Here is a 107,043-nt window from a genome sequence, read left to right on the forward strand (position 1 = left end):
ATTTTATAAATGCAATATCCGGGAACAATTCCGCTGCATATTTCCCTATGTTAGGAACTAAAAATATACATAAAGCAAGAACAGGGATTCCAATCAGAATAATAGCTGTCTTTAAAAAGAGTGTTGATCCTTGTTTCATATAAAGCACCTCATTTATTAATTATCTATTTAATTTAACATGAAATTTATCGTTTAACAATAAATTTTTATTTATTATAATCTTGTTTTTATTGTTAAGCAAATTTAAATTTTAGATGAAAATAAAAAGTACTACTCTTTATAAAAAAGGGTGCCGAACAAATAGACTTCCTGTAATAAAAAAGTAGGGTGAATATGGTGATATATCATTGTTCCTTTGACGAAATATAGTGAAGATAATCGTTCCTTCTTTCTGTAAATGATGTTATGTTAAAAGTAGCGATTAAGTCTTTCTTATCCCGCCTTTAGAATTTATTCAACTGCTACAAGTAATTGAATAGTAAAACGCCCGATTATCCTTTAGATTACGGGAAATCAGCTTTTTAAATACAAGATCGCTTAGTGCACGTTATCAAGACATAAATTCAAAAAACGCTTAAAATATCAAGCTCCTAACATATTGTATATGACTAATATGTTAGGAGCTTTTATTTTTGATAATGATTATTACAGTTACGATAGTTGATTAACCATACTTTCTAAAAATTTGTCTACTTTTTCTTTTGATGTATCCGGCGTATGATAACCGATCGTAAATGTAAGCCTTCCATTATATGAGCTTACTCTCATTGTAAAGGATGGTGCATACACAATAGGTGATGACATATAACCGTCCTCAGCTACTAAATAAGTCCATTTGCTATCACCCTAAAAAATTTATACCCTGAACATAATACCTACTACTAACAATTTTGATTCATTTCTGTTATAATATGAATTAGCAACATAAAGGAAAGGAATTAGAAAAAATGACCTTACAAAATACTAAAAATTTAAAAAAACAAGTTGCTCCTTTTGAAAAATCAACGGCAAAAAAAGTGTTTGGCAAATTATCAATACGGTAGTGCCATTTATTATCTTATGGTACCTTGCTTATAAAAGTTTGTCCGTTTCTTATTGGTTAGCATTAGTTCCAGCTGTGTTAGCCGCGGGATTTATGACACGGGTTTTCATTATTTTTCATGATTGTACCCATCATTCTTTCTTTAAAAGCCGTCGTGTAAATAGAATAGTAGGGACATGTATGGGTGTTTTAACTTTATTCCCGTTTGATCAATGGGGGCATGAGCATTCCGTTCATCACGCTACAAGTGGTAATTTGGATAAGCGAGGTACAGGAGATATTTGGACACTTACAGTGAATGAATATTTGGCAGCGCCATTTAGACTCCGTTTAGCATATCGTTTATATCGCAATCCATTGGTTATGTTTGGGTTAGGTCCGATTTATGTTTTCCTACTTAAAAATAGATTTAACAGAAAAGGTGCTAGAAAGAAGGAACGCATGAATACCTATTTGACGAATGTTTTAATCGTTGCTTTAGTAGGGTTACTTTGCTGGACACTCGGATGGCAATCGTTTCTTTTAGTACATGGTTCCATATTCTTAATAGCAGGTTCAATAGGTATTTGGCTGTTTTACGTACAGCACACATTCGAGGATTCTTATTTTGAAGAAGATAAAGAGTGGGAATATGTGAAAGCGGCAGTGGAAGGAAGTTCGTTTTATAAACTTCCCAAAATCCTGCAATTTCTAACTGGTAATATTGGGTATCATCATGTTCACCATTTAAGTCCAAGAGTACCTAACTATAAACTAGAAGAGGCACACAATAATACGCTTCCTTTAAAAAATGTACCAACGATTACTCTTGCTACAAGCTTGCGGTCAATCCGTTTCCGTCTATGGGATGAGCAAAATAACAATTTTGTTAGCTTTAAAGACGTCAAAAAATTAGTGAAAAACAATGTTTCTATTCCAGTAAAATCAGAACTATAACTTCATCAAATATGACTGACTCCCCTTAATCATTTTCGATTTAAGGGGAGTTTTTGTTTAACTAGTAGATGTACGATATGGAGAAAACTTAAATGATTTAAATTGTAATTGCGGAGGATTAGGAAACAGGCATTAATAAAGGAGACAGTAAATATGTTATGTTAACAATGTGAAGCGTTTGATACCACAACTTTTTTAATGAATATCATGCTTCGTCTCTGAGAATATTTCAATAGACAGGAAATGATGTAAACGTAATACCAAAGTATCTTAATCTGAAAAACAAATAACAATAAGAGTTATGAAGTTATTTTGAGATAATAAAATGCAAAACGGACAAACTCAATTATTCATGAATTTGTCCGTTTATCTTATAGTGGAAACAGGGGAGTATGTAAACCACATGTGCATAAAGTGTAAAGCTGTTTAAAGATTTGTGTATTCAGCTAATCTGGTCTTTTTTGCAGTTGTTACTTTTTAGTTTGACCGGATAGTTCAACAGACTTTTGCGTACAACGCTGCATAGCTGAAATGATGGCTGTTCGTAAGCCTTTTTCCTCTAATGTTGCTACAGCTTCTATAGTTGTTCCACCAGGGGAACAAACCATATCTTTCAATGCACCTGGATGCATTCCTGTTTCTAGTACCATTTTTGCAGAGCCTAACACAGCTTGAGCTGCGAATTTATATGCTTGATTTCTTGGCATACCATCTAATACAGCTGCATCTGCCATTGCTTCTATAATCATATATACATATGCTGGCGAAGAACCACTTACAGATGTTACAACATCCATTAATTTTTCACTTACGATCTCCGTTTGACCAAAACTATTGAAAAGGATTAATACATCTTCTAAATCTTTTTCTGTCACCATTTCATTAGGACATAGCGCAGACATTCCTTCTCCAACAAGAGCAGGTGTATTAGGCATTACTCGTACAACCTTCAACTTTTTATCAAAAGCATCTTCAGTACTTTTAATGCTTTTCCCTGCAGCGATCGTTACGACGATAACATCGTTTTTTATCACTTCTTTTATTTCGTTAATTATTGATGCGTATAGGTCTGGTTTAATTGATAAAATTAAAATATCAGCATTTTTAGCTACTTCATTGTTGTCAGTTGTTGTAGTTAGCCCATATTTTTCACTAGCATGTTTTAAATTAGTAGTGTTTAAATCTGAACAAATGATTTTATTTGAAGACACTATATTTTTGTTTATCATCCCGCCAATCATAGCCATTCCCATATTTCCGCATCCGATGAATCCAATTTGTTTGTCCATAATAACTCAATCTGGCTCCTTTTATCATAAATTATATCGGTTTCAAATTATTATTCCAAAATAACAATAACATCCAAGTGCAATATAAAGAAACATTCTAAGAGAATACGTTCTTTTTTGCAATACAAAAAATAAAGAAATCAATTTTATTCTGTACTAAACAAGTGCATTCTCAATTATTTAATATTTTATGTTATTTACTATTTGGTAACGTTTAAAAGCATGTTGGAGAATAGGTATAGTTATATCAACTTTTTCTAGATATGGTGATATTCATAAGTGTGTACATAATTTCATACTTAAAGCTTGTCGCTCTATTCATTTTGAAAATACCTCTTGACACAAAAACGAAATATATAGCATAATATAAAAAATCAAATGGAAAATCGTTGAAGGGAAATAGTACATATGTCTTCTTACGAAAGAGAGTGGAATTCACCGGCTGAAAGATTCCTCGTATAGAATGTATCGAACCTATCCCCGAGTCTTAAATGAAAGTTTAGGCGTACGCCTGCGTTATAGGCGCCAAGTGGATATCTATGTATATCAATTAAGGTGGTACCGCGGAACAATGACCGTTTCGTCCTTTTTATTTTATTAAGGGCGAAGCGGTCATTTTTATTTTGCTCTTTAATAGGCTAGGTGCAGCACTGATAAGAATAGAAGCCGCTGTAAGCTGTATGAATAGAAGTGAAATTTATCCCGCATTAACGGGCAGTAAAACTCCCACCTCAAAATTCAGGTGGAGCAAAGAAGGTAGGTGGGAGATCAACTGCCCATAAATGCCCGATTGGTTCAACTAATAATCAGTGGGGGGATGAACAAAACCCCCACTGATTAAAGTTTCACTTTATAAAAACTTTGATTTTAGACTTGGGGGATAAAAAAGTGAAAAAACAACGAATTGTTGTAAAGATTGGGAGTAGTTCCTTGGCAGATAGTCACGGAGGCATCTCTAAAGAACAACTTTCAGATCACGTTGCTGCATTGGCACGATTGAAAGAGGAAGGGCATGAAGTTTTGTTGATTACATCTGGGGCAGTCGCTGCAGGTTTTTCTGCTCTAGGGTATTCTAGTAGACCTGTGACAATTAAAGGGAAACAGGCTGCTGCGGCTGTCGGGCAAAGTTTATTAATGCAGGCATACACGGAGGAATTCCGTAAATATGGTATCGTTACTGCACAACTTTTACTAACGAGAAGTGATTTTTCTAGAAAAGAACAATACAGTAACGCTTACGCTACTTTAGGAGAGCTACTAAACCGTTCTGCTCTTCCTATAATCAATGAAAATGATTCCATTTCTTTAGAAGAGCTAACGTTCGGTGATAATGATATGCTGTCAGCTTTAGTAAGCGGACTTGTTTCGGCAGATATGCTCATGATTTTTACAGATGTGAACGGTTTATATGACCAAAATCCTCAGAAAAATGCGGATGCGAAAAAATATCATTTCCTTCCTGAGGTAACGGAAGAAATTGCTTCTCTTGCAGGAGATGCTGGCTCAAAACTTGGGACTGGCGGTATGAAATCAAAAATCGATGCTGCAAAGACGGCACTATCTCTTGGAGTGAGTGTATTTATCGGAACGGGATGTGGACAGGAGAAGTTTTTAGATGTTATGAAGGGCAAAGGTGATGGAACATATATCGGGAATGCTCCTCAAAAAGTGATTAAGATGAACAAGCAATGGATCGCCTTGCATTCGCTTGTTAGCGGACAAATTGAAGTAGATGCGGGGGCAGCCACTGCCATCATTCAACATGGAAAGAGTTTACTTCCTGCTGGTGTTACAAATGTGTCAGGATTTTTCCAAGTGGGTGAAGTCGTGGAAGTAATCACGCAACAAGGGCGCGTAATAGGAAAAGGACAATGCACATATAGCGCAGAGGAACTAAGGAATTTAAAAGGTATGCAAAGCCAAGATATTCAAGCAAGAGGCGAAAGGCATAGTTATGAAGTCATCCATAGAGATCACTGGGTTTCATTTTAAGAAAAGAGAGCACTCAAATTTTAATGGGCAGGAAAGATTTAGATACTGGTGTTAAATGGTTATCAAATAAAAACTGATTAACCTTAAAAAGGAGGAAATAAAAATGAATGAAGTGTTGGCAAAGGGGAAAAAGGCGAAAGAAATTGCTAGAGAACTTGTACTTAAATCTACAAATCAAAAAAACGAAGCACTTGCTGCGATTGCTGATCAGATGATAGTAGAAACAGCTTATATTTTAGAGGAAAACAAACGGGATATTGAAGAAGGGAAGACAAAAGGATTTTCTGAGTCACTCCTTGATCGTCTTATGCTGAATGAACAGCGTATCATTGATATGACTGAAGGTATTAAGCAACTAATTGATTTACGTGATCCTGTTGGAGAGCGTGTTAGTGCATGGGAACGACCAAATGGATTATCTATTCAGGAAATGCGTGTACCACTTGGTGTTGTCGGAATGATTTACGAGGCAAGACCGAATGTAACGGTAGATGCTGCTACAATTTGTTTGAAAACAGGAAACGCAGTCATATTACGTGGTAGTTCTTCTGCTATCAATTCTAACAAAGCCATCGTTAGCGTTATTCACCGAGCGCTCAAACAAACAAGCTTGCCTCCAGAAAGTGTACAGCTCATAGAAGATACAACGCGAGATAGTGCAAAGCAGTTGTTTACATTGAATGAGTACTTAGATGTTCTTATCCCAAGAGGCGGCAAGCAGTTAATAGATACTGTAGTGAGAGAAGCATCTGTTCCAGTACTTGAAACAGGTGCGGGAAATTGTCATATTTTCATTGATGAAACAGCGGATAAACAAATGGCATTTGATATTATTATAAACGCAAAAACGCAGCGTCCATCTGTATGTAATGCAATAGAAACGATTGTACTTCATGAGAAGTGGGCGCAGCAATTTGGTAGCGAGCTGTTTTCTTCTTTGAAGGAAAGAGGCGTGGAGCTACGTGGAGATAGTAAATCATTGGCAATTGATTCTTCTATTGCATTAGCTTCAGAAGAAGATTGGGAAACAGAGTTTTTATCTCTCACACTGGCAGTTAAAGTGGTTTCCACTACAGAAGAAGCGATTCATCATATAAATACGTATGGATCCATGCATTCCGAAGCGATTATTACAGAGAACGAGGAAAACGTCAGTAAGTTTTTCACATCTGTTGATGCCGCAGCACTCTACCATAATGCATCGACTCGTTTTACAGATGGATCTGAATTCGGATTCGGTGCAGAAATTGGCATTAGTACACAAAAGCTACACGTAAGGGGACCAATGGGGCTACCTGCATTAACTTCTACAAAATATGTGATTCGTGGAAATGGTCAGATTCGAAGATAAAAGACACGCAATTAGTTTTATATATGAGTAAGGACAGTAAGGGACGATGTTCCTAATGTCCTTTTTTTATGCATAATTTTAGATTGGTAATAAAAGGTAGTTTAAGGAACTTACCTAAAAAATGAATGCTTAGCTTAGTAAAAGGTCGTGGATGAAGAAAACAAAAAACTAAAAAAGACAATGCCATTTTACTTGGTAAATTGTCAAAATTGTAGACGTAGTAAAGGAGGATCGGCGCATTTTGAAAAAACAAGCTAAGACAAAAATACAATAAGCTGCCCATATGGACAGCTTATTTACATAATTTTCGATATAGGAAGTTATTGTATTTAATTTATTCAATACTTATTATTGCTCTACAAGTAAATAACGTTAATTCATTGACCTTGCGATTTCTAGCATTTTTTCCTTTGGTAATCTTGTACTTTGCATTTTTACATATGTTCCAGCTTGTGTCCAACAGAGTAAACCACCTGTAATGAGTTCTCCATTCTTGTCCAGTGTTCCACTATTTCCCCATGCTGAAAAATAACCTTTATTTCCGTTAATCACAATTTGTTCAGCATGGGTGAAGTCTTTATCAGATAATGGAATTCTCCTACTCAAGTGAATAGCAACCATTAGCTTTGTATCTTTGTTATCCATATAATGTAGGCTTATCCAAGGAGATGTTTTTGTATCTAATGTCCAATCATCTGGAATCTTTTTTGGAGATAAAATAGTGAAATTAACTTTTTTCTGTATTTCTGGAATAGTAGTGCTGTTGTGATTATACTTAATTTCTTTAGCAATGATTGTCATTGGGTAACTAATTAAAAGTATTAAGGTAATGAATAAACGAAATGGAGCTATCAATTTATTACCTCGATTCTAATTTGATTTTCTGACAGGTAGTATTTCCAAACTATTATTTTTTATTAAATAACCTGTCTCTTTTGTTTAACGAGGAATCATGTATATTTCATACATATTCAGTTAACGCATCATTATCGGTAGAGAGGAAAAAGAAGGAACCCTATAAGGTAGTATTCAATTTTTTGGATGAATATAGAGCGACCTAAATAAAAGGAGCCTCTATCAAAAGTTACTTAGTAATTTTTGATAGAGGCTTTTAATTATAATACTTAATTGTAGTTATATATCTTTAACATATAGTGAGTGTCTTTTATTTTAAAGATTATTTACCATACAAAAAGCCCCACAAGCATAGCGCTTAATAAGGAAACAGCCATTCCGCTAACAAGAAGCTTCCAAACATTTTTACCGATTATTGATGATTTTTCCCCGCCAAATAAAGAATTGTATGTTCCATAAATCATACCTACTGTACTAAAGTTTGCAAAAGAAGCTAGAAATGTTGTGGCAACTGCAATTGTATGTGGTTGTAAAGACTTTAGGTTTGATTTTAAATCCATCATTGCAACAAATTCATTCGTTGTTATTTTTATCCCCATTAATTCAGCTACATACATAGCATCTTTGCCTGATAAACCGAGTAAAAAAGCGAAGGGACTAAAGATAATCGAGAAGATTTTTTGAATTGTTAAACCTGTTACAAAAAAGCTTAAAATACCATTTAAACATGCTGTTAAAGCTACATATCCAATTACCATCGCTAAAATAACAATAACCATATTCATCCCAACTAACATACTGTTTGAAATAGTAGAAAAGAAATCTTTTTTTTCATTTTTTGAAGGTGAATAAATAACATCCTCTTCTTTAGTAACTTCTACAGGATTTAAAACATTAGCCAAGATTAATGCATTAATACAGTTTAAAGGAATAGCGCTGAAAATATATGTTGCTGGAACCATTGATAGATAAGCACCAAGAATAGATCCGCTGACGCTACTCATACTCATAATTCCAAAAGTCAACAAACGATTTTCTTTTAACACAGATAATTGATCACGAACAACTGCAAGTGCTTCCGTATTTCCTAAAAACATCATTTGAATGGAAAAGAAGCTTTCTAACTTTGGTAAACGAGAAATCTTTGAAATGATTGCACCAACTTTATCAATAATCCAAGTTAAGATTCCAAAATAGGAAAGAATATCAAAGAAAGTGATAACAAAAATGATAGGAAGTAAGGCGCTAAAGAAGAAATCAACTGTTTGATTTTCCATAGCTGAAGGAAATACAAATCGAATTCCTTCATTCGCACATGATAGTAGCCAACTGAAAAATGACGCAATTTTATTAATGATAATACTGCCCAATTTCGTGCCTAACATAAACCACGTAATAAAAAGCTCCAATATTATTAGAATAACGATGGGTCTCCATTTTATTTTTCTTTTATTAGGCGAACATAGGAAAACGATTAATATTACAACGAAAATCCCTAACATATTTAATATGAAATGCATGTCAACAACTCCTTGAGGCTTATTATTTGTATATAAAAAAGCCCCTATTCTTCCAAATTTGGATTATGATCAGAAGTTATGAAGAATGTAAATTATGTTTGGGATTAATCTATTTCAATTTATGTACTAAAAATTAATGTTTTTTCGCTTTATAAAGGATATGTATTAATAATGTAAAGCAACAAAAAAAATCTATTGGTAGAACGAAGGACAATTAATTGCTGCATCCATTTTTAAATTGTTTAGGTGAAATACCAGTATGTTTTTTAAAGACCTTTGTAAAATAACTTTGGTCATGGAAATTTAATAGTGTGGAGATTTCTGATATAGAATGTTTTGTATAGGTCATTAAGCTTTTTGACTCATCTATCTTAGCGCGCTGAATATATTCGCCTAATGAAATTCCAACCTCTTTTTTAAAAAGGGAAGATAGATAACTAGGATTTAATGCGACTATTTCTGCTAGATGGGATAGTGTAATATCTTCGTAAAGATGAGTAAATATATAATTTTGACATATGTTTATAGGCTTTAAATGTTTTTGCATTTTCCCGTTTTTAACTCGTTCTGAGAACTCAAGTAAAGCATTCTCTAAAAATGGGGAAATGGCTTCACTTTTTTTTATTTCTTCGAGTTTTTGAATTAATAAATCACTGAGGGTATATGCAATTTCAGGAAATAGTCCGCCATCTATAGCCGACCTTGTCGCAAGTGTAATTGCTGCGATGGCAGAATTTTTCTGGCTTCGTAGGTGGCTTGTTTTTGACAACACCCCAAGATCTCCTGATTCAGGTAATTTTTTTAGATTTTTAATTAAATCATCCTTTTTTCCTTCTTTAATACACTCAAATATTTTCCTTTCAACTAGTGGATCGATATGAGTTAGTGTACTTTGACGTTGCTCCGATATATGTATAGCGGGCTGTTCAATTTCAAAATCATCCTTTTTTAACAGTATATTTTTTTGCAAAATATCAGCAATGTCTAATTTTTGTTGATACAGCATGTAATAAAGAACCATGCTTATATTTAAAAATTGCAAATTGCTTAAAACAGGGAGAGATTGATAATAGCGAATCATTTCCTCTTTGTTTATTTTTAGTTGAAGATCATTAACGATTCCTTTAATTGAGGTTTCTGATAACCTGGAATAAAGGACTGGTCCAACGAGGATATTCCCGCTAAGTTGATCGTTTAAACGTAAGTTAATTGAGAAAAAATTTTCAAGAAAGGCAGTCTCTTCAAGTACCGGAAAAGTATATGGTGGATTTCCCCTAAATAGTTGATTAAATAACGCCTCTTTTGAATAATACAAAGGGTTATGCTGAATATTGGACGAGATTTCAAATGCCAAATCCCCTTTGTTATCAATGAAAAAGATAGGTGTTTTATGTATGTCAAAGACCAACTTACAAATATAATATAAATCTTCAAGTTTGGAGCAATTCATTATTTTAACCTCTATTCTTTAAACATTAGCCTATATATGTACAAGTTAAAATCCTCTCCTAAGCAAAGGTTTTAAAATAAGGGCGAAAGAGAGTACGGTATAACCATAAATATAATCAGCTAAAATTTTTACCATTATTCTAAAAAACATACCATAATATCTAAAAAATAATAACTATAATAACATTAAGAAAGCGTTTACTTAATTATTTTTTAGGAGGGCTATTATGAAAAGGGATATTAAGAAAATCATTTCACAAATGACATTAGAAGAAAAGGCAAGTCTATGTTCTGGATTAGACTTTTGGAATACAAAAGGGATTGAGCGATTAGGAATTCCTTCAATTATGGTAACTGATGGACCACACGGCCTTAGAAAACAGGCAGAGGGAGCAGATCACTTAGGGATTTATAACAGTATTCCAGCGACTTGTTTCCCATCAGCAGTAGGATTAGCAAGTACATGGAATAAAGAATTAATAAAACAAGTAGGAGTTGCATTAGGAGAAGAATGTCAGGCTGAAAATGTAGGAGTTCTCCTTGGACCAGGTGCAAATATTAAACGTTCGCCGCTATGCGGAAGAAACTTTGAATATTTTTCAGAGGACCCGTATTTATCATCACAAATGGCTGTAAACCATGTTAAAGGCGTACAAAGTCAAGGGGTTGGAACGTCATTAAAACATTTCGCTGCTAATAATCAGGAGCATCGCAGAATGTCAGTAGATGCAATTGTTGATGAAAGAACATTGCGTGAAATCTATCTTGCTAGCTTTGAAGATGTTATTAAGGCAGCACAGCCTTGGACAGTAATGAGCGCTTACAACAAAGTGAATGGTGAATACGCTTCGGAAAATAACTATTTATTAAATGATATTTTAAAAGATGAATGGGGATTTGAAGGTTTTGTCGTTTCTGATTGGGGTGCAATAAATGAGCGTGTTGCAAGTCTAGCGAACGGTTTGGAGTTAGAAATGCCTTCAAGCTTTGGATTTGGTGAGAAGAAAATTGTCGATGCAGTTAACTGTGGTGAGCTAGCTGTAGAAAAGCTTGATCAAGCAGCAGAGCGTCTTCTTTACATTATTTTTAAGGCTTATGATAACCAATTAGAAAACGCTGTGTATAGTAAGGACGCACATCATCAGCTTGCAAGAGAAGTTGCAAGTGAAAGTATGGTTATGTTGCAAAATGAAGATTCCATTCTTCCGCTGAAAAAGGAGGGAACGGTAGCAGTAATTGGAGGATTTGCAAAGCAACCACGTTTTCAAGGTGGCGGAAGCTCTCATATTAATCCAACAAATCTTGAAAGTATTCTCGAAGAAATTGAAACGGTATCAGGTGAAAAAACGAACATATTATTTGCCCAAGGCTATGACATTGCAAGTGATGATGTAAATGAAAGCATGGTTAATGAAGCAAAAAAAATAGCAGAGCGAGCAGATACAGCGGTCCTTTTCGTTGGACTTCCAGATCGTTATGAATCTGAAGGCTTTGATCGAAAGCATTTACAGATGCCAGAAAATCATGTGCAATTAATTGAGGCTATCGCTGAAGTTCAAAGTAATATCGTTGTAGTTTTAAGTAACGGTGCTCCAATTGAAATGCCATGGATAGGTAAAGTAAAAGGAATACTTGAAGGCTATTTAGGTGGCCAAGCATTAGGCGGGGCGATTGCCGATATATTATTTGGTGATGCGAATCCAAGCGGGAAATTAGCGGAAACATTCCCGAAAGTGTTAAGCGATAATCCTTCTTACTTAAACTTCCCTGGTGAAGGGGACAAAGTGGAATACAAAGAAGGTGTGTTCGTCGGATACCGTTACTACGATGCGAAAAATATTGAACCGTTGTTCCCATTTGGTTTTGGATTAAGCTATACAAATTTTGAGTATAGTAATCTTTCAATAAATAAGAAAGAGATAACGGATACGGACACTGTTTCTATCAGTGTGAACGTGAAAAATACTGGTAGTAGAGCAGGGAAAGAAATTGTTCAGCTTTATATAAAAGATGTTGAAAGCAGCATGACTCGTCCTGAAAAAGAGCTAAAAGGATTTGAAAAAGTAGAATTGCAACCGGGAGAAGAAAAAACGGTTAGCTTTACTTTAAATAAAAGATCATTTGCTTATTATAATGTTGAATTAAAGGACTGGCATGTTGAAACAGGTGAATTTGAGATTTTAGTAGGAAAGTCTTCAAAAGAGATCGTTTTACATGATAGCATGTATGTTCAATCAACGACTATAACTCAAAAACCAGTGCATCGTAATACGTTACTTGGGGACATATTTACGGACCCAATCTTAGCACCAATCGCAAAAGGGCTTATGGAAAAAGCATTAAAAGACAGTCCGTTTGGTAGTATGACTGAAGGGGATAGTGATGCATCTGAAATGATGGACGCTATGCTGAACTATATGCCATTACGAGCATTAGTGAACTTTAGCGCAGGTGCTTTTACAGAAGAAATGTTAAGTGAAATAATTGGGATATTGAACGATGCGCAGATGAATTGATAAGCGGCGAATGCGAGGAAGTTAGGCGGGAGATAATGGCCCGGAAATGCCTAATTAAAGTTTTACTTTATCCATTGAACATTCTTTGTTGAATATTAATTAAGCTTAATAATTCATTGCAGGATGTTTCTCCAGCACGCAAAAAGGCAAATGAGAGTTAGAATCTCATTTGCTTTTTTTGTACTTATTTTGCTAAATGAAGAATCATATGCTTATCTATCATCTTTAATCGTTGCTTATAAATATGAACGATGAGATGGCCATGAACCTTGGAGTTTACGAAGTTGTATAATTTGACCTGTATGATATGCATCGTGCAATAGGATATTCATATATTGTTGCCAAACTGGTAGAGACGGACTTGGTTGATCCAGTTCTGCTTCTTGAAGGGATGTTAATGAAGATTGTAAGGCATCATGTACTTGGAGCGTTCGCTTCACTGTTTGTTGCCAAGCACCATCATCATTAGGTCCACCTTGGACAAAAGTGTCATCATTATTTTGTGGAGCAACAAATGTGTCATCCTGATGTAAGCGGGAAAGTAAGCGCTCTTTAAAGATTAGTAAATGGTTTGCATTTTCCCAAATCGTATTACTGGCCGTTCCTTCTGGGTGCCAACATGCTTGTGCAGCAGTAAGATTCTTTAACGCTTCTGATATCGGTGGGTACCATTCTTCTTCGTAAAAAACTTGCTTGACTCCATTTTGTAATATTTCTTTTTTACTCATTCGTATAGCCTCCTTAACTATGAGATAGACCAACAACAAGTGTTAGAGAAATTAGAAACGTACCTACTTATCATCTGATTGATGTTTGGAAGTTTTTAAAAGAACAATACGGCGCCGTTGTAGTAATTGCAGAAATAAACTTATGCTTTCCAAATCATTTTTATAAACGTAATAAATTCTCCTTTCTCTTCAATAAACCTGCCTCATAGTTGAACAAGAAAATTAACTGCAGCTTAAATTTAAAAACTTGTAGCAATATAAAGTTTCAGAGAGTTTTAAAATTCTAAAAAATTAGAAGGTATAATTCGGTAAATATAGAATTTAATACATAGCAAATAAGGAGGGGATAAAATGGAAGTCTTTCACGTGACGAGTAGAAAAAGGGAAACATACAACGTTCAAATGAAGTATTCGATACTTTTCGAATGCGCACTTGGCATTGCGGCAATTACTCATAAGAGGTTAATCGACACGCTTGAAAAATCTCAAAGCGAATGGGAAGAAATAAGACAATCTTTATCACATGAAATGATAGAACATTTACAATTTGTTGAGAAGCATAATACGTGGAAAGCGTTGCTACAGTTACTGTATGATGGAGATTTTACGGATTTATCTCAGTTTGTTCACAATATCAATTCGTTATCGGAAGTAGATTTTAAATATGTGTGCTTACCGTTTTTAGGAGAAATGCATCAAGGAAAAAGACGTTTAGCAGCAAATGGAGACGTAACTGCAATACATGAATTAAAGGAACTGGCACATGATCACCAGTTTTTCTCTACTTATATTGGCTTTATATGTGATGCAGATGTACAAGAACTAAAGGGTCATTTAATCGCGGTTATGACAGGATGGTATGAGGGTGTTATTAAGAAAGAAGAGGAGCAACTGCTCTCTATATTAAAGCGAGATTATGAAGCGAAAAATGAAATGAATAAAAAGATGAAACCGGAAGAGTTTGTCGAGTGGACTACAGGTGGCGTTACATATATGCCAGAGCCAAGTGTGCATCACGTACTTCTTATCCCGCAAATTACATACAGACCGTGGAACATAGAAGCTGATATTGAAGATACGAAAGTGTTTCATTATCCGGTCGCAAATGAAAGTATACATCCGGAAGATCCGTATGAACCGAGTTATTTTTTAGTTCATAAACATAAGGCGCTCGGGGATGAAGCGAGATTGCGAATTGTAAAAATGTTGTTTGAAAAAGAACGTACATTGCAAGAAATAACGGAAAGATTACAACTAGGAAAATCGACAGTACATCATCATTTGAAATTGTTACGTTCAGCAAAGTTAGTAGATATTCATGACGGAAAATATGTATTGAGAAAGAAAGCAGTACAGTCGTTAGCGAAAGAATTAGATGCATTTTTGAATAGATAATATACAACGGGAATGTACATAAAGGGAGGAATTTAATAGAAAAGTTGGTGAGCTATAGTGAATAGTGTATTGAAAAATCGTTCATTCTTTTTTATGTGGATTGGCAGTGCAATTTCAGAATTAGGCGGGGCTTTCGGGACGTTATGTAATTCAATTCTCGTTTATGAATTAACAGGATCAAAAACAGCATTAAGTAGCATGTGGTTACTATATTTTATCCCGTCACTCATACTGCAACTTATAAGCGGGCCATATATTGATAAATGGAGCAGAAAGTGGATTATGATTTTTTCGCAATGGATGCGGGCCTCTGTTTTCTTACTGCCTTTAGTAATGCTAGTTACTAACAGTGTAGAAGTATGGCACATTTACGTTGTTCAAATTATAGTAGGGCTCATTACGCCGCTGTATACACCCGCCAGTCAAGCGATTACACCGAGCATTGTAAGTAAAGAGCAGCTTCAAGATGCAAATGCATATATAGATGGAATGAATCGTCTTATGATGTTTCTAGCGCCAGTATTAGGTGGTATCGTCATTCATTTTATTGGAATGAAGCTTACATTATTTTTTGTGTGCGTTTGTCTATTTATAAGTGGAGGATTATTACTTTTCATTACAGAAAAGAGGATAAAGCAAGAACTTCGAAAAACGTGGCTAGAAGAGTTTCTTCACGGGTTTACATACTTTTTCACAAAACCAGTTATCGTTTGGCTTGGTATCTTTCTAACATTCGTTCAATTTGGAGTAGGAGTAACGATGGTTACGAATCTTCCTTATATTAAAGATGAACTATCGGCAGGGTATGCTGAATACGGTTATTTTATGGCAGGATTCCCACTTGGCTATGTAGTTGGTTCCATATTAGTTGGGAAAGTGAAGTATAGGAGCCGTAGATTACTTATGCTTGGAGGATTATTCGTAGGGGGCCTTACTTACATTTCACTAGGTTTAAATAATAGTATTATTATTGCGATTGTAATCGAGGTAATTGCTGGAATATGTATTGCATTTTTCAATGTTCATAACACGACGATATGCCAACAAACTGTCCCAAGTAATATGATAGGAAAAGTATTTTCAGTGCGATTATTTTTCATACGATCGGCAATGCCATTAGGTGTGTTATTAGGGGGAATACTGAGTGAAATGTGGGGAGTGAGAGTACTATACTTTATCATTGGCTCGATTATATGTGTCACTTCTTTAATAGGAATATTGCTTCCGTATTTCAAATTTTTAGATGAGGTGATTGAGGAGAAGTCAGCATAATTCTAAAGATTTGAAACTTTATAATTGAAAACAATTATCATAATCAATTATAATAGAAGAATACTAGTATTCGTATTACAAAGAGGGAGTGGAATATATGTTTATCGAAACGAAGACATTTACAGTAAAAGAAGGTACATCTAATATAGTTGTAGAGCGTTTCACAGGAGAAGGCATTATTGAAAAATTTGAAGGATTCATCGACTTAAGTGTTCTCGTTAAAAAAGTAAGACGCGGAGACGAAGAAGTTGTAGTTATGATTCGCTGGGAATCGGAAGAAGCATGGAAGAACTGGGAAACGAGTGAAGAGCACTTAGCTGGACATAGAGCGGGCCGCGGTAAGCCAAAACCAGATCATATCATTAAGGTTGAGCACGGAGTTTATTATGTAAAATCATCGAAATCGGCTTATCAACAGTCGTAAAAATACATTTGTTTAATTATATTCTTTCGAATAAATAACCATCTATCTGCTTACTGATAGATGGTTATTTATATTGAATAAAGAGAATGATTCGCCTGTGATGTAAGAAGAATTAACGGACAGGTTAAAACTAGAAATGTTATAATATAAACTCGATCAGTGAGTAAGATTAGGAGGAACAATAATGGTTCAATCGATAGTTCATATCGCATTAGTAGTAAAAGACTATGATGAGGCAATAGAATTTTATACAAAGAAACTAAATTTCACATTAGTTGAAGATATTTATCAGCCAGAAGAAAACAAACGGTGGGTAGTGGTATCTCCTCCAGGTTCAGTCGGCACAACAATATTACTAGCGAGGGCATCTAAACCTGAGCAAGAGCCCTTTATTGGTAACCAATCAGGCGGTAGAGTATTTCTTTTCTTAAATACTGACGATTTTTGGAGAGATTATAATGAAATGATTTCAAGAGGAATAGAATTTGTGAGAGAGCCGAAAGAGCAATCATACGGAATTGTTGCAGTATTTAAGGACTTATACGGGAATTTATGGGATCTACTGCAACTAAAGGATGATCACCCAATTGCACAAAGAATTAATAGTAAGCAATTTGACTAGGGATTTTACAAGTATGTGAAAATAAAATAGAGCTCGGCATGTAACAATTAGCAGTGTGTATAATGGAAATGTATGAGAAAAAATATAATTCAATATCGTTCAAAAGGTGTTTGCTTATTTTAGAAACTGAGAAATATCGATCTATTCTTATAAGAATAGATCGATAACTTGGGGGATAGAAATGATAGAAAATCTTTCATTTATTACATATGAAAGCCATAAAGAGTTAGTACATAAAATTCTAAATGAATATATCGCTAGGAATGAAGTGAGTGGGTTAATGCTCATCGGATCTATCGCAAGAGGTGACGCATACCCCGAATCCGATATAGACGTATATGTTCTTTTAGAGAATGGACAAAAGAAGGATTTTCATTCAGAAATGAGAGAAGGTATTTTAATTGAATATAAGTATGCAGATTTTAATAGAATTCAATTAAACCTTAAAAATAATCCAATGGAATTATACTCTTTTTTAGAAGGAGAAATTTTATTTGATAGTAACGGTGAGTTGAGAAGGTTAAAGGAAATAGCTCAACATAATTATGAAAATTATGCTGTTTCTAGTGATAAAGTAAAAGGCATTTCTCATTGGTTACATAGTTCGCTTATTAAAATTCAGGCTGCTTTGAAAGCAAAAGATGAGTTAAAAGCTTCATACATAGTTCACACATCAATGTGGACATTGCTAGAGGGAATATGGGCTATTAATAACAGACCAACACCTCCAGCTGGATCTGCTTTAAGGTATATTCAAGCATTACTTAGTAGACCGACTAATTTTGATGATTTGCTTAATAAAGTGTTCTTAGGAGATACGAAGGAACGTATTCATTCGGCAATTATCGTGATTGAGTGGGTTTTAGTGAATCTAGAGAACAAAAAATAACGGACATATTAACCGTATAATATGTCCGTTATTTTAATCTAATCTAACTTAATTTCAAATTCAAGCCGTTCATGCTTGTCCGAAAAAGGCATACTACGTTCTGTAAATAAAAAGCTAATACCAGACGGGTTATCAGGAAGAGCAGGGGAAATGACGAATTGGTAACTTGTATGTCCATCTGTTCCAGTCCATCCTTCTGCCCAGCAATCGTATGTATCATTTATCGATAATTCTACAAGGCTATGTGTATTATTCTCATTAAGTGTATTGTTTTTTGGATCCCATTCCTTATATAAATTAATTACACTAGCGTTAGAATATTGACGAATAAAGGTTACAGTATACACAGTTTCTTTATGTTCATAAGTTTTTAAAACGGGTATATGTTTTTTAAACTTAGTCGGTTCGACGCGAGGTTTAAACTCATCTTCGTCCATCATAGATGAGAATAATGAATTTAAATAATCGGGATATAACCCGTTCTGCTTTGCCCAATTAGAAATGGCTTCATCTGGTGGGAAACCCGGATTCCCATTCGAAAGTTCTTTCCGTTCTTTTAATAAAGAGCAAATTTTTTCATCAATAGAAGATAAACGTTCATCATAATGATCAGTAGGGCGTTCAAAAGGCATTCGTTGCATAATCATTCCTCTTTTCCTTTATTTTGTTTTCATATTTTATTATAACTGAAACAATTCTCATTTTTTACAATATAATCAATTAATTTAAATATTTAGAAAAATAGGATATTTATGTGTTAAAATAAATATAGAAAACCATTTATTAACTATCGGCAGGTTAATAGAAAAAGGGTGTAAATAGTTAATAATGTCACAATTAAAATGCAACTAGATAGTTAGGAGGAATGATTATAATGGATACTACACAACAAAACAGTAATGCATGGGATAAGAAGGTTGAAGAAGGTTCTAGATACACTGAGCCTGTAAGTAGTGAGGTTATTGAAAAAAGTAAATCAGGTGAATGGGAAATCACAGTCACCACAGAAAAATCAGTTCCTAGAGACTGGTTTCCAAAGTCATTAGAGGGATTAAAGATACTTTGTTTAGCATCAGGTGGAGGGCAACAAGCACCAGTACTGGCTGCTGCTGGAGCAGATGTAACAGTTACTGATATATCTAAGAAGCAATTGGAACAAGATGAAATGGTAGCGGAACGGGATGGATTAACTTTAAAAACAGTACAAGGAGATATGTCAGACCTTAGTGATTTTGAAGATGAATATTTTGATATTGTCGTAAATCCTGTTTCTAATTTGTTTGTAAAAGATGTTCATCTTGTATGGAATGAGATTTCAAGGGTTTTAAAGAATAAAGGTATTCTTATTTCTGGATTTACAAATCCTTTACTATGGATTTTTGATGACAACCAAGAACAAAAAGGTATTTTGGATGTTAAACATTCAATACCTTCATCAACATTGGATTATTTACCAGAGGATGAAGTTCAAGATTATATTAATTTAAATCAAACAATAGAATACGCACATACTCTAGAAGATCAAATCCAAGGTCAAGTTGAAGCTGGTTTTGTTATAACGGGTTTTTACGAGGATGATTTTGGTGGAACAAGGATATTAGATAAGCATATTAAAACTTTTATTGCTACAAAAGCTATAAAGTTAAAGGTTGATTAAAATTTTTGGCTCGTTAGTCGAAGAAAAAAACTTGAAAACAGTAAAAGTTCAATGTATGTCAAAAAGGATGGCACTTGCCATCCTTTTCCTTGTGTAGTTTGAGTGTCAAAACAAGTTTTACTCTTCTTAACTGAACCCGTTATAATAAATAGTCCATCTTTTTACATTAATTTTTCACATCATTATATAGTTCCAGCGCCTCTTTCACATTCAATCTATTTTTTACAATGCCATGAATTGCTTGAATCATCGCAGATGGATGTTCGGATTGCCATATGTTTCGGCCCATGTCTACTCCGATTGCGCCTTCTTGCAGCGCATTGTACGTAATGTTTAATGCGTCTTCGATTGAATCTAGTTTCGGTCCTCCCGCGATTACGACTGGGACAGGGCATGTGCTCGTAATTTTTTCGAATCCTTCGCAGTAGTACGTTTTAATAATATCAGCTCCCATTTCAACACATACGCGGGAGGCGAGTGCTAGAAAGCGAGCTTCACGTTTTTGTAGTTCTTTCGCAACGGCGGTAATACCGAGTACTGGCAGGCCGTAATCGTGAGCTTCAGAGACTACGTTTGCGAGATTTGAAACAGTTTGTGTTTCATAGTCTGATCCAACAAAGACAGAAACGCCGACGCCAATCGCGTTTTGTTTTACTGCTTCTTTCACAGGTGTAACAATTGTTTCATTCGCTAAATCTTTGCCTACTACAGTTGCCCCGCCTGATACACGCATAACCATTGGTGTGCTGCAGTTTTCAGGTATACAGGAGCTGAGTACACCTCGAGTTAAAAAGAGGGAGTCTGTATAAGGAAGCAAGTTTTTAACTGTTTCTAACGGTTGTTCAAGTCCGTGAATTGGCCCTAAAAAGTAGCCGTGATCTATCGCTAACATAACCGCTCTGCCGTCAGGTAAAATTGTGTTTAATCGATTTTTAAATCCCCAAGTCATTAGGAATCACTCCTTCGTTAAGGTTGGATTTTCAGTTTGTACAGTATCTTTATTTGGTAAATGTGGTGACTTTATAAAAACAGCTTTAAAAGGCTTATCAGAATGGTTAATAAGATAATGGGATTCATGAGGTCGAACTTGCAAGACATCCCCTTGTTTGATCGGAACTCTCTCGTTATTCACATAGAAATCTATTTCGCCTTCTAACGCATAGAAGACTTCTTCGCACGTTGTATGATAGTGATTTTGAAACTCTTGCCCAGGCTGAATCACGACTAGGCCAAGATCGATATTTGGACCTTGTATTAAATATTTAGGCCCGTTATCACCGAAGCGATAGGAGAAATCATTTTCATTCGCTTTTAACATATATTTCACTCCTTTATGTAATGTGTTACAGAGCACCGGGTGCAATCCACATATGTGAGGTGAGCCCTTTATCGGCTAAAGCGAGCTGACTGTTATACACAGTTTTCCATGTTTCATAGAATTCCTTATATAGTTCATGATTTTCAGTGACTGGCTCAAATATTTTTTCCCACTGTACAAACTGTTCGGCAGTCTCTGCCATAGATGAATATATGCCAGCACCAACCCCAGCAGCAATTGCAGTTCCTAAAGCTGCCGCTTCTTTTACAACTGGTACTTTCACTGGGATTCCAAGAACGTCTGAAAGAATTTGCGGCCAAAGTTTTCCTTTAGCAGCACCGCCAGCAAAAATCACTTCAGAAGGAAATTTACCTGTGAGAGCTTCTATTAATTTCAAGTTGCCGAATGTAACGAAGGCGGCATTTTCTTCTATTGCCCGGAACATTTCTTTTTTACCGCATTTATCAGCATCTAAGCTCAAATTTAAAAAGGATGGTGCAGCATGTCGCCAAGAAATATAATTCATTACATTTGAAAAAGTGGGGATTATGCCATGTGAGCCTACAGGAACTTCTTTCGCTTGTTCTTCTAGTAATTCATAAGCATCTACACCGAGTTTTTCAGCGAGCCGTTTTTCTTCATGGCAAAAGGCATCTCGAAACCACCTCATAACAAGGCCAGGGAAGAAAGCGATTGTTTCGTATTGCCATAGGTTAGGAACGACATGGCAATTTACGCGAAGTGCCGCATTTGGATCAGTTTCTGGTTTTGTTATATTTACTTCTTGTTGCCAAAAACTGCCCCCGCATATAAATGTTTGTTCAGGTTTTACAACTCCAGTTCCAAGCGATGCCATTTGTGCATCTCCGCCGCCAGCAACGACCGGTGTTCCTTCATGTAATCCTGTTAACTCAGCACTTCGTTTTGTGATATTCCCGATAACTGTACCAGCTTCATTTACTTTTGGAGAAAAGGCTAGAGTAAGACCACATTGCTCAGCAACCCAGTTATCCCAAGCTCTATTTTGTAAATCGAATATACCGGACGTACATCCGTTTGAAGGATCAATTTGTAGTACGCCGCACAATTTATATAAAATCCAATCGTTTAACATCGTGAAAGAATGAATGTTTCTGTACACGTCTGGTTCATGCTTTTTTATCCAAAGTAAGCGAGGTAAAGCACCTAACGAAAAAGTTTGACCGGATTTTTTATATAAATCCTCTTCAATTTCGGAACGAATTTGTTTTAGTTCACTAACTTCCGCTGACGCGCGACCATCAACATTTGCACAAGCCCATATTTCCTGCCCGTTTTTATCGTATAAAACAAAGCCTTCACGCATACTCGTTGCACTAATACCTTTAATAGAAGAGGAGGACGTATTACTTTTTTGAAGAACCTCTTTCGTACATTGTTGAACGAGCTGCCAGTTTTCCGTTACATCAAAATTCATAGAACCAGGGTAACGACTATCTGATTTATGAATCCATTCTTTTTGACTAACAGCAAGTTGATTACCGTTTAAATCAAAAAGAACTGCTCGAATGCTCCCTGTACCAGCGTCGTAAGCTAATAGAGTAGACATTAAGAGTCACCTTCCTTTCTTAATAAGGAGAGGGCAGTTTCTTCATCGGTAATTAATGTATGAATGAACTTTCCTTTTAAGGCGCCGTAAATTGCAGCTATCTTTTCCGTACCGCCAGCTACACCAACGACATGTTTCATATTTTGAAGAACAGAGAGTGGTGTGCCGATAAGACGGTTATGATGGGGAAGTTCTAATTGTTTTCCGTCAGTATTATAAAATTGCCCTAAAATATCTCCAGCCCCGTGTTGACTACGTATATAAGTCATTTCACGTAGTGTTAATTTTTCTTCTTTCACAATTGTGGCGTCTTGAGATAAGCTGCCAATGCCAACTACTGCTGTATGAGCGAGTGAAGCGACGTGAAGCATATCTTTCACGCTCGGTTCAGATAGAATAATTTGTGTCATTTCGTTTGTAGATGTTAGAAAAGGGGTAGGAATAATATGAAGATCGCCTTGCATGTAGTTTAAATAGCTTTGATTTCTTGGAATATAGTGATTTACGCCTCCTGTAAGAGTAACGATTGAAAGACTCATAGAGCTATCAAAATGAATGTTTTCTAGCATTTTACTTATCGTCTCTCCCCAGCCAATCCCAAGTAAATCACCTTGTTGCAATTGAGTTTCTAAATATTGTGCGGCAGCTTTTCCGAGTGAAAATGCATAATCCTCAGTTGGCGTTGGAATAACGAAAGCATCTTTTAGATGGAATTTTTTCATAAGATCACGTTCGATGCTTAAACAGTGCAAACCAGTACCTTTTACGTGAAATGTGACGACACCTTCCGTCCGTGCTTTATCTAACAACCGAACGACTTTATTTCTTGAAATGTGAAGAAGTGAAGCAATTTCTTGCTGGGTTAATTGATCTTTATAATAGTACCAAGCAACTTTTGTTAACAAATTGTCTTCAAAGTTCAGCTGTGACATGCTCTTCATCCCTTTCAACAATTGACCACTGCTTAAACATATGTGCTCGTTATTTTGTTTATTCCAGTTGAAGCGATAAAGTGAAACTTTAATCAGTGGGGGGGTTATTCATCCCCACTGATTATTAGCTCTCACCAATCGGGCGTTTACGGGCAGTTGATCTCCCACCTAACTTCTTTGCTCCAGCCGAATTTTGAGGTGGGAGTCTTATTGCCCGTTAATGCGGGATAAATAGTCTGGTGAAAATAATACGCAAAAATCTTTATCAGTAGGAGAGATTATTTTAAAAAGGTATCCAGATATTAACGCAGTAATATGTCCAGATGCAACAGCACTACCAGCAATGGCACAAGCAGCTGAGAATTTGAAAATGGATAAGAAAGTAGTCGTAACGGGATTTTCGACACCGAACGTTATGCGTGATTATGTAAAACGAGGAACAGTACAACAATTTGGATTATGGGATGTAAAACAACAAGGTGCCCTCGCAACGTATGTTGCAAATGAAATTGTTGTAAAAGGGAAGAAGTTAAAAGTCGGGGATAGCTTTGAAGTAAAAGGAATCGGAAAAGTGAAAGTAGAGCCGAACTCTATTCAAGGGTATGACTATGAGGCAGAAGGAAATGGTATTATCGTATTACCTGAACGAGTTGTATTTACGAAGGATAATATTGATAAGTATAATTTCTAGTAGAAAATAAAAACGTCCGAATATATCGGACGTTTTTATTTTGTCGTTTTTTTAATCTATTCATTAATTGTGAACAGCTTCTTTTTCATTTAACCCAAGTGTGCGTCCTGTTGAAGCGTGAAGCTCTTGGAACAGTCTTGGATTTTCCGTTAGTGATACGCCGTAAGAAGGGACCATTTCTTTTATCTTTGGCTCCCATTCTAGTATACGTTCTGGGAAGCATTTTTCTAATACTTCAAGCATAACGTGAACAGCAGTAGAAGCACCTGGAGAAGCACCAAGTAACGCAGCGATTGATCCGTCATTTGCACTAACAACTTCTGTACCAAATTGAAGTGTTCCTTTCCCACCTGCATCAGTATCTTTAATTACTTGCACACGTTGTCCAGCCACGACAGTATCCCAATCTTCACTTTTAGCGTTCGGAATAAACTCACGTAATTCTTCCATACGCTTTTCGTGTGATAACATAACTTGTTGGATTAAGTATTTTGTTAATCCCATTTCTTTTACACCGGCTGCTAACATCGTTAAGACGTTATTCGGTTTTACAGAACCAATTAAATCAAGGTTTGAGCCAGTTTTTAAGAATTTAGGTGAGAAGCCTGCAAATGGTCCAAACAGTAAAGCTTTTTTATTGTCTATATATCTCGTATCAAGGTGAGGTACAGACATTGGTGGAGCACCAACTTTAGCTTTTCCGTATACTTTTGCATGATGCTGCTCTACAACTTTTGGGTTTTTACATACCATAAATAGTCCACTTACTGGGAATCCTCCAATATGTTTTGACTCAGGAATACCAGTCTTTTGAAGTAGAGGTAGACTACCGCCACCGCCGCCGATAAAGACGAATTTCGCAGTATGATGTTCAATTTTGCCACTATTCATATCATGTACTTTTACTTCCCACAAACCATTCTTCGTGCGTTTAATATTTTCAACACTATGTTTGTAGTTTAGCTCAACATTTTTAGTTTTTAAGTAATCAAATAACATGCGCGTTAACGCACCGAAGTTAACATCTGTTCCAGAGTCAATCTTCGTTGCAGCCATAGGTTCATTAGAATTACGACCTTCCATAATGAGTGGAAGCCATTTTTTTAATGTGTCAGGTGCATCAGAAAATTCCATTCCTTGGAATAGAGCGTTTTTTGAAAGCGCTTCAAAACGTTTTTTTAGAAACTCTACATTTTTTTCCCCTTGCACCAAACTCATATGAGGTAGTGGCATAATAAAATCTTGTGGATTACGAATTAAGTTTCTTTTTACAAGATAAGCCCAAAATTGTCTTGAAAGTTGAAATTGCTCATTTACTTTTACAGCTTTACCAATATCTATAGACCCGTCAGATTTTTCGGATGTATAGTTAAGCTCACATAGCGCAGAATGTCCTGTACCAGCATTATTCCATTCGTTAGAACTTTCTTCTCCGGCATTAGCGAGTTTTTCAAATACTTTAATTTCCCATTCAGGTGCCAATTCTTTAAGTAATGATCCTAACGTTGCGCTCATAATTCCTGCGCCAATTAAGATAACGTCTGTTTTTTGCTGCATGTTGCTCATGATAATCTCTCCATCCCCTATATTGGCAAAAAAGAGTAGGTGTTTTTTATATCTAAGCCGTAAAAAGAAAACACCGCCTAGGCCCCACCTAGGTACTTACCTTTTTTGTCTCAATTATATAACCATCTCATAGTCTATTATAATAATTAATAGACTAAAATATCTAGTGTTATCTGATAATTTTAAACTATTTAACGTTTTATTTCATAGAATTCTTCTGTCATAAGGATAAAAAGCATAGTAGTAAAGCGGGATTTGGAGAAGAATTCCAGTTTGATGTTATGTCAAAAAAACTTCTATTTTTATGTTTTATCTTTGGAAACTAGTAAAATTCTATTTTCGTGACATCTAATTTGAAAAAATAGAGTAAATAACAAATAAATGATAAGATTATTCTGAAAATAATTAAGGAGGGATACCAATGCTTACAAAAGAACAAGTCGCAAACTTATTTCGAAACTTTTCTGTGAATGAATGTAAAGGATCTAGTGACTTATACGAATATTTATCAATAAAAATTTCTGAAGATGAGGAAGTTCTTACGTTAGCTTCCTACGCACAACCTGGTCAACCAGTCCCAAACTTATTATTAGGTGCAGTCCATTATTTATTGTTAAAAGGAAAAGAGCACAGTTTAAAAAACTATTATCAAAGTTTAGTTGAAAATGCTGATATAAATTTTGAAAATGCCTTTTACCAATTTAAAGATTTTTGCCATGTATATCGAGAAGAAATTATCTCTTTATTACAAACGAAACTTGTTCAAACGAATGAAGTAAGACGATGTGCCTATTTATATCCAAGTTTCTGTTACATATTTAATAAAGTGAACAAACCATTGGCGTTAATAGAAATTGGTACAAGTGCGGGATTACAACTATTTTGGGATCAATATCGTTATTCATATGGAACGGAAGAAATGTATGGAAATAGACAATCAAATGTTCATTTACAATCAGAAATAAAAGGGGAGAAGAAGCCCTCCTTTTTAAAACAAAGTCCACCTGTTATGGAAAGAATCGGACTAGATTTACATGTGAATAATTTAAATGATGAAGAAGATTATTTATGGTTACGCGCGCTTATTTGGCCAGAACATAAAGAAAGACTTGAACTATTCGATCAAGCAGCAACGCTTGTAAAAGAAAAATCAGTACAATTAATTGAAGGGGACGGTGTAGCACTTCTTCCAGCCATTGCGAATCAAATAAGGGAAGATGCTGTAATCTGCATTTTCCATACACACGTCGCAAATCAAATACCTGAAAATGTAAAACATACGCTAGAAAAACAAATTAAAGAAATTGGTGCAAAACGTGATGTATTCCACCTATATAACAACATGTGGGACCGGGACCTTCATATTGATTATTATATTAACGGAAACGAATATTGTGAAACGGTTGGGGAAACGGAAGGGCATGGAAGATGGTTTATTTGGAAGCTGGGGGATAAGCCGCTTTGTTAATGTAATCCTATAGGATGGGGACATTTTGTTTTAAAATTAAATTTTTTTGATTAATATGATAATAATTTATGATAACTTGTATATAAGGATAAAATAAAAAGGATGATAAGCATGCAAAAGAGACCAGAGGCAAATGAATATAACCCGTATTATTCAACGTACATAAACTTAATACCAGATGGAGATATCATACATATTCTAGAGCAACAAATGAAGGAAACGAATCTTTTGTTGAAGGATATTTCTGATAGTGAGGGACATTTTAGATATGCTCCTAATAAATGGAGTATCAAAGAAGTAATCGGTCATATTGCGGATACTGAACGTATTATGGCGTATCGATTGCTTTCCATAGCAAGAGGCGAGACAGCAGAACTTCCTGGATATAACGATGATATGTATGTTCTTAGAGCAGCTTTTGATAAGCAATCTATGCAAGATCTTCTTGAGAATTTAATAGTTGTTCGCCAATCTACTATGCATTTGCTTAAAAGTTTAGATAAAGAAGCTTGGTTACAAAGGGGAATTGCGAACAATTCTGAAGTCACGGTTCTTGCATTAGCAAACATAATTGCTGGTCATGAGCTTCATCATCGTCAACTTGTAAAAGAACGTTATTTGGGTTCTAAGGCATATCCAGCATGTTAAAATATGAAAATAAAAAGAGAATGATTCATAGGGAATTTCTGAATTATTCTCTTTTTATTTTTCTGCGTATCAGTGGAATTATAAATGTTTTTTTACAAGGTCTATTCCTTCTCGTTGATGCTAATAGGGGCACTATACATGCCCATCAAGCTAAGGGTAGGTATTGGGGTTTGTGTAGCAATGGAACCAAATCACGCAATAAGCATTAGCGAACATTAGAAATAGTAAAAATGCCACTTTTTCCTGTTAAAACGAGGTGATTTTAAATTTCAAATTCTTCTTTTACAACAGTCGCTAGTCCATCAATTGATTTACGTAAATCTGTTGCCCCTTGTGCAAGATATACTTTTTATATTGTGATTTCTGACAGCTTATTTATTAGTAAATTCATCGGGAGTCCAAGTAGCGATTTCATTTCCAGGTGCAGCAACTACAAGCCAATCCTCAAATTGGATCCCAGCTTGCCAGCATTCATAGTGATCATGAAAACCATTTACAAACATGATTTGTCCGTTCTCAAATGTTATAAATAAATGCGGAGATTCATTAGCAAGTTGTATGTTTGTAACTTTTTGTCTTCTTACTTCAAAAATTCTCTTATATTCTTCCTCCTCAGTATAATAGTCAAATTCCTCCTCATTAGAAGGGTACTTTTCTGGTGGATTATTAAATAAACACCATTTCGATTCGATGTTGACATATAATTGCCCATCATAGTCAACTGCAGCTTCAAAATTTGTAAAATGAATCTTTATAGTTGCTGGAGAAATACCAAATTGCAATCCATTAACTTGTGCTCCTATGAAGAGATGTTTTAATACATTTTCAGCATAAAGTTTGTCTTCTTTGTTCATTATACGAATCATCCTTTCTGTAAAATATATAATATATCTTTATTGTAATAAAAAAATTTTTATGTAAAATGAACCTTTTGTGAGAAACGGGCGAATATAGTGTGAAAGATCATGAGAGGGTAACGTAATTTTGGATGAAGTAGAATTAAAAGAATGGCTGTATAAAATGGAGTCTGGGGACCAAGAAGCCTTTCGAGTTATTTATAAATTAACAAGTAAAGATATTTATAGACAGTAGTATTTTTATTAGGGAATCAAAAGCAAGATGTCAAAATTGATGAATGTACAGCTTGTTAAATAGTTCAATATTTTTGATTTTTCTCTGACTGCATAAGTATGATGTTTGTAGGAGGGGATCATATGAGTATACACAAAAAAATCATAGCGATTTCAGGAAGTATTAGGGAAGGATCATCCAACACAAACATATTAAAAACTTTAGCAGCATTTATTCCAGAAGGTATAGATTACACTATTTATAATGGGATAGAGGAACTACCTCATTTTAATCCGGATGTAGATCGAGTTGGAGCACCGGTTGTTGTTGAAGAATTTCGAAAGACATTAAGTGAAGCACATGCACTTATTATTTGTACACCAGAGTATGCAAAAAGTATTCCAGGAGTTTTGAAGAATACTTTAGAATGGCTTGTTTCATCAGCGGAACTTTATAAAAAGCCAGTGGCTATTATAACAGCTTCACCATCAATTGCGGGAGGGGATAAAGCCCATGAATCTTTATTACTTACACTAGGTATGCTAGATACAATTGTCGTTCAAAATGGCTCGTTATTAATCCCATCTGTGCGGACTAAATTTAGTGATGATGCAAAAGTAACAGATGAGGATACAAAGAAAGCTCTTATCTCTTTAGTTCAAAGTGTAGTAGACGAGATAAAGAAATAGTGATTTAGTTCGTATTAAGGTGAAAATGGGACTTTTATAATAAAAAAAATAAAGGCAATGCTACGGTTAGTTCAAATGTAGCATTGCTTTTTTATATAGTTAAATATATGTACTCAAAATCTCCCCAGGCAATCCATCAATCTCGCAAACTTTTTCAGATGTAAAACCAACGTTTAGTAAAATCTTCCGAGAGGGGGTATTGCTCGGATCGATAATTGCCTTTAGTACATTTACATCTGTCTGCTTCGCTATTTCAATTAATTCTCTTGCAATATAACTACCATATCTTTTTCCCCAGTGCTCTGGCAAAATCATATACCCAATTTCAGCTTCTTTTACATTATCCTCATTTACCGTAACATGTCCAAGGCCGATATATTCATTTGTAATAGAGTCATACACTTTATAGGAGCCGAATAGTTGATGCTTTTCATTGCGTTTTAACAATTTTTTAAAGTCATTTTGCGCCTCGTCTAAAGGAATAGCGCGCTCAGTAATTTGCGCCATCACTTCTTTATTTGATACGAGTTGGAAATATAAATTGAAGTCTGTCGCTTCAAATTTATTAAAATATAGATTTTGCATAGTATTCCTCCAAACTAATTTTCATTTGTTCTTCAGAAAAGAAAAAGATAAGTTAAATCGTAATTTCAATTTGATTGCCTTCCGGATCGCTTATTACACTTTCGTAATAGCCATCTCCAGTGAAACGTGGTCCATTTAATAAAGGATAACCAGCTTCTTTTAACGTTTTTGTTAGTTCATTTACACGTTCTTCACTACCAACAGAGAAAGCCATATGTGCATAGCCAGTTATATTTAGGTTAGGCTCGTTTTCTATGCCTTTCTTACGCATAATTTCAAGGCGCGCTCCAGATTCGAACGTAATAAAATAAGATTCAAAGTGTTTCGCTTCATTATGATATAAAGAGTTTGCTTTACCGTTAAAGTACTTTGTATAGAAAGTACGCATTAATTCTAAATCATTTACCCAAATTGCTATATGTTCGATTTTCATTCGTTTCACCAATCCATTCTTTATGTAAATTAAAAAATATGTACTCTGTAATAATTAGCGAAATTCAACAACACTAATTAGATGTTCACTTTATTAAATTTGCATGCATATTGCAAGAAATAAGAATGGACGTTAGGAAAAAGCGGATTGTAATGAAAAGAATTTATTAATGGTATTAGATAATTTTTAAGTCATAACATGCATACAATGTCTAATTAAGTGAATTACGTACGTCAAAATTTCAAATAAGGAGGGACATTTGTGGGGCAATTTGAACAAATGGTGATTGTCGGTATTTCCATGTCTTTTATACTGTCTATTATGATATTTGGGTCTACGTATTATAATCCTCGCCTTTGGTTAAATGATTATCCGAAAGATATTCAAAAAGTAGTTTTGCCAAAATCGATAAATGAAAAAAAGCAAACGTTTTATTTCGGAATTATTTACAATATTATTCTCTTCGGAACGCCTTTAGTTTCTACATATATACTACATCACCATGGGGAATTATTGTATATTGAAGCCTATTTACATACTTTTGGGATTGTAATGATTTTCAATTTAGTAGATTTATTAATAATCGATTGGCTTATATTTTGCTGGATTACTCCGAGGTTTGTTGTTATTCCTAGTACTGAGGGAATGAAAGGATATAAAGACTATAAGTTTCACTTAAGAGGTGCAATAGCTGGAACGTCATTTTTAGCAATTGTAAGTTTATTTTTGGCAGGAATTGCGACAACTATCTAGTGTGAAGTAGAAGGTCATGAAGAGTTTATAGAAGATAAGTAGATTTATAATGTATAGAATTAGAAATGAAAATTTGATAATATTGGAGTAGGAAGTTTTAAAAACAGTATATTAAGTGGTATTAATATACTGTTACAAATGTTTTGATACTCTGTGGAATTTCCTAATTTTATGGAAGGATTTCATAGAATTCAAAAAAATGTAATGGAGGCTATTATGAAAAAAATAATTGGCGCAGCAACAGCAACAGTTCTTGGATTGGGGGCTTTTACCACATCTGCTATCGCAGAAACTATCGTAACAGCGGATGTACTCAACGTACGTGAAAAGCCAACTACGGAATCAAAAGTTGTCGAAAAAGTAAAAGAAGGACAAAAGTTAAAGGTCATACATACTGAAGAAGGATGGTCAAAAATTGATTTAAATGGTAAAGAATTGTTTGTAAGTTCGGAGTATACAAAAGATATTTATCATGTAACAGCAAACCTATTAAATGTACGTACTGAAGCAAACACAGAATCAGAAATTCTTGGCAGACTGAAACAAGATGATGTAATTGAATCAACACATCAAGTAAAAGATGGATGGCTGCAATTTGAGTATAAAGGAAAAACAGCTTATGCAAATGTTTCTTTCCTATCAAGTACAGCACCAATTGAAAAGAAAGCTGAAGAGAAAACGAAGCGAGTAGCGAAAGTACAAAAAGCAGTTAAAGCAAAGGAAGAAGTAAAAACGCAGAAAGAAGCAAAAGTACAAGAAATAGCAAAAGAAACAACAAAAGAGCAGAAAGAAACGAAAGCAGAAGAAATAGTAAAGCCTAAAGAAGAAGCGAAAGTAACAGAGAGAGTAAAAGTTAAGGAAGAAACGAAAGCAGAAGAAATAGTAAAGCCTAAAGAAGAAGCGAAAGTAACAGAGAGAGTAAAAGTTAAGGAAGAAACGAAAGCAGAAGAAATAGTAAAGCCTAAAGAAGAAGCAAAAGTAACAGAGAGAGTAAAAGTTAAGGAAGAAACGAAAGCAGAAGAAATAGTAAAGCCTAAAGAAGAAGCAAAAGTAAAAGAAATAGAAAAAGAAGAAGCGAAAGCGCAAGAAATAGCAAAGGCTAAGGAAGAAGCAAAAGCACAAGAAATAGCAAAAGCTAAGGAAGAAGCAAAAGCACAAGAAATAGCAAAGGCTAAGGAAGAAGCAAAAGCACAAGAAATAGCAAAAGCTAAGGAAGAAGCAAAAGCGCAAGAAATAGCAAAAGCTAAGGAAGAAGCAAAAGCACGAGAAATGGAAAAAGAAAAGGAAGAAGCAAAAGCTAAGGAAGAAGCAAAAGCACGAGAAATAGAAAAAGCAAAAGCGCAGGAAATAGCAAAGGCTAAGAAAGAAGCGCAAGCACGAGAAATAGAAAAAGCGAAAGAAGAAGCGAAAGCAAAAGAAGCAACAAAGACACAAGAAGTATCTAAAAATAACAAACAGTCTGCTAAACGTGAATTAACGGTAGTAGCGACAGCGTATACTGCTGATCCAAGTGAAAATGGTACATATGGTGGACGCGTTTTAACTGCGATGGGTCATGATTTAACGGCAAATCCTAATATGAGAATTATCGCAGTAGATCCGAAGGTAATACCATTAGGATCTAAAGTATGGGTAGAAGGTTATGGAGAAGCTATTGCTGGTGATACTGGTAGTGCTATTAAAGGAAATCGTATTGATGTTTTAATGGGTTCAAAAAGTAAAGCTATGAACTGGGGAAGACAAACTGTTAAAGTGAAAATTTTATAATAATGGTTATCCAAATAGAAGTCAGCTCTCTTTATTGAGACTGGCTTTTATTTTTCACCTTAATGTTATTAATTAGAAAAATTTGAAGGATATGTAAATGATAAAACCTTAATTTTGCTGCTGAGTACCGTGAGCAGTAAAAGTAACCCTATTGAATTATATAATCCTTATTTGTATTTCTGACAACCATATTGTTCTTCTATCACTATTAAAATACAATTAGATAAATAGGAGAAAAATATTCATAAAATAGTAATTGTTTTATTTAGTCTTATACTAGGGTTTATAACGTTCCAAATCCCTATAGTGTCAGAATGGATACAGAACTCAGTCTTCTTGTAAATTGTTATTATTTTATTATCGTATTCATACCAAAAAGATAACGTTGATAAGAATGAGAAAAATGATGATTAGCAACAATAAAAAATGTTTTATGTACTGAAAGTTATTAAAAGATTTGTATCGAGGATTACCTTTATAAGTGAGAAGAGGATAGAATATGACAATGGAATTATATGGCGAACATTGGGATGGAATAAAAGGATATAGAGTAATGGAAGGGAAAGATTCATATAATCATTATTTCGGTGGTCAAGATTGTGAATTACCATTGTGTAAGTTATGCGGTGAGAAAATGCATCAAATTTTTTGTTTTGATTTGAAAGATGGGAAACTTGCTGAACTTAAAAATGCTGAATTGATTGTATTACCATTCATCTCTTGCTTGAATTGTTCGATGGTGTGGGAGCCACAATATTTTCAGTTAAGTAATGGTGGTAAAACGGTACAAATAATAAAACAAGACAATACGGAAGATTGGATAATGGAAGATGAGGATAAGCTACCGGTCAATCTACCAAAAACTAATGTAAAGCTAACGAATATGAAAAATGAAGATATACCTACTGATGAAGATAGTTACTGGGAAGCTTTTGACTTATTCGGTTCGGAATATGTATGTAGATTGTTAGGAGCGCCTCTATACGATGATGTTCCAGAAGATTTAGGATGTCCAACTTGTTCGAAAGAGATGAAATATGTTGCTACAATTACACAAGATCTTGAAGAACGGGAACTTATTTCAGTAGTTGATTTTCTGTTCGGTGAGATGAATATATATTATTACTTATGTAAAGATTGTTCCGTTATGAAAACTGAAATACAAGGAACATAATAAAATAAGACTGACAAAAAGAGTCAGTCTTATTTTTGTATCGTAACATCAGTAATAATCGCATGGAATATATCTCTTTGCGTGAAATCATCTGTAAAAACAGTCTCTCTATTAACCTCAATTGTATCGTGTGGGTTATACCATTTACTTAATAAATCTTCTCCAAATTCAAGTCTTTTTTCTCTCGTATTATGCCGTCTAATTGTTTCTTCAAGTGATAAATCAAAATAATATGTATAAGCGTTTCCTTTAAAATAATGTATTAATTCTTTTAACATATCACCGTATCTACGACTGTTTAGTATACCTTCTAAAATAACAAATTCACATTTTCCTTTTCCATACTTCGTAATTTCAAATAGTAAATCATGAGATAAGTTACCCATTGTGTCGTGCACTTTTAACATATCTCTACGTACGACATCCTGAGAGACTAGTAGTGTCCCTTGGCCAAAATGCTCTTGCAGTTCTTTTGCGATTGTTGTTTTGCCACTTGCGGAGTTTCCTCGAAGAATAATTAATGTTGACTTCAAATTCTCATCTCCAAATTGTTTTAGTTTTTTGCTTTGTTACATTGAAAATTGTTTTAGTAAGCGCTTCTCGCCAGTTTATAGAAGTTATTGCTTTCAAAGTGATATGGGACATTGTAAATAACCTCCAGTTTATTTGTGGTTTGATTATAGGAACACTTTATTTTAAAGATACAATATTTTCTTGAAAAATAAACAGAATTATTGTAAAGTAATGATAATTAAAATTTATATTGTTTAAAAGCTATGAAAGGAAATAGTAACAAGTATCTTTTCTTTTAGAGAGTCGGTGGGTGGTGTAAACCGATAGAAAGCGCTTGTGAATCCCTCCTTGAGCGAAATGTGGAACCCTTCAATGTGAAGTTAGTAATCGTTTCCGGTTAAAAACCGTTAATTTTTTAAGTGGAAAGCTTTTATATTCTATGCTTTCAACTAGGGTGGCAACGCGGGTTAACTCTCGTCCCTTTTATAGGGACGGGAGTTTTTTGTGTTTTTTTAGTAAAATTCCCTATCTTAAGAGCTTAATGTGAACGAAGAAGATGACATTAGTCACTTATTAAAGGAGAGATAAGACATGTTAGATGTAAAAGTATTACGTGCTAATTTTGAAGAAGTAAAGAAAAAATTGATTAATCGCGGTGGAGAGTTTCTTGAATTGGATACATTTGAAGAATTAGATCAGAATCGTCGTGAACTGTTAGTAGAAGTAGAAGAATTAAAAAGTAAACGTAATGGAGTATCTGAGCGTATTGCGAAGTTAAAGCGTGAAAAACAAGATGCAAATGAACTTATTAGTGAAATGCGTGAAGTAGGAGAAAGTATTAAAACGTTAGATGATGAGTTACGTAATGTAGAAGAGAAATTGAATTCTATATTATTGGCATTACCAAATATACCTAATGAAACAGTGCCTATTGGAGCATCAGAAGACGATAATGTTGAATTACGTAAGTGGGGAGAAATAAACGAATTTTCATTTGAAGCAAAACCACATTGGGAAGTTGCTGAAAAATTAGGGTTACTAGATTTTGAACGAGCAGCAAAAGTAACAGGAAGCCGCTTCGTATATTACAATGGCTTGGGAGCACGTTTAGAGCGAGCAGTAGCTAACTTTATGCTAGATTTACATGTTGAAGAACATGGATATACGGAAGTAATTCCACCGTTTATCGTAAATAGCGATAGTTTAATAGGAACCGGACAATTCCCAAAATTTAAAGAAGATGTATTTACATTAAAAGACACAGATTACTCTTTAATTCCAACGGCGGAAGTACCATTAGCGAACTATTATCGTGACGAAATATTAAATGGTGCAGAATTACCTATTAATTTTACTGCTCATACGCCATGTTTCCGTTCTGAAGCTGGTAGTGCAGGACGTGACACGAGAGGGCTTATTCGCCAGCACCAATTTAGCAAAGTTGAAATGGTTAAGTATACCAAGCCAGAAGAATCATACGATGAGTTAGAAAAATTAACTGCGAATGCCGAAAAAGTACTACAATTATTACGATTACCTTATCGAGTTATCGTATTATGTACAGCTGATATAGCATTTCCAGCTGCGAAAACATATGACATTGAAGTTTGGTTACCAAGTTATGGGGGATATCGTGAAATATCTTCTTGCTCAAACTGTGAAGATTTCCAAGCGCGTCGTGCAAGCATACGTTTCCGTCGTACACCAGGTGCAAAACCAGAATTTGTGCACACATTAAATGGTTCTGGGTTAGCTATAGGGCGTACAGTAGCAGCTATTTTAGAGAACTACCAACAAGAAGACGGCTCAGTTATAATCCCAGAAGTATTGCGTCCATACATGGGAGGAGTAGGGGTTATTAAATAAGAATGATGTTGATTTGAAATAAAGTTTAACAGTTTATAAAATGCTAATAAAGAGGTGCTACATGTTATTTCAAAAAGAAAATTTATTAGTTAGATACGTAATAAAAAACGATGCACCTATCATTTCAAAATGGCTAACAGACCCAGAAGTCCTGCAGTATTACGAAGGACGAGATAATCCGCAATCTGTAGAAAAGGTGCTTGATCATTTTATACATCATCCAAACGGTCATGAAAAAAGATGCTTAGTAGAATTTGATGAAATGCCGATTGGTTACATTCAAATGTATCCCGTTGATTTTGAATGGAAAGCGTTATATGGATATGAAGAATCACAAAATGTATGGGGAATGGACCAATTTATCGGTGAACCAATCTATTGGGGAAAGGGAATTGGAACAAAACTCGTTCAAGCAGCAATTACATACATTATGAAAGAAGTGGGTGCAGAAGCAATTGCAATGGACCCTAAAGTAAATAACGAACGTGCGATAAGCTGTTATGAAAAATGCGGATTTAAAAAGGTGAAGATATTAAAGAAACATGAACTGCATGAGGGGAAATTAGAAGATTGTTGGATGGTAGAATATAAACAATTATAATAAATATGCAGGGGCTTATAAAAATAAAGGGAGCTGTGTGAAATGAAAAAGGCATTACTAGTTATTGATGTGCAAGCGGGTATGTATACAGCAGGAATCCCAGTACATAATGGGGAAAAGTTTTTAGAAACGTTGCAAGAGCTCATTGGGGAATGTCGTTCAAATGGTATTCCGGTTATTTATGTCCAACATAATGGACCTAAGGATCATCCATTAGAAAAAGGGACAGATGGTTGGAAAGTACATGCGGCGATTGCACCGCGAGAAGGGGAGCTTGTCGTTGAAAAGACGACTCCAGACTCATTCCATAAGACAAACTTAAACGAAGTGTTACAAGGAAAAGGGATTGAGCATGTTATTATTTCAGGAATGCAAACAGAGTACTGTGTTGATACGACAACGCGAAGAGCGTTTAGTGAAGGGTATAAAGTAACATTAGTAAGTGATGCACATAGCACATTTGACACAGATGTATTACGCGCTGAAGATATTGTAAAACATCATAATGTTGTATTTGGATCATTTGCAGATGTTATTACGTTAAAAGATTTAAAAGTAAAAGCGTAATTACAGAAGTTGCTGTCTCTTAATGGGGCAGCTTTTTTATTTGAAGATAGGCTATCAAACGTTGTCGATAAATCGATATTTCTTGTCGAACCGTTGATATAATTAGAGTTACGATGGATATATTTCCAAAATCGTTGATATAATTTCATTCACCGTATTGATAGTACAAAAAACAAAAAGGAGCGCCACATCGTCAAAAATTCGACTGATGAGACAGCTACTTTTTTGCATCAGTAATTATGGCTTTATTTCTTCTTATCTTTATCCAACACATTCTGTTCTTCAGCAAACTCCGTGCCATATGCAAACCGGCGATTAATTCGAATGTTATCATTGCTGTGCCTTGTGTGGGAATTAGAAAAGCGATGGACGATTACTTCTGATAATGTAAAGACGATGGCAGAAAGGATACTGCCCCATGCAATTTGCATGTAGTTGTCTAATAAAATATTACCGAAAATCCAAACACTTAAATACGTAAGTAAGAAATCCGTCATAATGGCAGCGGAATTGCCAATTCGATTTAAAATAATTTTATCAACAAACATATAAGAAACGATTGTGACGAAGAGACTAAAAGAAATGATTTGGACGAGCGTTGCTGGGAAAAATAGAGCTAGTCCGATACTAAAAGCGATGATGCATGATATAAATTTGATAAGTATTACAGTAATATCACTCAATATTTACACCTCCCATTTATACATAGTTTTACAATAAATTCAGGAGTTCATACATTGGAACGGTTTAATTTATATAAAACTTTATCATGCTGAAATTTTATCTAAATATTAAAAAAATAATTAAAAAATGTTATAGTGAAATGAGAGCGTATGACATTTTTAGGTAAGGGGGAATCCGGGATGTGGATAACTTCAGAAGTAGAAATTCCAGATGAGTTAATCGATCACCTTGAACAAGGTAAGTTAGTATTATTCGTTGGAGCAGGAGTTTCTATGAAGGGGAAATCAAACTTACCGAATTTCGATGATTTAGTTGATGAAATTTCGAAAGCTTTATATGTCGAAAGGCGTGAGATGACAGAACCCCACGATTATTATCTCGGTAAAATTGCGAAAACGAAAGATGTGCATCAAGTTGCAAGAGACCTTGTTAATATAGAAAAATCAAAACCAAATCCATTACACTATGCGATTCCAAGGCTGTTTCCGTTAGATACGGATGTTCGAATTGTAACGACAAACTTTGATCAACATTTTACGTCTGTAATTACAGAAATGAATAGAGAGCTGAATATTTATTATGCACCTGCTTTACCGACAGGGAGAGCGTTTAAAGGGTTGGCTTACATACATGGGAATGTAGAACAAGAGAAAGAAGCTTTAATTTTAACGGATGGTGATTTTGGAAGGGCTTACTTAACAGAAGGATGGGCGAGACGATTTTTAGTTGATTTATTCTCAAATTACACTGTTTTATTCGTTGGGTATAGTCATAATGATCCTGTAATGAAATATTTAGCAACAGGCTTACCACCGAGTACAAGGCGTTATGCTTTCGTCGCACAAGGTGATAATACATATCATTGGGAGCATTTAGGGATAAGACCGATTGTGTATCCGAATAAAGCAAATAATCATCAGGCGCTTGTGAAAGCGGTGAAGCGGTGGGCGGAATTAATGGGGGATAATTATATTACGAAAAGAATGCGTATTCGTGATATTGTAACCGTTCCTCCATCAGTAGAGCAGGAGCAATTATCCTATATAAAACAGTCAATAAAAAAAATTGAAACCGTTCGGTACTTCGTTGAATTTGCTCGTGATTATGAATGGGTGGAATGGCTTGAAGCAGAAGGGAAACTAAGAAATTTATTTCTGCTTACAGCAAATTATGATGAAGTAGATGAATTGCTTGCGGAATGGTTAGTGGAGCAATTTCTATTTAGTCATCAAAAAGAACTATTTCAATTGATTTTTAAAAATCATTCTAAAATATCCCCGTTATGGTGGCGAACAATTTGTACTTACTTAAACGAAACGAAAGAAACGATGGACCCTTTGTTGTTTGCAAGATGGACATTGCTTTTATTAGAAACAGCAGAGAAAGATAGTAGCTCTATTGAAATAATCACATATTTATTGCAAAAATGTTCTTTCCCTGAGCATAAAGAAATTGGCTTGTTGCTATTAACGTTTATTTTAGATGGGAAACTTAAATTGAAGCGTGTAAGAAGATGGGGAAATGATACGCAAGAGTCGATTGAACTCGAGGAATCGAGTCGTATACCGATGCCTATTTTTTCTCATGTGGAGCGAATTTGGAAAGAGAAAATGAGACCACATATCGCTTACTACGCAAATCCGATTATGGTTACGGGGTTAGAAAAGATACAACTATTGTCATTAAGACAAAATGCACTGAAAAGAAGAGATAGAGAAATTTCAGAGCAGGAGTTACAGCAAAATGATTTTACATTTTTAATTCAAATTGTAAAAGAGTGTCTTACATATTTATGTGAAAACAATGAGAAAAAAGCAAATCATTATATTACAGAAATGATAGAAACTGATAGTGTACTTCAAAAGCGAATTGCAATTGAAGCAATGATTAATAATGTATTCGTTACAGCGGATGACAAACTGAAGTGGTTGTTACATGTAGATGTTCTGTTAGATTTCACATGTAAACATGAAGTGTTTCAACTTTTAAAGAATTATTACGCAGATGCTTTAGAGGAAACGAAAGAAGAAGTAATTCAACATGTATTAGAGTATCTTGCAGAAGAGAGGGCGTTTGATGCTTGTCTTGTATTAGACTTACTATTCACGTGTGATTCGAATAGTAAGTGTACGGCGGAAGGATACGAGCTAATGAAACAGAAACACCCCCATTTTTCTTCAGATCTATACAGTGTTCCAAAGAAAGAGGCAAATGAACAACGTATTACATGCAATGTAACAGCTGATGGATTACTGCAGCTGAAAGACGATGAAATAATGGAGCAAGTTCGGCAATTTTCAAGAGACGGTGTTTTTGAACAACGCCATTTTTCAGAGATGTTATCAAAAGCGTGTAAATTGAATGTAGAGTGGAGTATTTCGTTTGCTTATCAACTAGTAGGCGTGCACGAAATTAGTAATGAAGTATGGTTTGTGTGTATTAGAGAATGGCGAAATAATAGGAATTTGGCGAATGAACAAATTCAAAAAATCATTCCGTTATTGCAGAAATTTATTAGAAATACTGCTTTTCATTGGTTAATTAGTAGTTTTCTATATGAAATTAGTAATCGATTAGAAGAGTTAGATGAAAATAGTATAAGGATTGTAAAACGCTTTGCTTTTTCTGTACTTCCACAAGTTATGAGAGGGGAATCGGATTTTAAGATTGGAAAACAAGAGTTTTACAATGAATCTATACAGCATCCTGTTGGGAAGATGACCGCTGTATTACTAAAACTGCTAGCATATGATCATTTATACGATCGCAACGTGTATGAATATTTATTTTTATTTGAGGAGCAGGTAAGGGTTACTTCGGAAAGAACGAATTTTATGTTTGCGCGTTTAACAGCAGATATTACGTTTTTATACCATATTGAGAAGCAATGGTGTCGGAAAAATGTATTACCTTACTTAGATTTAAAGAAAGAAAGTGAGCTTACGAAATATGCGTGGGCGGGATTATGTTATACGCAAATTAATCTACCTTTGTTTACAGAAATAAGACGATATATTAAGTATGCAGTAGAACATTTAGATGCACTACATCCATATACGAGAGAAGCATTTTTAAAATGGCTTAGCTTTGTATTTATTAAATGCGTATTATATTGGGAGCAAAAAACAGATTGGTTATATCCACTTTTGATGCAAGAAAACGAAGAGAATAAAATTAAATTTATGCAGTATTTATGCTACTACGTAAAAACGTTAAGTGGTAAGGAACAACAAAAATTTTGGACAGCGTGGCTTAGTGTGTTTTTAAGAGAACGTCCGAAAATGGGCGTAATAACAACGAGAGAATATATGATGCTTTTACGTATTGTTTTATGCATGGATGAGGTTTTAGAAAAAGGATTAAATATTATTTCGAGTAAATTTCAAGGTGTGGAAGGACAATCTAATCAAGAAGAAATGAAACAGTTGTTTATAGAGATACTTGAAAAGAAAGAGCGTATGAAAGCGTATAAAGAATTGTATGCAAATGTGTTTTTTACTTTACTGCAGACGTGTCAAGAAGCCGATTTACTTGAAAGTGTGATCATACAAATAAAAGAACTATTAACCAGGTATGAAGTAGAAAGACATGTATTAAATTTAATAGAAAATGAAATAATTCGCATCGGAATCGTAACGGAGAATTTACAAGAGGAATCATAGGGCGGAAGTGGAATTTTTAAAAAATATATAAAAAGTTATTGACAGTGTTTTGAAAAGCGTTCTATAATACGAATCATACTTATTCAATTTCAAAAACATTTGAATAAACAAAGTGCAATGAAGAGATCACAGTAGTGGTTAGTCTTACTGTAACAGAGAGCTGGTGGTTGGTGTGAACCAGTACAGGGATAATCATGAATTACAGTCTTGGAGCATCTTTTTCGTAGTAAAGATACTATTGTCTTTATGAAGGAAAAGCGGTCAATTGATCGTTAACAGTGAAGAGAGGTAGACGGAAAGTTAGTCTACAACTAGGGTGGTACCGCGATAAATATCGTCCCTACTGATTTATTCAGTAGGGACTTTTTGTATTTTAGTGGTCCAACTTGAAAATAAAATAGTCACGCGTTGAAAGGAAAAGAAGTAGTTGTTGTTTCCCTGTAACAGAGAGCTGGTGGTTGGTGCGAACCAGTACAAAAACAAGAGCGAATTACAGTCCTGGAGCATCTTTTTCGTAGTAAAGATAGTTATTGTCTTTATGAAGGGAAAGACGGTCAGATGATCGTTAACAATGAAGAGAGGTAGGCGAAATAAGTCTACAACTAGGGTGGTACCGCGATAAATATCGTCCCTACTGATTGAATCAGTAGGGCTTTTTTGTACAAAAAAGTGGCTTATTAACTAGTAGTTAGTGTCTTTATGGTAATTATTAGTTTAAAATAAGAAGAGGTATCGATTCCACTTTAAATTTGTATAATTAACCAGTTCAGAAAATAGAGAATTTTTTATTCTCTTACTATACTTTTAAAACATTAGAGGAGGATTTCCAAATGGCAAATCACGAATTAGATCAATTACGTAAACAGGTAGATGAAATTAACTTACAATTATTACACCTATTAAACAAACGCGGTGAAATCGTTCAAAAGATTGGGGAGCAAAAACAAGTACAAGGTACGAAACGCTTTGATCCAGTACGTGAGCGTGAAGTACTTGATATGCTTGCAGAGCATAACGAAGGACCATTCGAAACGTCAACGATTCAACATATTTTCAAAACGATTTTCAAAGCAAGCTTAGAATTACAAGAAGATGATAACCGTAAAGCATTACTAGTTTCACGTAAAAAGAAAAAAGAAAATACAATTGTTAATGTTAAAGGTGAATTGATTGGAAACGGAACACAAACGTTCATCATGGGACCTTGTGCGGTAGAAAGTTTAGAGCAAGTTCGCCAAGTAGGGCAAGCTATGAAAGACCAAGGCTTAAAATTAATGCGCGGTGGTGCTTTCAAACCGAGAACATCTCCATACGATTTCCAAGGTTTAGGAGTAGAAGGTTTACAAATTTTACGCCAAGTAGCAGATGAGTTCGACTTAGCGATTATTAGTGAAATTTTAAATCCGAACGATGTTGAAATGGCGCTAGAATACGTTGATGTAATTCAAGTTGGAGCACGTAACATGCAAAACTTCGATTTACTACGAGCTGTAGGTAAAGTTAATAAGCCAGTATTATTAAAACGTGGTTTAGCAGCAACGATTGATGAGTTCATTAATGCAGCGGAATACATCATTGCACAAGGAAACGACCAAATTATTTTATGTGAGCGTGGTATTCGCACATACGAAAGAGCGACACGTAACACATTAGATATTTCAGCAGTACCGATTTTAAAGAAAGAAACACATTTACCAGTTATCGTTGACGTAACACATTCAACAGGACGTAGAGATCTATTATTACCAACAGCGAAAGCAGCACTTGCTATTGGAGCAGATGCAGTAATGGCTGAAGTTCATCCAGACCCAGCAGTTGCGTTATCAGATTCTGCGCAACAAATGGATATTCCAGAATTCCATAGATTCATGGATGAGTTAAAAGGTTTCAAAAATAAATTATCTTAATTCCATATCATAAATGCGCTGAAGAGGAAACAGTAGTGCTTATCTCATTGTTAAAGAGAGCTGATGGCCGGTGTGAATCAGTACAAAGGTAAGCATGAATTACAGCCTTGGAGCATCTTTCCCGCCAACTTTTGGAGAGAAAGACGGTCAAACGATCGTTAAAGAAGAAGAGAGGTAGACGAAAGAAGTCTACAACTAGGGTGGTACCGCGATAAACATCGTCCCTACTGAGCGCTCAGTAGGGACTTTTTTGTACAAAAAAATAGTAAAGGGGCAAGAGAAATGAGATACATTACAGCTGGAGAATCACATGGGCCGCAGTTAACAGTTATTTTAGAAGGTGTACCAGCAGGTTTAACATTAACAGCGGAACATATTAATAAAGAATTATTAAGAAGACAAAAAGGGCACGGACGCGGAAGACGCATGCAAATTGAAACTGATACAGTTGAAATTGTAAGTGGTGTTCGTCATGGGATGACACTTGGCTCGCCGATCACGTTAATTGTAAAAAATGATGATTTCAAACATTGGACGAAAGTAATGGGTGCAGAGCCAATTTCGGAAAAAGAAAGTAAAGATATGAAACGCACAATTACAAAACCACGTCCAGGACATGCGGATTTAAACGGGGCAATTAAATACGGCCATCGTGATATAAGAAACGTATTAGAGCGCTCTTCTGCAAGAGAAACGACAGTTCGTGTTGCTGCTGGTGCAGTTGCGAAACAAATTTTGAAAGAATTAGGCGTGGAAATTGCAGGGCATGTTCTTGAAATTGGTGGGGTACAAGCGAAGCGTATTTCAAACTTACCAATTGAAGAAATTCAAACGATAACTGAAAATTCACCAGTTCGATGTTTAGATAAAGAAGTAGAACAAGAGATGATGAATGTGATTGATGATGCGAAAAGTAGCGGAGATTCTATAGGCGGTATTGTCGAAGTCATTGCAGAAGGAATGCCAATTGGAGTTGGTAGCTACGTTCATTACGACCGCAAATTAGATGCAAAACTTGCCGGTGCTATTATGAGCGTGAATGCGTTTAAAGGTGCTGAAATCGGAATTGGTTTTGAAGCGGCAAGACAGCCGGGAAGTAAAGTGCACGATGAAATTTTATGGGATGAAGAAAAAGGATACACGAGAAATACGAATAATGCCGGCGGTTTAGAAGGCGGTATGACAACAGGTATGCCAATTGTCGTAAGAGGCGTAATGAAGCCAATTCCTACATTATATAAACCGTTAGCAAGCGTAGATATTGATACGAAAGAAGCGTTCCAAGCGAGTATTGAGAGATCTGATAGCTGTGCAGTACCAGCAGCAGGTGTTGTAGCTGAAGCTGTCGTTGCATGGGAACTTGCCGGTGCACTAGTCGAGCAATTCGGAAAAGATCGCATGGAATTACTAAAACAAAATATTTCGCAACATAACAAATACGCAAAAGAATTTTAATGAAAAGGTGGATTTAACATGCGAGTAAAAGATCAACTATCATCATTACAACCGTATAAACCAGGTAAATCACCAGAGCAAATGAAAGAAGTATACGGGAATCATTCATTTGTTAAGTTAGCATCAAATGAAAATCCATTTGGCTGTTCACCTCTTGTTTTAGGAGAATTACAAAAATCGTCGCAGGAACATGCTTTATATCCTGACGGAGGTGCTGAAGTACTCCGTCAAACAATTGCAGAGAAATTACAAGTGCAAATGGAACAAGTGCTTTGTGGTAGTGGACTTGATGAAGTCATTCAAATTATAAGTCGTGCAGTGCTCTGTAAAGGAGATAATATCGTAACTGCCGGCGCGACATTCCCTCAGTACCGTCATCATGCAATTATTGAAGGCTGTGAAGTGAAAGAAATTGCTTTAAAGAACGGTGTATATGATCTAGATGAAATTTCTTCAGCAGTTGATGAACATACAAAAATCGTATGGATTTGTAATCCGAACAATCCGACAGGCACATATGTGAATGAGCGAAAATTGACTCAATTCATTGAAAGCATTAGTGAAAATACGTTAATTGTCATTGATGAAGCGTACTATGAATACGTAACAGCAAAAGATTTCCCTGAGACATTACCGCTTCTAGAAAAACATAACAACATTCTTGTACTTAGAACGTTTTCTAAAGCGTACGGATTAGCTTCTTTCCGCGTTGGTTATGCGATTGGACAGGAAGAGTTAATCGAGAAATTAAATGTCGTACGTTTGCCATTTAACGTATCTTCATTAGCGCAAAAAGCAGCGACGATTGCTTTTAACGATGAAGCATTTATTGAAGAAATTGTACGTGTTAATACAGAGGGATTACAACAATACGAGAGTTTTTGTACGGAAAGTGAAATTCCATTTTATCCGTCGCAAACAAACTTCATCTTCTTACCAGTAGATAATGGGGGAGAGATTTATGAAGCTTGTGCACACGCAGGATTTATTATTCGTCCGTTCCCAAATGGTGTCCGTATTACAATCGGAACTAGGGAACAAAATGAAGGAGTGATTTCAGTGTTAAAACAACACTTTGAAAATAAAAAAGGTAAGTCTCGAGATGAGGCAAATGTGTAAAAAGGTAGTATTAATCGGTACTGGATTAATAGGAGGCTCTCTTGCATTAGCGATTAAAAAAGAGCACGATGTAACGATTATCGGTTATGACATATTTAAAGAGCAAGTAGAGCGCGCAAAAGAATTACATGTAGTTGATGAAGTAGCAGTAGATTTACAGCGTGCATGTGAGGAGGCAAATTTAATTGTATTTGCCTCTCCAGTTGAAGAAACGAAAAAGTTGTTACACAAACTTGCATCATTTCATTTACGAGAAGATGTCATTGTTACCGATGTAGGAAGTACGAAAGGGACAATCATGAATGAAGCGGAAGCTTTATTACCAAAGAAAGTTTCATTTATCGGCGGTCATCCGATGGCAGGTTCTCACAAAACAGGAGTTGAAAGTGCAAAGGCACACCTTTTTGAAAACGCATTTTACATTTTAACGCCAATGAATCACGTGCAGGCGGATCAAGTAGACGAGCTAAAAGAATGGTTAAAAGGAACAGGCTCTCATTTTCTTGTATTAAATACAAAAGAACATGACTATATAACAGGAATAGTTAGTCATTTTCCGCACCTAATTGCAGCAGGATTAGTAAAACAAGTTGAGAAACATGCTGGTGATAATCCGCTTATTCATCAACTAGCGGCAGGCGGATTTAAAGATATAACACGTATTGCATCAAGTAGTCCGAAAATGTGGAGTGATATCGTAAAGCAAAATCGCGGGCATTTATTGGAACTATTAGAAGAATGGATTTCAGAAATGGAAGAGCTATATAAGACGGTTTCTAAAGGAGATGCAGGAGAAATACAAAGTTATTTTGCAGATGCGAAAGAATATCGTGACTCTTTACCAGTTCGAAAAAGAGGAGCGATTCCTGCCTATCACGACTTATACGTCGACGTTTTAGATAAAGTAGGGGCATTAGCCCATATCACAAGCATTCTAGCAGAAGAAGAAATTAGTATTACGAACTTGCAAATATTAGAAGCGCGAGAAGGATTGCTCGGAGTTTTACGAATTAGTTTCCAAAGAGAAGAGGATCGAACGCAGGCAAAAATTGCGCTCGGAAAAGAAGAATACCAAACGTATGAAACAATTTAATGAGGAGGGTGACAACGTGAAAGAAAAAACAGTACAAACTGTAAATAACGGATTGAATGGCACAATTACAATCCCTGGAGATAAATCAATTTCCCATCGCGCTGTCATGTTTGGCGCAATCGCGGAAGGTAAAACAACAATTAAAGGATTTCTTCCTGGTGCGGATTGTTTAAGTACTATTTCTTGTTTTAAAGAAATGGGAGTAGAGATTACACAAAATAGAGACGAAGTTACGGTAATTGGAACAGGATTAGAAGGTTTACAAGAGCCAAAAGCTGTATTAGATGTTGGTAATTCTGGTACAACGATTCGATTAATGTCAGGAATACTTGCAAACACACCATTCTTTTCTTGCGTGCAAGGTGATGCTTCAATTGCGAAGAGACCGATGCAACGTGTAACAAATCCACTAAAGCAAATGGGTGCAAAAATTGATGGCCGAAAAGAAGGAACGTTTACGCCGCTCACAATACGAGGCGGGAATTTAAAGGCGATTGAATATACTTCACCGGTAGCAAGTGCGCAAGTGAAATCAGCTATTTTACTTGCAGGCCTTCGCGCAGAAGGTGTAACAACTGTTACAGAACCTCATATTTCCCGCGATCATACAGAAAGAATGCTTGAGGCGTTTGGCGTTACAGTAACTCGCGTGGGGAAAACAGTGAAACTAGCAGGAGGACAGAAGTTAACCGCAACAGATGTTCAAGTGCCAGGTGATGTATCATCAGCGGCATTTTTCTTAGTAGCAGGTGCAATTATTCCAAATAGTAAACTAATATTACAAAATGTGGGAATGAATCCAACACGTACAGGTATTATAGATGTTTTAGAGAAAATGGGTGCTACATTTACTGTAGAGTCAATTAACGAAGGGGCATCTGAACCAGCTGCAAACATTACAATCGAAACATCGTCGCTGAAAGGAATCGAAATCGGTGGAGATATCATTCCACGACTGATTGATGAAATCCCAATTATCGCTTTAGCGGCAACACAAGCAGATGGAATTACAGTCATTAAAGATGCACACGAGCTAAAAGTGAAAGAAACGAATCGTATCGATACAGTCGTTGCTGAACTAACGAAACTAGGAGCTCGTATTGAAGCGACCGACGACGGAATGATTATTTACGGTAAATGTAAGCTAAAAGGAACTACAGTACATAGTCACGGTGATCACCGCATTGGAATGATGCTTGCGATTGCCGGCTGTATAGCTGAAGGAGAAACAACGATTGAAGATGCAGAAGCAGTAGGTGTATCGTATCCTACATTTTTTGAAGAACTGCAAACGTTAGCTAAATAAAGTGATGAGAAGCAGATATGCAATGTATCTGCTTTTTTATGTTGGCTTTTTTCGTAAATAATGTTGCTTTATTGCGTAAGAATTTTATCCTTATTGATTTTATGAGATTTTTACGCATAATTGTAACTAAGGGAGATGGTTCCAAGTTGAGTAAACAGAATATCAGCACAACAGTTTCAGGGGATTTAATTGTTACCCATCTAATTGGCAAGATTAATACAGCTGATGTTTATGAATGGTTTAATGGCTTCGAGCAGGTTTGTCAGCAATTCATTTCCGAGGGTCGGAAATACAAATTGTTGGTGGATAGAAAAGGATACACGCCAGATCATTTTTCTGTTCAAAAAGCATGGAAAGATAAGTTCTTCAATGAAACCATTTTGAATCACAGTAAGGCAATTGCGTTTCTCCTTGAAGAAGGGGAGATAATGAATTATTTACAACAATCCAATACAAAAGAATCCGTAAAATTTTTCGATGATTATGAACAAGCATTAATTTGGTTGAATGAATATCCAATATAAAACCTTTATTGAACCAGTTTCTCTCAATCAACTGGTTTTTTTATGCCCGTAATGTTGCCGTTGTCATAAGTTTCATCACTTTCAATGGTACCTCTTAGCTTCGCAAACCCAAGAGAACGCAAGGCTTTTAATATTCTTATGCCGCCAATAGAAAGCAGTTGAAAAGAGCCTTTATGTTAGATTGTTCCTAAATCGATATCTTTTGTTGAAACATCCTCGTAATTTCACTTACCGAACTATAATAGTTTGAATTATGATATAATTCAAACGAGGAATGGAGGAGAAATATATGAACGTTATACAATTAAAAGAAGATAAGTTTAGAGAAGCATTACGTTTATCAGAATATGCTTTTCAATATAAAGCAAATGAAGAATGGATAGAGCAGAAAATTGCAAGAATGAAGGAAAGCCATCAAATATACGGTATTATGGAAGGAGAAGAGTTAGCTGCAAAGTTGCACTTAATTCCTTTTCATATTTACATAGGAAAAGAAAAGTTTAAAATGGGCGGCGTTGCGGGGGTAGCGACGTATCCGGAATATAGAAGAAGTGGATATGTAAAAGAGTTACTTCAGCATTCACTGCAAACTATGAAAAGAGATGGATATAGTGTATCGATGTTACATCCATTTGCCGTTTCATTTTATCGTAAATACGGCTGGGAACTTTGTGCGAATCGAATCGTATGTCAGATGACAAAGAGCGATTTAATAATTAAAAAACAAGTGAATGGTACAGTGAAACGTTTTAGTAAAGATAATCATCCAGAAGAAGTAGAGAATCTATATGAAACATTTGCAGAACGATTTTCTGGTATGTTAGTTCGCGGACGTAAATGGTGGCTACAAGCGGTGTATCATGATTTAACATTGGCAGTTTACTACGATGAAAATAAAACGGCGGCTGGTTACATTTTATACAAAATAGAGAATTCTAAAATGAAAGTAGAAGAATTTGTCCCATTACATAATGAAGCAAGAATTGGTCTTTGGAACTTCATCTGCCAACATGATTCTATGATTAAAGATCTAGAAATGATACTAAGTGAGACAGAACCACTTCTTTACACATTACAAGAACCACGAGTAAAAGCAGAAGTAACTCCATATTTCATGGGAAGAATTGTAGATGTAGAACAGTTTTTCAAACAATATGAATGGAACTGGAACAACGAAGAGCAAGAAGTAATTTTACATATTACAGATTCATTTGCACCGTGGAATAACGTAACGGTTCAACTTAAAAATAATGAAATAACAATCGTTAAAGAAGAAACAGCAAAAGAAAATGGAATTCAAATCGATATTAATGCGTTATCTACTATTATGTTTGGTTACAAGCGACCGCTAGAATTAAATGAAATAGACTTAATAAGCGGTAGCCAAGAGGAGATACGTGCATTTGAGAATGTAGTGCCGGTGCGTAAGCCGTTTATTTATGATTTCTTTTAATTTTGTAAAGCTTTGTGCGGCATACTAATGTTTAAATGGCAATGTACTATAATTAGTCATAGTACATTGCTGCTTTTAATGAAGCATTATGAATGTTAACCACTTGACTTTTAATCCATGTAATTTATAATTATAAACGGAATGAATTTTCATTCCTGAAAATTGAGGTGAGAAAAATGGCTAAAAATAAGCAAGAGGATATTTTTGATGCTGCTATAAAACTTTTCGCAGAGCGTGGTTACGATGGTACGACAATTCCGATGATCGCTGAAAAAGCAAATGTCGGCGCTGGTACTATTTATCGCTATTTTGAAAATAAAGAGGCACTCGTTAACTCATTATTTTCAAAAAGCATGCTACAGCTATCTGAAACAATAAAAACTGATTTTCCTGTTGAAGCAAATATTCGAGAACAGTTTAGTCATACGTATAACCGTTTATTTGAATTTGCGAGAAACAATGTGGATGCTTTTCTTTTTACAAATTCGCACTGTGATAGTTATTTTCTTGATGAACAGAGTAAGAAAATATTTGACGATTTTATAGGCTTCTTTATGAATATTATTGAAGATGGAATCGAAAAAGGTTTTCTTCGTCCATTGCCTATAATTGCTTTAATTATTATTGTATATCAACCGCTTGAAAAATTAATAAAAGTAATGGCGACAGGGCAGTTAGAATACTCAAAAGAATTAGTAAAAGAATTGGAAGAAAGCTCTTGGAATGCTATTAGAATCATTTGATTCTATAGCTTTATAAGGACAGGAATGAACATTCATTCCTAAATAAATATAAAAAACGATTACAGGAGATGATATATCTGTACAATTAACGGAATGAATATTCATTCCGCAGGGAGTGATTTAATAGAATTGAAAAATAATTTAATAGGATAATAGGAATGAACGTTCATTCCGAAATGATATTTTCAAAAACAGGGAATGAATATTCATTCTCTATGCACCATGAAACTCTAATAACAGGAGATGATTCAAATGAGCAAGCTAAAAAGTTGGAGAAGTTTATCTCTTCTATTATGGATAGTTATTACTATTGCAATGATCGTAACGATGCCTAATATGGATCAGTTAGTGAAGGAAAAAGGGCAAATCACGATTCCTAATACAGAACAAAGCAGTATTGCTGACAAGATGATAAAGGAGATGGATAAAGAAGGGGCTGAAAAGTATGAAATTATAGCTGTCTTTAATAGTGGAAGTAAGAAGGCTTTAACAAATGAGCAAAAAGAGGAAATAACGAAAACGATCAATGCCCTGCAAAATGAAAAAGAGCAATTAGGAATTAAGGAAGTCGTTTCACATTTAGATAATAAAGAACTGGAGAAACAATTAGTTTCTAAAGATAATACGACTATTTTAACGCAAATATCGGTAGATAAAAAACATGGTAAAATACCAAAAAATGTAAATATCCTTCATGAAAAAGTACAAACGAAAGGAGTTACAACGTACTTAACAGGAAGTGATTTAATAGCGGGTGATTTTCTTACATCCTCTCAAGAGGGCGTGAAAAAGACAGAAGTTATTTCGATCATTTTCATTCTTGTAGTATTAATCATTGTATTCCGTTCACCAGTTGTTCCGATTATTTCTCTTCTTACAGTTGGTGTTTCGTATTTAATTTCAATGGGGATTATTGCCCATCTTGTTGATCAATTTAATTTTCCGTTTTCAAACTTTACGCAAGTGTTTGTAGTTGTCGTCCTGTTTGGAGTAGGAACAGACTATAACATTTTATTATATACGAGATTTAAAGAAGAATTAAGTAAACAAGAAAATGCATTTTTGGCTACGAAAGAAACGTTTAAATCGGCAGGTAAAACTGTTTTATATAGCGGGATAGCAGTACTAATTGGCTTTGCATCTCTTGCTTTAGCGAGTTTTAAATTATATCAATCTACTTCAGCGGTAGCAATTGGTGTCGCAGTACTACTACTCGTATTAACTACTTTAAATCCATTTTTCATGGTGCTTTTAGGAAAAGGAATGTTTTATCCAGTTAAAACATTTAAAGGTCATGAGGATAGTCGCTTATGGGGATTCTTTGCAAAAAATTCAGTAGCAAGACCATTTATCGCTTTAATTATCGTATTCGTGATATCGATTCCATTCGTATTAAAATATTCTAACACGCTTAATTACAATGATTTATTTGAAGTGGATAATAAATATGAATCAAAAATGGGGATTAACGTAATAGAAGAGCATTTTCCGCCTGGTTTTCTTCACCAAGTACGTTAGTCATTCAATCGGATAAAAAGTTAGATGAGGCGACTTCTTTACAAACTTTAGATGAACTTACTGATAAAATCTCGAAAGTTAAAGGAGTCTCAGAAGTATATTCACCGACGCGTCCAACTGGAGATAAGATTAAAGAATTATATATAAATAAACAAGCCGGAGAATTGAATACAGGCTTAGGCGATGCAAATGGTGGCATAAAAGAAATTAATGAAGGATTAACTGATGCGAAAGATAAAATGGGTAGTAATGACTCAAATAGTCTTGCAAATGTTCAAAAGTTAATTGATGGAACAAATGAAGCGAAAAATGGCGTATCAGCATTAGGAACAGCTTTAAATCAATTATCGAATGGAATAAACAATGGAGCACAAGGAGCGAAGCAAATAGAGGATGGGCTAGCATCATTAAACGGAAATATCAATGCCCTGTCAAATGCAACTTCGCAGCTTCATGCTGGTTATGCTCAGTTAGAAAAAGGTTTAAGTTCGTACGATCAATATTTCGGAAGTATTTCTCAAGCGATTGATGGTGCGAAAAAAGGATATGAACAAATTGAAACGTTAATGAACAATTTCATTCAAACAAAACCAGAATTAGCAAATGATCCTAATGTGCAGCAAACATTAGGAATTGCAAAAGAAGCTCAGAAGCAATTGAGTGTTCTTTCAAATGAATTAAATCAATTAGCGACGCAGCACAAAGCAGTGATGAGTTCATTTAAAGAAGCAAATCAATCATTATTAAAAGTAGATAATGGTTTAAAGGAAATGAACAATGGAGTAACGCAACTACAAAAAGGAGCTGCTGAACTGAAAAATGGATTGAACGAAGGAGCTACAGGTTCAAAACAAATTTCGAACAAATCGGCTGACTTACAATCTGGATTAACGAAAATAAACGATGGGCAAGGACAGTTATTAACTGGACTGAAAGATTTACAAGAAAAGATGGGGCAATTGCAATCAGGTTTATCTAAAAGTACAGAGGGATTAGGAAAAGTAAGTAACGGTCTAGGTGACGCTCAAAAATATTTAGGAGAGTTAAATGAGTCGAAAAGCTCTGAGAAATTTTATATTCCGAAAGAAGTTTTAGAAGGAGAAGATTTCCAAAAAGCATTGAATACGTACATGTCACATAATAGAAAGATTGCTAAAATGACAATTATTTTAGACGTAAACCCGTATTCAAAAGAAGCGATGCCTATCATTCAAGAAATTAATAAAACGATAGATGGTACGTTAAAGGGAACAGAACTAAATGATGCGAAAAAAGCAATTGGCGGGACAACAGCTAGAAACGTTGATTTAAAAGAAGTAACCGGGCAAGATTTCCTACGTACTGCTACGATTATGTTATTAGGGATTTCGCTTGTATTAATCGTGATTACACGCTCATTCTTAAACTCAATCTTTATTATTGGGTCGTTAATTTTAGCGTACTTTGCATCACTTGGTATAAGTGAACAAATTAGTGCACATGTATTAAACGTAGAGTCATTAAGCTGGAATGTTCCATTCTTTAGCTTCATTATGATTGTCGCTTTAGGAGTGGATTATAGCATCTTCGTTATGATGCGATACAATGAGCTAGAAGGGGATTCAGTAACGAAAATTGTAAATGCATCTCGTCACATAGGAGGAGTCGTATTATCAGCGGCACTTATTTTAGGAGGGACATTTGCAGCGTTAATTCCTTCAGGAGTATTGACACTTATACAAGTAGCATCCGTTGTTGGCGTTGCTCTTTTACTATTAGCTTTAATTGTAATGCCGATATTGTTACCTGCTTTAATAGGATTGACGAGTAAATTGAAGAGTTATAAAGAGAAAATAATAAATACGAAATAAGAAAAACCTGTAGGGAATGTTTTCTCTACAGGTTTTTTGTATATAAAATATGAAATGAAAAAATGATTCAATGTATTACAGAATGAGAAGCGAATAGGGATATTAGAAAGAGGTCGATGATATACAAAAAATAGCTAGGGGAATGGATAAAAACTATTCGATTTCGTTGTAGAAAGCTAATCAACCGTTGCTATTCATCCAGCTTCTACTATATAATAGCTATAGTCTACAATAATTGAGTCGTAATATGCGATTTTTTAAGACAATCGGTGAGAAAACGCTGAAATAAGCGGTATTAGTAGGAGGACACAAATGATTACAGTAAGTAACGTTAGTTTGCGTTTCGCAGATCGCAAATTATTTGAAGATGTTAACATAAAATTCACGCCAGGTAATTGCTACGGTTTAATTGGAGCAAACGGTGCTGGTAAATCAACATTTCTAAAGATTTTATCTGGAGAAATTGACCAATCAACAGGTGACATACATATTACGCCAGGTGAGCGTCTAGCAGTATTAAAACAGAATCACTTCGAATATGAAGAATTCCCTGCACTAGAAACAGTAATGATGGGTCACACACGTCTTTATAAAGTAATGCAAGAGAAAAATGCAATTTACATGAAAGAAGACTTTAGTGATGAAGATGGCATGCGTGCTGCAGAACTTGAAGGTGAGTTCGCTGAGCTAAACGGTTGGGAAGCTGAGTCAGAAGCTGCAATCCTTCTAAAAGGATTAGGTATTGGTGAAGATATTCATGATAAAAAGATGTCTGAATTAACAGGGGCAGAGAAAGTAAAAGTATTACTTGCTCAAGCTTTATTCGGTCAACCTGACATTCTATTACTAGATGAGCCTACCAACCATTTGGACTTAAAAGCGATTCAATGGTTAGAAAACTTCTTAATGAACTTTGAAAATACAGTTATCGTTGTATCCCATGACCGTCACTTCTTAAATAAAGTATGTACGCACATGGCTGACCTTGATTTCGGTAAAATTCAATTATACGTTGGTAACTATGACTTCTGGTATGAATCAAGCCAATTAGCATTAAAACTAACGCAAGATTCTAACAAGAAAAAAGAAGAAAAAGTAAAAGAGTTACAAAACTTTATTGCACGCTTTAGCTCAAATGCATCTAAAGCGAAACAGGCAACTTCTCGTAAAAAATTGTTAGATAAAATTACATTAGATGATATTAGACCATCATCACGTCGTTATCCGTTCGTTGGTTTCACACCAGAACGTGAAGTAGGAAATGACCTATTAACAGTTGAAGGTATTTCGAAAACGATTGATGGCGAAAAAATATTAGATAATGTGAACTTCACTTTAAATAAAGGTGATAAAGTTGCATTTATTGGACGTAACGATATTGCGATGACAACATTATTTAAAATTCTTATGGGTGAAATGGAGCCAGATAGCGGTTCATTCAAATGGGGTGTAACAACATCTCAAGCTCATTTCCCAAGAGATAACTCTGAGTACTTCGAGAACAGTGATTACACTTTAATTGATTGGTTACGTCAGTTCTCTCCACAAGATGAGTCAGAAAGTTTCTTACGTGGTTTCTTAGGCCGTATGCTATTCTCTGGTGAAGAAGTAAAGAAAAATGTTTCTGTTTTATCTGGAGGAGAAAAAGTTCGTTGTATGTTATCTAAAATGATGTTAAGCGGTGCAAACGTATTAACACTTGATGATCCGACGAACCATTTAGACCTTGAGTCTATTACAGCATTAAACAACGGTTTAATCACATTTAAAGGAACATTACTATTCACTTCTCATGACCATCAGTTCGTACAAACAATTGCAAACCGTATTATCGAAGTAACGCCAAACGGTGTAGTTGATAAGGTAGCAACGTATGATGAGTTCTTAGAAAGTCAAGAACTTCAAAAACAAGTTGATGCAATGTACAAAGGTCAATAATAAATGATTAAAACCCTCGCTTTCTTTTATGAGAGCGGGGGTTTTTTAAGTAAACAAATATTCGTTTTAATATAAAGTGGGGGGAGGATTAAAATGAATAATTATTCAAAAATAACATTAGCGATGGTAAGAAATTTTTGAAGCGTGGATAAACCCTGAAATGATGAAGAAATGGTTTTTTACATTGGAAGGGACGGATAAAGTAACGGGAAATACTCCTGAAGTAGGAGGGAGTTGGGAAATTATTGATCATCGCGGCGGAAAAGATTATCGAGCAATTGGGGAATATATCGAAATGAATCGTCCTAAAAAAATTAGTATTTACATTAAAAACGCCGCAGTTTAGTGAATTATTAGATAAAATCACAGTTGAAATAAAAGAGAAACAACAAAGATTTAAAATGATATTTTCACAAAATATTATCGTTGCTCATGAAGAAGATTGGACAAAATATGATATTGAAAAAGCTTTAAAGGGGTGTCATGCTGGCTCTGAGCATGGTTGGAATGTAATATTCATGGGACTGAAAGAATTGGTTAAAAGAAGAGGGAATAGCTACAAAGGATGATAAACGGTAGTCGAAAAAGTGTAGTTTACATGAATGTACCAAAATTGGAGATAGGTTAGTTTGCAAATGAGGAAATAAAGGATTATAGTTTGTGGAGTCATAATTAGTGGATGGGCCCCTGGGAGAAAACAGGAAATGTTACAAATGTATTTTGTTAAATAGAAACCAAGGTCAAAATGTTTAAAAAGAAATAGTTGAATAAATAAAAGCTACAAATTATAATTACTAATATTCTTCATATAGTTAAACAAATAAAATCTATTTGAAGAAGAAAAATTGAATAGAGAGACAGACTTATATAAAATAAGCCTTGGATGATCAAAAGAGGTGGAGAGATGCAACAATTTTTATTGAAGAGTAAACGAGTATTAAGTAATCATTTTGGATTTTTCGTATTTGCTGTTATTTTACTTTGGTTAAAAACATATGCCGCATATGTGACAGAATTTAATTTAGGGATATCGAACACAATCCAAAAGTTCTTACTGTTTTTCAACCCGTTAAGCTCAGCAGTTCTATTTTTAGGGCTCGCACTATTCGCAAAAGGGAAACGAGCTTACATTTGGTTAATTATTATTAATTTGCTAATGTCTATACTTTTATACGCAAACGTAGTATATTATCGCTTTTTCAGCGACTTTATTACGTTCCCGACATTAACACAATCGAATAACTTTGGAGATTTAGGTGGTAGTATTTTTGCATTGCTACACTTATATGATCCACTATATTTCTTAGATACAATCATTTTAATTGTTTTAGTCGCAACGAAATTTGTAAATCCTAAACCAATCCGTGTTGCGAAGCATAAATTATCTCTAGTATTTGTAGCAGGTATTTTATTATTTAGCGTTAACTTAGGTCTGGCAGAATCTGACCGTCCTGAATTGTTAACAAGAACATTTGACCGCAATTATATCGTGAAATATTTAGGGGCGTACAACTTTACGATTTATGATGGTATTCAAAGTGCGAAAGCATCAACAGAACGAGCATTAGCGGATGGAGATAATATGACAGAAGTTAGAAACTATCTTTCATCAACTTATGCAAGTCCAAACCCTGAGTATTTCGGTAAAGGAAAAGGAATGAACGTAATTTATATTCATTTAGAGTCATTCCAAAACTTTTTACTAAACTACAAGCTAAATGGTCAAGAGGTTACACCATTCTTAAACTCATTTACAAAAGATGCGAATACGTTATACTTTGATAACTTCTTCCATCAAACAGGACAGGGGAAAACATCTGATGCGGAGTTCATGTTAGAGAACTCAATGTTTGGATTACCACAAGGATCTGTTTTTACAAATAAAGCTCATAACACGTATCAATCAGCACCGGCTATTTTAGGACAACAAGGATACACATCAGCAGTGTTCCACGGTAACTACAAAACATTCTGGAACCGTGATGAAGTTTATAAATCATTTGGTTTTAATAAATTCTTTGATGCGTCATACTACGATATGAATGAAAAAGATGTAGTAAACTATGGCTTAAAAGATAAACCGTTCTTTAATGAATCAATTCCGTTATTACAAACGTTGAAACAACCGTTCTATACGAAGTTCATTACGTTATCGAACCATTTCCCTTATCCGATTGATAAAGCGGAAGCAACGATTGAACCAGCTAAAACAGGTGATTCATCAGTAGATACGTACTTCCAAACAGCACGCTATTTAGATGAATCTGTAAAAGGATTCATTGATTACTTGAAACAATCTGGTCTATACGATAACTCAATTATCGTTATGTACGGTGATCATTACGGTATTTCAGATAATCATAGTGCAGCAATGTCTCAAATAATGGGTAAAGAAATGAACGCATTTGAAAATGCTCAATTACAACGTGTACCATTAATCATTCGCGTACCAGGAATGGAAGGCGGCGTACAACATCAATACGGCGGAGAAATTGACGTTCTTCCAACGTTATTACACTTACTAGGTACAGATACGAAAAATTATGTCCAATTCGGATCAGATTTATTATCACCAGAGCATAAACAAGTCGTTCCGTTCCGTAACGGTAACTACGTAAGCCCAACAGTTACTGCACTTAACGGCAAATACTATGATACAGCGACTGGGAAACCTGTAGAATTTACAGATGAAATAAAACAAAATGAGCAAATGGTTCAAAAATCACTAAAATACTCCGACCAAGTTGTTAACGGTGACTTATTGCGATTCTACACACCAGAAGGATTTACACCGGTAGAACCTTCTAAATATAACTATAACAATCGTGATAAAGATAAAACGAAGGTGAAGACGACTGAAGACGGGGAAACGAAATAAATAATAAAAAATCCTACTCGTATAGAAAACGAGTAGGATTTTTTGTTTTAAGATTTACTTTCGGATTTTTGGAGTGCTACTTTTTTAGGCATAAAACATGCAATAATCAAAGCTACAAAGGATAAGACTAACATAAATACGTAGGCATCACTTGAGCTGAAGATAGAAGCTAATTTCGTTACTTGCATAGTTGATATGCTTCCGTTCTCACTAGATAACTGTGAAGTATGTGAAGTGGATTGAATTGTATACACAGTGATAATGACTGCTGTTCCTATAGCACCTGCTAATTGACGTACGGTATTATTCACTGCGGAACCATGTGAACCCAGTTCTCTTGGTAAAGCGTTTAAACCTGCTGTATTTAAAGGCATCGAAATGAAACTTAGTCCAATGCGTAGAATAATGGTACGAACCATTAAATACATATAAGTGGTGGATTCGGTCAAATCAATTACACCCCACATCGATATAATGATACATATTAAACCTATAATAAAGAGTGGTTTTGCCCCATATTTATCAAACATTTTACCCGTGATAGGTGATAAGAATGCATTAATTACAGCTCCAGGTAATAGAAGTAAACCTGATTCAAAAGCAGTAAAACCTCGTCCGTTTTGCAAGTAAATCGGTAAAAGAATTAAATCAGCATACATAATCATCGTAATGAGTACGTTAATGACTGATGTAAGAGTGAAAATTTTATACTTAAATACGGATAAATTTAATAGTGGATCGCTAGACTTTATTTGACGTAAACAGAATAGGGTTGTAACAATTATTCCGATGATAATTGTAGTAATAACAACTGGATGATCCCATCCTTTACTTCCTGCACTACTAAATCCAAATATAATACAACCAAAGCCAATCGTTGATAAAATGACACTTACGATATCTAATTTTGCTTTTGTTGTCTCAGCAACATTCATTAAATATTTTAGCGCGAGAATAATAACGATTAATACAAATGGAGCGAATCCAATAAATAACCATCTCCATGATACATATTCAATAATAAAGCCAGATAATGTTGGAGCGATGGCTGGCGCAAAAATTATGGCGAAACCGATGGTTCCCATAATACTTCCACGTTTTTCACTAGGGTATAAATATAAAATAACTGTCATCATTAGTGGCATAATAATTCCTGCTCCAACTGCTTGAATCATTCTTCCTGTTAACAAAATGCCAAAATTCATGGCGCATGCACAAAGAACAGTCCCGATAAACAAAGAGAGCATCGAGCAAATAAACAGTTGCCTTGTTGTAAATCGTTTCATTAAAAATGCAGTAATTGGCACTAGAACGCCATTTATGAGCATAAAGCCTGTTGATAGCCATTGTACGGTTGCAGCTGTAACATCAAATACTTCCATTAAATTACTCATCGCTACATTTAATAGCGTCTGATTTAATGTTGATAAAAAACAACCGGAAATGAGCACAATTAATATAATTTTTTTATTTCTTTCTGATATTTCCTTTTGCATTGGTAAACTCCTTCATTGTTGTCTTGATTTATCGACATTGTGTCGATAAAATTAATGGTAACAAAATAAATTTTCTTTGACCATGAACAGTTTTGTTGAAAATGTTCACTACTCGACATAGAAGGTATGCACTGTCGAGTAAGTAAAGAGAAAATCTATAAAGGAGTTTCAAAATGTCTACACCTAAAAAAGAAGATCCTCGTACAGTTCGTTCAAGAGAAATGTTTAAAAATGCTGTTTTTTCTCTCCTGTGTGAGAATCCTAGTATTTCAAGTTTAACGGTTCAGAAAGTCGCAACAAAAGCAGGATTAAACCGAACAACCTTTTACTTACATTATCAAGATATTCAAGATTTACTAGACCAAATCACGAATGAGATTTCAAATGAACTTTCAAATAAAATAGCTGATTTAATACATGCAAAAGATTTATCAGAAAAACAAAAGCTAACACAATTACTTGATTATTTATATATCCATCGAAATTATTTATTTATATTATTTAAAATGAATCAATTTGAGGAGCAACTATTTTTATTTTTAAAAGAGTTAATAGAAACGAGAAGAGAGAATACGAAAAAGGATTTGCCTGATGATTATGTTGCGGTTGATATTAAAACAGCTTCATTGGTAGGTATTATCATGTGGTGGATAAGGAATGGACTTCACTTTAGTTCAGATTATATCGCAAATCAAATTTATTTTATGTATAAAGGGTAATAAATGCAAACAATTTATCCGTATTAAAAAAAGATTAAAATAACCTAGTATAATTTAAAGTATCGGGATTAATAAAAATTTATAAAACAAAAGATCCAGAGATAGAAGGGGGATATGCATGAATTTTCAAAATGAAAAAATATCATTACATTTAGAGGTTGTAAATTACCAATATGCAGATGCAAAAGACGAGTGTGATAGAAATTGGTTAAGAGTAACAGCGAAACTATCAGAAGAAAATAAAGTTTTTGAAACGATGGATCCTTTTTTACAAACATACGATTTACAGTACATGATAAAATGGTTTGAATCTTTACCAAACCCTACATATAACGAACTAGATTTCATAGAACCAAATTTAGCGTTTGAATTTATGGGGGGAAAAGCAGGCGAGTTTAACATTGTTATTCGCTTATCGCTGGAACTTAACCCCACATGGTGTAAGGAAGAAGAATACGAATTTTCTATCGGTATAACTCAAGAGGATAGGGAGAATATTATTCGTTCTATTGAAGAGCAACAAAGGAAATTCCCAAAACGATAAAAAAAGACTTGATAACCTACAAGAGGGAATCAAGTCTTTTTATTACATACGATTATCATGCCAGAAGTTTAATGGGAAGTGTTCGTTCTCATTATAGGCTTCTAATTCATATCCTCTTTCTTTCAGCCCTTTAATAATTCCAGGTACTGCTTTAACTGATTGTGGATGAATATCGTGCATTAGAATAACTTCTGTTGGGTTTGTAGCACCATGTAGAACGTTTTCTACGATTTTAGCAGATGCAGCGTCTACTGGCATTTTGTTGTATTTCCAGTCTAATGAATCAATTGTCCAGTCCCAAACTTTTAAACCATTTTCTACAACTTTGTTGCGAAGGGCTTCATTTAATCCTGGCATTGAGCCGTAAGCTGGACGAGTTAATACTGGTGATTTTCCTAGAACGCCAGCGATTAAGCCTTGGTCTTCTTTCATTTCATCAACGTAATGACCTTCTGTGTAAAGCTTCTTGTAGTTATGAGTCATACTGTGCATCCCAACGTAGTGGCCTTCAGTATTTTCACGTTTTACAAGATCAGGGAAAGCTTTCACGTTTGAACCAATTAGGAAAAATGTTGCTTTTGCATTTTCACTTTTTAACATATCTAAAAGCTCAGCTGTGTATTTTCCAGGACCATCGTCAAATGTTAAGTAAGCGACTTTTCTAACTTGCCCGTTATAGTGCTTTGGAGCTTCTTTCGGAGCAAGGGACGTTTGAATTTCACTTACAAGTTGAACAGATTTCGCTTCATCCTCTGTACTTGCTAGAGCGATATGTGTTGATCCGTAAGCAGCTTCGTATGTAAATAATACCCCGACGCAAATCAACAGAGCCCTTTTCACTAAAGTTGTCATCCGAATTCCATTGTGCATAATTTTCCTACTCTCTATAAAAGTTCTACTCTACTATATTAGCAATTTTAGAGGGGAAATGCAAAAAAACTTTTTTACAAGCGCAAAAAAGTTTGTTAAAAAGTATGTAAGATTTCACTGTTTTGCAGGTTTGAAAAAATGAAACAAGAATTGAATGTATGAAACTGCATGTAAAATGGTTCATTCACGTTTTTTATTTTAGAAAGGGAGGATAAGTATGAAAAAATTAGCTTGTTTACATGCTCATCATTCAAATATTGAATACATTGACCGAGCGTTGCAATTTTTTGAAATAGAAATACTCCATTTTGTAGATCCAATCTTATCACACAGACTAAAAATAGAACGAGAACAAGCACGAAATAATTTAAAAGATATTATAAAGTATATAGCTGAAAGTGATGTTGATACACTTTTAATAACTTGTACAGATTATATCACGTTATTAGATGAGAATTTCAAAATAGACATACCTATATTGAAAATTGATGAGCCATTCTTTGAAATGATTTGTCAGGTTGAAGAGCCACAGACAATACTATTTACAAATAACCGTACTGTTTCAGGAACGATGGAACGTTTAAGACTATACGCTCAGCAGAATAATAAATCCATACAAGTAAAAGTAGAAGTGATAGAAGGGATATTTGAGTTAATTATGCAAGGGCGTAAAGAAGAGCATGATGTTAAATTAGAAAAATATTTATATGAAATTATGAAAGATAGAAGCGAAATGCTTTCAGTTGCACAATTATCTATGGTAGACGCTACTACAAGGGTAGAAAATATAATAGGAAGGAACATAATAAATCCGTTGAATGCGCTTGTGGAGTATTGTATACAGAGTGTGAATGAACAACCGTGTGAAAAATAAGGAAGAGGATGTTTGTTGTTTTAAAGAAAATCAATAAAAATTTCACATACCGTATTTAAAAAATAAATATAGGAAAACCAAAAAATAATGTAGAATATATCGTACATACATATATGAAGTGAACATAAAACATAAAAGAGGTGGGCATATGTTACTTGAAGAAGTAATGCAGCAACTAGAAGAGTATGGGACAGAACAAACTCGTAAGACGTATAAAAACCACGGAGCGAAAGAGCCGTTATTTGGAGTTAGTTTTGCAAATTTAAAATTGTTAAAAAAGAAGATAAAAAAAGATCATGATTTAGCAATTTCATTATGGGAAACAAAAAATATGGATGCAATGACTTTAGCAACGATGATTTTAGATCCGAAGAAACTAACGTCAGAACAACTAAATAGATGGGTTCAGGATGTTGATTACTATTGTTTAATGGACGTTCTTATGACAGCTATATGTACGTCACCAATCGCGATAGAAAGAATGGAAGAATGGACGAAGTCTGATGATGAATGGATTGGAAGAGCAGGTTGGTCTTTATTAGCAAATATAGCGATTAAAAATAAAACGTTACATGATGAATTCTTCACTCCGTATCTAGAAGAAATTAAAGCAAATATACATAATGAAAAAAATAGAAAAAAAGAAGCGATGAATAGTGCTTTAATCGCGATAGGGATTCGAAATGAAGCTTTAGAGCAACAAGCAATTGAAATTGCACGTGAAATTGGAAAAGTAGAAGTTGATCATGGTGCAACGTCATGCAAAACACCAGACGCAGAACCGTATATAAAAAAAGCGAGAGAAAGAGCTGAAAAAAAGAAAGTGAAATAAGAAAAGGGGAACGGTTATGAAACCAATGGAAGCGGCACAAAGCATAATTACATCACAATTTTCGAATTGTGATGTTGCTTTACTAGGGGGAAGTGTTGCTAGAGGAGAGGCTACAAAAACATCTGACCTTGATATTGTAATATTTGACCAAAGTTTGTCATCTTGTTATAGAGAATCTTTCTATAGTAATGGCTGGCCTGTTGAAGTATTCGTACATAATTTTGAAACGTATAAAACCTTTTTTAAAAGTGATTGTGAGCGCGGGAGACCTTCATTACCTCAATTAGTTTCAGAAGGGATTGTGCTAAAAGGAAAAGATGAAATTGTAGAGATACTTAAAAGAGAAGCGAATGATTTATTAAATAAAGGACCAAAAAAATGGACAGAAGAAACGATGAAGCAGAAGCGTTATTTTATTACGGATACTTTGGATGACTTCATTGGTGCAACAAAGAGAGAAGAAGAATTGTTCATCGCCAATTTATTAGCTGATTTAGTACATGAATATGTTTTAAGAGTAAATGGTCAATGGCTTGGAAATTCAAAATGGTTTATTAGGGTGTTAAGAAGGTATGACGAGCAATATGCAGAACATTTTGTAGCGGCTTTTGATCATTTTTATAAAACAGAGGAGAAAAATGAATTAATTAGTTTTATAGAAAATACGCTAGATCAATACGGAGGAAGAGTTTTTGAAGGATTTTCTATAGGGAAATGAAAAGGGGATAGCAAAGTGAATGTACCATTCGTTCAATTAAGAGAATTGACACAAGACGATGTAGAAGATCGATATCAATGGTCATTAGATACAGAAGTAACAAAGCATTTAGTTGTACCAGATCAATATCCACCGTTCACTCGTGAAGATACGAGAAGATGGATTGAAGCATGCATAAGTCGAAAGAATGGTTATGAACAACGAGCTATCGTTACAAAGGAAGGTATACACATTGGATGGATAGACCTAAAAAACTTTGATCAAACAAATAAAAATGCTGAACTAGGGATTGCCATTGGAAATAAAGAATATTGGGGTAAAGGATATGGAATGGCAGCACTATACAGTATGTTACAAAGTGGCTTTTCTGTATTCGAATTAGAAAAAATTTGGCTACGAGTAGACGAAGATAATTTACAAGCTAGAAAGAGTTATGAAAAAGCAGGATTTGTTTGTGAAGGAATAATGAGAAATGATCGGTTACGTAAAGGGAAGTTCATTCATCGTTATCGCTATAGTATGTTAAGAGAAGAACACCAATCTTTAAATAGTAGCTTATAAAAATATTATGTTAACTTGAAGGGGCAGGATGAATATGATTCGATTACTTACGAAAGAAGATGCGGAAAAATATTGGGACTTACGTTTACAAGCTTTACAAGTAAATCCAGAGGCATTTGTAACAACTTATGAAGAGGCGATTCGCCAGGAAAATCCTATTAAGCGAGTGGAAAGTAATTTAACAGCTACTACTAGTTGTACATTTGGTGCATTTAATGAAGAAAATCATTTAGTTGGAGTTGTCACTTTACTAACAGAAGAGAGAGAGGCGTATAAACATAAAGGTCATATCGTTGCGATGTATGTAGATGCACAAAACAGGCGGAACGGATTGGCACGTGAGTTAATAACAAATGCCATTCAAAGAGCGCGAGATATAAAACTAGAGCAATTGACATTAGGTGTTGTATCTACAAACGAACCAGCAAAAAAATTGTATGAATCAATGGGCTTTAAAACGTATGGAATTGAAAAAAGAGCTATAAAGGTGAATGGTGTGTATAGTGATGATGAAAATATGGTGTTGTTTCTTTAAAGGAAGGATATTATCATGAAAGATCTCCATTTAGAAAAAGATATGAACCCCAACGTGGCAATTTTGTATGCAACGGTTACTGATACATTTAAACGATTGCAAAGGTTAGTCGAAGGTATTGAAAAGAACGAACTATCCTATAAAGGGTCTGAAAATAATGAAAATAACATTGGACAGCTACTTCAGCATTTAGCAGTAGTCGATTTACACTGGGTGTACCGTTTAAAAGGAGAGGGAGTTCCGCCTGCACTTGAAAATAAATATGGACCAATGTTAAATGAAATCGGAAAATTGCCTAGTTTAAGAAAGTACAAATTACAAGAATTAATGCAAGATTATGAAGCTGTGCAACATATGTTTTATGAGGAATGTATGAAACTAACAGAAAATGATTTAACACAAGAAGTTTTTTATGAAAAGGGAGAAAATGCGACTATAAGGTGGGGAATATGGCATATAGCCGATCATAATCGGTACCATCAAGCTCATATTAGTCGATTACGAAAGTTATATAGAAGTAGACCGCATGTATGATTAAATTTTCGAATATTAATTATATTCATTTTGTTATATAGTAGAAAAAGAAACTATATAAGGGGTTTTATAATGAAAGCTATTGCAGTAGGGATATTGGCATCGTTTTTCTTTACCTTTACCTTTGTGTTAAACCGGTCGATGGACTTAGGGGGCGGGAGTTGGATTTGGAGTGCATCACTACGGTATTACTTTATGGTTCCAATGCTACTACTTATTGTCATGTATAGAGGGAATTTAAAACAACTCTTGCAATATATGAAAAACAATCCGAAAGAGTGGTTGTTATGGAGTATTGTAGGGTTTGGTCTCTTTTATGCACCGCTTAGTTTCGCGGGTGCGTTTGGACCGGGGTGGCTTGTCGCTTCGACTTGGCAAATTACAATAGTTGCAGGGATTTTGTTAACACCATTTTTTGCGGTAGATCCATTACATAAAAAACTTCCAATGAAAGAATTAGTAATGTCAGGCATTATTTTATTCGGTGTTGTTCTTATGCAAGTAGAACACGCTTCTTCTTTAGGGATTCGTGAAACCATTTTATGTGTGGTTCCTGTACTCATTGCTGCGTTTGCATATCCACTTGGAAATAGAAAAATGATGCAAGTATGTAAGGGCGAATTAGATGTCTTCCAACGAGTTCTCGGTATGACATTAGCAAGTTTACCATTTTGGTTTTTACTATCTGGTTATGAAGTATCAACAGGCGGATTACCGTCAAGTAGTCAAGTTTTCCAATGTTTTATTGTAGCAGTTAGTTCAGGGTTAATCGCAACGGTATTATTCTTCTTTGCGACAGATCTTGTAAAAGATGATCCGCAAAAATTAGCAACAGTCGAGGCGACACAGTCTGGTGAAGTTTTATTTGCATTAGTAGGAGAGCTGATCTGGTTATCGGCTCCAATTCCGTCTTCTTTATCGTGGGTTGGAATGAGTCTTGTAATTGTCGGAATGATACTTCATAGTTATGTAGCTGTAGTTGTGAAAAAAGAAGAGAAAATAACGGCGTAATGAGATTAGCTCTTTTTCAATAAAGAGCTAATCTTTTTTCATGAGAAAGGATGGAGATAGGATGTTACAACGTGTTGAGTATTTAGAAATAGATCCCATTAAAAAAGTATTAAAGCATGCGACCGGTCCGAGTGAAGCGAGCTTATTTAAAGCAGTTTCAATGTATAAAAATGATCAGGCAGTGCTATATAAATATGGGAATAAGGGTTGCATAGGTATAGTGCTAATTCATACAAATAGAGCGAGAATGTGTCACATAGCTGTTGATGAAAAATATCGTAATCAAGGAATTGCACTTCAAATGATTAAAGAAATAATTAGGGAATATGAGTTAACATATATTGAGGCTGAGACAGATACAGAGGCAGTCAGATTTTACAAGAAATGTAACTTTAAGATTGAAAGTTTGGGTGAAAAATACCCGGGGATAGAAAGGTTTAATTGTTATTTAGAGAATGAATAAAATAAATAGCTCATCATTTGTGATGGGCTATTTCATATTAGTATAAATTAAGATTGCTAGATTGAAAGTTTTTGATTGTGTTCACCTTTCTATATTAATTTTAAATAAATACACCATAATTTAACTGTTTCCGATATGATAAAAACGACAGAGGTATAGTAATTGAAATGATTAAGTTAAAAATTAAGAAAAATATGATAATATATGTATGTATTAGTTTAAAGCAAAATGGGGGAACAATCGTGAAAATGAATGACATAGTGGCGAATACACAATTTCCAAATACAATCGAAACAATTACAAATGATTTAAAAGCATTAGGGATAGAAAAGGGAATGACAGTTATTGTACATTCTTCATTAAGTTCAATCGGTTGGATATCAGGCGGTGCAGTTGCCGTAGTAGAAGCGTTAATGAAAGTTGTTACAGAAGAAGGAACGATAATTATGCCGACGCAATCTTCGGATTTATCCGATCCAAAACATTGGTCAAGACCACCTGTACCAGAAGAATGGTGGCAAATTATTCGGGATAACGTCCCAGCATTTGATCCACGTATAACACCAACAAGGGCAATGGGAGAAGTAGTTGAATGTTTTCGTACATATCCGAATGTATTGCGCAGTAATCATCCACTCAGTAGTTTTGCAGCATGGGGGCAACACGCAGAAGAAATTACAGCGAATCATTCACTTTCCATAAGTTTTGGTGAAGAATCGCCATTACGAAAAATATACGATTTAGATGGATACATATTATTACTTGGTGTTGGTTATGACTCTAATACGTCTATACATTTATCTGAGGTACGTACAGGTGCACGCGAGTTAATAAAGGTAGGAGCACCTATTATAGAAGAAGGTGTAAGAGTATGGAAAGAATTCGTTGAAATGGATTACGATTCTGATACGTTTGTAGAAATCGGAGTTGAATATGAGCTTAAAGGAACAGTTACGCGTGGGAAGATAGGGAATGCGACGTGTCGTTTTATGAGGCAGCGTGATGCAGTTGACTTTGGAACAGAGTGGTTTCGTGCGAAAAATCAGTAAGGGATGGTTATTATGCAGGGGAAAAAAGTATTAATTACGAGCGGCGGCTGCCTAGAAAAATGGGATCAAGTACGTGGACATACAAATTTAGCAAAAGGTACGATTGGAAGAATTATTGCGGAAGAGCTAATGACAAAGGGCGCACATGTAATATATTTGCATGGCTATTTCGCTGAGAAGCCAATGGATGTAAATAACCAATTAGAATTGCACCCATTTGAGGGGATTATTGATTTACAAGATAAGATGAAAAGTATTATTACACATGAAAAAGTAGATGCAGTTATTATGGCTGCTGCTGGCTCAGATTGGGTTGTCGAAAAGATTTGTGATCAAGATGGAAATGTTCTTAATATGAACGGAAAGATTTCAAGTGACATCGCTCCAATTATTCATTTTCAAAAAGCGCCAAAAGTATTAAAACAAGTAAAGAGTTGGGATCCAGAAACGATACTCGTTGGCTTTAAACTTGAAAGTGACGTAAATGAAGCAGAACTTATTGAAAGAGCAAGTAAAAGAATGGAAGATGCAAAAGCAAGTGTAATGGTAGCAAACTCACCGCATTCTTTATATTCTCACGGTGCTGTGCATCACGTTATTGGACAAGACGGTAATGTGAAGTTATGTAATGGGAAAGATGAAACTGCAAAAGAAATTGTCAATATGTTAGAGCATTTATGTAATCGTATCACTACTATGTAGATTTAAGCTTTTAGAAAGAGATGCAGTCGCATAGTATATAATGGAGTTAATATTAAATTGAATCAAATCAATGAAATAGGCCATTAGCTGCTCGTAAATGTGTAATACATGATATATGCATAATGAACATTTTGTGAGGAGTGGATTGTATGGAACATTTATTAAAGCAAGCTATTAAACTTAGAAATGAAAAGAAATATGCGCAGTCTAGAGAGATACTTATAGGATTAACAAACTTTACGAGGGATGCAGAAGTACTATATCAATGCGCTTGGATACATGATGTAATGGGTCTTGAAACGGAGGCGGTTCCGTATTATGAACAGGCAATTGCGAACGGACTTGATGGTGAATCCCTTTGCGGTGCGTATATCGGTCTTGGCAGTACGTATCGTTGTATAGGGGAATATGATAAAGCGATTACTGTATTAGAAGCAGGGATAAAGAAGTTCCCGGAAAATGACGTGATGAAAGTGTTTTTATCATTAGCAAAATATAACGTAAACGAACATGAAGAAGCGATGAAATTACTGTTAGAGACAGTTGTGAAAGTAGATGAGATAAAAGAATTTGAACGTGCTATTTCATTTTATAAAGACCATTTAAATGAGGTTTTTGAATAGAGGAGAGAAGGAATGAATCCATCAATTTCACGAAGGAAAAAAGGCATTTGGATTGGACTCGTATCTTTAATTATGTTATCAAACTATCTATTGTATGCCCTTCCAATAGTGCCAGCTGCCCCGAAAGAAGTAGTCCTCGGTTCATTATTAGATTTTATGTTTGTAATTCCAGTCATCACATATTTCTTTATTATACGGAAAAGATATTCGTTAACGTATATGTTTCCTGTAGTTATAGCTGGATATGTATTCGCAAGATTTATAATTCCTAGTGATTATTTACAAGCTTTTTCATTTGTTTCGTATGTAATAGTTGCTGGAGAAATTGTGTTCGTATGTTTTGAACTGTTTCTTATATATAAAATTATAAGAGTACTTCCTAAAATAATAAAACGATATAAAGAATATAGAAGTGAGTATTCTTCATTTTCTTATGCGATTGATGCAGCGTTTGATGCTAATATGAAGAGAAGTAAGGCAGTAAATATCATTCTTACAGAGTGTAAGTTACTCTATTATGCTTTTTTATCATGGCGTGTAAAAGTATTAGAAAGTGAATTCACATACTCATATCATAAAAAGACCGGTGCAATAGGTGTTTATATCATGATTATTCATGCAACATTAATTGAAAGTATCGGTTTTCATTATTTACTTCATCAATGGAATCCAGTAATAGCTTGGGTTTTACTCATCTTAAACATATATGCGATATTTTATTTTTTAGCTGAAATACAAGCGATGCGTAAAAATCCAATTATCGTTGTGGAAGAAAAAGTGATCATTCAAATTGGATTAGGAAAGAAAATCGTTTTACCATTTACACAAATTGATAACATTGTGTTTTATAAAGGCGAATCTTTAACGAAAGAAGAAGAGAAAGAGGTTCTTGACGCAACTGTTATGGAATTTATAAAGGAACCTCCAACTTTTGAAATAACGTTAAAAGAGCCAATTAAAGCGCAGTTGTTATATGGATTTTCTAAAACAGTAAGTCGTATTCACTTAAATGTAGACGATGAACGGAAATTTTATGATGTAGTTAAGGGAAAGTTAAAACATGAGTAAAGCTCCTAAATATCATCGTGCGTTTGGTGTATATGGAGTTTGTATTGAAAAAAATAAAAGACCATATATGAATTGTGGTTAATAAAATAGTAGTAGTTCATTAACTCCTTCCATTATAGAAGGAGTTTTTATGATGCGGAATACGGTATACTTTCTTAATCAGGAGCGTAAAGGATATAATTAAAAACGGACTATATGATAAAAGGGGTAACTAAAAAATGAATTGTTTACGTACATCAAGGATTGAAATTATAGAAAGAAAAATACGTTATGATTCTACAACTGTAGATCACGTTTGTTTATTAGTAGAAGCACAACCGAAGAGAATCGTACTATTTCATGAGGTACAGTACCCTTTTACTATGACAGCAAACGAAATAAAATTAACTATTCCTAAAGGTAGTTATACAACCGCATATTATTGGGAAGATCGTCCGTATAACCTATACATATGGAGAGATGATGCTGGGCATTATTTAGGGTCATATTTTAATATCATAAAAAACACACATGTAGGAAATGAGTTAGTAACATTTGAAGATTTAATCATTGATATTATGGTTCTTCCTAATGGTGAGTATTTCATATTAGATGAAGTCGAATTACCTGAGTCATTAGATCAATTTGAAAATGGTTATGTGAAAGAAGCTCTTAACGTATTAACGGATACAATTCATGTCTTCTTACCTCAAATGATTTTAGAAACGGAGACTATATTTAAACAGAAAGAGATTTTTTCTACATGAAAAATAAAAAAACTCGCAGCTTACTAGCTTGCGGGTTTTCATCGTAAACTATTAGAAAATATGATAAAATTAAGAGGTAACTTATGGTACGGTTGGTTGTTCAATTATCACTTCTCCAAAGTAGGAGGGGGGTGATAATAAGTGAGTGAAATTGCGTTGTTATTGCAAGGTGGACTGTTTCTCATTGCATTGTTAACGTTTATTGTCGTCTTAATTGACAAGCTCAAAAAATAACAACCCACCTATGCCTATAGAAAGTGGGTTGTTGTGTTTGTACGAAACAAATAGGATAAATGAACAATCCAATCTGCTAAGTTACGTGGACTAGTGTGTAGCCGCACACTAGTCTTTTTTATTTATATACAGGTTTTAATTGTTTTATGTGATTGTATTGTTCTTTTCACACTCATTATAACACAGTGTCTTTTCATGAAGAAAGGAGACCGTATGTTCCTATATGGATTAAATAGAACGTGTGGTTTCTTTAAATAGCCCATCCATATACTGTTTTAAACTTTCCACAAAAAATCCTTTTTGGTCTACATTATTTACGCCGACAATTGGTGATGGAAGATTGTATCTTTTTTCTGATAAATGAACAACAACATCAAAAATATCAAATAGGCGAATGAAGCAGAATAGACCGTCTTTATCACTAAGTAAAATAAAGTAATGGTTTTCGCTCGTTGTATTTAATGTATTCCATAAAGAGCTTTTGCTTAAGTCACGAACGATACTCTTTTCCTTTAATTCCATGAAATCGGCATTTAATAGAATGGTAGAAATATCAATCGCATCTGGATCGTCAAAGTAGCCATCAATTGTTTGTACAGCAAAAGTATAAGCCATTTTTAATACACTCATTTTATATTTACGGTTATCTAAAAGCAATTCACGTTGAATAGAACTAGCTACTTTTGTTACGCGCTCTTCTTTCCAAATTTCATTATGTAATGAAATATCGTGCTTTTTACATAGTTTCATAATTAATGCATTGGAATAAAGTATCTCATCACTTACTTCGACTACATCTGTCTCAGCGGCTGCTAGCTCCTCACCATGTTCATTCGTATAGAGAGGGGAGTCGATTTGTTTTTTCATTTGCTCAATCTTATATTGACTTAATTTATGTCTAATTAAAGGACGGTCAATATTTGTTGTCATATGTTCATGACAGGAATCACAAATTGAGTTTATGAAATAATATCCACATAATATCTCTGGAATGACATATTGTTCACTAAGTTCTTTCGTATCTTTTCTGCAAATGATGCATTGTGTCATATTTATCACCTTTACCTGCAAATTTGTCTGTAATCTCATTGTAGTGTATTTAATGGGATTTTGGAATATTGTAAAGGAAAATATTATGTGAAATCTAAGTTTAATTTGGTACAATGAAGAGAAGTGCTAGTTTAAAGGAGGACGTTTTTTGAAATCGAAAGTGCACTTTTGGACATTAGAAGTGCTGATGGTTGTAGGAATTATATTTATTTGCACAAAAATATCGTTTCTATTTCAACCGATTGGTATCTTCATATCAACATTATTTTTCCCAATTTTAATCGCGTTATTTTTATACTTCATATTTAACCCATTGTTAGTCTTTTTGGAGAATAAAAAAGTACCTAGAGGTTTAGCGATCTTACTACTGTACCTTTTTATCATTACATTAACTGGAGTTGCTATTGGAGTAGTTGTTCCAACCATCTCACAACAGTTAATGGATTTAGTGAAAAATATGCCGACTTACATAAAAGAGGGAAAAGTATACATACAAGATCTATCCCATCATAGATTATTTGAATGGCTATCTACACAAAACTACGTTTCCATTGAGACAATTGAGAAAAATGCAATTGAATACTTAAAGGAAATACCAAACACACTTACGTCGAGTGCAACGGCTTTATTTGGTATTATCACGAACGTGGCGTTAGTTATCTTTACAGTACCGTTCATTTTATTTTATATGTTTAAAGATGGACATGCATTTCCAGGAAAAGCTGTTAGTGTATTACCAGAGTCTTACCGTGAAGAAGGACTTCGTATCATAAAGGAAACGAACGAAACATTATCTGCATATATTCAAGGTCAAGCGCTCGTTTGTATGTTTATTGGTGCCTTTACATTTACTGGTTATTTAATCATCGGTTTACCGTATGCTTTCGTTTTAGGAATTATCGCAGCATTTACAAATATAATTCCGAACTTAGGTCCATTTATCGGAGCAGCACCAGCTGTCATTATAGGTCTGTTCGTATCTCCGATGCAAGCTCTGTACGTAATTATTATAGTAACAATCGTACAACAGTTTGAAAGTAACATCATTTCACCGCGTATTATGAGTTCAAAATTAAATATCCATCCGTTGACAATTATCATCCTTATTTTAGGGGTAGGTAATTTCGCGGGAATTATCGGGATGATTTTAGCAGTACCAGCTTATGCGGTAACAAAAACAGTTGTTTCGAACTTAGTGAGATTGTTTAAGACGAAACGAAGTAAACGGAAATAGAATATGTTGAGAAAGATACACCGCTTAATAAAAAGGGGTGTATCTTTTATTTTTTAGTGTATGAAATACTTATTATTGTATATTTTTTACACATCAAATCAGGCGGTGAATTTTTGTTAAATAAACTTTATCCCGCTATTTGTGGGCAGTAAAACTCCCACCTCAAAATTCAGGTGAAGAAAAAAGAAGTTAGGTGGGAGATCAACTGCGCGTAAACGCCCGATTGGTGAGAGCTAATAATCAGTGGGGGATGAACAAAACCCCCACTGATTAAAGTTTCACTTTATAAACTATGTGGAATCCCTCTGAACTATCCAAATCATTTCTTTACACCGCGTTATTAACATCATAATCGACTCCTTTCATTTCTTATATAAGTTCAAACAATTATAGGCGAGTGTAGTACTTGCTTCTACGATCACGAATTTCATCTATAATCTTTTTATACTGTTCCTCTTGTTTTACTTCATTTGCAGATATAGTTTCTTTTTGAATCGTAATGGTTAAAAAGAAAAGGTGAAACCTCATACATGAATTCCTCCTTTCGAATAGGAATTACAGGTGACTACAATAATGACTTTGTCGCTCTTTTACGTTGTACATAGCCTGCTCAATTTGTCGATCATGAAGCATATCAGACTCAGACAGTTTATTTTTTTGAATGGTAATCGTTAAAAATAATACTCTGAATTTCATTGGATTTTTACCCCTTTATAATTTATTTAGTAAAGACGATTGTAATAAGAGGACTGGCGCTCTTTCACATCATCCATAATATTTTTAATTTGTTGTTCACGAGAAATTTCATCTCTTGAAAGTTTACGCTTTTGAATGGTAATCGTTAAAAAGAAAGCTTTGAATTTCATTAGGATATTACCCCTTTATAATTTATTTAGTAAAGACGATTGTAATAAGAGGACTGGCGCTCTTTCACATCATCCATAATGTTTTTAATTTGTTGCTCACGAGAAATTTCATCTTTTGAAAATTTGCGTTTTTGAATGGTAATCGTTAAAAAGAAAGCCTTAAATTTCATTAGGATATTACCCCTTTATAATTTATTTAGTAAAGGCGATTGTAATAAGAGGACTGACGCTCTTTTACTTCGTCCATAATAATTTTAATTTGTTGTTCACGTAAGATTTCAGCTTTTGAAGATTTACGTTTTTGAATGGTGATAGTTAAAAAGAAAGCTTTGAATTTCATTAGGAAATTGCCCCTTTAAAAAATATTTTTAATACATTTGTGTATAATACGAACTTTTAATGTCCGTTATTTTATCCATAGTTTGTTTTAATTGTTGTTTACGAAAGATTTCAGCTTCAGATAAAGTTTTTTCTGAAGTGCTGTCGTAAAAAAGAAAATATGAAAAGTCATAGACGAATTCCTCCTTTCGAAAAGGAATTACAGGTGATCGCAATAAAGCACTTGGCGCTCCTTAACATCATTCATAGCTTTTGTAATTTGCTCATTATGAAGAATTTCAGCTTTGGAAAGTGTATTTCTTTGAATCGTAATACTTAAAAACAATACGCTAATTGTCATCGAATGTTGCTCCTTTCTTTAAAAAATAATGTATGAGACTAAAAAATCGCACAAAAAAGCCACAGGAAGATGTCGTTCTCCTATGGCTGGGCGTGAAAAAGCCACAGGAAAGTATACGACCTCCTGTGGCGAATTTATGAATTAAAAGAAATAAAGTACGATTTTTAATTCTCCATTAGGGTGGTCGAATTCATATTTAATTGTCCGAAAAACACAGATGCAGTTAACGCTAAAGTTAAAGCATGTAATTGTAATTTCATCATTTCCTTCGACCTCCTTTTAGAATATTTTTCTTACGTTAGTAATTATATACAATTAATGGATAATTGTAAACATAAAAATTGAAAATTTTTAATTTTGATTAAAATGCGTATATTTAAAAGGGTTTTTTAAAGGATACATTGTATAGATTGGATAATAAATAGAACTTGGTGGTGTCTAATGAACTATATGAATAGAATAGCAGGTATTATGCTAACAATTTTATTAGTTGTTACTGCTTGTTCTAATGGGGAGCAAATAAAAGAAATATCACATATTGAACCTGGGGCTTTTAAAAAATATACGGGGACATACGTTGGAAATAATTCCGATGTGTTTGCAATTGTTACAAACTTACCTGGTGGTGAAACAGTTCAAAGTATAAATTTGAAAAATGAGAAGATCGCGGTGAAATACGGTGAGAAAAAGAACGGTAACTTAACAGAAGATATCATTGAGACTTATTGGTTTGACGAAAAGGATACGATGAAAAAGAACTTTCTCTTTAATGCTATTTATCTTGCAGTTTTAGTACCGAATGCGAAAGGGTATGAGTTTCAGATTGAAAATCAAAGTTTTGCATTAAAAAGAGAAGAACTTTTACCCATACTGTATAAAGAATTTAATGATTTGCCAAAGGATGATCTTATATGGAATAAGGGAATCGTAATGAATTTCTTTTACGGTAATCAAGAAAAAATAGAAAAGCTAGTTAATAATAAAGATTTTCGAAAGCAATTTTTTAATGAACATCCTGTGCGGGAATCTAAGTGATATGGAGGAAGATGTGGTTATTTTACGATTGAAAATACGGACATTTTTTAAAGGGAGTCATTCAGTATCGAATGATTCTTTTTTTGATGAAAATTATGGAAAAAAATATAACGTTGTGCTATGGTTAATTACATAAGTAATGAACCTATGAACCTAAGGTGGTGAAATCGTGAAACCTACTCTAGAACAAAATAAGTTAATATACATACAAATTGCAGAAACAATTGAATCTGATATTTTAAAAGACATATTACTTGAAGAAGAACAAGTTCCGTCGACAAATCAATTTGCGAAGATGTTACAAATTAATCCGGCTACAGCTGCAAAAGGAGTAAATCTACTAGTAGATGAGGGGATTTTATATAAAAAGAGAGGGATCGGGATGTTTGTTACAAAGGGAGCAAAAGAAGTCGTACTAAAAAAAAGACAGCATGTTTTTATGACTGAGTATTTACCTAAAGTGTGGGAAGAAGCAAAAGTACTAGAAATATCAAAAGACGAATTGATGGACATGATACACAAAATTACGAAGGAGGGGAAAGAGGGATGATTGCACTTGAAACGAAAAACTTGTCTAAAAAATATAAAAAGAAATTAGCTGTTAACGAAGTAACTATTTCATTGGAAGAGCATAAAATATATGGTTTGCTTGGAAGAAACGGAGCGGGGAAAACGACATTATTAAACATACTTGCTGGTCAAATTATTTCAAGTAGTGGAAGCGTAGCTGTATTTGGTGAAAATGTTTTTGAAAATAGTAAAGCGATGCAAAATATTTGTTTCGTTAGAGTGAAAGAAGAAGCTCATCTAAGTTATAAAGTAAAAGAAATCTTTAAGATGTGTAGCATGTTTTATAAAAATTGGGATGGAAAGTATGCTACAGAACTTGCAGATAAATTTCAGCTTAATATGACAGAGAAATACCATAAGCTATCACATGGCATGCAAACCGTCGTAGGAATTATTCAAGGATTAGCAAGTAGGGCACCAATTACAATTTTTGATGAACCAACTACTGGTTTAGACGCAGCACATCGCGAGTTATTTTATAGTTTACTATTAGAAGATTACGGTGAGTATCCTCGAACAATTATATTATCAACACATTTAGTAGAAGAAGTAACCCATGTTATTGAAGATGTAATTATCATAAAAGAAGGAAGACTAGTTGTTCAATCATCGGTGGAAGATTTATTACAGCAGGGGCATATAATTTCAGGAAAAAAAGATAAAGTAGATGCGTTTTCGATTAATAAAAAAGTTATAAATCGAGAAGTTTATGGAAATAAGGGCATTGCTGTTATATGGGAAGAATTTACTAATGAAGATTATTACTCTCTTGAAAAAGAAGGATTAGCAGTTGATGAAATTACATTACAAAAACTATTTATTCACATAACTGGTGGTGAAGTGAAATGACGATGTTAATGAAGCAGTTGAAGTTACATATAAATTTTCATTATAAGGCAATTTTAATATTTTGGATCGCAGCTTTATTAATAAAAGGGGCTATGAATGCTGTTAATTTATATGGAATGAAAATTGGTTATTTACCTGAATTTATCAATAATCCTTCTATAGCAATTATGATGTTTATAATAGGGAGTACTTTCATCATACAAGATGATTTATTTCGTTTAGCCATTTCATTTGGTGTGACAAGGATACAATATTTTATCGGAGCGATTTGTTATATTGTACTGCAATCCGGACTATTTTCATTACTTCAAGTAATGTTTTTACAAGATATAAAATATAATGTGGGGAATGCTAGTTTTGGAGAACTATTAGCAAAACAGTTTATTTTACAATTTTTATTTTATGTTACGACAGCATGTTTCTTTCAAGTAGTAGTTGTTTTTAAACAACGATTTAAGTGGATCGGTCTTATGATTGGTGGAACACTTTTTTTAACAACAAACAGTGTGCTTTATGGTGAGGTAGGAATAAAAGGTTTATTATTTACAAGCGATCTATCTTTAATAGATATTCCCTATTTTACTGTGATTTCAATTGGATTAACCATTCTATATATCATAACTAGTAGTATATTTATTCGTAAAGTTTCATTTGAGCAAACGGTTTAAAATATTGTTAGATTATTATAGAAAGAGGGAAGACAATGGGAGATACTTCTTCACTAATAACCGTCTTTTTATGCGTGGCACTGCTAATTTTTTGGCGCCGTTATCGTTCTATGTATAAGCCGATAAAGGGAACGGGAAAACGTATTTTGTGGCCATTACTATTTTTAACACCGGGTATTTTATTGTTTTTTGGTCCAGTACATCCAGCTATAGTACAAGTGACTATAGCAGCATCCATTGGGGTGATTTTCGCAATCCCACTTATATTTCTAACAAACTATGAGCGAAGAGAAGACGGAAACATTTATACGAAAAAAAGTGCTGCCTTTTTAATTACTTTTATCGGAATTGTTATTTTAAGATATAGTTCAAGACAATATATCGTTGGCTTAGATCCGCAAATAATTGGTTTATTATTTTACGTCGTTGCGGTGTCTTATATTATTCCGTGGAGAATTGCTTGTTATATAAAATTCAGGAAAGTTTGGCGAGAAAATAATAATCATGCTATATGAAAACTTCTCATTTGAGAAGTTTTTTATTTTTCTATGTAAGTGAAATAACTTGTTGAAGTGCAAGCTACCATGCAATATGATAAATATAAAAAATTGAGGAGAGTGGGGGATATAAAAATGCGTACAATTTTACTTTTTCTAACTAACATGTCTACTGATGAGATAGAAAATATTAGAGAAATACACGATCCTTTATTTGGTTTAATTCCTCCCCACATAACAATTGTATTTCCTTTTGAAGGTAATATTTCAAATGATGAATTGAAATCACATATTTCGAATCTAGCAAAAGGGATAGGTACAATTGAGATTAAGTTTGCAAGTGGTGTAACTAGTATAGGAGGCTATTTATTTTTAGGAATTGAGCAAGGAAAAGAACAAATAGAAAAACTACATGATAAATTGTATACAGGCCCCTTATTACGATTTTTGAAAAGAGACATTCCATACATACCACATGTAACAGTTGGGAGAAAAGATAGCGCGGAGTTAGCAACTGAAATAGCGAAGGATATTCCTAGTTTTCATGAGAAGTTAAATTGTGTAATTGATAGAATTAGTGTGGAACGAATTGGTGAGAATGGAGAATCAATTATTGAATTTGAAGTACCATTGCAAAAAAGCTGACAAAAGTCAGCTTTTTTATTTCGAACTATGAAGTAAAGCACCAATTGCACCACTATAACCGCCGTCTTGTAAAAAGACTGGTATTTTGTTTTGATATTCTGTATAGCTACTAATAATATTTTGAAGATGTACGTTATTACATAGAGTAGAACCGATGTAAATGATATGGTCAATATTTTTTGCTTCGGCGAATTGAAGACTTAATGCTGTGACGACTTCACCGACAAGTCCTTGAACGGTAGCTAGTATATCTGAACTACTATAATTTGAGTCTGTAATGGTCGCTTTTCCGAAATTGCTAGCAGTTAAGTTATTATCAAGAGGGGAGAGAATCCCACCATAAATATCTCCAACTGTAATATCTAGACTGTTTCTTGAACCAATTTTCGTAAGCGGAATCACGTCTTCAAAATGATCTATATTTGTTAATAGTTTTGAAAGACCCATAATAGTACCACCGCCAACTCCAGTTCCACCAGCGCGAACATATTGCTTGTCGTGAACATAGTGAATGGAAGTACCTGTACCGATATTTGTTAATACAAAGCTGTTTATAGCACGTTTTTCTTCTTTTAGTATGTATCGTACTCCTGCTAAAGTAGCTTCAAACTCGTTTAATTCTACTATTTTATATGAACTTGAAAGGAGTTGTTCTAACTGTGTAGCTTTACCACCTGTAATGCATAATTGTGTAATTGAATTATTATTATGAAGCCATTCTTTAATTCTTTCTTGTTCATATGAATAAAATTTTTCAAAAACTAATTTGTTCATTTCGTTAAAGTAAGCAATTTTTGTTAATGTTCCCCCAGCATCAATACCAACAACATTCCGCATTTCCCTACCCCTTACTATGTAATCTGTTTAATCAGCTTGATATATTAATAGCTTTTCAATGGTAACGATTGATTGACCGTTTACAGAGGCAATTCCTTTCCCAAGAACAAAACCTCGTCTGTTACGTGTTAATTCATAATGTAAGTCAAGTTTATCACCGGGATACGCATTTTCATGAAATTCCACCCCATCTAAAGAGGAGAGGAAACCAAGTCCTTCAGATTCACCTGTACTTACAAAAGCACTAAGTTGAGCGAGTGCTTCTACAATTAGCATATGAGGCATATAGTTTTGATTTTTATTAATAAACCACTCGTTATTTGTGATTAGTTTGTATCCTGTAGCCGATTGAGATTCTTTAACGTTTGTAATTTTATCAATCATTAAAAATGGATAGTGATGGGGAAGAGTATCTTTAATATTCATATCGTACCTCCAGGAATAATAATACCCCTGCTAAAGTTAAGCAGGGGAGTTATTATTAATTCTTAACTAATTCTTCTATTTTTTCAATAGAGAAAATACCACTATTTTTAATGTTTTCAACTGCTTCTTGTAATACTACTTTATCTTGAACAAGTGCAATACGTACAAAACCTTCGCCATGAGGACCAAATGCATGGCCTGGTGTGACAACGACATTTGCACGATCCATAAGTGCATAAGCGAACTCTAGCGAAGTCCATCCTTTCGGAATTTCAGCCCAAACGAACATACTTCCAGCTGGTTTATCGACATTCCAACCGAATTTGCGGAATCCGTCCACTAAAGTATCTCTACGTTCTTGGTAAATTTCACGGTTTTTTTCACAAAATGCAGCGCCGTGTCGTAATGCAGCGGATGCAGCTTTTTGAATTGGTAAAAACACACCGTAATCTGTATTAGACTTAAATTGCGTAAGCGCGCCGACAATTTCTTCGTTACCAATCATATAACCAATACGGCTACCAGCTAAACTATAACTTTTAGATAAAGAATTAATTTCAACGCCAACTTCTTTTGCACCAGGTACAGATAAGAAGCTAATTGGCTTTTGACCATCAAAATAAAATTCAGCATAAGCAAAATCATGGACAACGATAATATTATGTTTTTTCGCGAATGCGATTACATCTTTAAAGAAATCTTCATGTGCCATTGCTGGAACTGGATTTCCTGGGAAGTTCAAAATCATCATCTTTGCTTTATTGGCGATTTCTTCAGGGATAACTTCTAAGTTAGGTAAGAAATCATTTTCTTTTTTTAATGGCATGTAGTAAGATGTTGCACCGGCCATTTGAATTCCTGTTTCATAAGCTGTATATCCTGGATCAGGAACTAGTATTATATCTCCCGGATTTGCAAAAACCATAGGTAAATGAACGAGTCCGTCTTGTGAACCCATTAATAATAAAACTTCTTTTTCAGCATTTAATATAACGTTATGAGTGTTGTTGTAATATTCAGTTACAGCTTCGTGAAATTCTTGAATACCAGATAATGTATATCCGTAACTTTCTTTTGCACTTGCTGTATGTACCATTTCTTCTCTCACAAAATCAGCAGGAGGCATATCAGGATTCCCGATACTTAAATCAATCATTTTATGACCTGCTGCAATTTTCTCTTTTTTATAGGCCCCTAATTCACTAAATATAGAAGATTGGAATGCTTTCATTCTAGTTGCTAAAGTGTAAGTCATCAAAACCCCTCCTAAAAACAGTGTTTTCTTTCTGTATTTTTAATTATTCTGAAAACACATGTTTACATTTTATCATTTTTTTATGAAAATTAAAACGATTGACAAATTTAGAGGGAGGATAGTAAGGGGAAATAAAAATAACGCAGAAAATATTTTCCACGTTATAAATGACAATTATTTGTTTGTTTTTTTGTATGTACATGTTTTTTCAGTTGTAAAAAAGTATACATTTAATTTATTATCGACAACTTTTAAAGATTGATCCGATGTAAACGAGTTACCATAATCAATACGATACACGTTAGAATTTTTAACAAACGATCCTTTAAATAAATCCTCTTTTTTATTTGTTGTTTGCATTTCCACTAAATTGTGAACAACCTTTTCTTTCTTTTCTTCTTTTACAACTGTTTCAAATTTATAATATACAGGGCATTCACCTTTTTTATTATCAATGACTTCCCAAGAGCCGTATATATCATTATTGCTACATCCACTAAGTAGAACGATTAATATAGGGAAAATAAATAGAAACTTTTTCATTGTGTACTCCTTTCTTATTAGTTTTTATAAACGTGCGAATACGATAGGAATATTGTAAAAAATAAAGTTTAAATTTTTATAAAGAATTATTAAATTTCACATAAAAATTTGGAGAAAGGTGAGATTTTCAAAATAAAAAGGCATGAATCTAGTGTAATGCTAGATTCATGCCTAGTTCTCTATCTTATGTTATGTTTTTTGAGGATAAATGAAGCGGAAAGAAGAATGACAATTCCATTTACAATATATACATTTACAATAACGAAGACTAGGTTAGCTGCTCCCAAACCACCTTTATCGAATATAGAGGTGAATGCTGTAGTAGTCAAAAAAATAATGGGAGTTAACAATAAAAATAGGAAACCTGCAACAATCCTTCTTTTAAAGTTATTTTGAGATAAGGAAATGGCTAAAAAATTAAGGACGCCAAACATGATCAATGAAAAAAGAAGGATAATTAATAATTGGATGCCATCAGACATTTCCACAGCTCCTTTTTGAAAAATCTGTAATTTATTTTATTCGAAAGTAGTAGGGGATAATCCTTTAAATATTTGAACTACATAAAGAAAATAGATTTTAATCCTAGAAATTCAAAAAGAATGGACCCAGTATAATACGGGATCCATTCTTAAAAAGTATTAGTTTTATAAATTCGCAGATTGTGACGTTTGTTTTTCAAATTGTTTCTGCTTAGATAAGGAAATAAAAATAATCAACAACGAAATGACTCCGAAGATGAGAACCATATATTGTAACCCAATCGTATCTAAGAAGAAGCCAGTTCCAAGTAAGACAATTTGGAACATAACTCTCTCAAACATATTACGGAATGAGAAGAGGCGACCGTGATAGCTTTTTTCTACTTTCGTTTGGAAAATTGTCGACATAATAGGGAAGAAACAGCCGACACTAAAGCCAAACAAACCAAACGATGTAAGAGCCATCCATTTTATATCGCTAAAGAACAATGAAAGGTGTGCAAAAGCGGTACAAACAGCGAAGAAATATAATAATTTTTCAGGTTTGAAATGGTCAGATAAACGTTTAATAACGAAGGCACCTAACATAAATGCGACACCTTCAATTGTATATATAAATCCTTTAATCGTTGGATCATGTTGCATTTCGCTAATGTTAATAACCATTAAATTGAATCCAGCTATAAATAATAGAGGGATAATACTTAATATAAGTGCTGTAAAAGCAATAGGAATTCCTTTTAAAATACGAAACACTTCCATAAAGCTATTATCTTTAGCCGATTCTTTACTTGATGTAGTTGACTTTTTATCTTCAAATTGTAGGAAGAAAGTTGAGAGGAATAATAAAGCGTATGCTGCCATTGAGAAGGCATACATATACTGTAAACTCATTACAACTAAAAGAATTCCACCTAGTGAAGTACCCGCAATACGAGCGATTGTACCAACATTCATATGTACACCGTTCATCTGTAATAACTCATGCTCACGAACGATTAGAGGAATTACAGATTGTAATGCAGGGAAATAAAATGCAGCTGAAATTTGAAGTGCAACCATAAATGCAATCATGAATGCGATACTTTCATATTGAATGGCGAAAAACATGAAAATAACACTAATAACACGACCGAAGCCAGCGTAAAGAAGAACTTTCTTTTTTTCATACTGATCAATGACACGACCAGCCATTGGACCAACTAGAACGCCAGCTAACAGTCCGATAAATAATATAACGGATTTCATAAAATCAGAAGGGACGTATTTTTGCATAAATTCAAGATTACCAAGAATACCAAGCCATAACCCTAGACCAGCAATAAACTCCCCAATTAACACAATCCAAACATTTTTATTACGCCACATAATGTAAAACCTCTCTGTCTTTTAAAATGAAAAACTCGTATATAAAACCTCCTTATTTTATGTATTATTTTTAACGAACTTTTTTAGAGTCAGAGTCTATATTACGTGTTTCATTAATGGATTTCAATCTTTTTGATTTGTAAAAAAATGATGAATTAAGTGATACAATGGGTAACTAAAAATACAAAAAATTCATAAGTAAATTCAAAGGGAAGGTAAGTGTGGGGAAAATAAAAAAAGTAAGAACGCAGATAATACGTCTTACTTTTCTCAAAAAACCAAAATAGATTAAATTAGCAACACTTATGATCTTGTCCAATAGCTAAGCCGCTAAAAGACAGAGGACCAACAATGTCTGCACTTGCACCACTAGTAAGGTTTTCTACAGTTAATGAATACTCGTGAGTCCCGCAGCTAACATTTTGATCTATAGCTTGAAATGTTTGCGCGTAAAATTGCTCAGAATCTGTAGATTCAATCCCTACTTGAGCGTTGAAGATTTCTGTATTGTCACGGAAAATTCGGAATAAAACTTGTGAAATCTCAGTTATACCTTTAACCCCAACTGTAGCAATTAATTCTACTCGATTATTACGTGAATCTCTTCTGGAAATTTTTAATTTAATACTTGCTAGAATTGCTTTTTCTGGGGAATGGGGAATTACAAAAGTTGTTTCACCTGTTTTATTTAAAGGTTGAGTAGCTTGATAATCAATGATATGAGTCATATTCGTCACCTCCTCATATACTAAAATATGAAGGTAACGATGAATTAGCTTGGACATATACTATAAGATTTTAATAGAATTGAGGAGTAATGTTGAATAAAGGGAGATAATATAAAAGCATCAAGAAAAAATCCCAATTATGAGAGTCATTTTTTGATGCTTTTCATACTTTAGGCGGAATATTCTTCTTTACGTACTTCGAAGAATTCATTCCGGCGTAAGTAATTAAAAATTTTTTCCGAAACCTCTTCTTCATGAGACACTAAGAATCGTTGATCAAAAGCATAGAAAGATTGACCTTTAATTAATTTTACGTAGTATATTTTACACGCCTCCTTTAAATTAGGATTCTTAAATACTTTATATTATGATGACCTATCTGGTTGTTAATAATACTTAAAGTTTCAAAGGGAAGAAGTATAAATTCAAAAAAACATTGAAATAGCTTACAAATCTGTAATGTTTTTGTCACCTTTGCCGATAGTTAAAATTAACCAGTATCTTCTATACTACAAATAGGTTCCATAAAACAAGGGGTAGAAAGATGGAGGAAGTAATTGGAGAAGTTGTAGCAGGGATTTGTGAATTTGTAGTTGAAGTTACGGTGGATGTTTTAGGAGATTTAGTTTCCGGAAATGATGAAGAGAAAGAAACATTATAAAGTTTGTAAAAAGTTTAAAGATAAACAATGTGTAAAAGCTGATTTCTAAAGGGAAGTCAGCTTTTATATTTTTTACATTATATTAATAATATTTAAATATTAACCTGTTACGATATTAATGAAATCAATAAAGGAGCTGACCGATATGAATATGCCGAATTCTAGATGCGATGTACCTGATTCTAGTACGATTGTAGCGAATATAAATGAAAAAGAATATCACTTTATTGTTCGTATACATCCACTTGCAGGAAAGATGATAGCGCTATTTGAAAATGGGAAAGAATATGGCTTGCTTGATAAGGAAATCGCTAGTAGGGATAAATTTATTAGGTCAGAGCTTACTAAGTTGAAGCATTTCAACATAGATATTCTTTATGATAGTCCTGGGTGGATATGGATTGGCATGGACCAATATGGATTGCATGCAAGAGAGGCTACTAATAGCGAAGTAGAAGTTATTTTGAAGTTACAGGGGGATTAGACGTGTAAGAAGATCCTCAAATTTAAGAGATACTTTGTGGGGGTGTGGGATAATTCCCCATAACCTTTTTTGTTTTGTGCTTAAAAATAAAAGAGTTAAATTTTTTTGATAGAAGGTCTCTAATACAAGAGACGAGATTAAACTAAAAGAGGATTTGAAATTATATAAAGAGAACTTATAAATTAAATATAATACTTTATAGAAAGAAGATGATAAAAGTGAGTAAAGAAGAACTTGTGAAACAACAATTTGGTAGTAATGCAGAGAAGTATGTGAAAAGTAAAATTCATGCAAAAGGACTGGATTTACAATATGTAGTTCAGCAAGTTGAAACTCGTCATAATACTCGTCTTCTTGATATTGCTACTGGTGGTGGACATGTTGCTAATTTGTTAGCCCCAATGTTCAAAGAGGTAGTCGCTCTTGATTTAACAGAAAAAATGTTAGAAAAAGCAAAAGGTTTTATAGAAGGGAACGGACATGAAAATGTATCATTTGTAGCAGGACATGCAGAAAGGTTACCATTTGCTGATGATTCCTTTGATACAATTACATGCCGAATTGCAGCACATCACTTTGTTGATCCTTTGCAATTTATTTTTGAAGTAAATCGAACGTTAGAAGATAATGGATTATTTATATTAATTGATAACGTTTCACCAGAAAATAATGAGTTTGATACATTTTATAACTTTATCGAAAAGAAGAGAGATCCAAGCCATGAACGAGCTTTGAAAAAAACAGAATGGATTACTTTATTAGAAAAACATGGTTTGCAAATGCAGTCATGTCATACTTTTGACAAGAAGTTCGATTTTGATTGGTGGTGCGATATGATGGATGTTCCTATGCAAAAACGTGTAAAGTTAACAGAGTGTATGATGAAAACATCAAATGAAATGCAAGAATTTTTCAAAATTCAATTTGGAAACAATAAAATAGAATCGTTTTATACTGAAATGGCACTGTTCGTATGTAAAAAAAGTTCAACATTAAAAAGATAAATTTCTTGCAGTCTTTCTGATGTACGATATACTTAGTACAGAGAAAATGAGAATTGAGGAATAGTAATAATGATTCGTGTACGTATTGAGGGAACTGAGGAAGAGATGCTTGAATTTTTAGAGAAAATGCCTGACATTCCTGGGTTTGAAAAAACACATATGAGAGAACCGAGAAAAGGGAATAATCCGAAATATGATTCAAGCAAAAGTGTACTAGCATATTTATCTTATAAAAAGATTGAAGTCGCCAATAAATAGGCGGCTTTTTTAATTATCTCTGTTTCACCGCCTTGTCTTTTTCGCATAATAATAATAGTAGATTATGCTGGAGAGGGGTGAGGAAAGTTAATAAAAAAATAATCTTTTTCGGAGATTTTGGTATTGATGATGCAGTAACGTTAATTTATGCGAATAAAACATGCAAATTAGATATTATCGGTATCGTTGCAGAGTATGGAAATGTATCAAGAGAAATTGTTACGGAAAATGTTTATTTTTTAGAAAGATACTATGCTACAAAAGTGAAGATTATTGAAGGTGCCAGTAGACCAATGACAGCTGAAGAACCTTTGTTTTTCCCTGAAATTCATGGGGATCACGGTTTAGGTCCAATTATTCCACCGAAAATGAGAATTTGTGACAGAGAAAATTTTTGTGAATTGATTAAATTAATTGAGCCTTGTCCAGAAGATATTATTATAGTGGCGACGGGACGATTAACAACACTTGCAACATTATTTTTATTGTACCCCAATTTAATGAATCGAGTATGTTCTTATTATATAATGGGCGGTGCTTTTCTATTTCCGGGAAACGTTACACCTGTATCAGAAGCTAATTTTTACGGCGATCCAATTGCCGCGAATATCGTTATGAAATATGCGCAGAATGCTACAATATATCCGTTAAATGTAACGCAGCGTGCTCTTATTACCCCTGAAATGGTCGATATTATTGATAAAGAAGGAACAGGGCAGGCGAAACTCATAAAGCCAATGATCGATTTTTATTACGAGAACTTTTACAAAAAGAATATCCAGGTATTGCTGGGAGTCCGATTCACGATTTACTTCCGTTCATTTCATTTATAAATGATGATATTTTTGAATATAAAAAATCAGCAGTTTGGATTAGTACGACGAATGATGTAACGAGAGGTCAAAGTGTTGCAGATTTTAGAAAAATAGCTGAGCCAACGACGTTTGATAATCGTCCTATACAAAAAATTGCCGTTGAATTTAATTATCAAGCGTTTAAAGACGAATTTATGAGAACAATATTGAAGCCAGATTGTCCTTAAGAGGGTGAGCAGATTTGAATGATTTTCATAAGACGAATAACTTACGAAAAATGTAACATAACTAATGGTAAGCAATTGTTTCTGATTATAATTTTTATTGGTCAATTATAAAGGAGGAAATGATATGATTTGGTCTTTAATCGTTGGTGGTATATTAGGATGGTTTGCAAGTTTAATTACTGGGAAGGATGTACCTGGCGGTGTAATCGGTAATATTATTGCAGGTATTGTCGGTTCTTGGCTTGGTACAGCGTTACTTGGTAAATTCGGACCTGTTATAGGCGGATATGCGATTGTTCCGGCTTTAATAGGCGCGATTGTTTTGATTTTCATCGTAAGCTTTATATTCCGTGCAATGCGGAAATGAATACAGGGGACTGTTTACATTTGTAAGCAGTCCCTTTGTATTATGTTGTCTAATCTGTTATGCTACTGTTATACAATCAGGAGGTGTCAGCATTGAAATCATTTACAGTAAATTTTCATCAAGAGGATAATGCAAAGGCAACAACAGTACATAAATTAAGTGAAGAGGACTTCGAGAAAGCAACAGAAAAAGGTACTCGTCATCTATTTGATTTAGATACAAACGTTGGTTTCTTCGTATTCTTTGATGCTGAAGATACAGAAGGAAACGAGCAATACTTAATGTTACAATATGAAGGAGATCATGAAGAACCAAGTGCTTGCTACGGATTTGATTTGAAATTGTTCTATCAATTTTTAGCACTATACTTAAATGATCTTGAATTCCAAGGTGAGACAAATGAAGAAGAGGAAGAAAATGGTCCAATTCATCATTTAGCGCACTTACTTTACCATATCGTTGAAGATGGTAAATCTATCGAAGTATAAAAATACATAATTGAAGCTGTCCTTTAATAGGACAGCTTTTTTAATTATATAAATAGTTAATCTTAATGGATTTCTGATCATGACAAATGATTTGAATAAGATTCAGAAGGAACAAAACATTAAACCAGCAGAGAATGAGTATTCACTTTCTGCTGGTTTTTTGCATTTAAAGGAGATTTTGTAGCAGTTTAATTCAAGTTACAAAAAGGATATAGCGAGTATGGAGAGAAGGTGTATACAAGGAGATGAATAAGATGATTAACAATACAATTCCAAGCTTTTTGAAGCTTTTGGAAAGCGATGATATAGGATTACATGACTTGGACAAATATTATGATATGTATCCAGAAGCATTTGAAGAGTATTTTAATTATCATTGTCCTAAGACGGAAGAACGTCTTTCTAGTGCAATTAAAAAATATCCTGAAAAACTAAAAGACATCCGTATTATTTCGGAAACTTTACCATCTATTATTCAAGAAATTAGTGAGGAGTATCACATTCAATTTGGTTTTAATATAGATTTGACTTTTCATCTATTTGTAGGTGGGTTTGGCTCCAATGCATTTGTAGAAAGAGATATTATTGGGGATATATTTCTTTCGGCAGAAAAATTATCTCCTGAAAGGGAGCATCTTCGTGTTATCGTTGCTCATGAAATTGGTCATATATATCATAATTTCGTATTGCAAGAGAGTGGAATGGATTGGACTAAAGCACAATGGACTGATGCAGCGGTTAGTTTATATCGTGAGGGAGTCGCGACATATTTATCGCAAAGAATAGCTAAAGGATTAAGTAAATCAGTCTATTATTCATATGATAATGATGGTGACGATTGGTTGTATTGCTATGAAGAACATAAAGATCATATTAAGAAACATTTTTTACAAGATTATGTTAAAGGGTGGACAGATGAAAAAGAGAAAGAATGGTTCCGTTTATCAGGAGGGACTTATTTCGGATGCAACCGACTCGGTTATTTTTTAGGAACATCGTATATGGAGTATATTGTGAATACTTTCGGGGAAAGCGAAGCACTTACTTTTTGGACTAAAAATAATTTAAAGAGTAGTGTTATGGAATGGTTACAAAAGTGAATATATTGAAGAGGGAGGTTGAAAATGATGAAAGTATATATGAAAGTACTTATATTTTTCCTAACTTTAACGTGTGTAGCGGCTTTAACCGCATGTACTAACGCTGAGGAAAAGAAGCAAACTAATTCAACATCAGAAAATAGTACGGAAAAAAAGAGCGATACGTCAGAAAAGAGTAAAAAGAATGAAGAGACTGCTCCCAAAAAAGAGAATGAACCTGTGGAAAAACCAAAAGGTCAAGAATCGGTAAAACCTTCAACGGAGTCTAATACGAAAAATACAGTGCTTAATCAAAAATCAATTAACCATGTAAAAGATTTATTTGAGCAAGCGAAAGAAGGTAAAGTACCTAACGTACCATATGCAGCTCATACAGGAGATATTGAAGAAATAGAGAAGGCATGGGGAAAGGCAGATAAGACTGAGCAAGCAGGAAACGGGATGTATGCAACTTTTACAAGTAAAAATGTAGCATTTGGCTTTAATAAAGGATCACAAGTCTTTGACGTACGCTCTTACCATTCAGAGCTCAAATCGATTACGTTACAAGAAATCGAAAAGGCTTTAGGAAAACCAGCGTCTGTTAAAGAAAATGGTAATGATAAAATTTATGTTTATAAAGTAAATGACCAGTTTGAATTGAAATTCGTAATTCCAAAATCGACTGGTAAAGTACATCATATTTCTGTGTTCTCACCGGAGGATAGTATTAATAAAATGGCAGGTTAAATGAAGAGCTGTTCCTATAGGGACAGCTCTTTTGTTTTGTTTCTTTCTAACGATTGAACAAAAAAAGCTTGAATGATACCACCGATTATTAATAAGAAGGCGCAAATATAAAATAGAGTACTACCGTTTAATTTACTTAATAACAATGCACCTACAAAAGGCCCACAAGTTCTTGAAATATCCCAATGTATACCGTATATAGAAAAATATAATCCGCGTCTATGACTTGGAGCGATTTGTGAAACGAATCGTAGTAAGTGATTCAAAGCTATACTTTGCCCAATTACTAAAAAGAGCAATGTGAAGAATAATGACCATATTGTTGTGGAATAACCGTAGCCAATCGCAGCTAACGTATAGCAAGTATAGGAAATAACAATGATTTTAGGCATAGAAAATCGTTCAGACCATTTCACAAGGAAAATTTGGAGCATAACTTCCATGATTGCTTTACAAGTTGAGATAAATACGAGTATGAATAAAAAATTTGGAAATACACTTTCGGCGAATATACGATAATTTGATTCGGTTTGGGCGTAGAAAAAACTAATCGGTAGCGTAGAAACCATAAGTCCAAACACAGCGTAATGCTTTGAAATAAATTGTTTTGGCGAATATACTTCTTTAGTTTTATTAACGCTTTGTCTGAGTGGGACCGTTTCAGGAAGCTGCGTCCAAACGAGAATAGCATATAGCGTAAGGGCTACACCTTGCAAAATAAATATATACTCAGGGTGACTAGTATAGAAAAAGGCGCCGATTAATGGGCCAATTACAGAGCCGATTGCTCCCGTAGTATGCAGAACAGCAAATATTTCTGCCTGTTGTTCTTCCTTCGTTAAGTCAGCGATTTGTGCTCGCTGTGCCGGTATATATAAAGAGCGTCCAATACCATTTACTACATACAATAAGGCGAAAAAGGCGACTGATTCAGCAAAAACGAAGCCGCTTACGGCAAAAGCTTGTAAAAGTAATCCGAGTAACATTATTTTCTTTCGGCCGTATTTATCTGTTACACCCCCAGCGATTAATGTAAACACAATATCAGCGAGAGGCTGTAATCCGAAAAGAAGCATTGTAACGATGACATTACCATTTAACGCTTTATTAACATGAACGATAAAAATGATAGCTAACATCGCTTCAGTCGTTCGGACTAACAATTCACCGAACAATCGAATGAGAATAGGCTTATTATAATGTTTTAAAAGATACTTCATTTTTATTTCCTCCTTTCTATATTGAAATGATAAGATGGAAGCCAGAAATGAAAAAGGGTAGAATGAAAGAGGAAGATTTTTCATCTTTTAGGGGGCGTTTTATGATTATTTTGGAGCAATATATGCACCTGTGGCTCCAGTATGGAAATGGGAGAGCAGAGGGAGAACAATTAGAAATAACAATACAAAATATATCTGAAACATTATTTTGTACAGAGCGAAATAGTAAATTAATCATAAAAAAATTAGAAGAATTTAATTGGATTATGTGGTTTCCAGGCCGAGGGAGAGGAAATCGTTCAAAGTTGTTATTTCAAAAACATCCACTTTCTTTAATTTTAGAAAGAGGAAAAGAAATAACGAAACAAGGGGACGTAAAAAGTGGAGGTGCATTTATTGAAAGATATAGCTCGTATTTTCCATCACTTCAAACGCAATTTCAAACGTGGATTGATTCGATATTCGGTTATCAAGTCGAAAGGACATCTAAAGGGAGAAGAGATGTGCTACGTTTGCAAGTCCAAATGAATCTAGATATTGCATTAGATCCTGTATACGCTACGATGCGTTCGGAATGTCATATGGTAAAGCATATATACGACACGTTAGTGTATATAGACGGAAATACAAACAGTGTAGAGCCAAGACTTGCGTTTTATTGGGAATATGATGACCAGAAATATATATGGACCTTCTACTTACGAAAAGGTGTTCAGTTTCATAACAGGAAAGAATTTACTGCTTATGACGTTGTACATACATTTAAACGATTTATGAAAGAGAAAAATAACCCGCATGCTTGGATGTTACAGCACATTGAAAGTTTACATATTCTTGATGACTACATTGTGCAGATTCGTTTATCTACAGATAATAAGTTGTTTTTACATGCTTTAAGTACAGAACAGTGTTCTATTGTAAATGAAGATGGAGATGGAAGGTTAATCGGTACTGGACCGTTTCGATTATGTGAAAAGAATGAGGATGTATTCGTATTAGAAGCAAATGATTTATATTTTCGCGAGCGACCATTTCTCGATCGAATTGAATTATGGAATGTAGAGCACAGTGTAAATACGTGCGATATTTTAGCGAAAGCACACTATAACAATATAGAAAAGCATCATAAAGAACTAACTAGACTTGAGTCGAATGTAACATACATTACATTAAATACCGCAAAAGAAGGACCTATGCAAAACACGATGTTTCGGAAAGCTCTACATAAAATCATTCATAGCAATGCGCTTATCGAGGAATTGCAAGGAGCGCGCGGAGAAATAGCAGAAGAATTGGTTCTAACAAAGGGTGGCACTATACATATAAATGAGGACATATATACGCTTATTAAAGAGAGCTCTTACCGTAATGAAACATTGCGACTATATACATTTACAGAACAAGATCATGTTGAAGATTCATATTGGATACAAAAAGAGTGTGCGAAGTATGGCGTCACTATTGAAGTCGTTTTTCTTGAAACAAAAGAGTTATTGCAAGCAAGTACGATACAAAAGGCTGATATAATACATGATAGTGCGACAATTAGTGAACGGATTGAAGAAAGTTTACTATATATGTTTCTTACAAAAAACAGCTTTATTCATCAACATAGCAATATAAAATTTAACGAAGTATTGCAGTCTTATTTTATAGAGAATCAATTAGAGAAACGGATGACACTGTTACACGATATTGAAGACACATTGTTACGCCAAATTCATATTATTCCTTTATATCGTAACAAACAGCAAGTAAGTTCACACGAAAAAGTGCAAAATATAATGATTAATCCACAAGGTTGGATCGATTTTTATCAAATATGGTTTAAGCCTTGATATATAAAGGTTCTTATGCATTTTAGTAAGATGTGTAAGAACCTTTTTTGTATGGAAATGAAGTTTGTTTTGCACATTTTTACGCTACATGTTATAAAAGTTCATTTACAGCGTAACAGTGTTATGTTACATTGTTGTTAGGAAGGAGTGATATACAGTTGATTACAAATTTAATTTCAAAAAAAGATTTATTAGAGTTAACTGGTATTTCATACGGACAGTTATATAGGTGGAAGAGAAAAAATTTAATACCGGAAGATTGGTTTGTACGGAAGTCAACGTTCACAGGTCAGGAAACATTTTTTCCGAAAGAAAAGATATTAGAGCGTATTGATAAAATTCAAACGATGAAAGAGGATCTATCGCTTGATGAATTGGCAAATATGTTTTCACCAAGCGTAACAGAGATTCTTTTAGCAAAGGAAGATCTCATTCGTAAAGAAATTACATCAGAACCTGTTTTACAATTTTTCATGGAGCAAACGAACAAAACGGCAGATTTTCAATTTGCAGATATTCTTTATGTATACGTGTTAGAAGAACTTCTTCAATCAGGAGACGTTAGCTTAGAAGAAGGGAAAATGGTTTTACAAGTTTTACGTGAAAATTATGAAGCGATTAAACATAAAAATTGTGATTTAGTTATTATTCGGAAGTTAGGGATTTCTACATGCTTCTTAGTATCAAGCGTTGAGGATTTAATTTTTGAAAAGGGAACAAAGATTGTTTTACGTGTAGCAATTATGAAATATACCGAAGCATTAAAAACTAAACTGTTGTAGTGGAGGAGAAATAATGCGTACAGAAAATTTAATTATAAACGGATATGGTTCATCAAACGGTGGAGAGTTTCATAAAGTGCAACTAAATGGAAAAGGAACTGTTAATGGAAACGTTGAGTGCGACCAATTTGAATGTAATGGTTACGGAATTGTTACTGGTGATTTGAAAAGTAGCGATGCGAGAATTAGCGGATCAGGTAAAGTTGAGGGTACAGTTAGTGCGGAAATGATGCGAATCGATGGGAAAGGGACAATTACACAAGATGTAAAGGCGACCACTTTAAAAATTGCAGGAAAAGGGACGATAGGTGGTAATGTAACTGGTGAAGAATTTAAAATCAATGGTCAAGCGACGATTGATGGTAATTGTGAAGTTGATATTTTTTCTTCAGAAGGGCAATTTACAGTTGGTGGATTATTAAGCGCAGATGAAATTAATATAAATATTCATGGTACATGTAGAGCGAAAGAAATTGGTGGCCAAACCATTAAAGTAAAACATAGATTGAGTGCTTTTAGTAGACTATTTAAAACAGTATTTGGCTTACAGTTAGAAGCTGAACTGCTAGAAGGTGACAATATCGATATTGATTATGCTCACATTAAAACAGTAAGGGGAAACAATGTTACTGTAGGGCCGAACTGTGAGATTGAACTAATTGAATATACTGGGGTTCTTACTGTTGATAAAAGTGCAAATGTAAAAGAAATTAAGCAAGTTTAAGTTTAAAAGGGAGAGAGGAATCGGTATGGAAAATCAACATAGTCTTACTGTCAATGGATCAGGTAGCTCAGCAGGTGGAGATTATAACAAAGTAAAGATACGCGGCGAAGGAACAATCTCTAATCATATGAGTTGTAATGATTTTAAAACGTATGGTACAAGTGAAGTACGTGGCAATATGAAAGCGAAAAATTATGTCGTGTATGGAGATAGTGAAGTACAGGGGAATATGGAGGCGGAATATGTAAAAGTATATGGCAATGCCCAAGTACAAGGCGACGGACAAATTAATAAAATAAAAGTTAGAGGTATGATAGAATTTAAAGGGAAGCTATCCGGTGATTTCGTAGATGTGAAAGGCGCTTTAAATGTAATGGGAGATATAGAAGTAGAGGAATTATTACTAACTGGTGGTCTTGAAAGTGATGGTTTGCTTAATGCTGAAAATATTGAGATCTCACTTCGTTATGAAGGAAGTAAAGTGAGAGAAATCGGTGGGAAAAAGATTACAGTACGTAAAAAAGCGAGATTTATACCTTTTACAAGTCATGCAGGAAGCCTTCAAACATCAATTATTGAAGGGGATGATATTTATTTAGAACATACAATAGCAGACGTAGTAAGAGGAAATCATGTTATAATTGGCCCTGGCTGTGAAATTAGTGTAGTAGAATATCACACTAGTTTTAATCAGAAAGGTAATGCAGTCGTAAAAGAACATAAACAAATATAAGTAGTATGAGGGAGAGCAAGGTTATGGTTGAGAAGAATAATAAGCTCGGTTTTGTTGTGGCGGGCTTATTGCTAGGGATTTTAATGGCATCAATGGATAATACCATTGTCGTAACAGCGATGGGAACAATCGTTGGTGATTTAGGAGGCCTTGAAAACTTTGTATGGGTCGTTTCTGCCTATATGGTCGCAGAAATGGCAGGTATGCCGATTTTCGGTAAACTATCAGATATGTATGGTAGAAAGAGATTCTTTATTTTCGGTTTAATCGTATTTATGATTGGTTCGGCACTTTGTGGAACTGCTGAAAATATTACACAGTTAGGTATTTATCGTGCCATTCAAGGTATTGGCGGCGGGGCACTAGTGCCGATCGCATTTACTATCGTTTTTGATATTTTCCCTCCAGAAAAGCGCGGGAAAATGGGTGGTTTATTCGGAGCAGTATTTGGTTTATCAAGTATTTTCGGGCCATTACTTGGCGCATATATTACGGATTATATTAGCTGGCACTGGGTGTTTTATATTAACTTACCACTTGGAATTTTAGCACTTATTTTTATTACATTATTTTATAAAGAGTCACGAGTTCATAGAGAACAAAAGATTGATTGGTTTGGCGCAATTACTTTAGTTGGTGCAGTAGTTTGTTTAATGTTCGCCTTAGAATTAGGCGGACAAAAGTATGATTGGGATTCTAGCTTTATTTTAAGTTTATTTGCTGGTTTCGCTATTTTAGTAATTGCTTTTATTGTTATTGAACGAAAAGTAGAAGAACCAATCATTTCATTTGAGATGTTTAAACAACGTCTATTCGGAATGAGTACAATTATTGCCTTATGTTACGGGGCGGCATTTATGTCAGCAACTGTGTACATTCCGTTATTTATTCAAGGCGTATACGGTGGTACGGCAACAAACTCAGGATTATTGTTATTACCAATGATGTTAGGATCAGTAGTTACAGCGCAGTTAGGTGGATTTTTAACATCGAAACTTAGCTACCGAAACATTATGATTATTTCTGCTGTAATTATGCTAATCGGATTATTCTTATTAAGTACATTAACGCCAGAAACAAGTCGTATATTATTAACAATTTATATGGTTATTATCGGTTTTGGAGTTGGTTTCTCATTCTCTGTACTAAGTATGGCTGCTATTCATAACTTCGGTATGGAGCAACGCGGTTCTGCGACTTCAACGAGTAACTTCATTCGTTCATTAGGTATGACACTTGGTATTACAATCTTCGGGATGATTCAAAGAACTGGTTTCCAGGATCAATTAGAAGAATCGTTTAAAGGTATGAGCGGAGGCATGAATACAAACGCTTTAGGAGATTCAAGAGCTATTCTATCAGAATCGGCAAGATCTCAAATTCCACCGCAAATATTAGATAAAATTATTGAAGCTCTTTCTAGTTCAATCGTTCAGACATTTATGTGGGCGTTAGTCCCCGCAAGTTTAGCGTTCGTATTCGTTTTCTTTATGGGAAATGAGCGCATGGTATATAAAAAAGAACAAAACAAGGTGAAAAGTGAAACATCAAAAGCGTAAAGAAAAATCTCCTTTCAATTTTGAAAGGAGATTTTTCTTATGTACGGAGTCGAATTAGCCTTCGATAATTTCGTATTCTTCGTCTGCTAATAATAAAATTTGTGTTTTCTTACCTTTGTTTTGAACTTCGATTACATCATATGTACCTAAGTCTCTTAGCTTGCTTTGAGAAGCGTTAACCATAACTTCCATAGAATCAATTAAGATATCTTCTTCAACGTATGATTCAGGTAATGCCATATCTTCAGTATCTAATACACATGTATATAGATTTTGTAAGTTCTCAGCAGTTGGGTTTTGTTCCTCAACATCAATGATGTTTTTTACTGCTTCCATATTTTCTTCTTTTACTTGATATACTTTAATTTTAGTCATTGTTTTAATCTCCTTTATTACGTAATCTTAGAGGCTGCAATTCATCCCGCAATAACGAGCAGTAGACTCCCGCCTCAAGGTGAAGAAGCAAATGATGAGGACGGCAGGAGATAACTGCCCGTAAGAGCCCGATTGGTGAGGGCTAACCATTAGTAGGAGATAAAGCTCCCCGCTAATAGAAGTTTCACTTTATTATAACGCTTTTTTGTTGAAAGATGAAATTGTTATATGCATTTATAGTGAAAAATATATTTTATTACTTATTTGAGGAACGATGAGTTTCTTAATTTGACAGGCATATGTCTGTATACTTATCTAGACTAATATTAGAGTTATATTGTCCAAGCTTTTCTTACATACCTTTCATATTATATTTATTAGGTAAAACATATAGGAAAGGAATGGAGAATCAGTGGATTGTGAGCCGAAACGTGATTGTCAATGTTGTCAAAATAGTATATGTGAATTTTTGAAAAGTTTACATCCTTATTCTAGGGTTGAGGTATCGTAATAGACGGAAACGAAATAGTTGTATCCTATTTTATTTCATTTAATGAGATAAAAGGTATAGTGTCGTTTGCACAAGAAGACAGTGAGGTAATATTTGTAGATTGTTCAAGAATTGATGCGATTCGAATAGGGAAAGTTTGTAGTTGTAAAACGAAAGTTAAATTTATTGAAGATGAATTCAGTTTACTTGGAAATGTTTGTCCACATTGTTTAAATGAGGGAAGTACACTATTCTTCGATTTTAATAATCCTGAATTAAGTTTATCTTTACAGGCAACAACGATTGATCCACCTAGATGTATTGAATTTGTAGATGAGCTTGGGAATGTAGTAAAGCAAATTACTATAGTAGGTGAAGCGATTGTTTCTAAAAATTTCGTTCCGGTACCTGAACTGTTAGATTTTCGATTAATCTTATCGGATATAACTGGAAATCCATTGAAATTTGGATTACTGTTTATTAACTTCCCTGATATTACGTTTATCATTCTTTTCGCATCAAATGGATACCTCAACATTTCAAACTGTTTAAAAATAGAGAGTGGAACTGGAAATGCCGAAATAGAAGAGATGAAAAAAGAGATTATTAACGACAATAGTATGATGTACAATTCAATTATTAAGTTAACTAGAATATATAAAAATGGTGAGACGGAATCTTACATTTCTAAGAAGGAGTTATAACGTATTTATCGTAATTAACCCTCGTACACTATAATGAGGGTTTTTACATAAAAATGATTAAATGAAATATTGTTACATTTGAATTTAGCTATTTATTGTGTGGAATCGGAAACTTTTTAGCTTCTCTTTAGATACACTAATGAAAGTAAAGGTATTTATTGTTTTCTATACTGTATAGGCCGTAGTAGCGGGAAATAGGCTGGTTTGTACTATCAATTGATACGTGTTATTCCTTAATGCGTCACTGCCATAAACATGCAAATTAGGTACCCTGCTTACGCAACAAAATATGAAAGAAGTCAATTGCAGGGGATATTTATTTAAGTGTAAATAAATATAGCGGTGGAGTAGGCGATTATACAATATTAGTAAAATAATTAAAAAAAGGGCTGCTACGACACCCTTTTTTTAATTATGTAAATACCTGCTGTAAGTTTTTTTGGGAGTGAATTTTATTAGGAATAATTAGTCATTATTGTTACCATATATCGCCATCAAGTTAACGGAAATACAATACCAATTCTGATTTTATATTAAGATTTTACTTGCTAAGCTCTCTTTGAGCCCCCATATAGCTTCCAATGATATTTTGATAACTTGGAAGATGCTTAGCAAGTAAAGCTCCGAAACCTTCAACATCATTTCGCCAGTCACGCTGTAATTCTGCTGCAACGCTAAACCAGTTCATTAGTTGCACCCCTCCATGAGCCATACGCATAAGAGCGGCATCAGCAACTTGTTTACTAAAAGTTCCAGATGCATCCGTTACAACAAATACCTCATACCCTGCATTTATAGCTGATAGAGCTGGGAACGCAACACAAACATCAGTAACGACACCTGCGATAATTAACTGTTTTTTACCCGTTGCTTCAATAGCTTTTACAAATTCATCATTGTCCCACGCGTTAATTTGTCCAGGACGCGCTATTTTAGGCGCATTTGGAAATAGTTCGATTAATTGCTGCATGAGTGGACCATTAGGACCGTCTTCGAAGCTAGTTGTTAAAATAACAGGTAAATCAAAAAACTTAGCGGTATTCGCAAGAGCTAAAACATTATTCTTGAATTCATCAACACCATAGTCACGTACTAGACTGGAAATAAGACCTGTTTGATGATCCACTAGAAGAACCGCGGCATCACTTTTTGAAAGACGAGAATACAAATCAGACATTTTATAATCCCCCTTAATAAGCTTATTTACAAATCAATCTTACAGTTATTTATCTTGATTTGGTATACATGCAAAAATTTATCAACAAATAGTTTTCATTAGAATATTGGGATGTATGTATTTTCATATTGAGGAATTACAAATTTTTCGTTTTGGGAAACAATGTATTAATTGAGTGGATAGCTATGTGGTATGGTCCTAATGCTATCTATTATTTGTGAATAATAATGTTTTTACCTGTAAATAGAAAATGAGATATGAGGACTAAAATGAATCTGAAAATAGCAATTCTTGATTGGTAAATCATTTCAATGAAATTAGATGTTATAATAAAATTGAATTTACGTATAATTTATAATCATTTGATATTTGAGAGTTGAGTTTCATAGACATTTACTTAGATAATAAATAAGTGTGTATAAGAATACTAATAAAAGTTAACTCATGAAAATGTTGAGTCTAGTTGATTTTAAAGAAAGCGGGAATGTAAATGATATATGAGGCAAAAATACATACAAGAAAAAATTAGTTTCTATGTTCGAGGATTTTAATAATGTTGTTCTACTTTCTTATTTACAAGGACATATGGGCAATGCCTGGGTGAACGATCTTGAAAACCCGACAGTAGCGCAAATTACGGTAGGGATTTTCACATTTTACGCTGGGGATCCAAATGCAAAAGAGACAGAAGAGTTATTACGTAACATCCCTGAAAGAATTTTAGTAATCGTAAATAGTGATCAATGGAAAAAGCGTTTAGAAACATTCCATGAAAGAAAAATAGATAAGTTTTTACGATATAAATTTAAAAGAAATGCAGAAGTGTTTAATCGCTCAAAATTACAATCTTTTATAACTGCACTTCCAAAAGGATATGAATTAAGAAAAATAGATGAGCATATCGCAAATAATCCAACATTACACAACGTTTCTGAAGATTTTACAAGTCAATTTCGATCAATAGATGATTATGTAAATCGAGGTATAGGTTATAGCATTTTGTATAATGGAGAAGTCGTATGCGGTGCATCATCATATAGTATTTATAATGATGGTATTGAAATTGAAGTTGCTACTGATCTTGATCATAGAAGAAAGGGATTGGCAACTGTAGTTTGTGCGACCTTAATATTGGATTGTTTAGAAAAGGGGAGGTATCCAAACTGGGACGCAGCGAATAGTACTTCTGTCAAATTAGCAGAAAAGCTAGGGTATGTTTTTGATAAGGCATATGATACTTATTTTGTAAATAATAAGTGAATGAACGGGAGCGTGTACGGATTGTACAACGTCATAAGACTAGTAAATTAACGTTTAGTAGTCTTATTTTTTATAATTGCAAACAAAAACTAAACTATCCAAAGATAAAAAGGTATTAAAAGAGATGTTAATAAATGAAATTAAGGGAAAAGAATGACGACAAGATTGGTTTCCTAAGAAGAGTTGATAAATTTTAGTGAAAAATTTGAGAATAAAACAATGATATTAATGATAAGGATGAAGGGATTCCGCAAGAATTTGGGTATAAAAACCGACTTTTTTTAGTCGGTTTTTATTTTTTCAACAGTAGAGTGATACTAATATTGATTTTTCTTCTATTACTAGTGAATATAATTAACACATCAGTTCCTACTTCCACGATGAGGGTTCAGAAATTCTCCTTTTATATAGGTAGATAATCATAAAGGCTTAATATATTAAGTTATGTGTGTTTAACTAACAATAAATTTGCTATTTTTTTGTAAATGATGAAAGTAACTATTATACAAACCCACGCATTAATAGAAGAGATACATATACAGTATAGAGAGTTAAAAAACTCCAAAATATTGTATAAAGGAGATTATAAAATATGAGCGAACAATGCCCAATTAATGTACCATGTCAGGTAGATGGACAAACTCAAACGCCATTAAGTGATGCAGCTGCAACACCAATTCTTACTCCAGGAACACCGATTGTAAAAATACCAGTTGTATTAGCAGAAAGAACAATTCAAATTGTTGTAGAATCTGATATTTCATTAGATCCTCCAGCAACTGAGATTAAACGTGTGTTAAAAAATGTATTTTTAACACAATGTAAGTTAGTTCCTGTAGCATTTACTCCAGTACCAGGTACAAATTACCGCCGAGTTACAAGAGCAAAATTATTTGTACAAGGATATATTCGTAAAAATATTGAATATGCAAATGATGAGTGTAATGGAGTGCTATATGATCGTATTGCAAATGTTCCATTTTCTGGTTTTGCAGATTTAACAGCAGCTGATTTTCTATCACAAGCTGTAGTAGCTTCTTCCTCAGATACTACATCTCACTTTATTAATCCTAAAAATGGTGATTTACCACGTTTAGACAAATACTTCTTCGAAAATACAGTTTTTTATAATGAACAACCATATTGTGAATTAGTAAGCGCACAATTTTTCGAATTAGACTTTTCACCTTGTCCAACAGAATTAAACGAGCCATTTGGAACTCTTCGTGAAAAAATTGTACTAGATCTTACTTTAAAAGTTTTACAAGTACAACAAGTACAAGTATAAGACTAAAAAAGCATTGTCTTTAATAAAAAGACAATGTCTTTTTTATTATTATAAAACATATATAATGATGGAATGGTCGCGTACAAAAAGCATATTTTTATGAATTTCATCAGATGGGGGGATGGTGATGAATAAGCCATGGGTTGGTAAGGAAATATGGAACAAAGTTTACAAATGGAAAATGCTGAATGTTCAAGATGTTTCGCGCGAAATAAGAGAAAAAAAGGAAAGTAAAGAAACAGAGTCAAAAAAAGAAGAAAAAGCAATGGGAATAGAGAAAGAAAGTAAAGAAACAGAGTCAAAAAAAGAAGAAAAAGCAATGGGAATAGAGAAAGAAAGTAAAGAAACAGAGTCAAAAAAAGAAGAAAAAGCAATGGGGATAGAGAAAGAAAGTAAAGAAACAGAATCAAAAAAAGAAGAAAAAGCAATGGGGATAGAGAAAGAAAGTAAAGAAACAGAGTCAAAAAAAGAAGATAAAGTAATTGGAATAGAGAAAGAGAGTGAAAAAACTGGATTAACAAAAGAAAATAAAGCGATTGGATTAGAGGAAGAAGAGGTGAAAATTGAATCAGTAAAAGAATATGAAGAAAGAGAATTAGAGAAAGAAGAAATAGCAATTGAATCAAACAAAGAAAGTGAAGAGACTGAACCAGCAAAAGAAAATAAAGTGATTGGATTAGAGAAAGTAGAAGTAGCAAATGAATCAGAGAAAAAAAGTGAAGAAACTGAATCAAAGAGAGAAAGTATAGGTTTAGGATCAAAAATAGAGACTTCAGTGCATTCAATGGTAGTGAAAACGCCATTTTCTATTATTTCAGAAGTGTCTAGCTTTAAAGTATTTCCAAAAATAAATGTGAAAAATCAAGATGCATTTGTATTTCGAAATGAAAAAGATGCGGAGGGGCGTGAATTAGATTCTAAGTTATTAACTACAGTGCAACAGTATCATTCGGAGGCTTATTGTAAATTAGTTTCTTTAAATCTTCATGAAAAGAGAGTGCTTGTTGAATTATATAATCAAAAAGTTAAAGGGAATAATGAAGAGAATAAGGTAGAGACACCTTCATGGATTCCTATTCACAGCATAATATTAGAGAGTGAAAATGGGGAGAAGTAAGTAATTATATAACAGCCAGACTACCAATAGAAATA

At 34.2% G+C, this 107,043-nt stretch carries 105 protein-coding genes, 10 pseudogenes and 5 other annotated features (1 of these 120 running past the window's edge); of the genes and pseudogenes, 75 read left to right on the forward strand and 40 right to left on the reverse strand.

From position 1 onward, the window contains the following. Together JFU54_RS16590 and JFU54_RS16595 are read right to left on the reverse strand one after the other, a co-directional pair. A protein-coding gene (locus tag JFU54_RS16590; RefSeq protein WP_002032872.1) for a DUF2975 domain-containing protein crosses the window boundary here: on the reverse strand, positions 1 to 139 show its 5' portion. The gene continues 344 nt to the left of window position 1, outside the view; 139 of the gene's 483 nt are visible here — the first part of the coding sequence; it begins with the start codon at positions 137 to 139; its stop codon lies off the left edge, out of view. A gap of 512 nt (positions 140 to 651) precedes the next feature. Further along, positions 652 to 804 carry a hypothetical protein gene (locus tag JFU54_RS16595; RefSeq protein WP_201065451.1) on the reverse strand — a complete coding sequence of 51 codons (153 nt, stop codon included), beginning with the start codon at positions 802 to 804 and terminating at the stop codon, positions 652 to 654. A 143-nt stretch (positions 805 to 947) separates the two neighbouring features. On the opposite strand from JFU54_RS16595, the pseudogene desA reads away from it, so the two are divergent. Beyond that, a pseudogene (gene desA / locus JFU54_RS16600) lies at positions 948 to 1,978 on the forward strand (Delta(5) desaturase DesA). Between the two features lie 470 nt (positions 1,979 to 2,448). Here the strand turns inward: desA and proC are convergent. Beyond that, on the reverse strand, positions 2,449 to 3,267 hold the full coding sequence (proC, locus tag JFU54_RS16605) for a pyrroline-5-carboxylate reductase (RefSeq protein WP_201065455.1): 819 nt from the start codon (positions 3,265 to 3,267) through the stop codon (positions 2,449 to 2,451). A 380-nt stretch (positions 3,268 to 3,647) separates the two neighbouring features. Next, positions 3,648 to 3,858, forward strand: a binding site (T-box leader). A gap of 297 nt (positions 3,859 to 4,155) precedes the next feature. On the opposite strand from proC, the gene proB reads away from it, so the two are divergent. Next, positions 4,156 to 5,259 carry a glutamate 5-kinase gene (proB, locus tag JFU54_RS16610; protein WP_201065456.1) on the forward strand — a complete coding sequence of 368 codons (1,104 nt, stop codon included), beginning with the start codon at positions 4,156 to 4,158 and terminating at the stop codon, positions 5,257 to 5,259. Between the two features lie 103 nt (positions 5,260 to 5,362). Further along, positions 5,363 to 6,610, forward strand: coding sequence for a glutamate-5-semialdehyde dehydrogenase (locus tag JFU54_RS16615; RefSeq protein WP_201065467.1), 1,248 nt, complete (start codon positions 5,363 to 5,365; stop codon positions 6,608 to 6,610). Positions 6,611 to 6,982: 372 nt separating this feature from the next. On the opposite strand, the gene JFU54_RS16620 is transcribed toward JFU54_RS16615, so the two are convergent. The 3 genes from JFU54_RS16620 to JFU54_RS16630 all read right to left on the reverse strand — a co-directional run bounded on the left by JFU54_RS16620 (position 6,983) and on the right by JFU54_RS16630 (position 10,435). Then, the gene (locus JFU54_RS16620) at positions 6,983 to 7,465 is read right to left on the reverse strand and encodes a DUF4367 domain-containing protein (RefSeq protein ID WP_201065469.1); all 483 of its coding nucleotides are present in this window, start codon (positions 7,463 to 7,465) and stop codon (positions 6,983 to 6,985) included. Between the two features lie 326 nt (positions 7,466 to 7,791). Beyond that, positions 7,792 to 8,985, reverse strand: coding sequence for a NupC/NupG family nucleoside CNT transporter (locus tag JFU54_RS16625; protein WP_002084844.1), 1,194 nt, complete (start codon positions 8,983 to 8,985; stop codon positions 7,792 to 7,794). Between the two features lie 214 nt (positions 8,986 to 9,199). After that, positions 9,200 to 10,435 carry a helix-turn-helix domain-containing protein gene (locus JFU54_RS16630; RefSeq protein WP_201065471.1) on the reverse strand — a complete coding sequence of 412 codons (1,236 nt, stop codon included), beginning with the start codon at positions 10,433 to 10,435 and terminating at the stop codon, positions 9,200 to 9,202. Positions 10,436 to 10,661: 226 nt separating this feature from the next. Here JFU54_RS16630 and JFU54_RS16635 point away from each other — a divergent pair, with 226 nt between their 5' ends. Further along, positions 10,662 to 12,950, forward strand: a complete 2,289-nt coding sequence (locus tag JFU54_RS16635; protein ID WP_201065473.1) for a glycoside hydrolase family 3 C-terminal domain-containing protein — start codon at positions 10,662 to 10,664, stop codon at positions 12,948 to 12,950. 236 nt (positions 12,951 to 13,186) lie between these two features. On the opposite strand, the gene JFU54_RS16640 is transcribed toward JFU54_RS16635, so the two are convergent. Beyond that, the gene (locus tag JFU54_RS16640; RefSeq protein ID WP_113709971.1) at positions 13,187 to 13,678 is read right to left on the reverse strand and encodes a DinB family protein; all 492 of its coding nucleotides are present in this window, start codon (positions 13,676 to 13,678) and stop codon (positions 13,187 to 13,189) included. 351 nt (positions 13,679 to 14,029) lie between these two features. Here JFU54_RS16640 and JFU54_RS16645 point away from each other — a divergent pair, with 351 nt between their 5' ends. The 5 genes from JFU54_RS16645 (at position 14,030) to JFU54_RS16665 (ending at position 18,280) form a co-directional block, all read left to right on the forward strand. Further along, positions 14,030 to 15,073: an ArsR/SmtB family transcription factor gene (locus tag JFU54_RS16645; protein ID WP_201065475.1), complete on the forward strand. Its 1,044-nt coding sequence runs from the start codon at positions 14,030 to 14,032 to the stop codon at positions 15,071 to 15,073. 57 nt (positions 15,074 to 15,130) lie between these two features. Beyond that, positions 15,131 to 16,345 (forward strand): MFS transporter, encoded by a 1,215-nt coding sequence (locus tag JFU54_RS16650; protein ID WP_201065477.1) that lies wholly within the window; start codon positions 15,131 to 15,133, stop codon positions 16,343 to 16,345. 97 nt (positions 16,346 to 16,442) lie between these two features. Further along, on the forward strand, positions 16,443 to 16,769 hold the full coding sequence (gene hmoA / locus JFU54_RS16655; protein WP_000469495.1) for a heme-degrading monooxygenase HmoA: 327 nt from the start codon (positions 16,443 to 16,445) through the stop codon (positions 16,767 to 16,769). 184 nt (positions 16,770 to 16,953) lie between these two features. Further along, positions 16,954 to 17,391 carry a VOC family protein gene (locus JFU54_RS16660; protein WP_078176498.1) on the forward strand — a complete coding sequence of 146 codons (438 nt, stop codon included), beginning with the start codon at positions 16,954 to 16,956 and terminating at the stop codon, positions 17,389 to 17,391. A gap of 181 nt (positions 17,392 to 17,572) precedes the next feature. Further along, positions 17,573 to 18,280: a nucleotidyltransferase domain-containing protein gene (locus JFU54_RS16665; protein ID WP_201065479.1), complete on the forward strand. Its 708-nt coding sequence runs from the start codon at positions 17,573 to 17,575 to the stop codon at positions 18,278 to 18,280. Between the two features lie 38 nt (positions 18,281 to 18,318). Here the strand turns inward: JFU54_RS16665 and JFU54_RS16670 are convergent, their stop codons facing one another. Continuing rightward, on the reverse strand, positions 18,319 to 18,921 hold the full coding sequence (locus tag JFU54_RS16670) for a chorismate mutase (protein WP_012261172.1): 603 nt from the start codon (positions 18,919 to 18,921) through the stop codon (positions 18,319 to 18,321). A 233-nt stretch (positions 18,922 to 19,154) separates the two neighbouring features. Here JFU54_RS16670 and JFU54_RS16675 point away from each other — a divergent pair, with 233 nt between their 5' ends. After that, a complete protein-coding gene (locus JFU54_RS16675; protein ID WP_016101165.1) occupies positions 19,155 to 19,937 on the forward strand; it encodes a class I SAM-dependent methyltransferase in 783 nt (260 codons plus the stop codon). Positions 19,938 to 20,103: 166 nt separating this feature from the next. Here the strand turns inward: JFU54_RS16675 and lsrF are convergent, their stop codons facing one another. From lsrF to JFU54_RS16695, 4 genes are read right to left on the reverse strand one after another with little or no spacing between them, the layout of a single operon-like run. Continuing rightward, positions 20,104 to 20,886, reverse strand: coding sequence for a 3-hydroxy-5-phosphonooxypentane-2,4-dione thiolase (lsrF, locus tag JFU54_RS16680; protein ID WP_193653300.1), 783 nt, complete (start codon positions 20,884 to 20,886; stop codon positions 20,104 to 20,106). Positions 20,887 to 20,892: 6 nt separating this feature from the next. Continuing rightward, positions 20,893 to 21,255: a cupin domain-containing protein gene (locus JFU54_RS16685; protein ID WP_000909986.1), complete on the reverse strand. Its 363-nt coding sequence runs from the start codon at positions 21,253 to 21,255 to the stop codon at positions 20,893 to 20,895. Positions 21,256 to 21,280: 25 nt separating this feature from the next. After that, on the reverse strand, positions 21,281 to 22,843 hold the full coding sequence (gene lsrK, locus JFU54_RS16690) for an autoinducer-2 kinase (RefSeq protein ID WP_201065481.1): 1,563 nt from the start codon (positions 22,841 to 22,843) through the stop codon (positions 21,281 to 21,283). After that, positions 22,843 to 23,775 (reverse strand): sugar-binding transcriptional regulator, encoded by a 933-nt coding sequence (locus JFU54_RS16695; RefSeq protein WP_002165567.1) that lies wholly within the window; start codon positions 23,773 to 23,775, stop codon positions 22,843 to 22,845. Before JFU54_RS16695 ends, lsrK begins: the two co-directional genes overlap by 1 nt. 238 nt (positions 23,776 to 24,013) lie before the next feature. Between JFU54_RS16695 and JFU54_RS16700 the strand changes: the two are divergent. Then, positions 24,014 to 24,466: pseudogene (locus tag JFU54_RS16700) on the forward strand (substrate-binding domain-containing protein); the annotation flags it as partial. A 63-nt stretch (positions 24,467 to 24,529) separates the two neighbouring features. Here JFU54_RS16700 and JFU54_RS16705 read toward each other — a convergent pair. Next, positions 24,530 to 26,032, reverse strand: coding sequence for a malate:quinone oxidoreductase (locus tag JFU54_RS16705; protein ID WP_002127892.1), 1,503 nt, complete (start codon positions 26,030 to 26,032; stop codon positions 24,530 to 24,532). Between the two features lie 421 nt (positions 26,033 to 26,453). On the opposite strand from JFU54_RS16705, the gene JFU54_RS16710 reads away from it, so the two are divergent. Continuing rightward, entirely contained in the window at positions 26,454 to 27,500 is a 1,047-nt protein-coding gene (locus tag JFU54_RS16710) for a DUF2332 domain-containing protein (protein ID WP_201065483.1), read from the forward strand. 111 nt (positions 27,501 to 27,611) lie between these two features. Then, entirely contained in the window at positions 27,612 to 28,148 is a 537-nt protein-coding gene (locus tag JFU54_RS16715) for a DinB family protein (protein WP_016101170.1), read from the forward strand. A gap of 262 nt (positions 28,149 to 28,410) precedes the next feature. Here JFU54_RS16715 and JFU54_RS30375 read toward each other — a convergent pair. Both JFU54_RS30375 and JFU54_RS16725 read right to left on the reverse strand, forming a co-directional pair. Then, positions 28,411 to 28,485: pseudogene (locus tag JFU54_RS30375) on the reverse strand (hypothetical protein); the annotation flags it as partial. 34 nt (positions 28,486 to 28,519) lie between these two features. Continuing rightward, positions 28,520 to 29,002, reverse strand: a complete 483-nt coding sequence (locus tag JFU54_RS16725; protein WP_201065485.1) for a hypothetical protein — start codon at positions 29,000 to 29,002, stop codon at positions 28,520 to 28,522. 130 nt (positions 29,003 to 29,132) lie between these two features. On the opposite strand from JFU54_RS16725, the pseudogene JFU54_RS16730 reads away from it, so the two are divergent. Together JFU54_RS16730 and JFU54_RS16735 are read left to right on the forward strand one after the other, a co-directional pair. Next, positions 29,133 to 29,272 (forward strand): annotated as a pseudogene (locus JFU54_RS16730) (sigma-70 family RNA polymerase sigma factor); the annotation flags it as partial. 90 nt (positions 29,273 to 29,362) lie between these two features. Next, positions 29,363 to 29,908, forward strand: a complete 546-nt coding sequence (locus JFU54_RS16735) for an NADPH-dependent FMN reductase (protein WP_201065487.1) — start codon at positions 29,363 to 29,365, stop codon at positions 29,906 to 29,908. A 99-nt stretch (positions 29,909 to 30,007) separates the two neighbouring features. Here JFU54_RS16735 and JFU54_RS16740 read toward each other — a convergent pair whose 3' ends face one another. Both JFU54_RS16740 and JFU54_RS16745 read right to left on the reverse strand, forming a co-directional pair. Then, positions 30,008 to 30,493 (reverse strand): GNAT family N-acetyltransferase, encoded by a 486-nt coding sequence (locus JFU54_RS16740; RefSeq protein WP_201065491.1) that lies wholly within the window; start codon positions 30,491 to 30,493, stop codon positions 30,008 to 30,010. Between the two features lie 52 nt (positions 30,494 to 30,545). After that, positions 30,546 to 30,926: a VOC family protein gene (locus JFU54_RS16745; protein ID WP_201065503.1), complete on the reverse strand. Its 381-nt coding sequence runs from the start codon at positions 30,924 to 30,926 to the stop codon at positions 30,546 to 30,548. Between the two features lie 261 nt (positions 30,927 to 31,187). On the opposite strand from JFU54_RS16745, the gene JFU54_RS16750 reads away from it, so the two are divergent. The 3 genes from JFU54_RS16750 to JFU54_RS16760 all read left to right on the forward strand — a co-directional run bounded on the left by JFU54_RS16750 (position 31,188) and on the right by JFU54_RS16760 (position 34,620). Beyond that, positions 31,188 to 31,679 (forward strand): nitroreductase, encoded by a 492-nt coding sequence (locus JFU54_RS16750; protein WP_201065506.1) that lies wholly within the window; start codon positions 31,188 to 31,190, stop codon positions 31,677 to 31,679. Positions 31,680 to 31,895: 216 nt separating this feature from the next. Next, complete coding sequence (gene entB, locus JFU54_RS16755) at positions 31,896 to 33,446, forward strand: cell wall-binding protein EntB (protein ID WP_242489433.1); 1,551 nt, start codon at positions 31,896 to 31,898, stop codon at positions 33,444 to 33,446. 499 nt (positions 33,447 to 33,945) lie between these two features. Further along, positions 33,946 to 34,620, forward strand: a complete 675-nt coding sequence (locus JFU54_RS16760; protein ID WP_201065512.1) for a hypothetical protein — start codon at positions 33,946 to 33,948, stop codon at positions 34,618 to 34,620. Positions 34,621 to 34,649: 29 nt separating this feature from the next. On the opposite strand, the gene JFU54_RS16765 is transcribed toward JFU54_RS16760, so the two are convergent. Continuing rightward, the gene (locus tag JFU54_RS16765; RefSeq protein ID WP_002084887.1) at positions 34,650 to 35,153 is read right to left on the reverse strand and encodes a kinase; all 504 of its coding nucleotides are present in this window, start codon (positions 35,151 to 35,153) and stop codon (positions 34,650 to 34,652) included. 234 nt (positions 35,154 to 35,387) lie between these two features. Further along, positions 35,388 to 35,618: a binding site (T-box leader), on the forward strand. A gap of 106 nt (positions 35,619 to 35,724) precedes the next feature. Here JFU54_RS16765 and serS point away from each other — a divergent pair. The 3 genes from serS to JFU54_RS16780 all read left to right on the forward strand — a co-directional run bounded on the left by serS (position 35,725) and on the right by JFU54_RS16780 (position 38,167). Then, positions 35,725 to 36,999 (forward strand): serine--tRNA ligase, encoded by a 1,275-nt coding sequence (gene serS / locus JFU54_RS16770; protein ID WP_063218475.1) that lies wholly within the window; start codon positions 35,725 to 35,727, stop codon positions 36,997 to 36,999. A 61-nt stretch (positions 37,000 to 37,060) separates the two neighbouring features. Then, complete coding sequence (locus tag JFU54_RS16775; RefSeq protein WP_063218474.1) at positions 37,061 to 37,600, forward strand: GNAT family N-acetyltransferase; 540 nt, start codon at positions 37,061 to 37,063, stop codon at positions 37,598 to 37,600. 42 nt (positions 37,601 to 37,642) lie between these two features. Continuing rightward, complete coding sequence (locus tag JFU54_RS16780) at positions 37,643 to 38,167, forward strand: cysteine hydrolase family protein (RefSeq protein ID WP_002032801.1); 525 nt, start codon at positions 37,643 to 37,645, stop codon at positions 38,165 to 38,167. Positions 38,168 to 38,412: 245 nt separating this feature from the next. On the opposite strand, the gene JFU54_RS16785 is transcribed toward JFU54_RS16780, so the two are convergent. Continuing rightward, positions 38,413 to 38,850, reverse strand: coding sequence for a YndM family protein (locus JFU54_RS16785; protein WP_002032800.1), 438 nt, complete (start codon positions 38,848 to 38,850; stop codon positions 38,413 to 38,415). Positions 38,851 to 39,000: 150 nt separating this feature from the next. Between JFU54_RS16785 and JFU54_RS16790 the strand changes: the two genes are divergently transcribed. The 14 genes and pseudogenes from JFU54_RS16790 (at position 39,001) to ltaS (ending at position 60,297) form a co-directional block, all read left to right on the forward strand. Beyond that, positions 39,001 to 42,513 carry a DUF4020 domain-containing protein gene (locus tag JFU54_RS16790; RefSeq protein ID WP_201065516.1) on the forward strand — a complete coding sequence of 1,171 codons (3,513 nt, stop codon included), beginning with the start codon at positions 39,001 to 39,003 and terminating at the stop codon, positions 42,511 to 42,513. Between the two features lie 108 nt (positions 42,514 to 42,621). Further along, positions 42,622 to 42,858, forward strand: a binding site (T-box leader). A 54-nt stretch (positions 42,859 to 42,912) separates the two neighbouring features. Then, positions 42,913 to 43,149, forward strand: a binding site (T-box leader). 194 nt (positions 43,150 to 43,343) lie between these two features. Further along, positions 43,344 to 44,420 carry a bifunctional 3-deoxy-7-phosphoheptulonate synthase/chorismate mutase gene (locus tag JFU54_RS16795; protein ID WP_002013433.1) on the forward strand — a complete coding sequence of 359 codons (1,077 nt, stop codon included), beginning with the start codon at positions 43,344 to 43,346 and terminating at the stop codon, positions 44,418 to 44,420. A 9-nt stretch (positions 44,421 to 44,429) separates the two neighbouring features. Next, positions 44,430 to 44,649, forward strand: a binding site (T-box leader). A gap of 53 nt (positions 44,650 to 44,702) precedes the next feature. Next, the gene (gene aroC / locus JFU54_RS16800; RefSeq protein ID WP_201065518.1) at positions 44,703 to 45,875 is read left to right on the forward strand and encodes a chorismate synthase; all 1,173 of its coding nucleotides are present in this window, start codon (positions 44,703 to 44,705) and stop codon (positions 45,873 to 45,875) included. An 18-nt stretch (positions 45,876 to 45,893) separates the two neighbouring features. After that, positions 45,894 to 46,994 (forward strand): histidinol-phosphate transaminase, encoded by a 1,101-nt coding sequence (hisC, locus tag JFU54_RS16805; protein ID WP_201065522.1) that lies wholly within the window; start codon positions 45,894 to 45,896, stop codon positions 46,992 to 46,994. Further along, the gene (tyrA, locus tag JFU54_RS16810) at positions 46,987 to 48,087 is read left to right on the forward strand and encodes a prephenate dehydrogenase (RefSeq protein WP_201065524.1); all 1,101 of its coding nucleotides are present in this window, start codon (positions 46,987 to 46,989) and stop codon (positions 48,085 to 48,087) included. Before hisC ends, tyrA begins: the two co-directional genes overlap by 8 nt. Positions 48,088 to 48,103: 16 nt before the next feature. Further along, positions 48,104 to 49,393 carry a 3-phosphoshikimate 1-carboxyvinyltransferase gene (gene aroA / locus JFU54_RS16815; RefSeq protein ID WP_201065526.1) on the forward strand — a complete coding sequence of 430 codons (1,290 nt, stop codon included), beginning with the start codon at positions 48,104 to 48,106 and terminating at the stop codon, positions 49,391 to 49,393. Positions 49,394 to 49,410: 17 nt separating this feature from the next. Next, positions 49,411 to 49,917, forward strand: a complete 507-nt coding sequence (locus JFU54_RS16820) for a SpoIIAA family protein (protein ID WP_016101187.1) — start codon at positions 49,411 to 49,413, stop codon at positions 49,915 to 49,917. Positions 49,918 to 50,206: 289 nt separating this feature from the next. Beyond that, positions 50,207 to 51,370: a GNAT family N-acetyltransferase gene (locus tag JFU54_RS16825; RefSeq protein WP_063218669.1), complete on the forward strand. Its 1,164-nt coding sequence runs from the start codon at positions 50,207 to 50,209 to the stop codon at positions 51,368 to 51,370. A gap of 176 nt (positions 51,371 to 51,546) precedes the next feature. Then, complete coding sequence (locus tag JFU54_RS16830) at positions 51,547 to 52,113, forward strand: TetR/AcrR family transcriptional regulator (protein ID WP_002013443.1); 567 nt, start codon at positions 51,547 to 51,549, stop codon at positions 52,111 to 52,113. 252 nt (positions 52,114 to 52,365) lie between these two features. Next, positions 52,366 to 55,481, forward strand: a pseudogene (locus JFU54_RS16835) (MMPL family transporter). A gap of 312 nt (positions 55,482 to 55,793) precedes the next feature. After that, the gene (locus tag JFU54_RS16840) at positions 55,794 to 57,419 is read left to right on the forward strand and encodes an ABC-F family ATP-binding cassette domain-containing protein (protein WP_002032778.1); all 1,626 of its coding nucleotides are present in this window, start codon (positions 55,794 to 55,796) and stop codon (positions 57,417 to 57,419) included. Positions 57,420 to 57,579: 160 nt separating this feature from the next. Beyond that, positions 57,580 to 57,765 (forward strand): SRPBCC family protein, encoded by a 186-nt coding sequence (locus tag JFU54_RS16845; RefSeq protein WP_002142226.1) that lies wholly within the window; start codon positions 57,580 to 57,582, stop codon positions 57,763 to 57,765. A gap of 55 nt (positions 57,766 to 57,820) precedes the next feature. Then, the gene (locus JFU54_RS16850) at positions 57,821 to 57,988 is read left to right on the forward strand and encodes an ATPase (protein WP_088035389.1); all 168 of its coding nucleotides are present in this window, start codon (positions 57,821 to 57,823) and stop codon (positions 57,986 to 57,988) included. 335 nt (positions 57,989 to 58,323) lie between these two features. Beyond that, on the forward strand, positions 58,324 to 60,297 hold the full coding sequence (gene ltaS, locus JFU54_RS16855) for a lipoteichoic acid synthase (protein WP_012261147.1): 1,974 nt from the start codon (positions 58,324 to 58,326) through the stop codon (positions 60,295 to 60,297). Between the two features lie 47 nt (positions 60,298 to 60,344). Here the strand turns inward: ltaS and JFU54_RS16860 are convergent, their stop codons facing one another. Next, positions 60,345 to 61,793 carry a DHA2 family efflux MFS transporter permease subunit gene (locus JFU54_RS16860; protein WP_002032762.1) on the reverse strand — a complete coding sequence of 483 codons (1,449 nt, stop codon included), beginning with the start codon at positions 61,791 to 61,793 and terminating at the stop codon, positions 60,345 to 60,347. A gap of 173 nt (positions 61,794 to 61,966) precedes the next feature. Between JFU54_RS16860 and JFU54_RS16865 the strand changes: the two genes are divergently transcribed. Both JFU54_RS16865 and JFU54_RS16870 read left to right on the forward strand, forming a co-directional pair. Then, positions 61,967 to 62,512, forward strand: coding sequence for a TetR/AcrR family transcriptional regulator (locus JFU54_RS16865; RefSeq protein WP_002013396.1), 546 nt, complete (start codon positions 61,967 to 61,969; stop codon positions 62,510 to 62,512). Positions 62,513 to 62,630: 118 nt separating this feature from the next. Then, complete coding sequence (locus JFU54_RS16870; protein ID WP_201065528.1) at positions 62,631 to 63,056, forward strand: WapI family immunity protein; 426 nt, start codon at positions 62,631 to 62,633, stop codon at positions 63,054 to 63,056. 42 nt (positions 63,057 to 63,098) lie between these two features. Here the strand turns inward: JFU54_RS16870 and JFU54_RS16875 are convergent, their stop codons facing one another. After that, the gene (locus JFU54_RS16875) at positions 63,099 to 63,926 is read right to left on the reverse strand and encodes a peptidoglycan-N-acetylglucosamine deacetylase (RefSeq protein ID WP_012261145.1); all 828 of its coding nucleotides are present in this window, start codon (positions 63,924 to 63,926) and stop codon (positions 63,099 to 63,101) included. 217 nt (positions 63,927 to 64,143) lie between these two features. Here JFU54_RS16875 and JFU54_RS16880 point away from each other — a divergent pair, with 217 nt between their 5' ends. The 14 genes from JFU54_RS16880 (at position 64,144) to JFU54_RS29805 (ending at position 73,876) form a co-directional block, all read left to right on the forward strand. Then, complete coding sequence (locus JFU54_RS16880; RefSeq protein WP_063218665.1) at positions 64,144 to 64,800, forward strand: hypothetical protein; 657 nt, start codon at positions 64,144 to 64,146, stop codon at positions 64,798 to 64,800. Positions 64,801 to 64,948: 148 nt separating this feature from the next. Continuing rightward, complete coding sequence (locus tag JFU54_RS16885; RefSeq protein WP_063218664.1) at positions 64,949 to 65,632, forward strand: DNA alkylation repair protein; 684 nt, start codon at positions 64,949 to 64,951, stop codon at positions 65,630 to 65,632. A 16-nt stretch (positions 65,633 to 65,648) separates the two neighbouring features. Further along, a complete protein-coding gene (locus tag JFU54_RS16890; protein WP_063218663.1) occupies positions 65,649 to 66,350 on the forward strand; it encodes a nucleotidyltransferase domain-containing protein in 702 nt (233 codons plus the stop codon). Positions 66,351 to 66,365: 15 nt separating this feature from the next. Beyond that, positions 66,366 to 66,911: a GNAT family N-acetyltransferase gene (locus tag JFU54_RS16895; protein WP_063218662.1), complete on the forward strand. Its 546-nt coding sequence runs from the start codon at positions 66,366 to 66,368 to the stop codon at positions 66,909 to 66,911. A gap of 34 nt (positions 66,912 to 66,945) precedes the next feature. Continuing rightward, entirely contained in the window at positions 66,946 to 67,446 is a 501-nt protein-coding gene (locus tag JFU54_RS16900) for a GNAT family N-acetyltransferase (protein ID WP_002032747.1), read from the forward strand. Positions 67,447 to 67,461: 15 nt separating this feature from the next. After that, positions 67,462 to 67,980: a DinB family protein gene (locus JFU54_RS16905; protein ID WP_201065530.1), complete on the forward strand. Its 519-nt coding sequence runs from the start codon at positions 67,462 to 67,464 to the stop codon at positions 67,978 to 67,980. A gap of 72 nt (positions 67,981 to 68,052) precedes the next feature. After that, the gene (locus JFU54_RS16910; protein ID WP_201065532.1) at positions 68,053 to 68,991 is read left to right on the forward strand and encodes a DMT family transporter; all 939 of its coding nucleotides are present in this window, start codon (positions 68,053 to 68,055) and stop codon (positions 68,989 to 68,991) included. A gap of 61 nt (positions 68,992 to 69,052) precedes the next feature. Next, positions 69,053 to 69,454, forward strand: a complete 402-nt coding sequence (locus tag JFU54_RS16915; RefSeq protein ID WP_201065536.1) for a GNAT family N-acetyltransferase — start codon at positions 69,053 to 69,055, stop codon at positions 69,452 to 69,454. Positions 69,455 to 69,702: 248 nt separating this feature from the next. Then, positions 69,703 to 70,503 carry an AAC(3) family N-acetyltransferase gene (locus JFU54_RS16920; RefSeq protein ID WP_125930143.1) on the forward strand — a complete coding sequence of 267 codons (801 nt, stop codon included), beginning with the start codon at positions 69,703 to 69,705 and terminating at the stop codon, positions 70,501 to 70,503. A 12-nt stretch (positions 70,504 to 70,515) separates the two neighbouring features. Next, positions 70,516 to 71,205 carry a phosphopantothenoylcysteine decarboxylase domain-containing protein gene (locus tag JFU54_RS16925; protein WP_063218658.1) on the forward strand — a complete coding sequence of 230 codons (690 nt, stop codon included), beginning with the start codon at positions 70,516 to 70,518 and terminating at the stop codon, positions 71,203 to 71,205. A 149-nt stretch (positions 71,206 to 71,354) separates the two neighbouring features. Continuing rightward, entirely contained in the window at positions 71,355 to 71,828 is a 474-nt protein-coding gene (locus JFU54_RS16930; protein ID WP_002084932.1) for a tetratricopeptide repeat protein, read from the forward strand. Between the two features lie 12 nt (positions 71,829 to 71,840). Then, positions 71,841 to 72,896 (forward strand): hypothetical protein, encoded by a 1,056-nt coding sequence (locus JFU54_RS16935; protein ID WP_201065539.1) that lies wholly within the window; start codon positions 71,841 to 71,843, stop codon positions 72,894 to 72,896. Positions 72,897 to 73,114: 218 nt separating this feature from the next. After that, positions 73,115 to 73,642: a ribonuclease FAU-1 family protein gene (locus JFU54_RS16940; protein ID WP_002013419.1), complete on the forward strand. Its 528-nt coding sequence runs from the start codon at positions 73,115 to 73,117 to the stop codon at positions 73,640 to 73,642. Between the two features lie 141 nt (positions 73,643 to 73,783). Further along, positions 73,784 to 73,876 carry a putative holin-like toxin gene (locus JFU54_RS29805; RefSeq protein WP_001289318.1) on the forward strand — a complete coding sequence of 31 codons (93 nt, stop codon included), beginning with the start codon at positions 73,784 to 73,786 and terminating at the stop codon, positions 73,874 to 73,876. Positions 73,877 to 74,104: 228 nt separating this feature from the next. Here JFU54_RS29805 and JFU54_RS16945 read toward each other — a convergent pair whose 3' ends face one another. Beyond that, a complete protein-coding gene (locus tag JFU54_RS16945; RefSeq protein WP_012261134.1) occupies positions 74,105 to 74,926 on the reverse strand; it encodes an HNH endonuclease in 822 nt (273 codons plus the stop codon). Between the two features lie 148 nt (positions 74,927 to 75,074). On the opposite strand from JFU54_RS16945, the gene JFU54_RS16950 reads away from it, so the two are divergent. Further along, positions 75,075 to 76,160, forward strand: coding sequence for an AI-2E family transporter (locus JFU54_RS16950; protein WP_000837889.1), 1,086 nt, complete (start codon positions 75,075 to 75,077; stop codon positions 76,158 to 76,160). Between the two features lie 387 nt (positions 76,161 to 76,547). Here JFU54_RS16950 and JFU54_RS16955 read toward each other — a convergent pair whose 3' ends face one another. The 7 genes and pseudogenes from JFU54_RS16955 to JFU54_RS16985 all read right to left on the reverse strand — a co-directional run bounded on the left by JFU54_RS16955 (position 76,548) and on the right by JFU54_RS16985 (position 77,705). Next, the gene (locus JFU54_RS16955; RefSeq protein WP_002189927.1) at positions 76,548 to 76,688 is read right to left on the reverse strand and encodes a YrzI family small protein; all 141 of its coding nucleotides are present in this window, start codon (positions 76,686 to 76,688) and stop codon (positions 76,548 to 76,550) included. 27 nt (positions 76,689 to 76,715) lie between these two features. Then, the gene (locus JFU54_RS16960; RefSeq protein WP_000672237.1) at positions 76,716 to 76,856 is read right to left on the reverse strand and encodes a YrzI family small protein; all 141 of its coding nucleotides are present in this window, start codon (positions 76,854 to 76,856) and stop codon (positions 76,716 to 76,718) included. Positions 76,857 to 76,882: 26 nt separating this feature from the next. Then, positions 76,883 to 77,026, reverse strand: coding sequence for a YrzI family small protein (locus JFU54_RS16965; protein WP_002120145.1), 144 nt, complete (start codon positions 77,024 to 77,026; stop codon positions 76,883 to 76,885). Positions 77,027 to 77,052: 26 nt separating this feature from the next. Continuing rightward, a complete protein-coding gene (locus JFU54_RS16970) occupies positions 77,053 to 77,196 on the reverse strand; it encodes a YrzI family small protein (RefSeq protein ID WP_193665318.1) in 144 nt (47 codons plus the stop codon). A 26-nt stretch (positions 77,197 to 77,222) separates the two neighbouring features. Continuing rightward, positions 77,223 to 77,366 (reverse strand): YrzI family small protein, encoded by a 144-nt coding sequence (locus JFU54_RS16975; protein WP_000668987.1) that lies wholly within the window; start codon positions 77,364 to 77,366, stop codon positions 77,223 to 77,225. Positions 77,367 to 77,394: 28 nt separating this feature from the next. Continuing rightward, positions 77,395 to 77,537 (reverse strand): annotated as a pseudogene (locus tag JFU54_RS16980) (YrzI family small protein). 27 nt (positions 77,538 to 77,564) lie between these two features. Continuing rightward, positions 77,565 to 77,705, reverse strand: coding sequence for a YrzI family small protein (locus JFU54_RS16985; protein WP_000156202.1), 141 nt, complete (start codon positions 77,703 to 77,705; stop codon positions 77,565 to 77,567). 441 nt (positions 77,706 to 78,146) lie between these two features. Between JFU54_RS16985 and JFU54_RS16990 the strand changes: the two genes are divergently transcribed. The 6 genes from JFU54_RS16990 (at position 78,147) to JFU54_RS17015 (ending at position 81,969) form a co-directional block, all read left to right on the forward strand. Continuing rightward, the gene (locus JFU54_RS16990; RefSeq protein ID WP_201052340.1) at positions 78,147 to 78,740 is read left to right on the forward strand and encodes a DUF4825 domain-containing protein; all 594 of its coding nucleotides are present in this window, start codon (positions 78,147 to 78,149) and stop codon (positions 78,738 to 78,740) included. A gap of 169 nt (positions 78,741 to 78,909) precedes the next feature. After that, positions 78,910 to 79,290 carry a GntR family transcriptional regulator gene (locus JFU54_RS16995; protein WP_000805181.1) on the forward strand — a complete coding sequence of 127 codons (381 nt, stop codon included), beginning with the start codon at positions 78,910 to 78,912 and terminating at the stop codon, positions 79,288 to 79,290. Then, positions 79,287 to 80,159 carry an ABC transporter ATP-binding protein gene (locus JFU54_RS17000; RefSeq protein WP_063219717.1) on the forward strand — a complete coding sequence of 291 codons (873 nt, stop codon included), beginning with the start codon at positions 79,287 to 79,289 and terminating at the stop codon, positions 80,157 to 80,159. The genes JFU54_RS16995 and JFU54_RS17000 overlap by 4 nt, the downstream gene beginning before the upstream one ends. Continuing rightward, positions 80,156 to 80,827 carry a DUF4052 family protein gene (locus JFU54_RS17005; RefSeq protein ID WP_201065542.1) on the forward strand — a complete coding sequence of 224 codons (672 nt, stop codon included), beginning with the start codon at positions 80,156 to 80,158 and terminating at the stop codon, positions 80,825 to 80,827. The genes JFU54_RS17000 and JFU54_RS17005 overlap by 4 nt, the downstream gene beginning before the upstream one ends. Positions 80,828 to 80,862: 35 nt before the next feature. Next, positions 80,863 to 81,342 (forward strand): CcdC family protein, encoded by a 480-nt coding sequence (locus JFU54_RS17010; RefSeq protein ID WP_012261130.1) that lies wholly within the window; start codon positions 80,863 to 80,865, stop codon positions 81,340 to 81,342. Between the two features lie 117 nt (positions 81,343 to 81,459). After that, positions 81,460 to 81,969, forward strand: coding sequence for a 2'-5' RNA ligase family protein (locus tag JFU54_RS17015; protein ID WP_012261129.1), 510 nt, complete (start codon positions 81,460 to 81,462; stop codon positions 81,967 to 81,969). Between the two features lie 15 nt (positions 81,970 to 81,984). Here the strand turns inward: JFU54_RS17015 and coaW are convergent, their stop codons facing one another. From coaW to JFU54_RS17055, 8 genes are all read right to left on the reverse strand, one after another. Further along, positions 81,985 to 82,806 carry a type II pantothenate kinase gene (coaW, locus tag JFU54_RS17020; RefSeq protein WP_016101207.1) on the reverse strand — a complete coding sequence of 274 codons (822 nt, stop codon included), beginning with the start codon at positions 82,804 to 82,806 and terminating at the stop codon, positions 81,985 to 81,987. Positions 82,807 to 82,833: 27 nt separating this feature from the next. Then, positions 82,834 to 83,232, reverse strand: a complete 399-nt coding sequence (locus JFU54_RS17025) for a 3-hydroxyacyl-ACP dehydratase FabZ family protein (RefSeq protein WP_063219714.1) — start codon at positions 83,230 to 83,232, stop codon at positions 82,834 to 82,836. 55 nt (positions 83,233 to 83,287) lie between these two features. After that, complete coding sequence (locus tag JFU54_RS17030) at positions 83,288 to 84,487, reverse strand: LL-diaminopimelate aminotransferase (protein WP_012261127.1); 1,200 nt, start codon at positions 84,485 to 84,487, stop codon at positions 83,288 to 83,290. Between the two features lie 174 nt (positions 84,488 to 84,661). Then, positions 84,662 to 85,030 (reverse strand): hypothetical protein, encoded by a 369-nt coding sequence (locus JFU54_RS17035; RefSeq protein ID WP_002065911.1) that lies wholly within the window; start codon positions 85,028 to 85,030, stop codon positions 84,662 to 84,664. A 179-nt stretch (positions 85,031 to 85,209) separates the two neighbouring features. Next, positions 85,210 to 85,512, reverse strand: coding sequence for a hypothetical protein (locus JFU54_RS17040; RefSeq protein WP_002136836.1), 303 nt, complete (start codon positions 85,510 to 85,512; stop codon positions 85,210 to 85,212). A gap of 165 nt (positions 85,513 to 85,677) precedes the next feature. After that, positions 85,678 to 86,880 carry an MFS transporter gene (locus JFU54_RS17045; RefSeq protein ID WP_002013379.1) on the reverse strand — a complete coding sequence of 401 codons (1,203 nt, stop codon included), beginning with the start codon at positions 86,878 to 86,880 and terminating at the stop codon, positions 85,678 to 85,680. A 293-nt stretch (positions 86,881 to 87,173) separates the two neighbouring features. Continuing rightward, positions 87,174 to 87,608: an exosporium protein ExsC gene (gene exsC / locus JFU54_RS17050; protein ID WP_002165595.1), complete on the reverse strand. Its 435-nt coding sequence runs from the start codon at positions 87,606 to 87,608 to the stop codon at positions 87,174 to 87,176. A gap of 170 nt (positions 87,609 to 87,778) precedes the next feature. Continuing rightward, positions 87,779 to 87,931 carry a YqbF domain-containing protein gene (locus tag JFU54_RS17055; protein WP_078179002.1) on the reverse strand — a complete coding sequence of 51 codons (153 nt, stop codon included), beginning with the start codon at positions 87,929 to 87,931 and terminating at the stop codon, positions 87,779 to 87,781. Between the two features lie 483 nt (positions 87,932 to 88,414). Here JFU54_RS17055 and JFU54_RS17060 point away from each other — a divergent pair, with 483 nt between their 5' ends. From JFU54_RS17060 to JFU54_RS17095, 8 genes and pseudogenes are all read left to right on the forward strand, one after another. Next, positions 88,415 to 88,753, forward strand: a complete 339-nt coding sequence (locus JFU54_RS17060; RefSeq protein WP_002013374.1) for a hypothetical protein — start codon at positions 88,415 to 88,417, stop codon at positions 88,751 to 88,753. 218 nt (positions 88,754 to 88,971) lie between these two features. Continuing rightward, complete coding sequence (locus tag JFU54_RS17065; protein WP_002192837.1) at positions 88,972 to 89,757, forward strand: class I SAM-dependent methyltransferase; 786 nt, start codon at positions 88,972 to 88,974, stop codon at positions 89,755 to 89,757. A gap of 69 nt (positions 89,758 to 89,826) precedes the next feature. Further along, positions 89,827 to 90,015, forward strand: coding sequence for a DUF3970 family protein (locus JFU54_RS17070; RefSeq protein WP_002013371.1), 189 nt, complete (start codon positions 89,827 to 89,829; stop codon positions 90,013 to 90,015). Positions 90,016 to 90,092: 77 nt separating this feature from the next. Then, positions 90,093 to 91,057 (forward strand): annotated as a pseudogene (locus JFU54_RS17075) (nucleoside hydrolase). A 124-nt stretch (positions 91,058 to 91,181) separates the two neighbouring features. Continuing rightward, on the forward strand, positions 91,182 to 91,424 hold the full coding sequence (locus JFU54_RS17080; protein WP_002013368.1) for a GlsB/YeaQ/YmgE family stress response membrane protein: 243 nt from the start codon (positions 91,182 to 91,184) through the stop codon (positions 91,422 to 91,424). A gap of 92 nt (positions 91,425 to 91,516) precedes the next feature. Beyond that, entirely contained in the window at positions 91,517 to 91,912 is a 396-nt protein-coding gene (locus JFU54_RS17085) for a hypothetical protein (RefSeq protein ID WP_002084959.1), read from the forward strand. A gap of 254 nt (positions 91,913 to 92,166) precedes the next feature. Continuing rightward, complete coding sequence (locus tag JFU54_RS17090) at positions 92,167 to 93,012, forward strand: DUF5700 domain-containing putative Zn-dependent protease (RefSeq protein ID WP_002165597.1); 846 nt, start codon at positions 92,167 to 92,169, stop codon at positions 93,010 to 93,012. A gap of 24 nt (positions 93,013 to 93,036) precedes the next feature. Then, entirely contained in the window at positions 93,037 to 93,741 is a 705-nt protein-coding gene (locus tag JFU54_RS17095) for a YjgB family protein (RefSeq protein WP_003189720.1), read from the forward strand. 14 nt (positions 93,742 to 93,755) lie between these two features. On the opposite strand, the gene JFU54_RS17100 is transcribed toward JFU54_RS17095, so the two are convergent. Then, a complete protein-coding gene (locus JFU54_RS17100; protein ID WP_201065545.1) occupies positions 93,756 to 94,961 on the reverse strand; it encodes an MDR family MFS transporter in 1,206 nt (401 codons plus the stop codon). Between the two features lie 62 nt (positions 94,962 to 95,023). Here JFU54_RS17100 and JFU54_RS17105 point away from each other — a divergent pair, with 62 nt between their 5' ends. From JFU54_RS17105 to JFU54_RS17125, 5 genes are all read left to right on the forward strand, one after another. Beyond that, positions 95,024 to 96,799 carry an SgrR family transcriptional regulator gene (locus JFU54_RS17105; protein WP_049772869.1) on the forward strand — a complete coding sequence of 592 codons (1,776 nt, stop codon included), beginning with the start codon at positions 95,024 to 95,026 and terminating at the stop codon, positions 96,797 to 96,799. A 158-nt stretch (positions 96,800 to 96,957) separates the two neighbouring features. Continuing rightward, complete coding sequence (locus JFU54_RS17110; RefSeq protein ID WP_012261120.1) at positions 96,958 to 97,581, forward strand: YhbD family protein; 624 nt, start codon at positions 96,958 to 96,960, stop codon at positions 97,579 to 97,581. A 13-nt stretch (positions 97,582 to 97,594) separates the two neighbouring features. Further along, entirely contained in the window at positions 97,595 to 98,305 is a 711-nt protein-coding gene (locus JFU54_RS17115) for a bactofilin family protein (RefSeq protein WP_002189907.1), read from the forward strand. Between the two features lie 25 nt (positions 98,306 to 98,330). Then, entirely contained in the window at positions 98,331 to 99,038 is a 708-nt protein-coding gene (locus tag JFU54_RS17120) for a polymer-forming cytoskeletal protein (RefSeq protein WP_012261119.1), read from the forward strand. 23 nt (positions 99,039 to 99,061) lie between these two features. Next, positions 99,062 to 100,597: an MDR family MFS transporter gene (locus JFU54_RS17125; RefSeq protein ID WP_012261118.1), complete on the forward strand. Its 1,536-nt coding sequence runs from the start codon at positions 99,062 to 99,064 to the stop codon at positions 100,595 to 100,597. Positions 100,598 to 100,651: 54 nt separating this feature from the next. Here the strand turns inward: JFU54_RS17125 and JFU54_RS17130 are convergent, their stop codons facing one another. After that, the gene (locus JFU54_RS17130) at positions 100,652 to 100,972 is read right to left on the reverse strand and encodes a hypothetical protein (RefSeq protein ID WP_002032538.1); all 321 of its coding nucleotides are present in this window, start codon (positions 100,970 to 100,972) and stop codon (positions 100,652 to 100,654) included. A 412-nt stretch (positions 100,973 to 101,384) separates the two neighbouring features. Between JFU54_RS17130 and JFU54_RS17135 the strand changes: the two are divergent. Continuing rightward, a pseudogene (locus tag JFU54_RS17135) lies at positions 101,385 to 102,166 on the forward strand (BC_2878 family exosporium-associated protein). A 541-nt stretch (positions 102,167 to 102,707) separates the two neighbouring features. Here JFU54_RS17135 and ycaC read toward each other — a convergent pair. Further along, a complete protein-coding gene (ycaC, locus tag JFU54_RS17140) occupies positions 102,708 to 103,343 on the reverse strand; it encodes an isochorismate family cysteine hydrolase YcaC (protein WP_002192841.1) in 636 nt (211 codons plus the stop codon). Positions 103,344 to 103,833: 490 nt separating this feature from the next. On the opposite strand from ycaC, the pseudogene JFU54_RS17145 reads away from it, so the two are divergent. From JFU54_RS17145 to JFU54_RS17155, 3 genes and pseudogenes are all read left to right on the forward strand, one after another. Continuing rightward, positions 103,834 to 104,603, forward strand: a pseudogene (locus JFU54_RS17145) (GNAT family N-acetyltransferase). 592 nt (positions 104,604 to 105,195) lie between these two features. Next, on the forward strand, positions 105,196 to 105,891 hold the full coding sequence (locus JFU54_RS17150; RefSeq protein ID WP_002013348.1) for a CsxC family protein: 696 nt from the start codon (positions 105,196 to 105,198) through the stop codon (positions 105,889 to 105,891). Between the two features lie 127 nt (positions 105,892 to 106,018). Then, positions 106,019 to 107,043: pseudogene (locus tag JFU54_RS17155) on the forward strand (DUF7852 domain-containing protein); the annotation flags it as partial.

It is taken from the genome of Bacillus sp. TH19 (genome assembly GCF_016651075.1).
Taxonomy (GTDB): Bacteria; Bacillota; Bacilli; order Bacillales; family Bacillaceae_G; genus Bacillus_A; species Bacillus_A mycoides.

Bases quoted from the DNA above. Each gene is read 5' to 3' on its own strand.
- JFU54_RS16595 (WP_201065451.1), bottom strand. From the start codon at position 804: ATGTCATCACCTATTGTGTATGCACCATCCTTTACAATGAGAGTAAGC.
- proC (WP_201065455.1), bottom strand. From the start codon at position 3,267: ATGGACAAACAAATTGGATTCATCGGATGCGGAAATATGGGAATGGCT.
- JFU54_RS16615 (WP_201065467.1), top strand. From the start codon at position 5,363: ATGAATGAAGTGTTGGCAAAGGGGAAAAAGGCGAAAGAAATTGCTAGA.
- JFU54_RS16625 (WP_002084844.1), bottom strand. From the start codon at position 8,985: ATGCATTTCATATTAAATATGTTAGGGATTTTCGTTGTAATATTAATC.
- JFU54_RS16630 (WP_201065471.1), bottom strand. From the start codon at position 10,435: ATGAATTGCTCCAAACTTGAAGATTTATATTATATTTGTAAGTTGGTC.
- JFU54_RS16635 (WP_201065473.1), top strand. From the start codon at position 10,662: ATGAAAAGGGATATTAAGAAAATCATTTCACAAATGACATTAGAAGAA.
- JFU54_RS16640 (WP_113709971.1), bottom strand. From the start codon at position 13,678: ATGAGTAAAAAAGAAATATTACAAAATGGAGTCAAGCAAGTTTTTTAC.
- JFU54_RS16645 (WP_201065475.1), top strand. From the start codon at position 14,030: ATGGAAGTCTTTCACGTGACGAGTAGAAAAAGGGAAACATACAACGTT.
- hmoA (WP_000469495.1), top strand. From the start codon at position 16,443: ATGTTTATCGAAACGAAGACATTTACAGTAAAAGAAGGTACATCTAAT.
- JFU54_RS16660 (WP_078176498.1), top strand. From the start codon at position 16,954: ATGGTTCAATCGATAGTTCATATCGCATTAGTAGTAAAAGACTATGAT.
- JFU54_RS16665 (WP_201065479.1), top strand. From the start codon at position 17,573: ATGATAGAAAATCTTTCATTTATTACATATGAAAGCCATAAAGAGTTA.
- JFU54_RS16670 (WP_012261172.1), bottom strand. From the start codon at position 18,921: ATGCAACGAATGCCTTTTGAACGCCCTACTGATCATTATGATGAACGT.
- JFU54_RS16675 (WP_016101165.1), top strand. From the start codon at position 19,155: ATGGATACTACACAACAAAACAGTAATGCATGGGATAAGAAGGTTGAA.
- lsrF (WP_193653300.1), bottom strand. From the start codon at position 20,886: ATGACTTGGGGATTTAAAAATCGATTAAACACAATTTTACCTGACGGC.
- JFU54_RS16685 (WP_000909986.1), bottom strand. From the start codon at position 21,255: ATGTTAAAAGCGAATGAAAATGATTTCTCCTATCGCTTCGGTGATAAC.
- lsrK (WP_201065481.1), bottom strand. From the start codon at position 22,843: ATGTCTACTCTATTAGCTTACGACGCTGGTACAGGGAGCATTCGAGCA.
- JFU54_RS16695 (WP_002165567.1), bottom strand. From the start codon at position 23,775: ATGTCACAGCTGAACTTTGAAGACAATTTGTTAACAAAAGTTGCTTGG.
- JFU54_RS16705 (WP_002127892.1), bottom strand. From the start codon at position 26,032: ATGAGCAACATGCAGCAAAAAACAGACGTTATCTTAATTGGCGCAGGA.
- JFU54_RS16710 (WP_201065483.1), top strand. From the start codon at position 26,454: ATGCTTACAAAAGAACAAGTCGCAAACTTATTTCGAAACTTTTCTGTG.
- JFU54_RS16715 (WP_016101170.1), top strand. From the start codon at position 27,612: ATGCAAAAGAGACCAGAGGCAAATGAATATAACCCGTATTATTCAACG.
- JFU54_RS16725 (WP_201065485.1), bottom strand. From the start codon at position 29,002: ATGAACAAAGAAGACAAACTTTATGCTGAAAATGTATTAAAACATCTC.
- JFU54_RS16735 (WP_201065487.1), top strand. From the start codon at position 29,363: ATGAGTATACACAAAAAAATCATAGCGATTTCAGGAAGTATTAGGGAA.
- JFU54_RS16740 (WP_201065491.1), bottom strand. From the start codon at position 30,493: ATGCAAAATCTATATTTTAATAAATTTGAAGCGACAGACTTCAATTTA.
- JFU54_RS16745 (WP_201065503.1), bottom strand. From the start codon at position 30,926: ATGAAAATCGAACATATAGCAATTTGGGTAAATGATTTAGAATTAATG.
- entB (WP_242489433.1), top strand. From the start codon at position 31,896: ATGAAAAAAATAATTGGCGCAGCAACAGCAACAGTTCTTGGATTGGGG.
- JFU54_RS16760 (WP_201065512.1), top strand. From the start codon at position 33,946: ATGACAATGGAATTATATGGCGAACATTGGGATGGAATAAAAGGATAT.
- serS (WP_063218475.1), top strand. From the start codon at position 35,725: ATGTTAGATGTAAAAGTATTACGTGCTAATTTTGAAGAAGTAAAGAAA.
- JFU54_RS16775 (WP_063218474.1), top strand. From the start codon at position 37,061: ATGTTATTTCAAAAAGAAAATTTATTAGTTAGATACGTAATAAAAAAC.
- JFU54_RS16780 (WP_002032801.1), top strand. From the start codon at position 37,643: ATGAAAAAGGCATTACTAGTTATTGATGTGCAAGCGGGTATGTATACA.
- JFU54_RS16790 (WP_201065516.1), top strand. From the start codon at position 39,001: ATGACATTTTTAGGTAAGGGGGAATCCGGGATGTGGATAACTTCAGAA.
- JFU54_RS16795 (WP_002013433.1), top strand. From the start codon at position 43,344: ATGGCAAATCACGAATTAGATCAATTACGTAAACAGGTAGATGAAATT.
- aroC (WP_201065518.1), top strand. From the start codon at position 44,703: ATGAGATACATTACAGCTGGAGAATCACATGGGCCGCAGTTAACAGTT.
- hisC (WP_201065522.1), top strand. From the start codon at position 45,894: ATGCGAGTAAAAGATCAACTATCATCATTACAACCGTATAAACCAGGT.
- tyrA (WP_201065524.1), top strand. From the start codon at position 46,987: ATGTGTAAAAAGGTAGTATTAATCGGTACTGGATTAATAGGAGGCTCT.
- JFU54_RS16820 (WP_016101187.1), top strand. From the start codon at position 49,411: ATGCAATGTATCTGCTTTTTTATGTTGGCTTTTTTCGTAAATAATGTT.
- JFU54_RS16825 (WP_063218669.1), top strand. From the start codon at position 50,207: ATGAACGTTATACAATTAAAAGAAGATAAGTTTAGAGAAGCATTACGT.
- JFU54_RS16830 (WP_002013443.1), top strand. From the start codon at position 51,547: ATGGCTAAAAATAAGCAAGAGGATATTTTTGATGCTGCTATAAAACTT.
- JFU54_RS16840 (WP_002032778.1), top strand. From the start codon at position 55,794: ATGATTACAGTAAGTAACGTTAGTTTGCGTTTCGCAGATCGCAAATTA.
- JFU54_RS16845 (WP_002142226.1), top strand. From the start codon at position 57,580: ATGATGAAGAAATGGTTTTTTACATTGGAAGGGACGGATAAAGTAACG.
- JFU54_RS16850 (WP_088035389.1), top strand. From the start codon at position 57,821: ATGATATTTTCACAAAATATTATCGTTGCTCATGAAGAAGATTGGACA.
- ltaS (WP_012261147.1), top strand. From the start codon at position 58,324: ATGCAACAATTTTTATTGAAGAGTAAACGAGTATTAAGTAATCATTTT.
- JFU54_RS16860 (WP_002032762.1), bottom strand. From the start codon at position 61,793: ATGCAAAAGGAAATATCAGAAAGAAATAAAAAAATTATATTAATTGTG.
- JFU54_RS16865 (WP_002013396.1), top strand. From the start codon at position 61,967: ATGTCTACACCTAAAAAAGAAGATCCTCGTACAGTTCGTTCAAGAGAA.
- JFU54_RS16870 (WP_201065528.1), top strand. From the start codon at position 62,631: ATGAATTTTCAAAATGAAAAAATATCATTACATTTAGAGGTTGTAAAT.
- JFU54_RS16875 (WP_012261145.1), bottom strand. From the start codon at position 63,926: ATGCACAATGGAATTCGGATGACAACTTTAGTGAAAAGGGCTCTGTTG.
- JFU54_RS16880 (WP_063218665.1), top strand. From the start codon at position 64,144: ATGAAAAAATTAGCTTGTTTACATGCTCATCATTCAAATATTGAATAC.
- JFU54_RS16885 (WP_063218664.1), top strand. From the start codon at position 64,949: ATGTTACTTGAAGAAGTAATGCAGCAACTAGAAGAGTATGGGACAGAA.
- JFU54_RS16890 (WP_063218663.1), top strand. From the start codon at position 65,649: ATGAAACCAATGGAAGCGGCACAAAGCATAATTACATCACAATTTTCG.
- JFU54_RS16900 (WP_002032747.1), top strand. From the start codon at position 66,946: ATGATTCGATTACTTACGAAAGAAGATGCGGAAAAATATTGGGACTTA.
- JFU54_RS16905 (WP_201065530.1), top strand. From the start codon at position 67,462: ATGAAAGATCTCCATTTAGAAAAAGATATGAACCCCAACGTGGCAATT.
- JFU54_RS16910 (WP_201065532.1), top strand. From the start codon at position 68,053: ATGAAAGCTATTGCAGTAGGGATATTGGCATCGTTTTTCTTTACCTTT.
- JFU54_RS16915 (WP_201065536.1), top strand. From the start codon at position 69,053: ATGTTACAACGTGTTGAGTATTTAGAAATAGATCCCATTAAAAAAGTA.
- JFU54_RS16920 (WP_125930143.1), top strand. From the start codon at position 69,703: ATGAATGACATAGTGGCGAATACACAATTTCCAAATACAATCGAAACA.
- JFU54_RS16925 (WP_063218658.1), top strand. From the start codon at position 70,516: ATGCAGGGGAAAAAAGTATTAATTACGAGCGGCGGCTGCCTAGAAAAA.
- JFU54_RS16930 (WP_002084932.1), top strand. From the start codon at position 71,355: ATGGAACATTTATTAAAGCAAGCTATTAAACTTAGAAATGAAAAGAAA.
- JFU54_RS16935 (WP_201065539.1), top strand. From the start codon at position 71,841: ATGAATCCATCAATTTCACGAAGGAAAAAAGGCATTTGGATTGGACTC.
- JFU54_RS16940 (WP_002013419.1), top strand. From the start codon at position 73,115: ATGAATTGTTTACGTACATCAAGGATTGAAATTATAGAAAGAAAAATA.
- JFU54_RS16945 (WP_012261134.1), bottom strand. From the start codon at position 74,926: ATGACACAATGCATCATTTGCAGAAAAGATACGAAAGAACTTAGTGAA.
- JFU54_RS16955 (WP_002189927.1), bottom strand. From the start codon at position 76,688: ATGAGGTTTCACCTTTTCTTTTTAACCATTACGATTCAAAAAGAAACT.
- JFU54_RS16960 (WP_000672237.1), bottom strand. From the start codon at position 76,856: ATGAAATTCAGAGTATTATTTTTAACGATTACCATTCAAAAAAATAAA.
- JFU54_RS16965 (WP_002120145.1), bottom strand. From the start codon at position 77,026: ATGAAATTCAAAGCTTTCTTTTTAACGATTACCATTCAAAAGCGTAAA.
- JFU54_RS16970 (WP_193665318.1), bottom strand. From the start codon at position 77,196: ATGAAATTTAAGGCTTTCTTTTTAACGATTACCATTCAAAAACGCAAA.
- JFU54_RS16975 (WP_000668987.1), bottom strand. From the start codon at position 77,366: ATGAAATTCAAAGCTTTCTTTTTAACTATCACCATTCAAAAACGTAAA.
- JFU54_RS16985 (WP_000156202.1), bottom strand. From the start codon at position 77,705: ATGACAATTAGCGTATTGTTTTTAAGTATTACGATTCAAAGAAATACA.
- JFU54_RS16990 (WP_201052340.1), top strand. From the start codon at position 78,147: ATGAACTATATGAATAGAATAGCAGGTATTATGCTAACAATTTTATTA.
- JFU54_RS17000 (WP_063219717.1), top strand. From the start codon at position 79,287: ATGATTGCACTTGAAACGAAAAACTTGTCTAAAAAATATAAAAAGAAA.
- JFU54_RS17005 (WP_201065542.1), top strand. From the start codon at position 80,156: ATGACGATGTTAATGAAGCAGTTGAAGTTACATATAAATTTTCATTAT.
- JFU54_RS17010 (WP_012261130.1), top strand. From the start codon at position 80,863: ATGGGAGATACTTCTTCACTAATAACCGTCTTTTTATGCGTGGCACTG.
- JFU54_RS17015 (WP_012261129.1), top strand. From the start codon at position 81,460: ATGCGTACAATTTTACTTTTTCTAACTAACATGTCTACTGATGAGATA.
- coaW (WP_016101207.1), bottom strand. From the start codon at position 82,806: ATGCGGAATGTTGTTGGTATTGATGCTGGGGGAACATTAACAAAAATT.
- JFU54_RS17025 (WP_063219714.1), bottom strand. From the start codon at position 83,232: ATGAATATTAAAGATACTCTTCCCCATCACTATCCATTTTTAATGATT.
- JFU54_RS17030 (WP_012261127.1), bottom strand. From the start codon at position 84,487: ATGACTTACACTTTAGCAACTAGAATGAAAGCATTCCAATCTTCTATA.
- JFU54_RS17035 (WP_002065911.1), bottom strand. From the start codon at position 85,030: ATGAAAAAGTTTCTATTTATTTTCCCTATATTAATCGTTCTACTTAGT.
- JFU54_RS17040 (WP_002136836.1), bottom strand. From the start codon at position 85,512: ATGTCTGATGGCATCCAATTATTAATTATCCTTCTTTTTTCATTGATC.
- JFU54_RS17045 (WP_002013379.1), bottom strand. From the start codon at position 86,880: ATGTGGCGTAATAAAAATGTTTGGATTGTGTTAATTGGGGAGTTTATT.
- exsC (WP_002165595.1), bottom strand. From the start codon at position 87,608: ATGACTCATATCATTGATTATCAAGCTACTCAACCTTTAAATAAAACA.
- JFU54_RS17060 (WP_002013374.1), top strand. From the start codon at position 88,415: ATGAATATGCCGAATTCTAGATGCGATGTACCTGATTCTAGTACGATT.
- JFU54_RS17070 (WP_002013371.1), top strand. From the start codon at position 89,827: ATGATTCGTGTACGTATTGAGGGAACTGAGGAAGAGATGCTTGAATTT.
- JFU54_RS17080 (WP_002013368.1), top strand. From the start codon at position 91,182: ATGATTTGGTCTTTAATCGTTGGTGGTATATTAGGATGGTTTGCAAGT.
- JFU54_RS17090 (WP_002165597.1), top strand. From the start codon at position 92,167: ATGATTAACAATACAATTCCAAGCTTTTTGAAGCTTTTGGAAAGCGAT.
- JFU54_RS17095 (WP_003189720.1), top strand. From the start codon at position 93,037: ATGATGAAAGTATATATGAAAGTACTTATATTTTTCCTAACTTTAACG.
- JFU54_RS17100 (WP_201065545.1), bottom strand. From the start codon at position 94,961: ATGAAGTATCTTTTAAAACATTATAATAAGCCTATTCTCATTCGATTG.
- JFU54_RS17105 (WP_049772869.1), top strand. From the start codon at position 95,024: ATGAAAGAGGAAGATTTTTCATCTTTTAGGGGGCGTTTTATGATTATT.
- JFU54_RS17115 (WP_002189907.1), top strand. From the start codon at position 97,595: ATGCGTACAGAAAATTTAATTATAAACGGATATGGTTCATCAAACGGT.
- JFU54_RS17120 (WP_012261119.1), top strand. From the start codon at position 98,331: ATGGAAAATCAACATAGTCTTACTGTCAATGGATCAGGTAGCTCAGCA.
- JFU54_RS17125 (WP_012261118.1), top strand. From the start codon at position 99,062: ATGGTTGAGAAGAATAATAAGCTCGGTTTTGTTGTGGCGGGCTTATTG.
- JFU54_RS17130 (WP_002032538.1), bottom strand. From the start codon at position 100,972: ATGACTAAAATTAAAGTATATCAAGTAAAAGAAGAAAATATGGAAGCA.
- ycaC (WP_002192841.1), bottom strand. From the start codon at position 103,343: ATGTCTGATTTGTATTCTCGTCTTTCAAAAAGTGATGCCGCGGTTCTT.
- JFU54_RS17150 (WP_002013348.1), top strand. From the start codon at position 105,196: ATGAGCGAACAATGCCCAATTAATGTACCATGTCAGGTAGATGGACAA.